Origin of the sequence: Lacimicrobium sp. SS2-24 (assembly GCF_002201535.1) — a bacterium.
GTDB lineage: Bacteria > Pseudomonadota > Gammaproteobacteria > Enterobacterales > Alteromonadaceae > Lacimicrobium.
The window spans coordinates 403700-506208 of record NZ_NIWW01000003.1; the positions used below are offsets into that span (position 1 = coordinate 403700).

Sequence of the window (102509 nt, forward strand, 5' to 3'; positions counted from 1 at the left end):
GGGTGGCTTAATTGCCGCGCCACTGCTCTTTGTGAACGACCCCCACCCTGAAGTCTTTGCGCTGTCAGGGCTGTTAGCGGCACTCGGTGGCTGGCTGCACTGGCGCCGCTTTCGTGTTCCGATCACCGTCGCTGCAGCCTATGCGGCCTGTGTGCTGGCTGTATTGGGGCTGGTCATGAGTCAGTGGCTGATAGTACACAGCTGGGTCGAAGAAATGATTTTTGTCGGCGGATTAGTGGCCTTTAGTCTGGCCATGTACTGGGATGCCTCAGATAAAGCCCGCGTTACCCGTCGCTCTGATGTGGCGTTCTGGCTGCATCTGCTGGCTGCGCCTATGCTGGTGCATCCATTGTTCGCTGCCTTAGGCATCCTCGATGGCGGTGCAGACTTCAGCAGTATGCTGGTGGTAATGGCGGTATATCTGCTGCTGGCTCTGGTATCTATCATTATCGACCGCAGAGCCCTGATGGTATCGTCACTGGGATATGTGCTGTACGCCCTGTCGAGTCTGTTTGATACCTATGGCATGGTGGAACTGAACTTTGCCCTCACCGGTATCTGTCTGGGGAGTGCGTTACTGCTGCTCTCAGCCTTCTGGCATCAGGTGCGTGAACTGGTGATGCGTGCCATCCCGACACCGGTACACACCTACTTGCCCGGGCTAAATTAAGTCAAGGGCGCAGATCTTACGAGTAAAAAAGCCGCTGTATGCGGCTTTTTTGTGTGTGAGCTTTTTTGAAGAGCAATGTTGAGGGTTAATAATGCCGCGATTCAGATACTGCGCCCTCTTATCAGTCTTACCGCTACCACGATTAATGCCAGCACCAGCAACAGGTGGATAAAACCGCCCATTGTGTAAGACGATACCAGCCCTAATCCCCACAAAATAATCAGTACAACAATGATTGTTTCCAACATAGGTTTCTGCCTGTCAACCATAATAGAACACTCACTATGTCCGACAGTAAACACACTGTATGTACGTTTGCTCACACAACTCAAAATAATTTCTATGGTGCGCTGGCGCACAGAACTAAAAGACTCGGGGACATACACTGCGTATTCCCTTCATCAACCTGTACACAAACCATCATGAAAACTCGCAACATTTACGCCCTCTTTATATTTAGCCTGTTCAGCCTGACTCTGCTGGGCTGCGGTGCAACCGATAGCCGTGAAAGTACCGGTGAGTATATGGACGACACCGTCATCACCACCAAAGTCAAAGCCGCCCTGTTCAACAATGCCTCACTGAAATCCGGCGAAATCAACGTTGAAACCTTCAAGGGCATTGTACAGCTCAGCGGCTTTGTGAACTCAGCAGAAGACATTGACACCGCGGTACTCGTTGCCGGCAAGGTTACCGGAGTGAAATCGGTAAAAAACGTGATGCGCGTGAAATAATGTCGCACCGCGCTTAATGTTCGCTAGCGTACAATAGTGCAGGCATTACTGCGTTATACTGCCAAGTACTGTACTCATTTATAAAGATATAGCGATGTCCGAACTGGCATTAAAACAAGGTGTTGACGCCCGGCTTCATAAGCCGACCGAAAATCAGTTACTCAGGGCGCTACCCAGTGACGCACAACAGAGGCTGTTCCCCCACCTGGAACTCGTTGAAATGCCGCTGGGAAAGGTACTTTATGAATCCGGAGATGTGCTGCGCTATGTGTATTTCCCCGCCGACTGCATTGTTTCTCTGCTGTATGTAATGGAAAGTGGCGCCTCTGCGGAAATATCCGTGGTTGGCCACGATGGCATGATTGGCGTTGCCCTGTTACTGGGCGGCGAGAGCACCACCAGCCGCGCCATCGTACAAAGCTCTGGTTTTGCGTACCGGCTGTTAGGGCAGCGCATGAAGGCAGAATTTAACCGTCATGGGGACCTGCTGTCTATAATGCTGCGCTACTCTCAGGCGCTGATCACACAAATGGCGCAGACCGCTGTGTGTAATCGCCATCACAGTATCCAACAGCAACTTTGCCGCTGGCTGTTACTGTCACTGGACCGCTTAAAAGATAATCACCTGGTCATGACACAGGAACTCATTGCCAACATGCTTGGTGTGCGCCGTGAGGGGGTCACCGAGGCGGCGGGTAATCTGCACAAACTCCAGGTCATTGACTACAGTCGCGGTCATATCATTGTTACCGACAGGGCTAAGCTCGAGAAGCTCAGCTGCGAATGCTACGGCGTGGTTAAGCGCGAAACGGACCGTCTGCTGCCATTATCCCGGTAATGCACCTGATCGGTGCTGTAACGCACAGACCCGCACTCTTATAACAGGCATACTCGTGTTTCAAGGCTGACACGTACCCGTCTTGCGCCAATCTGGCGACACCAGTGCGAAAGGTTTAGCCCATGTCTGTTACAGCACCCGCGAAGATCACCAACCGACTGGTACAACTGTTACCGGCTGACGAGCAGCATCAGCTGTTGTTGCAGTGTGAGGTCGTCGACATGCAGTTTGGCCAGATACTCTGTGAACCGGGTCAGCCTTATCCTTACCTGTATTTTCCTTTGCACGGCTTTGTCTCCCTGCTCGCCCCGTTGAGTGGTCATATCCCTCTGGAAATGTGCCTGATGGGCAACGAGGGCATGCTGGGTGCCAGCCTGGTTTTAGGGATTGAAACCGCTCCCATGCAAGCCATAGTGCAGGGTAAAGGCTCGGCCTGGCGCATTCGCCCTGAGGCCCTGCAAACCCTGTTAGAAGAATGTGTTCAGCTTCGACGTACACTGCAACAATATCTGTTCCTGCAATTTCGTCAGTTGTCTCAGAGCGCTGCCTGCGGGCATTTCCACGAGTTGCCACAGCGTCTGGCGCGTTGGTACCTGATGAGCGATGACCGCACGCAGTGCGATGAGTTTTATCTGACCCATCAGTTTCTGGCCGGTATGCTGGGTGTTCGCCGCAGTGGTGTGACGGTGGCCGCCGGCAAACTGCAAAAACAGCATCTGATCCGCTACAACAGGGGCATGGTGCATATTCTCGACCACGAAGCACTCCGACAAATGAGCTGCGAATGCTATGGAGCGGGTCTGGATGACTACCGAAATATACTGGGGATCCCATCAACCGGGGCGTTGCTCAGACAGTCGTTCTCAACCAATACGCCATAAACCCTTGCCATAGTTGCCTGCGCAACCTGGCCCCAACAGCATACAAGCGTTTTCTGATGAGGTTGCCCGATGCATCCTTGTGGTGACCAAAAAGATAACTGCCGAGCGCGGCCCCGCTGCAGGCAGCCAACAGCAATGACGCCGGAGAACTCAGCTGGCGCTGCAACGACGCCCCGAGAGTGCGGGTCTGTTTGACTAACTGATGTCGTTGTTGCGGAAGTTGCGCTGCCAGTTCCGCTATGTGTTGATTCAATTGCAAAGAGGACATCTTATTGCGCCCCGTTGCCATCGGTCTGATTAAACACACGCAGACTTTGCATGGTAGCCGGAAAACGAAGCAAACTGCTGTAGTAGCGGCAGCGCCGCAGCACAAACCACAGGCCTGAGAGGTTAATCACCATTGCCAGCCCTACCGCCTGAGCCATAGAGAGCTGACTGTATTGGGCCAGTATGATCACCTGCGCCAACGCACCAAACCATAAGGTGAGGGCCAGCAATCCGGTTAGCAGACCACATACCACCAATGCGACCATACTGGTGGCGACCCGCTGACCTTCAAGAGTCAGTAATTGCAGTTGATCACCGGCAAGGGTTCTGACTTGCTGCCACCACTGAACCATCTCGGCAGCAGCGCCCGGCGATACGGAAGCTGCCGCCCCCGTATTGTCAGGAGCAGCGTCAGGATTACTCGGCATGTTGTCCACCGCTGCGACGGCTTAACCACCAGCTAAACAGCATACCTGTGGCCATTGCGACACCCAGTGACATCAGTGGATGGCTGCGTATCTGCTCACGGGTTCCCTCGGTTAATTGCTGCTGCAGATGATTCAGCTGCTGCCCTTTTTTGGACATCGCCTCGGCGGCATGGTTAACGCCACTGGCCATTTTATCCACCGTATCATGGGCACTGGCTGTCATTTGTTCGATTGCCGGGGACCCGGCTTCGGCTGCACTGTTGATAGCATTGTGAATGCTGTTTGATGCCGCATCCACGCCACTGCTGAGGCCTTTTTTGGCAGCGTTGGTTTCTTTTGAATTTTCCATGGTAACTCCGTTTGTGTGTAACAGGGACAATGTTATCCCTGTCTTATTCTTAGTATCTATGTGGCAATGCGCCTTGTCGGTGCGCCAGCACGCTTATCCTTTTTTTGCCACGGTCACAGCGTTAGCAATAATCACTTCAACCCGCCGGTTTTGCTGCCGACCACCTGATGTGGCATTACTGACTAGCGGTGAAGTCTCACCTTTGCTGGACGTGTTAAGACGGCTGTCTGCAACCCCCCGGGCAACCAAAAAGTCTTTTACGGTGTCCGCCCGGCGCTGCGACAACAGCATATTGGCGGCTTCACTGCCCACATCATCCGTGTGTCCTTCAATCTGTGCGATGCGCTCAGGGTACGTGGTCAGAAATGTCGCCAATCTGTCCAGATGGCTGCTGTTACCTTTAAGGCTGGATTTGCCGCTATCAAAGAGCACATCCCCCAGGGTGATGACTAACCCTCTGTCGGTGGGGCGGGCATTTAATTCAGCCAACTGTGAGCGCAAGGCAATGGCGTCGGCCTCAGCGTGCTCGGCCTGTTGACGTGCGGTTTGAGCATCTGAGCGGGCGCTTTGCTCGCGATTTGCCGACAATCTGACCTGCTCCCTGGCCGAGTCGGTGTCTCTGCGCGCCAGTTTGGCATCTTTCTGGGCTTGGGCAGCGCTGGACATTGCCTGCTCTGCATCTTCCCGGGCTAACATCGCATCGGCCCTGGCGCGCTCTGCCTCCAGACTACGTGCATCCAGGCGGATGTCATCACGTTGCTGATTCAGTCCCTGGCGCTGCGACTCTAACAGACGGGTGTTTGCCTCCGTGCTGGCCAGCGCCACCTTGCGTTCTGCCATCGCCATGCGGTGGCTCACCAACTGCTTATTTTTTTCCGGTTTTTCGGCTAACAGCACCGCGTGCTCAGCCTCTTTTATTGCCAGAGGTGCCAATACCGCCAGGTGTCGGTCATTTTGTAGCTGCGTTAGCTGCTGACGCAGCTCGTGCGCGCCCTCTGGCGTGCCCGGCGCACTGGCACAGCCACCGAGTAAAAGGGAGGCAAGGCTCAGACTCAGCAGTGTTCTGGCAAAAGGATTAATACGGTTCATGGTCTGACTCCTGAAAGGTTGCGTTGAACTTCCTGTTTTAAGACATCAATGCTCTGTTGCATATTCTCATTGATGGCCTGGGCTTTGATCAGCTCAGCCCGCGCCAATGCCAGTTCGGCACTGGCCTGTGCCTGCAATGCCAGCTGCCGCGCCTGTTGCATATCCCGGGCAATCACCGCGCTACGGGCTGCGGCCAGTTCGGTGCGGGCATTATTGAGTTCGGTACTGGTATAACGGGTGGTTTGTGCCCTTTCGGCATTGCCGATCGCCCGTTCGGCGGCCTCCACTTCGGCTGTTGGGGCCTTCAGTGCGCTGGCGCAACCACCCAGCAGCAGCGTCGTGGCCATGATCATAAAGAGTGCTTTGCATCGCTTTTTGCTCAGCAAAAGTGTCCTGGTTAGAGGGACGGCAATGAATGTGTTCATGTAAGACTCCTGATGGTACGGGCAACAAACAGTGCGCCCTGTCTTACTATGAGCGCATCACCCTAGCCTGTCGGTACGCTGGCGCGCATAACAGAATACAGAGTCGTTTGTACAGAGTCTTAGAGGGGGGGGGTCGCCCGGCGTTTGGCCTGGTACATGGCAGCATCAGCAACGCTGATCAGTTTTTCGGCACTTTTCCCATCGGCCGGAAAGGTCGCCACACCGATACTGGCAGACACCTCTACCATGGTCTTGTCTATCTGATAGGGTTGCGCCAGCAGGCAACACAACTTGGCGGCAAACTGGTCTGCATCTTCTTTGTGCTTGGTGTTATTCAACAGTAACAGAAACTCATCACCACCATGTCGGCTGATGGCATCACTTTCGCGAATAGAAGAGCGCAGGCGCGCGCTGACCTGCTGCAGGACTTTATCTCCGGCACCATGACCGTGGCGGTCGTTCACCGGTTTAAAGTTATCCAGGTCGATAAACAATAAGGCAAACAGCCCGCGCTCCCGTTTTGCGATTCGGATAGCCTGCTTTATACGATCCAGCATCACACTGCGATTAAGGGTCTGGGTCAGGGCATCACACTGACTGTTCAGCATCAGTTGCTGTAATTCCGCCCTGGCCTGTTTCAGGGCCAGTAATAATTGTTGGTTTTCCCGCTGTAGCTGAGCTTTTTCCAGACTCTGTATGTCGCGCAGTAACATTGCGTCACAACTCAGTCCATCATGCTGTGCCTGACTGCCGTTCAGCGCGTCTTGCTCTGTCGTTCTTAGCTTGCGCAGGGTACTGCGCAGCAGAAAAGGGTTAATATCTACAGAATCTTTCATAGCCCGCCCCTTAAAAAACTATCAGGTTACGCGCATTGCGTTGTGATGAATGTGCGTTATCAGACATTTGCAGGTGGAAATAGCCACTCAGTGAGTCAGCAAATCAAAGGTGACGCTTCTGACACCCCGGATATTCTGTGCCAGTTCGACGGCTAAAGCGTGCTCGATACCACTGCTGACTTTCCCTGAGAGGGTCACGATGCCCTTGTCGGTATTCACGGAAATATCCGAACCCGAGACGTTAGAAGAGTACATCAAGGTGGATTTCACTTTGGTCGTGATCCAACTGTCGGCTATTAATGTGCTTTTTTCGTTATCTTTCGGGTTACTTTTTTCATCTGCCGATCCGGTAATTTTCAGGCTGTTGCGCACCGAGCGCACCCCTTGCGTGTTGCTGGCCAGTTTTTCCGCTTGTTGACTGGCCTGCTCGCTGGTCACAGTACCACTCAGTTCAACCTGTCCCTCTTTGGTAACGACGGATGTTTCCATACCCTCTGTATGCTTGTTCCACAACAGTTTGGATTTGATTGCAGCGGTAATGGTGGCATCATCGACAATCTCGCCAAAACCTCGGGGATTACTGTCTTTCTGCTGCTGCAGGTTCGCGTCCACTGTGATGCGATTGTCCACATCTTTAACGCCACTGACACCTGCGGCAATGGCCTCGGCCAGCTCTTTATGAGGCGCTTCCTGCACTTTACCCACCAGGGTGATATTGCCATCCAGGGCGGTAACACTGAGATCGCCAGCCCGCAGGTAAGGACTTAGCGCATAGGTGGTCCATATTTGCATTTCATGTCTGGCATTGGTCACTGCACTGGCAATGTCACTTTCTGACACCTTGTTATTCGCCATGCTGTGGGGACTGCTAAGAGCCAGTAAAACCGCAAGCGGTAATAACAGCTTTAAATTTAATGTTTTCATCGTGTCTTACTCTGATAAAAAAAGCCGGGGCTCGCGATCAGCCTCCGGCATCTAAGGGATTAAGCCTTATTTTGTTGTTCCAGGAACGTTTTCACTTGCTTGTCAGCCACATGCTGTTCAATGTGATAGCGTTGCTGTACCAGCGCACTCAATTGCTGCTGATTACCGTCACTTTTCAGGATTTCAGATTCACTGAGTTTGCTCCATTGGCTTTTGGCGGCTTTGACCTGCTGTGGCCACTTCACTTTCGCCCCAGGGGATGGAACAGTCTGTGCCGCTTTAATTGGCGTTGGTTCCATTTTATCCGCCATGTCGCTTCGGTTAGCCTTGTCGACTTTTTCGTTACGATTCTGTTCACTGTGATTATTCATATATACCTCGTTGTAAACTCGGCAAGCGCAGGTTGCGCTAACCGATAGCCAACACTCTAAACGCCATGGCACCTGCAGTCGGTGCGCCAGCGCGCTTAACCCGCGTTTTTACTCATCCCTGGCTAACGCAGTAGCGGTAACGCGCCTGCAAGTATGTTTTAATCTGCTTTCTGAGACGTTTTTTAAAAAGGCTTGAGGATGATTATCCGCACATGTATCGCCACCCTTTTACTACTTTGCCTGAGTGCCAAAAGCCAGGCAGAGACCCCTGTCGAACCAGCCGGGCAGGCGCTGAGCGAGGCCGAGGCCAATAAACTGGTTTCTCTGCCATTGCACTGTGTTGAAACGCCTTACCCTTACAAAACCGGCATCGTTCTGGGCAGCGCCGAAGACTTAAAAGAGCCTTCAGTGCACCATCCTATCTTTTACGGCTGTTTTGACTGGCACAGTGCCGTACATGGTTACTGGTCGCTGGTGACATTGTTGCGCCAGTTTCCGGATTTGGCCAAAGCGGATGAGGTCAGAGCGCTTCTGCAGCGTAACCTGAGTGCAGACAAGGTCGCCGGTGAAGTGGCGTTTTTCAGTAAAGACATCAATGCCTCTTTCGAGCGCACCTACGGCTGGGTGTGGCTACTTAAACTCTCCGATGAACTACACCAGTGGCAGGACCCGATGGCGCAGCAGCTGGCGTCCAACCTGCAACCTCTGGCCGATGTGATTGTTAAGCGCTATGTCGATTTTCTGCCGCGCCTGCTCTACCCCATTCGGGTCGGCGAGCACACCAATATCGCCTTCGGACTGAGTTTCGCCTATGACTACGCCGTAAATCGTCAACACAGCGCATTACAACAGCTCATTGCTGAACGGGCGAAAAGCTATTTTTTACAGGATAAAAACTGCCCCATAAGCTGGGAGCCCAGCGGTTATGACTTTCTGTCACCCTGCCTGGAAGAAATCGGCCTGATGCAGCGCATTTTGCCCGAAGACGCGTTTCTTGCCTGGGTAAAAGACTTCATGCCGCAACTGGCCGACCCGACATATAAGCTGGACGTCGCCCGTGTCAGTGATCGCAGCGACGGCAAACTGGTACATCTGGATGGTCTTAACTTCAGCCGTGCCTGGAACCTTTACGCCCTCTCAGGTCAGTACCCACAATACCGGCATTTACGTAAGCTGGCTGACCAGCACATGGCCCAGTCCTACCCTAACCTGATTGGCGACAGCTACGAAGGCAGCCATTGGCTGGGCAGCTTTGCCATTCACGCCTTAAACAGCGCCAAACAACAAACGAATCGTACTGAGTAACGGCACACAGGGAGTTTAAAAAGACACGGTGTGTTCACCCCTTATCAAAGTAAGGGGCTGTTATGGCAGCATGGTCGCCTTTTTCCTGCTGGCAATATTCCTGCGCGCAATCAGGAACAACAGCGCGCCAACCAGGGCAAAACCGCCCAGTGTCTGCCATTGTGTGGCGTTAGTTTGGGTGGCGGCCCAAAGACTGAGGCCCAGCGCCAGAGGCGCTGCCAGTATGATGGTTTTGTTAAGGGCGCCCATGCCGGCGCGACGGCGCAGTGTCGGCAGGGCAACAATCGAGGCCACGTAGGCCAGCAACCTCGCCAGCGTACTTACCGCGGCAAGTGCCAGAAAATCATCCCACAGCGCAAACAGGATTGCCCCGGCCCCATAAAAGACAATGGCGTTGGCGGGTGTTCCCCAACGCGATACCCGCCCGAACCAGGCGGGGAGCAAACCGTCATCGGCCAGTGCCGGTGGCATGCGGCTCGCCGAGGTGTGTCCTGCGGTGAGATTGGCAAGTACGCTGATGACGATGGTAGCGGCAATCAGTAACGCCCCCACATCACCGCCGTACTCACCGGCCAGTGCAATCAGTGGTGCCTCGGGGCCCGTTCCCGCGACCACGCTGTAACTGTAGGCCCACTGCAGCCCAAAATAGACCAGGGTCACCAGGGCAAGGCCCAACAATAATGCACGCGGCATGGCACGCCGGGGTTGCGAGGTTTCTCCCGCCGGAATGGTGGCGTTTTCAAAGCCAACAAATGCGTATAGCGCGGCCAGTGCAACGCCCTCTACGGCACTGAATGTGGGCAGTACCAGCGGCTGGGGATGCGCGGCAAAGCCAATCCCGATCGCCATCAGCAGCAACAAGGGTAACAATTTAAACAGGGTCATCGCGCCCAGTACGGCCACAACCCGCTTTATGCCGATGACATTGATAAAGGTCAGCCCACCCAGCACACTGACAATCAGAGCGATCTTAGCCACCCCCTCACCCACAACGGGCCACAAGGCAGCCGCATAGGCCACCAGCACCAGTACATTTGCCCCCTGACTGATTAATCTCGCTGCAAAAAAGTTCCAACCGACAATAAAACCCGCGAAGTCGCCAAACGCATCGCCCACATAGCGCTGCGGTCCGCCCGAACGATCGGTCAGTTTGGTCAGTTCGGCAAAGCAAACAACGATGGCCATAACAAGCAGACCGCCAATCAGCAGTAACCAGGGTGCAAAGAAACCGACCGCAACATGGAGCGCTTCGGGTAGCCCAAAAATGCCGGCGCCGATGAGCCCGTTGACCACGATAAACAGAACGCCAAGCGTTCCCATATCTCGGCGATATTTAGACGTTTCGCTCTTCATCGGGCTCTCCGCAAACAAATGGGTCAGAATGGGTTCAGGTCTTGCTTTTGGCCACTATCCTATTCTCCCGGCAATGGTGCAAACCTAAATACTCACTCAGCGTCTTAAACGCCCTTTCCCGACCAGCATGCCTCTGTATTCAGGCTGAGGTTTGAAGTTAACCCTAAAACAAAAAGCCAAAAGGGCAAAACGCAAGATCTGCCCCGTGCCTCAGCTAAAAAGCCGATGATACCGGCGTTATCGCAGCGCTATTATTCTGGTGCCCGAGCGGTGTATTCGCCTCCCGCCTTCAATCCACACGCGTGGGGTTGGGTATTTTGAAATGTCACCGGCACCGTTTGTCCGCAGGGTAAACGATTATAGTGGGGCGGCAAGTTTGGCCCGCATTGTTGCACGTCAAAATGCAAATGCGGCCCCCCACTCTGACCGGTATTACCACTCAGGCCAATGATATCCCCCCTGTTAACCCTGTCGCCTTCTTCCACCAGCGCCCCCTTGTGCGTGAGGTGAAAATACCTTGCGACCGTACCATCGTCATGTTGAATAAAAATGTAGTTTTCTTCGAGATCGGTATTGTTGCCGTCTTCAAAGACTTCCCGCACACTCACCACGTTGCCGCCTCTGGCCGCAATCACCTGTGTGCCAATCGGCATGATAAAATCGATTGCGTAGGTGCCGACGCCATTATTTGAGGCACGATAATGTTCAGTCGACGCATACACGGAATGTGTTGTGCCTGCTGTATAAGGCAGGATGTAAGGCGATTGCTCTTGAGATGGGAACACGCCACAGTCGATTTCCGGGCTGGAACAGGCGGTCAGTGATACTGACAATAAAAAGGGTATCGCCAAAAATTGTTTCATTCATTTATCCTCCTTTGAACCCAGTTTGTCGCACTACAACTGCCAAAGGTTTAAAATAGCGGCGCTGGCCCCTACTGCCCGGCCCGCTGGTCATCGGTGATCGCTTCTACTGGCAAAGGCTGCTCGCCGTGCTGGTAAGGATTGCCCGGTCAGGCACAAAAAACGCCCGGAAAAATGGGCGTTTTTAAAATAAAAAACCGGTATCAGCCTTGGTTCTTCTTCTCTTTGCGGGCCTTGATTTTGATGACTGCACTCGTGTCATCGCGGGACAGGCATTCTTTGTCGTGGCCGTTGTTGAAGGTCAGTTCTACGGGCTGGCTTTGCTGTTTGGCGCGCTGGGCAATGGCCATTTTTGTAGGCAAATCTTCATCCCCTGCAAAGCCCAGCACCTGCCAGTTCTGGCCTTCCAACTGGATAAAGGTCTTCTCTTCGGTTGGATACAACATCTGCACCTTGGCATCCGGGCATTTGACGTTGGCTTAGGCCAGTGTACTGGCCATTAACAACAACAGCCCTGTAATTATTCTTTGCATTTTTATACCTTTAATATCTTGATTAATAATCATTTTTATTATTTTTTGACGGTGCAAGACTTGACCTCGTGTACTTGACCCATGTACTCAGAAATAGTCACTGGACTATAACCAATGCACTTAAAGGTAGAAAAACTAGCACCGATGATACTGCCCATCCAGCAACTAAAGTCTTTAATACTTTCTTTTTTTTCTTACTTTGAGAGTCATACCATCTCCTCGCAGAATCAGTCTCATCACTGCCTACAGAAGCATTGAGTATAAAGAACACCAAAAGAGCCACTATAAAAATTACTATAAAGCCATCATCAGCATATTCAGCAAAAAAACCAAAAAGCAAATGGTCAATAACCATCAGTAGGCATATCAAATTGATTCCTAAAAAAGTCGTAAGAAACAATATTGTTCTGTTTCCTAAGACCCTCTTGGTTAATGTTTCTAACATGTCCTCAGCTACGCAATAAACTACTGAGATGAACAGTTTCACTTTATTCAAATTCCTCTTCCTTTCTTGCAGGACTCAGAATACCTTTGGCGAAATTCGTATCATAATAATATTCATCAGCCAACCAGTAGGCACCTGACACTACTAGAAAACCGGGATGTATGAAGGGTAATGCTCCCATGCCAACATCAAGAGCTAAGTCTAAAAATTCCCACCCATAATCATTAAAATCCATAGGGTCAGGTCTTGCTTTTTGCCACAATCCTATTCACCCGACAATGATGCAAACCTAAATAATCTTCCGATGCCGTAATCGCCGTTCTGTGACCAGCATGCCTCTGTATTCCGGCTGAGGTTTTAATTAAACCCTACAAAAGAATCTAAAAAGACAAAAAAGATGGCAGCAGACTCAGGCTGCTTACCGGTGGCGTACTATGCGGACTGACCATAATGATGCTGATTGGCGTGATGGGCCTAACCCCGTTTTTGATCAAAATCATGAACGGCGAGGCCATTGTCTTTTAAATCACCTGTAAGTTGCACTAGGTTGCAACGGACTGTTCAGATAGGGATCCCGCTGGCAGGTCACCAAGGCTTTTTTGTCCACGTTACTAAAGTCGTTCGTCAGCACAAACGATAGCAATGGGGTCAGATGGAAGCGGCCAGGTGTGACTGTAGCAAGACTCTTTATGTAGCCAGTATGTGGCGGCAATGCTGCTTAGCCACCGCTGGCGCTGGCAACACCTGAGTAGGTCTTAAACGGCCGTTACTGGCACCACTTCTTGTCCAGACGGATGGCACCATTAAAGGACTGCGCGGGGATAGGCTGGATCAGCACCTCACCTTTATTGGAAGTCATGCGGTGAATATACTCCCCCTCACCGGTGGCAATGCCCACATGGGTGATAACACCTTCGGCCCAATTGCCATAAGTGTTGTGCAGAAACACCAGATCACCGGGCTGTAACCCCTCGATACTATCAATACGCTGACCGAATTCTTCACTGGCCAGGGAGTCGGCATGTTCAGGTAACAGCTTATCGCCTTCGCCAAGCAAGTGCTTATCCCAGGGATTGGCGGTTTCCAGTGTCGCAAACTGTTCGCCGCAGGCCACTTTCAGCACTTCCCGGGTCCAGTTCATACACTGTTCGGCTTCGCCGACGCGATAGGTTTTATTTAGCCATTGCAGGCTGTGCTGATGGATCTGCTTTCCGGGCTCTGCGGCCTGGCCAGCAACTGGAAACAGTGTCAGCAGGCTGACAACTACGATAAAAAGAGTCTTGGAAAATGGCATAGCGGGCTTTCCTAATCATCAACATAAACACCACTATGGGGGTAATATTTCGACAGGAAAAGTGATTACCCATCGTTTGATACGATGGTGCCCACCTTATTGGCTGGTGCGGGAGAGAAGGTTCAGCCGCACTGACTGGTTTCAGTTTGTAAGGAGGAGACGCGCATCTGTAATTTACGATGGGCATTGAGCACGGTTTTGATATCCCTGAGTAATTCATTTCCGTCTTCGGTGAGGATAGGGTCCCGGCGGCTACGGTCAAAAAGATTAAGACCGGTTTTATCTTCAAGTTTATGGATCAGTCCGCTTACCGACGACTGTGCTTTTCCCAGGCGGCGCGCAGCACCGGAAAAACTGCCTGTTTCTACGGCCGCCATAAAGGCTTCCAGTTGTTCAATCGACAAGGCCATAGTAATTCCCTGATAACAATGAATAATTAGTTAAATGTAACAGATTGAATGGAATATTTTATTACAAATTGTAGCGCTAAGAAAGCGCTATCAGACAGGTTGCTGATATTCTTGGTTAAAATGCAGGCAATTTTGCCTCATTGTTATTCTTTTGTCGGGTCCGAACCTGCGGCGACAAACACATGCAACCACAAGTCATCACCACTGCCATTATCGTTGATGGCGTGTTCAAACTCCGCCCGCGGATAGCGGATCTTTTCACCACTGACAGAAGTGTCATAGCTGCCCCATTTCTGCAAATTCCATTTACCGAAAGGATCGTGAACGGTGTAATAGTCACCGTCATAGCCTGTCACAACCAGAATATGGCCCGGAGGGGTAAACCATCCATGAATGATGGTGGGCTGGCCCTGTGCTGCCAGCTTACGAAGCTGAGTGATAGTGCCCCGGGTCAGAGCCAGGTCGCGCAGCTCACTGCCCGCTTCAGCAGCCAGGGTATTGAACCCGTCGGCCAAGTCCGCCACTTGCTGTAACAAGCCAAAGCGCTGGTATAGATAATCTGGCGTACGCTGGCCCAACTGCTGTGGGTCAGTAATACCAAAATAATCCGTGACCATGGCCAGCGACGTGATACTGCAGGTGGAATTGGGTTGTTGCAGGTTGTCGCGCTGAGAATAATACGGAACCCCGGCGGCGGCCTGGCTGATCATAGCCAGTGACAACACCAGCCCTGCGTACAAAGATTTAAGCATTTTAGAACTCCGGTTGAGTGATCACATGCCCCGGCCCGCCAGCATCACCAATCTGATAGAAGGGATCCATGTGTACCGACTGCAGCACCTTATCCGGGCTCAGGGGCAGGCTTATCAGGGCTTGATCTGGGTGATGCTGCCAGATAGTTACATCGAACAGCCGGAAAACTTCCGAACCATCCGTATACGTGAGTCTGATGGGCACGGGCATTGGCAATCCGCCCAGATTGTTCAGTGTCAGTTGCAAGTGCGGTTGACTCGCGTCAGTCACGGGCCCCTCAAGCCGGGCGGCCATCTCATCACTTAACGCAGAATGACCATCTCTGAGCTCTGCATGTCGCTGCTCGTGGGTAGGGTGCTGATTACGCTGACGGGTCAGACTTGGTCGCTCGGGGTAGCGCTGTGCATAAGCCAGTTTCTGTGCCCGGTTCCAGGACTGCGGAAGCAGAATCCTCGCCTCGGCGATGGCCATGTCCACGTAACCCGGCTGCATAAACCAGCCGCGCCAGAACCAGGCCAGGTCCTGTTCGCTTCGCTCATCCACAAAACGGATAAAGTCACCGAATGTTGCCAGTTTGCCCCGCCAGGCACCGAAAAAGTCCGTTAGTATGGCGTCAAACTGGTCACGACCCAGCAGGGTTTCGCGCAAAATATTGAGCGCCACCGCAGGCACATGATAGTGGGAATCCAGCTTACTACTGAGTTCTTCGGCGAAGGTGACCGGCACGGCGTAATCCGGGTCTGACATGACTGGGGCAACCTTTACCGGTTCACCGTAGAAACTCTGGAAATGGTGACTCCATCGCTGCTCCAGCCAGAACGCCAAGAAGCTGGTCAGGCCCTCATCGAAAAAACCTTCGCCGCGCTCGTCTGTATTAACGGTCATTGGCATCCAGGCATGGGCGATTTCATGCAAAATACCGCCAATCACATCATATTTCTGGGTACGGCTGTAATCCGGTGGCGGACCGTTAATCGCCGCGTCGGGGCCACGAAAGCCAACCAGTTTAAGACCGGGATATTCCATGCCCAATCCGGCGATGTTAACCAGGTGAATACTTCTGGCCGCTGGTGCACCCAGCCACCAGGTCAACTCACTGATGGCAAACACACCGGCTTCAAGGCCATACTGGTGCCACAGCCAGCGCCCGGTATCCGGGAACAGGGCACTTACCAGAATGTCTCCCTGCTTATGGCGAACCTTACGTGCTTGCCAGTGCACATTCTTAGCCAGCACAAAAGTAAAGTCGCGCAAGTGCTCGCCCCGATATTGCCAGGGTTGCTGATTCGCAATGGGCCAATCATCACCACTAAGTATTTTTTTGCTCTCGCTGTGGCTGACCTGTTGATAGCGCTCGTACACTTCAGGCGGCAGATTATTAGCCGGGCTTTGCCAGTCGCCGCTGGCCACCAGCAGATACTCAGGAGGAGCCTCAATGCTGACCGTGAAATCGGCATTTTGCAGGCTGAATTCTGCGTGTTTAATAAAGGGCTGCAGATTCCACCCATTGTCACCATAATGCAGGGCTCTGGGATACCACTGCGCAAACGCCAGCAAGCGGTTTTCTCCATCAATACGCTCGTAACCACTGCGCGGAATCAGGGGATGATCACGGGATACCAGTTGCAGATCCCACTCAAAGTGAAGCTGCACTCCTTGTCCCGGCTTCAGCGGTGTGACCAGATTCACAGCCACCAAAGTATCCTGCCAGGTCAGCGCCAATGCCTCCCCTTGTTCCGAACGCACCACAAAATTACGGGTTCCGCCGGTTTCACTCTGATCAAGCTGGTAGGTTTTTCTGGCCAGACTGTTCGCGGCAAAACGCTGCTGTGGCAGTTCAAACCACAACCGCGTGAGGGTATCCGGTGAATGATTGACATAATGCAGCACTGCCGCAGCACTGAGACTGGCGTTCTGTGCATCCACTTTGGCCTGTATCTCATAGGCAAGTTGTTGCTGCCAGTATGCCGCTGAGGGCGTGCCCTGTTCCGTGCGGGTGTCCGCCAACGGCAGGTTAAGGGGCGCAAAGCGATCGCTGGCGTTACTCAAAAGAGGCATCCACGCCAGACTCAGCAGCAAAAGTGCGCGGGTACAGTGCCTACAAAGCAGGCGGGCGACATTGCCGCTACTGACAATCATGGAGTGGGTAGCCTTTGCCACAGGCCCATTGCGTCATTGCCCCGGCGATCGCATCGAACAGGGGCGCAGCCCACTGGCGGCCGTTTTCCATGGAGCCCGCTTTTTCGACAATATCAATGGCCCGGCTCACTTCCATGATGGACACGGTGGCACCGTATTCTGCGGCCCGCTCAATCAGCGGATGCCAGGCCGCAGATGAGCCCTCAACCTCAGAATGACCACCGCGCACACGGGCGCCTCGGTTGCCTAACCCCACCTGCTCATAAAAGGGTGCTATGTGCTTCTGAATCAGTGCCTCCCAGGCCGGATTGCGCGGATTGGTTCCGGTAACCAGCATCTGCGCACCGGGCAGCGGGTTCTGCTGATTCGCAATATGGGCGTCAGCCGTCAGCAGAATAGTCTGCACATGCTCGTTACCCTTGTGTACACCGGCAATAAAATGTTCAAAACCCTGATAACCATTCAAATCCTCGCCGTACATCTGAATACTGGGTGTGAGCACAAAAAAGCCTTTTTCACTCAGGCGTCTGGCCATTTCCTGCTGAGTAATCTGGTTCCACAATTTGCCAATACTGCGCCCCTCAACGGTGGCGCCGGGCATCATCTTGCCAGGCTGGGTATATTGCTGGGGCAAAATGGCAATCGGCTGATCTGTATTGATACGAATCGCAGCCACATCGGCGTGGGTCCAGTTCGCGCCAGTGTAGTTAAACCTGACTTTATACAGTCCCTCTCCGGCTTCAAAGGTATAGTTCTTACCGTCATCCACAATCGTGGTGGTTACCGCCTCGCTAAACTCAGATTGCTGCGCGCAGGCGACCAGGCACAGTGCCGCAATGACCAATACCAGGTGTCTCATAAATGCTCCTTGTTCAGATCCTCACGGGCCCGGTTGTTGGCTAAATGCAGCAATACCACACTCAGGACAATGGCTACTGCGCCCAGCCACAATACCTGCAATACACCGACATGACTGACCACAGCCGCCGCAACCGGTGGCCCCATGACCAGTCCCACCTTGAATGCTGTGACACAAAACACAATCAGGCGACCGCTCTTATCGGCATCGCTGAAAATGCCCATCATAATAGGAATAATAAAACTCCAGAAAATCTGATAAACGACGGTGGCGAGTGCATAGATCAGCCAGATATGCGGCTCAGCCATCACATAGAGTGCCAACAGGCAGGCCAGTTGCAACACGGCAGTTAACCATAAGGACGCGTTACGGCCCAGCACCGCGACCACTTTGGCGGCCAGTACCGAGCCACAGGCACTGATGGCGAAGCCCCATCCCAGAATGGCCCCGACTTCAGCCACGCTCAGACCGGCCGCCACACCGATACGTTCTAAGTACGCCCAGACGGTACCCTGAGCAAAGTAATACGCCACCACCCCCAGAAACACCAACAGCACCGGCAGGTAGACACGGCCCAGCGGTGGCAATGTTTCGCCTTGTTGTTTTTCATCGGCAGGACTGCTGATGCTGATCAGCATCAGCGCCAAGAGTAAGAACAGATTGAAAAACTGAAACATCCCCTGGTATCCGTATGATGCCGTAATATAAGGCAGTACCCAGAAGCCGATGGTGCCAAACACCACCTGCACCGTCACCATGGCGCCAAAGGCTTTATCGGGATTGGCTCTGTCACCCAGTGCCGCAAGGGCGATGGAATAGCCAATACCGCAGCCCAGTCCCGCCAGAAAACGCACAACCAGTAATATTGCAAAGTCGTTGGTCAATAAGGTCAGAAGATTCATCAGAATAAACAGCAGCAGACTGATTTGCATGCCCCGTTGCCAGTTAACCCGTCTGACCCAGAAAAAGGCTGACATACTGGCGATAAGAATCCCCGCCACATCGGCCGCGGTCAGAAAGCCCACCTGCTGTTCGCTAAACAATCCGCTGTCACTGAAGGCACCCACCACCAGGGGCATCAGGATGGTGACAGCCGCGCCCATCATGGCGACCAGTAAGATGCCTACATAGGCCAGCCCGGACATACTGTTATGCTCAATTGAAGACGCGCTATCTGATAACAACGTGGTTTCCTTTTACTGCGTGAGGGAGTACCCATTCCCCTGAACTTTGCATGAAAACTCAGGGGAATGGGCGCGGGCCCTTAGTCGATAACGGGGCCCGCGCCAGACACTTAGTAGTAGGTGTAAGAAATATTTACGCCCACGGTGCGAGGACGCACAAAAATGGTCCTCCAGCCTTGTCCCAGGTCAGTCTGACCCGAGGTTTCAGCCCGTTTGTCGGTGAGATTATTCACCCACAGAGACACTTTCCAGTCGTCACGACCATAGCTGACGCTGGCATTATAGAGGGTATAGGCTTTGCGGGTATACACATCACTGTCAGGGAAGTCCTGTCTGTCACTGGGTGTTTCACCCACGTAGCGGCCATCCAGATTTGCGCTCATGTAGCCGTTTTCCAGCTCAGTTTCATAACTGACACCGAAGTTATGACGCCACTCTGGCGCGCCCCCTAACTGGCCCCCTTTTTCCCAGGTACGGCACTGTAGATCCGCATCCGGTGCATTGGCGATAGGTTCAAAAATACACCGCTCGGCAGTTTCTGACCATTCCGCGTCCACGGTAGCCGTGGCATAACGTAGCGTGATCTCATCGGTCAGCCGGTAACGAGAGCTGAACTCAAAGCCCTGCGTTTGTGCAGACGGGCCATTAGTGGTGCCGTTGAGAGGGAAAATACCATCCAGAATCTGAGAGAAGTAAGTCTGTACATTGTTCCACTCAATGCGGTAAACGTTAGCCTGCATATACAGGTCGCGGTCGAACATAAACCCTTTGATTCCCAGCTCATAGTTGTCTGTGGAATCCGGCTCATAGTTCTGTGCTTCATCGGAGACCGCCAGTGTCACCTCATTGCCGTCCTGGTCTGTGGTGGTGACATTCTTAAACCCGTTGGTACCGCCACGACGAAAACCCTGCGAGAAAGTGGCATAAGCCAGCAAGTCATCGGTCATCTGATAGGCCGCGTTGAATTTAAAGAAGGACTCGCCAGTCTCTTTGTTGCGGGACGTGGAACGGCTGTTTGTGAGGCCGGTATAGTCGACGATCAGCGGATCATTCTGATCATCATAGTTAAACACACGGGCCCCAAAGGTCAGGTCCAGCTTGTCGGTCACCGCATAGGTCAGTTCACCAAACAGTGCGGTTTCCTGATACTGATTAAGGAAGTTCTCATGATAGCCTTCATCCACCGCACCGAGACGAGTATCACCGTACCAGGCCTGACGGTCAAAACCGTAATAGTCGGCAGTAGCCTGATCAAAGCCGGGGTAGAACTCTGAGAAAATTAAACGACGTTCAGTATCCGTATGATACAAACCCACAATCCAGCTCAAGGGGCCATCACCGGTGGAGGTCAGACGGGTCTCGTGATTCAGGCCTTTATAGGTATTGTCATAAGTAATGTAGGCTGACTCGTTAGTATCATTCAGACCCAGTCCCGGGATCCAACCATAGTAAACCAGACCGTAACCCAGGTAATCGGCTTGTCCTTCGCGGCTATCTTTAAAGTAAGAGGTACTGCTGTCGAGCGTGGCGAAATCCAGTTCCCATTTAAAATCGATGGAATCGAGGCTCAGCTCACGGTCTGAAAACTCTTCATAGGTGGCCACAATGGTGTGATCATTCACCTGAAACGGAGTATTGTAACGGCTGTATTTGTCATCACAGGCGTCCCCTTCCAGGCCTTCCTGTTCGCAGGCATAGTCCACCGTCACCCGACTGGCGCCACTGGTACCATGGGCCAGCTGGTCCTGCTGCACATGGGACAGGGTGACACTGAACTCATCAGAAGGTTTCCACAATAGCGCGATTTTTCCACCGGTGGTTTCTTCCCAGTCATCGTCCTCATAGCGTTCTTTGTTGGGGTTAGGATCCGCGATGCGCTTTTGCTCATCGCTGAAATAGGTGGGGCTGGTGATACGGTCGGTGTAACCGGCATCATCCAGATGGGCGATGGATGCACGTACCGCCAGTGTCTCAGTCAGAGGCACATTGAAAACCACATCCGTATCGTGGCTCAGGCCACCGTCTTTAACCTGATAAATACTGGTATTGGCGTCGAAGCTGAACTCCAGTAAATCAGGCTGATTAGTAATATAGCGGATGGTGCCACCCAGACTGCCCCCGCCGTACAGGGTACCCTGAGGGCCCAGTAGTTTCTCGACACGATTGATATCTTTAATGCGATAACCAATGTTTGGCAGCGGCGTATCATCAAGGTAATAGGCCACTGTGGTACGGGTAAACTGCTCCAGGTTATTGGCATTAACAGGAGACACGTTCAGGCCGCGCACGGTCACGGATTCGGCAAGGCGATTGCTGTTACCCGGAGAGCTGATTTCCACGGAATCAGCAATCAGCGCTTTGATATCCGTAATGTTCTTACGTCTGAGTTCTGCCGCACCCACCGCTGTAATGTTCATGGGGATTTCATTGGCAGTGGCCATACGGCCGGCACCGGAAACCTCAATGACTTCAATGTCCTGCTCTTTGAGCTTGCTTTCGCGCTCTTCGCCGGCGTTATTATCCTGAGCATAGGCTGCACCTGACAGCAAGATACCGGAAATTATCATGGCCAAAGGCGTTTTTCTGTGTGTCTGCATGGTCTATTCCTCAACAACAAGGTTGGTTTAATAATAAATTCACCTGATACTTCTTTTTTTATGGCAAATTATTCGTTAATGAGTTGTTACTGTGCAGGATTATCAATTATGATGAGTAAAGAAAGTTATTTACCATAGGTTGGGGCGATATATACATGGAACTCTCACTGGAACAACTGCAGGCATTCATCGCTACTGTCGAGACTGGAAGCTTTTCAGCGGCGGCAAGGCGCCTCGGCAAGGCGCAGTCATCCATCAGTGGCTTAATTAATAATCTGGAGATTGACGCCGGGTTCTCACTCTTTGATCGCTCGTCGAAAATTCCCAAACTCACGCCCGAAGGGCTGGCCCTGATGAATGACGTGAAATCCGTGCTCAAGAGCCACCGCAACCTGCGTCACCGTATTGATAACATCATGGACAGCGTTGAGAGCGAGATCAGTCTGGCCTACGACAATATGGCCATCCCCGATGGTGTGATGCTCGGTTTGGCGGCAGAGTTTGAACAGGAATTCCCGCTCACCTCACTGATGCTGCTAGAGGCCACCCACAAACGGGCCTATCAGCTAATCGAAGCCAATAAGGTCAATCTGGCGGTGGTCATCAGTCAGGATGATTACCCCGAACACTTTGCTTTTCGCGGTATCTGCCATGTGCACTATTGCACGGTAGCCGGTGCCAAGCACCCGCTCGCCAAACTGGACAAGGTCGCGCCACAGGATCTGGCACAGTACCGGCATTTACGCATCACCGACACACAAACCGGCTTTCGCCGCTTCGATTCCGACCTGACCAGTAACATCTGGTATTCCAATTCGCCCACCACCATGATGGAAATGCTGCGCCAGGGGCTAGGCTGGGCTGAGATGCCCCTGCACGCCGTGGAGCCCCACCTGCTTAACGGCAGTATCGTGCGCCTGCCCACCAGTCATCAGGCGGTCACTTTTCCCCACTGCGTGGATCTGATCTGGCAAACCGAAGGGGCAATGGGTAAGTGCCTGCAATGGCTGCTGGAAAGAATCACGCAAAAAGCCAAAGCCCTCAATCAGCGCCCGGGCCTGTAGGGTTTTATTCACTACCGGTGAACTGAGCCGGAAATGGCGGAGGCAGAGCTGCAGAGATTCGGAATACGTGGTGAATCCTTCCCTGGACGGGCCGCCACGGCGTCCTTGCTGTAAAGGGGGCAAATCTCTGTAGCTTAGGCGTCCTTGGGCTTACCGCAAGTGATTTAGCACAACCACTATGTCTGTCTGCATTTACTCAAACACATGCAGCCAGAGATCATCACCGCTGCCGTTGTCATTAATGGCATACTCAAACGCCCCTTTGGGATAGCGCTGATCTTTACCAGACACGGAGGTGTCATAGCTGCCCCATTTTTGCAGGTTCCACTTCCCATAGGGGTCTTGCACGGTGTAATACTCACCATCAAAGCCGGTTACCACCATAATATGACCGGGATTAGTAAACCAGCCATGCACAATCACCGGGATCCCCTGAGTAACGAGATCTCTGAGTTGGGTGATCGTACCGTTGGTATATCCCGTGTCGCGGACGGTTGCCCCGGCTTCTTCAGCCAGCGTATTAAACCCCCATGCCAACGAAGGCACATCCTGCAACAATCCGAAGCGTTCATACAGGTAATCCGGCGTACGCTTACCCAATTGCTGGGCATCGGTTAATCCGAAGTAATCACTTACCATCGCTAATGAGGTAACACTGCAGGTGGCGTGGGGTTGGTAGCTGTTCTCCAACTGACTGTAATAAGGCACGGATTGGGCAGGCGGTTCGGGCTCATTGTTCGCCGGTGGCTGCGCCATAAAGGCAAGCATGTCGTTGCTGTTATTGTGGCAGGCCACATCGCCGTCAAATGCCTGTTGCTGCCAATCCAGCGCCTGCCAGTCCTGCCATACTGCCTGAGGAACCGAGCCTCCTGGGACCCGCCAGATACTGGCATTTGGGCCGGCGGCATCAATAAAGGCGCTGATTTCACTGACCGTAATATCGTCATATTCTGTCGAAACAATGTGCCAGATAGGCTTTGTGGCGCCCAGCTGACGATACTCACAATTACCCGCTTCAATCCAGCGTTTAGGATCAGCCATATAGCTGTCTCCCCACACCTCTACGTAGGTCTGAGGCATGTGAAAATCCACATACTGATCGATGATACCCACGTTCATGCCCTGATCCATGGGATTACTCCAGGTCGTAGCGCCAATTTTAAAGCTGCTGTCGGCGTGCCCCTCATTGATGGCATCGGTACGAGCCACTGCAAAGGCCTGAAACAGGTCGTGCAAGGCGGCACTGGTATTATTGAATTCCACTTCCACGTCCAGTACAAAGCCAACATAGCCATATTGAGCGGCATAGTACAACGCATCAGCCTGCGCCGTCTCATTGCCCGGATAATTGTATGACCACGCCCAGGGTTCGATGCCACGAGAACGGTAGATCTCGGTGGTATCAGTGGAGCAGGCATCGGTGAACAGGCTGCAACTGTTGGTACCATCGGCAATCTTTATAAAAACCCGCTTGGTTCCCATAGCCACCAGCTCATCGGCGAGTTGGGTATGGGTTTTGTTCAGGCCCTGCTCATCGATATACCAGAGCCAGGCTCCCAGGCGGTTTACCGGCTCACCTGCCTGCATAGCGTTTTTTACACTTTGGTAAAACGTAGCACTCCACCTGTTGGTCAGGCAGGCATTACCGCCCGAAAGACTCTGACACGCCGCCACCTCTTGTGCACTGAAATGACCATAAACATTATTCGGACCACTGCTGACCTGCTCAAAACAATGACCGCCATAGGTGGGCGAACGAATACTGCCATCGGGACAATCTCCTGCCCCGCGCAGATTATTGGTGAAGGCTTCAGACCAGCGCATCAGATCAATGTTCTGCCCCTCCACTGTCACGGTATAGGTATTGCTGCAGGCAGAGCCACCGCCGTACTGATTACATTTATCCACCATATTCAGGGTGAACGGGCCATAAGCATTGTTACCATCGGCACAAAAGCCCATTTGTGCATCAAATTGACTTCCATCCGGGCACAATGCCAGTGCCTGTGCACTGAACAGTAGCGTGACTGCCAGTATCGGAGTTGTTATTCGCATTAGTCTGTTCCTGTTCAAAAAAGTATGCCATCAAAAGGACCTCTAAAGTCACGAAACATCGACCTTACCTTCACCGGAGGAGCATTTATCTCCTCTTTGTCAGGCTACCCGGGTGCTTTATTTACATTAAATTAACATCGATAGTCCCTGTCGATATTTGCTGTTCAATGGGCACTTTGTATAGGTTTATACGATGGAAAGGAAGACGTCAGATGGCTTAACAACAGGCATAAAAAGACCGGGCAGACGAACTGCCCGGCAAAAGTTTCAGGGAAAACATCCCCGTCACGGGAAAGGGTTACTCTGGAGTTTTAAACTGTGGTGCTGGCAATGGTCCATGGAGCTGTTCCAGGAGTCGTGCCAGGGTGAAGACCTCCTGCTCTTGATAGGGGTGTCCGACTATCTGCAATGAGCTGGGCACGCCGTTATCGCACATACCATTGGGCATGGACATCACCGGGCATTGTCCGAGCGTATTGAAGGGGTAGGTCATAAACCACCCTTTGTTGGCATCAACCTGCTTGCCATCCACACTAATGGTGTCCTGGCTATAATCGAAGTCAGCCGGCACCCGGGTCGTCGCCAGTGTCGGACACAGCAGCACATCATAGTTTCTGAAAACACTCGCCAGCGCATCCCACATCTTGCAGACATGCAGATTGGCCTCAAAGATATCTTCAACGCTCAGACAAGCAACCTGATCCAGATACCATCGCAGGTAACTGGTCATTTTCGGACGGTTCTCCGGGGTATCCAGATTTTTTCTTAAAAACATCCCCATCAGCGCCCGCTGGTGTACTTTTGCCGTCTGTATAACCTGCTCATCCCAGTCAAGTTCCACCACGTCTACCGCTACACCGGCCTGCTCCAGCAATTTGGCACTGTGCATCAGGTTAGCCCGGATATCAGGCTCTACGGCGTAGAATCCCAGATCCGGTGAGATGGCCACCTTGAGGGAGGTCAACGGACGATTTTGCCCTATGGCATCAGGAATGAAAGAATGGGAGTCACCCCAATGGCTGCCACGAATAAATGGATACAGGTATTCCAGATCGGCCAGCTCACGGGTGAGTAATCCATGGTGACAGTAGGGATCGATATTAAAAGGCGCAATTTCTGCCACCCTGCCGTGAGGGGGCTTGTATCCAAACAGACCACAAAAGGCCGCCGGGATCCGCAGCGACCCTCCGATGTCCGTGCCATTGGCAAAACTCGCCATGCCAGAAGCCACCGCAATGGCAGAGCCACCGGAGGAGCCCCCACAGGTGATGTCGGTATTCCATGGATTACGACTGATACCCCAGATATCAGACCAGGTTACGGCTGCCGTGGAACACTCGGGCGTGGTAGTGCGCCCGTGCACAATGGCGCCATGGCGCATCAGTGCCTGAGGCACAGGATCGGTACTGGTGGCCACGGCATTCGCCAGACAATGGCTGCCGTTGGTGGTAATCTGACCCTGTATATAGGTTTCATCTTTTATCGCCACCGCCAGGCCGCTTAATGGCTGATACTGGCCCTGTTGGTAGAGCGCATCGGCTTGTTTAGCCTGTTCCAGCGCCTGCTCGGGAAATTGAAACGCGAAGGCATTGACCGCTGGATTAACCTGCTTAATGCGCTGGTGATAGCTTTGCATTAACTCAGATGGGGACAGTTTTTTATCCCGCATGCGGTTCAGCAGTTCAATGACACTGAGCTGATAAGGTTGCATACTGTTCCCCGTTAATGACGTGATAATCTATTGTTAACAGCAATGACCGATAAATTAAATTGATTACCATAGCTTCAACCTATCAAAAATGACCCTGCTTGGCGTAACAGGTTCATGACCGGTCTATGGCGTGTTCAGCCAAATAGCCCCATTTGCTGACTGACCAGGGTATCAAAGTCGACCCCGATAAAGGGCAGAATGCCTTCTGCAACCGGTCGAATCTGACGCTCTATATAGTGTTCATAATCCAGCGCTGTAGTCTGATACTCCAGTGTCTGAGGGCCACTTAAGGTCATCACATAGCGAACCCAGCCCTTTTGCTGATAACGCAGTGGTTGCCCCTGCGCCTGATTCTGTTCGTCAGCAAGACGGGCAGCACGCACATGGGGCGGAATATTTTTGATATAGGACGTCAGGGGTTTACGCAGTCTTTTACGGTAAACCAGCAGTTTATCCAGCTGACCATCTTTAACCTGTTGAATAATCTGGCGCACATAGGCCAGGACATCCTCATCGTCAAAAATGCTCTGATACAACCGGGTCTGAAAGCGTTTCGCCAGTTCGGTCCAGTCCGAGCGTACCGATTCCAGCCCTTTAAAGACCAGTTCATCGCCCTTCTCTGTAGCTTTCAGACCAGCGTAGCGTTTCTTACTGCCCTGCTCTGAACCTCGAATTGTGGGCATCACAAAACGTCTGAAGTGACTCTCAAATTCAATTTCCAGAAAACACTCCAGATTCAGCTCGTCACTCAGTTTTTGCTGCCAGCGCTGATTAATCATCTGCTCCAGTTCGCGGCCATAGGTCTGGGCCTGTTCGTCTGTGGTGTTGTCCCCCAGCCACACAAAGGTGGAGTCGGTATCACCATAGATAACCTGATGTCCCTGCTCTTCTATCCAGCGTGCCGTGGTTTGCATGATGTCGTGACCACGCAAGGTAATGGAACTGGCCAGGCGCGTATCGTAAAAACGGCACCCGCCGGATCCCAGCACCCCATAAAAAGAGTTCATCAGAATTTTAATCGCTTGTGAACGGGCGGCGTCCTGTTGCTTTTTTGCATCATCACGCTGCGCCCATAAACTGGCAATAATCTCAGGCAGAAAGTGGCGAGTGCGGTGAAATGCCCCTCCACGATATCCGGGAATGGCGTTCTGCGGGTCCTGCAATCCCTCAATTAACCCCAGTGGATCGATCTTAAATGTCCGTATAATCGACGGATACAGACTCTTGAAGTCCAGCACCAGAACCTGTTTGTAAAGCCCCGGGCGGGACTCCATCACGTAACCACCGGGACTCGCCAGGCCGCCATTTTCAGGCAGATTAGGTGCCACATAACCGGCCCGGTGCAGATGCGGCAGATAAAGATTGGTAAACGCCGCCACCGATCCTCCCCAGCGGTCCAACTCCAGTCCCGTCAGACGACTGCGCAAGGTCAGAAAATCCAGTAACCGGGTCTGCGCGAAGATCTCTTCCACCAGCACGCAGTCCTGCAGGTTGTATTCAGCTAGTTTGCGCTTGTTATGCACAAAATCGTGTTCAATGGCCGCCAGACGATTATCCACATCGTCCGTGGCCTTGCCCTTACCCAGCAATTGCTGACTAACCTGTTCGAGGCTAAAACTGTCGAATTGATAGGTTGCCGCTTTGAGTGCATCGATGCCATCGATTACCACCCGCCCTGGCACCGTTACAAACCCCTGATTTGTTTCCCGCCCACTGCGCCAGCTAACGGGGCTGTTGTCACGGCCCATCAGCAGCCTCATACCGGTTCGTTTGGCGCGCTCCAGTAACAGCTTGAAGTCAAAATTGACCACATTCCAGCCAATCAGAAGATCAGGATCGTATTCGGTAACCGCCTCGGTCAGCGCCTGTAACAAGGCTTTTTCATTCTCAACCCACAGGATCCAGTCACACTGAGGTTGCGCTTCACCTATCATGATGACCCGTTGATAGTCGCCCGATGACAATCCGATAGAGTACAAGGCTCCCTGAGCACTGCACTCCAGATCCAACGACAAATATCGAAATGCAGGCTGATAGTCCGAGGGTTTGATTCTGGCCGATGTCATTTCCATGTGGCGGGCATGCTGTCGGGGCTCGCCGGTGAATGCCAGGCTGGCACAAACAAAGCGCTCCATCAGATAGCGATCAGCAAGGCGAATATCATCTTCTAAACACACAATACCCTGCCCTCTGAGCACGTCTCTGGCCTGAAACGCCAACGACGGCGCATCAAAATACAGCGCGCAGACTTGCTGATGGGCGAATGTCCTTAAGTTCAACTCACGGAACTGATAAGTAATGCCTTGAGCAGATAACAGGCTCCCGACCTGCCGATACACGCGCTGCTCAACAAAAAAACAGCTCTGCTGCGCCGGGGTGACCAGTTTCACCGGGCCCTGCGGGGTCGTCAGCCACATCTCCAGGCAGGTCTTACCCTTAACCTCAACGCTCTGGCGAGTAAGAACGAAACCCTGCTGCGACATAGAAATGACACGACCCCAATAAAAAACCACACCATATCAGGTTTATCACACCGGCACCTGATCCGGGAACGCAACAACAAGGTTATTCTTTATATCTAAATATTATATAAAAATATGGAACTGAATATTTACGCAATAATAAACACGCGCCCCCTTATTGGCATTGGAATAAGTGCATAAATGACGGTTTTTTATGCATAAAACCAAGAGGTTAAATTTTTACACAAGATTAACATTTGCGCTTCTGTGCTAACGTTTAGCTCGGGTCAATCGGGATGGGCAATACGCTCATCCATATAGCCACCGACAACGGACAGGTGGAATTGACCACTTCAAGGGAACCAAATACACACAACAAGTAAAAAGGTATCCAATGAATTCCTATAAAACACTTATCAGCTGTGCGTTATGCGCAGTCTTTTCTGTTTCTGTTTCTGCAGCAAAACCAGACCATGCCGGCGGTGGCGGCGGTGGCGGCGGTGGCGGCGATGGCGGCGGTAGTGGAAGTTATGAATACAGCCTGGCATGTGGTAGTACTGGTAACAGTGTTACCACCTCGCAGGCCACCCTGCTTATCGGCGGTGCAGAAGCAGGAGCCAGCGGTGAAGTTAATGCCACACAATGGCTGGTCAATCACGCCCCGGGCGGCGATTACCTGGTACTGAGAACCGGTGGTACCGGCTCGCAGGCGGCCTGGATGTGTGACACCTTTGGTAATGATCTCGGCTCCGCCGCTGAACTGTCTATTGATGATCGCAGCGCCGCTGACAACCCTGACGTGGCCGCCCTGATTAATGATGCGGAGATCATTTTTATCGCCGGTGGCGACCAGAATCAGTATGAAGACAACTGGAAAGGCACTCTGGTTGAAACGGCGCTCAATCAGCATATTAGCTCCGACAAGGCTCCCGTCGCCGGAACCAGTGCGGGTCTGGCCATTCTCGGGCAGTCCTATTATGCACCGGCAAACCTGGGCGTATTGTCCAGAGAAATCCTGGATGACCCCTACCATGTCAATACCAATGATATTAATCACGGCGATTTTCTGTTGCACCCTCAGTTGGCAGGGGTGATCACCGACACTCATCTGGACAGAGTCTCGGGCAAAGGCCGTAAAACCGAAACCCGTCACGGTCGGACTTTCGGATTTCTTGCCCGCTCGGTCGCCGACACGGGCAGTCTGAATGCCCGGGCCATAGGTGTCGATGAAGGAACATTGGTGGCTCTGGACAACTCAGGTGTGGCAACCGTATATGGTGAAGGTTCAGCATACTTTATGCAGCCCAACAACTATCCTGAACAGATCCAGTCCGGACAGTCTCTGGTGTGGGACAACGGCGGTCAGGCCGTCAGCGTCTACCGTATACAGGGCTCTGTATCCGGCAATGGCAGTTTCGATGTGCAGAACTGGAATGGTTCCGGTGGTAACTGGAGCGACTGGTTTACCACCTCCGGATATGATGGTTTTAACTGCCCAAGCGGCTGTTAATACCCCCATCAGGCGGGCTTAACTGAGTCCGCCTGATTCCATTGTCCGCGCCCCCGCGGATGAATTTTATCTGGCCTTTATCCACCTCCCCCTTTATCCTTGCGATCTGTTACCCCCAGCGGTTAAGTGAGCCCCGGAAAAGGAATGTCACGTCGATTCTTGTCTCTTTTACTCTGTTGTTGCTGTGCTTTTCATGCTGTCGCTGAATCTGTGTTATGGGTAAGTCCTGATAATGAAGGACGCACTCACAAAAACATTCCCTCCATGGGGGTTAAAGAAGCCACCTTTGCCCTGCTGACTGAAGCGATGCCGGGTCTGGATATTCGCGTCGTCTCCGCCAATAACAATCGCGCTCTGCAAATGCTGGAGGACTATCCGGCCGCCTGCGCGGGAAATAAAATTCTCAGCAAAGATCGCGCGCAACGCTACTACGCCACCACACTACCGCAAACGGTTTTTCCCGGCCTTCGCCTGTATACCCGTGAAGACGCTGCCATCACCCGCAAGTTAGAGGCCATACAGCAAAACGGCCCGCTGTTGTTGAGTCAGGTCCTTCAATATGTGTCAGAGCGGCAGTTTGGGGTCGTGGGCGGTAGGCGATACAGTGACAGCATCGACAACATATTGCATGCACCAAAGTGGCAGCAAAAGGTTTGGATCCGCACGGCGTCAGATATGGGTGCCGGTATGATGGATATGTTACTGAGTGAGCGCATTGAAGCAATGCTGGAGCATCCCAATAGCGCCTATCATTATCATCAGCAACTCAACTCTGCAGTAACACTTCACAGTTTTACTGTCACTGAGGCGCCGGATCGGGCGCTGGGTTATATTCTGTGTTCTAAAACGCCCCAGGGAAAGCAGCTGAGTGAGCACTTTAACCAGGCCATCAGCACCGTTAGCCAGACACCGGCCTACCTGCGGGCGCATTTGGACTGGCTGCCACAAAAAGAACAGGATAAAGCTGCCTACCTGCAGCTTTATAATCAAATTTATGGCACCGGATTCTGAGCACAGCAGTATAGAAATCGGCACTGCAACACAGCGGGATTTTGTGGCAAACTCGGGGCACCATTTCTCAGCTGAAAGCTCATCATGCACAGCCATATCCATCAACTTCACCAGATTGCCACCAAACCACAGCGCCTGATTATCGGGCTGATGAGTGGTACCTCACTGGATGGGCTGGATGTGGCACTTTGCCGGGTGCATGGTGCGGGCCGCAGCAGCAAAATAGAGCTGCTCGAATTTGCTACCGTTGAGTATGATCAAACCTACCGCCAGCGGATAAAGGCAGTGTTCTCCAAACGCCAGGTGGATCTGCAGCAACTGTGTCTGCTGAACCCCTGGATAGGCACCCTGCATGGTAAAATGATCAATGAGTGCCTGAAACGCTGGGGTATCGATGGGAATGAGGTGGATCTGATTGCCAGTCATGGGCAGACGGTTTATCACGCCCCTCGCTCAGAGCATCAACTCGACGACTACCCCAATGCCACGCTACAGATAGGGGATGGCGATCACCTAGCCACCGAGACAGGTATCATCACCATCAGTGACTTTCGTCAGAAACATCTTGCCGCAGGGGGCGAAGGGGCACCACTGGCGGTATATGGGGACTACCTGATTTTTGCCAGTGAAGAGCAGAACAGAGTGATGCTGAACATGGGCGGAATCGCAAACCTGACTTACCTGCCTGCCAGCATGGACGCCAGCGACGTGTTCAGTACAGATGTAGGCCCGGGCAACACCCTGATGGATGCCTACATGCAGCAACACTTTAACCTGAGTTATGACGTCGATGCTAACCTTGCCGGGGCTGGAAAGGTCAGTGAGCCATTACTTAATGCTTTGCAGCAACACAGCTTTTTCGCCATGCCATTTCCCAAAACCACGGGGCCTGAGTTGTTTAACCTTGAGTACCTGGCCCGCGCCCAGGCCGCCAGTCAGAGCATAAACCTCAGCCATGAGGATGTGATGGCAACCCTCAACCGGTTTTCCGCCAATATGATTGTATTGGCGCTCAAACGTTGCGCGCACAAACTCGGCGACTACCATCTTTATGCCAGTGGCGGCGGCTATCACAACCCTGTATTGATGGATAATATCGCCCGTCAGTTGCCTGATGTTGCCATTCATTCCACTGCTGAACTGGCTATTGATCCGGATGCCAAAGAGGCCGTGCTGTTTGCGGTCTTGGCCAACGAATGTGTGGCGGGTGGTAAAGACCGATTCAGCAACCTCAAAGAGGGCATTCCGGACATCACCATGGGCAAGATCAGCTTTTACGACTGAGTGCCCGGGCACGGCGAATTCAAATCTTATGATGAAAATTTGACCTGCCTCAACAAAAAAGTGACGAGGTTGACTACAGTATACACAGAGCAGAAAAGGAGACTCCCATGTACAACACTGTATTAATCGCCATCGACACCACCCCCGAAGCTAAGCAGGTATTGGATGCGGCACTGAACAACGAAGCGGCTAAAAATGCCTCATTTCAGGTACTGCATGCCACTGAGCTGCCCGGTCCTGGCATGAGTGCCTACACAGGATATGACTTTAACTTTGACTTTGAGCAAATCCACACGGCAGCCCGCGAGAAAATCGCCGAGCTGATTAAAGGCACCGCGATTAAAGAGAGCGATGTTCAGGTGAAAACCGGCATGGCGGCCGATCTCATCGTAGATATGGCCAAAGACATTAAGGCCGATTTGATCGTGGTAGGCAGTCACGGTCGCCATGGGATTCGCCTGTTGCTCGGTTCAACCGCCAACAGCGTGCTACATCATGCGCCCTGTGATGTGTTGGCTGTCAGAATTAAAGACTAGCGACTCCGTTTAGGCGAAGCCAAGACCGGATTGAATTATTCGGTATAGTTTTTATACAGCAAATCATAAAGGCCATTGGCCTTTATTTCAGCGAGGCCTTCAGCAAAATCTTCGGCCATGATTGCGTCACGAAAATAAACGCCATACCAGGTCTTGTCGGGGAAAATATCATGGTAGCGAACAGGTTCACCCGTACCCAATTGTAGTTCCATGCTCTGGCGGTACCAGTCAAAAACGGTCTTATCCGCCACGACCACTTCCGCTTTACCGGTCCAAAACATCGCCATTTGTCGCCGTTGACTGGCGGTCTCCTGGTAAAAGCGGGTAGAGCTACCACCTTTACCGAATAAACGCTGAAACTCGCCTCCGAGAAACTCACTGGCACCTTCAAACGCGACCACCTGATAACGACTCAGGTCAGCGATTTCCTCAATGTCGATATCGTCTGCCTGCCTCGACATGGCAAAGTTGTGGTAGTAGGTAAAATCCTCCACAAAGTGCCAGGGCGAATCCGGCTGCGGTTTTTGGGTGGTTACCGCATCCAGTTGTGAAATATTGTCCAGCGCTTCCCGAAGCTTCATGTTATTTAAATGCACCACCAGCAAATCATGCCCTTTTACCGCCAGCGCCTCGCGAAAAATATCAACTTCCAGACCAATCCGGGTTTGCCCCATGACATAGGGAGGCTTGTCGATACCAAAGGCCACTGTCAGTCGCTCAGCCTCTGCCAATGGGCAGAAAACAAAAAGACTCATCAGTATCAGGCGTCGCATAAAGATCTCTTTTTTCAGGTGAATGATGCTCAATGTCTCGTCCTTGATAGTAGGTTGTCTCTACAAGGGATCAGTATCCTGTGCTTTCACAACGACACAGTATAGCCACAATCTGCCGTTACGCCTTTAATAAGATGTCGCTTTAACCGCCAATGTCTGCCTGATGCTGCTGCCAGAATGCCAGCAGTCCTTTAGCAGAGCCGCTATAGAGGCAGGAACGGGATTGTTTCGTCAATTGATAGTCATACATGGGGTCATAATACTGAGTGAGTAATCTTTCTATCCACAGGTAATGATTTGTGGCGTTTCCCTGCCTGTGGCTTTGCAGCGCGTCCGCCAACATGGCTTGCAGTTGCTGATATCCTTCCATTCCCAGGCGACGCCGAATGCGGTGAAGACTCTGCTGCAGGTACTGAGCAAAGGCTTCAAAGCCCTGCTGTGGACCATAGTGCGCCAGGGACTCTTCGAGTCGCTGCACAATGTACTCTGAGAAAATGTTCTCGATTCGCTGTGCCAGAGGTGTTTCCACTATCATCACCGGCGCTTTGGCCATTTTCTCTCGCAGCGAAAGTGGTAAGGTTAATGAACCGATATGGCCGGATTCATCTTCGAGCAGCAGAGCAGGAGCGTCGCCTGCACGATGCTTGAGAAGCGCTACTGCCAGGGCATTTTCAAAATTGATTTGACTGGGTTGGGGCTGAATATGCGCACCGAAACTGGACCCCCGATGCCGGGCTAGCCCCTCCAGATCAATGCTTGATGAAAGGTGCTGCAATATTTGTGTTTTGCCGCAGCCTGTGCGTCCGGCCAGCAGTACCACCGGCGTGCTCATCACTATCTGTTCAAGCTGCTCGATGAGGAAACGTCTGAGCGCCTTGTACCCGCCGGCCACACGCGGATACGTCATGCCAGCCTCTGCCAGCCACTGCTGAGTAATTTCTGAGCGAAGACCACCGCGCCAACAAAAAAGCGCCCCCTGTGGGTGAACCCGGCAAAAATCCAACCAGGCTGCAATGCGTTTGGCTTTAACGTCACCGCTGACGAGTTTATGTCCGAGCTTGATGGCGGCAGCCTGCCCGTAATATTTGTAGCAGGTACCCACTTTGGCCCTTTCCTCATCGGTCATGAGCGGCAGACTCTGGGCGTGGGGAAATGAACCTTTTGCAAATTCGGCAGGCGCACGCAGATCAATCAGCGGCTGGTCACTGAGAAAGACCTGGCGGTAATCACTGATAAGCTCATGCCGCTCAACCACGGATGCGAACCACATATTCAGCATCTGCTTCGGTAAGATGACCAATGGCAGACAGTGACAGCTGTTGCTGCTGAAATAGTCGCTGTACCTGCTCAAGCGACGCCTGGTCATTTTGCACCGCCACCAGCAACCCGCCACTGGTTTGTGGGTCACACAGCAGCGCCTTCTGGCGGTCCGTTAAGGGTGATATCTTTTGCCCGTAACTGGCGAAGTTACGCTGTGTGCCGCCGGGTATACAGCCCTGAGATATATAGTCTTCAACAGCTGGCAGGACCGGTATCTGACTGTAATCCAACTGAGCTGCCAGGCCACTGCCCTCGCACATTTCCAGTAAATGGCCGAGCAATCCGAAGCCGGTGACATCGGTGATTGCCGACACCCCCTCCACGTCTGCCAGACTCTGACCAATTCGATTTAGCTGACACATTGTGTCGCGGGCCAGGGTAGCGTGCCCGGCCTGGAGTTTGCCCTGTTTTTGCGCTGTGGTCAGCACGCCAACGCCAAGGGGCTTAGTCAGGAATAAGCGATCTCCGGCCTGTGCCGTATTATTTTGTTTAAGCTTTTGAATCGCCACCTGGCCTGTTACCGCCAGCCCAAAGATAGGTTCCGGTGCATCAATACTGTGTCCGCCGGCAAGCATAATACCGGCATCCTTGCAGGCTTGCCGACCGCCTTCTATGACCTGCCGGGCCGCCTCTGCAGGTAAGGTATTCACCGGCCAGCCTAAAATAGCAATCGCCATCAGGGGCTGGCCGCCCATGGCATAGATATCACTGATCGCATTGGTAGCGGCAATACGGCCAAAGTCGAACGCATCATCACAGATAGGCATAAAGAAATCGGTGGTGCTCAACACTGCCATGCCATTACCCAGATCATAAGCCGCGGCATCATCTTTACTGCTGTTACCCACCAGCAATCGGGGATCCGGAGCGATATTGAGGCTGGAGGCCAGGATCTGGTCAAGGATTTGCGGCGAAATCTTACACCCACACCCTGCCCCATGGCTGTACTGAGTGAGCTTTATTGAAGCGTGTGTCATGTCTGCCCTGCTCTTTTCCGTTACCGGTAGTTGACCCGTTTTCCTCATACTACATGGCTTTTTTCAGCATTGCTTTAATGTCATCCATGACTTGCAGAATATGTTCACGCAGATAATTGCAGGCCAGTTCCGTTTCTTTGCTATTGCACAATTCCAATAATTTTGGCGGTGCCGCTCTGAGGACGTAACAATTTCACCTTCTCGAATAATGTAGATGCGGGTATAGCGTTCTGAGTTCTGGCTCAACATGCGCACAGACTCCTCTGTTTGTGGTCTGTTGGCTTTGCTGTACAGAATCTGATGGAGCTTTCTGTTAAGGCGCCCGGTGATATTATTGCTGTCACCGTTCTCTGTGGCCGCCTCCAATTCTTCGAGTATGTCCTCGGCAGCTGCAAAATCATCAGGGGTCTGGCCAGCAATTCAAACAGCTCATCGACCTGTGCAATCGAAATCTCCGCTGCAGTGGCTCCCTTACGCACCTCCAGGTTGACCAGCCCTTAGGCTTCTAATTGCATCAAAGGCTCTCTTACCTGGATGCGGCTTACCTGCATTTCTTGTGCTAATGCCGCCTGCCTTAATGGCTCGCCCGCTTTAATCTGACCGCTGAGAATCTTCTCTCGTATGGCCTCTGTCACCAGTTGAGTGCGTGTTTTGTGTTCAATGGCCATGTTTCTCTCTTATTCATTGCATACCAAAAACACTATACGGATCAGCAAAACAGGCGCCATCCCAACGCGACAAGTGTGGGAGTGTCCGTTTCCTTTTTCTGTATTTCAGCAAGAATTTTGTTTCCGCCCCTATTAATTAATGCCAGAGCATTGATAACAAGGCGCCAGGCACACTAGTATGTGCTTCAATCAGTGAAGCCGGAGACAAACATGCAGCATAACGGTATAGGTGGAAAGACCCCCGAACAGGCACTGGCAGCCCTTGAAAATATGACGGCGGATTTGTGCCCCATCGACGTGACTGAGTATCAGATGCGTATTGATAAAGCACAGAAATCGATGCAACAACAAGGTATCCATGCCTTATATCTGAATGCGGGAACCAATCTGACTTACTTTACTGGCTTACACTGGTATGCCAGTGAAAGAATGGTCGGCGCAATTCTCCCTGCAAAGGGCCCTTTGCTCTATATTGCCCCAGAGTTTGAAATTGGTAGTCTGCAGGATCATATGCAACTGCCTGGCGACTTTATTCCCTGGCTGGAACATGAAAATCCCTACGCACATTTTGTGCGCGCCCTCGAGCGCATCGGCATCCCGGACACAGGAACCGTAGCCATTGATGAAAGTACTGCCTTTTTCATTTTCGACGGTATCCGCCAATGTGGTCCCAAATTAAAACTTGTTGACGGCAGTAAGGTGACAGCCGCCTGTCGAATGCACAAATCTTCTGCAGAGTTGGCCCTGATTCAGCGTGCCATGGACATGACCCTTAAGGTACATCAAGCGGCGGCCAGTATCTTGCGCGAAGGCATCAGCACCGCCGAGGTGGAGGCTTTTATTGAGCAGGCGCATCGCAAAGTGGGCGCATCAGGCTCTTACTTTTGTATTGTGTTATTTGGTCATGCCACCGCATTTCCCCATGGGGTCAAAGACCCTCAGTATCTGAAACCAGGTGATATGGTGCTGATTGATACAGGTTGTAAAGTCCATGATTATTTGTCCGATATTACCCGCACTTATGTATTTGGTGAGCCCACACCTGAACAACGAAAGTACTGGCAATATGAGAAAAACGCTCAGGCCGCCGCGTTTGCCGCTGCCCAACCCGGCGCTACCTGCGGAGACGTAGATAACGCGGCCAGGCAATACCTGACTGAACAGGGTCTTGGTCCCAACTACCAATTACCAGGCTTACCTCATCGCACCGGTCATGGCATCGGCATGGACATTCATGAATGGCCCTACCTGGTCAAAGATAACCCGCAGACGCTGACACCCGGTATGTGTTTTAGTAATGAGCCTATGCTGGTCATCCCAGGAGAATTCGGCATTCGACTGGAAGACCATTTCTATGTCACCGAAAAGGGGCCAAAGTGGTTTACTCAACCCAGCGCTGACATTGATGATCCCTTTGGCTATATTTCTGACTATTCCCACTGATTAAAAACTGGTCTATGCTGAGAACCTTGAAGTAACCAACGAGGCCACCTATGGATGTATTTCTCGAAGCCGCAATAGAACAAGCGCGACTTGGCCTTGCCGAAGGCGGTATTCCAATCGGTTCTGTGCTGGTTCATGAAGGGAAAATACTCGGCGCAGGACACAACCGTCGAGTACAGCAAGGGAGCGCCATACTTCATGGTGAGATGGACGCACTGGAACAGGCCGGCCGTCATCCGGCCAGCGTTTATCGCGAATCAACCCTGTATACCACCTTGTCCCCTTGCAGCATGTGCAGTGGCGCTATTTTATTGTATGGGATCCCAAAAGTGGTGATCGGTGAAAACCAGACCTTCCTTGGAGAAGAAGCGTTACTTCAATCCAGAGGAGTACAGCTGGAAGTGGTTCAGGACAAGACCTGCATCGCTCTGATGGAAGAATTCATTCAACGTAACCCGGAACTTTGGTTTGAAGATATCGGCGAGTAAACTCTTTGCTCTGTGCGCATGGCTATGCCTGCCCATGGTGGTATTGGCGGCACAAAAAGTGGCGGTCGGTGTGTACGAGTATCCCCCTTTCTACCTGTCTGATAAACAAGAACATCGGGGGGTGACGACAGACATTGTGGCCTTACTCAATCAGACTCAACAGGAGTTTGAATTCGAAGTCTTCAATACCACCTCCCGACGCCGATATCAGGATTTTGAAGCCGGGCTGTTCGACCTGATGTTATTTGAAAACAAAGAGTGGGGGTGGCAAGACTATGACGTGATTGCCACTGAGCCTTTTTTTCATGGCGGCGAAGTATGGATAGCCTATGCCATTCCGGGCCGGGACCAGCATTTTTTTGACACCATTGAATCTAAGCGCCTGCTGGGTGTGTTGGGCTATCACTATGGATTTGCAGCGTTAAATTCCGATCCCGACTATCTTCAGAATAATTTTTCCATTCATCTTTTGGAGAACCAGGAAAAAATCATCGACCTGATTTCACAGCAGCGTGCCGACATGGGTATTGTGGCACTCTCCTTCCTGAATCACTACCTTCACAATCATCCGGACATGCAGGGAAAATTACTGATATCCGACAAGTTTGATCAAACCTACGCCCATGGGGCACTGGTCAGAAAAAGCGCCCCCGTCAGCGCACAGTGGCTGAATGAACATTTCGCCTCGCTGGAAAAACAAGGAAAGCTCGAACAACTCTGGCAACAGCATCACCTGCGCTCAACCCGTCAAAAGCAGTAACATTTAACCGCTATTGCCGTGCACTTTTTCTCCTCGAGTGACAGCCTGTTGTTATTGTCCTTGCCAGTAGCTGAACTATCTCTTCGCTCGCTGATAAACCCCGTGGTTCAGTCACAAGCCCCGCCTCTGGGGCTATAACAAAGGTCAGGTATCACATGCCCTTTGTTCAAACCGCTTGGAGATTCTCAGGCAAAACTGACAACGAGGCTAACGTCTGCGCTCTTCAAACCGTTAACATAATGATACCCACCTCATCCTGTTAACATTTTAAAAACACTTGCATTACATGGGCAAACACGATACTTTTTATGAAAGCGCTTACATTGTATAATCCTGACCACAACGCCGGATGCAAAAAGGCGCTTTTTCGCTGAGACCGACTTGAAGTAAAAAGCAAGATTATTCACGTCAGAAGCGGCAGCCTGACTAAGTAAGGCTGAAGGAGTGGCAGAGTCACCGCGAGGCGTGGTCGCTGCTCACTGATACGGACGGTCAAAGAAGCGAGTGTGCTTATAAATTATGCTATTTTTTTGTAATTCATTTGTAAGCGCTTACAATATAAACCAAGCAAGCTCGATGTATACACGTCGGAGGGACACATGAAGCAAAACACTTTCAGAAGAACACAATTGGCAAGCTGTTTGTCGCTAATTCTGGGCTCAGGCATGGGCGCCGCCTATGCGCAGCAAGCAGATGATACGACAGCAGATGAAGCTCCGGTAGAGATCATTGAAGTCTCCGGCATTCGCAGCAGTCTCATCCGAGCGATGGACGTTAAACGCGAGGGCGCTGGTGTTGTCGATGCCATCTCTGCAGAAGATATTGGTAAGTTCCCGGATACTAACCTGGCAGAGTCCCTTCAACGTATCACGGGTGTCTCCATCGATCGCCAAAATGGTGAAGGTGCCAGAGTAACGGTTCGTGGCTTTGGTCCCGATTATAACCTGGTTACACTGAACGGTCGTCAGATGCCTACTTCATCTATTGAAGCCACTACCGCATCATCATCTCGTTCCTTTGACTTCGGCAACCTAGCGTCTGAGGGTATTGCCGCCGTTGAAGTGTATAAAACAGGTCGCGCCGACATCTCCACCGGTGGTATCGGCTCAACGATCAATATTTTAACCACCCGCCCACTGAACGCGCCTGGCATGCAGGCAACATTTGGTGTTAAGGGTGTACACGATACCTCCAGCGAAGACGGCAGCTCGTTGACGCCTGAACTGTCTGGCTTGTACAGCAACACCTTTGCCGATGACACCTTTGGTGTATCTATCAGCGGTAGTTACCAGAAGCGTGAAAGTGGTAATCAGCAAGCCAATACGGGCGGATGGCGCTCATTTACCGGCGTAACTGACCAGGATTGGGGTGCAGGTACAGCCGATTGGGGTGGTATCCCTGATGGCCCTGACTCAGGTCATATCAATCGTCCTGGCGAAGACTCGATTTACTCTGTACCTCAGAGTCTGGGCTATGCCTTTAATGAAGTGCAGCGCACCCGTACTAATGGCCAGCTGGTAATGCAGTATCGTCCGGTTGACAACGTAACTGCAACTTTGGACTACACCTACTCGAAAAATGAAGTGGCCACCCAGTATAGAGATTTGTCTGGCTGGTTTAACTTCGGTCCTTCTACCGGTGAGTGGACCGACGGTCCGATTGCATCACCACTGGTTTATGCAGAGCAGACACCTTGGGGATCTGACCTTGCCATGGGCGCGGGTGATTTTGCCTCTTCCAACGAAAATAAATCTTTTGGCTTTAATGTTGAGTGGCAAGCCACCGATAACCTGGAACTGGAATTTGACGGGCACAGCTCGTCTGCCGAATCCGGCCCTGATAGCCCATGGGGCAGTAACAACGTACTCGGTACCGCTGCTTTTGTCAGAGCCGAGACCATTGGTCGCTTTGACCAGGATCTCCCGGTACTGGAAATCGTCTACCCTGATGGCTATACCGCACTGGATCCGCAGGATATTCGCATTGCCGGTAGCTCGTTCAGAAACAGCTATATGCGCAGCGAAATTGACCAGTATCAGGTCAAGGGTCGCTATACCTTCGACGAAGGCGTACTCAGCAGCATTAACTTTGGTGTCGGTCAGACAGATGTTGATAATCGTTCTGCCTTCTCTAACGTACAGCGCGATACCTGGGGTGGTGTAGGTGAAGCAGGCGATTTCGACAGCTCTTTCTGGCCCATCGAGTCCGTTGCCGACAGATTTGACGTTCCTGGCAGCGATCATCCGGGTCTTCAAAACGAATTTGCCGCCTTTGACTTTGAGGCAGTGCGAGCTCGCGCCGCTCAGCTATACCCTGTCGCCGGTGCCGGTGACTGTGGTAATGGGTTCTGCCCGTCATCAGAATACACCACTGATCGTCGCACTCAGGAAGAGAACACTTACGCCTATCTACAAGCCCATCTGATATTTGATATTGGCAATATGCCGGCGAATATCTACACGGGTTTACGTTACGAGAAAACCGATGTGGCCTCTCAGGCCCTGGTGCCCACTTATACCAATATCGGTTGGGTAGCCGCTAACGAATTTACGCTGATTGGTAATGGCGAGCAGGAATTTACCGACCTCAAAGGTGACTATGATTACGTCCTGCCAAACCTGAACTTCGATGTTGAGCTGACCATGGACGTCAAAGCACGTTTCTCCTACAGCAAAACCATCGGTCGCCCAAGCTATGGCGATATTCAGGGCGGTCTGACAGTCAATCAGTTATTGCGAATTGATGGTGGTACGGGTTCTCGTGGCAACCCGAACCTGTTACCTCTGGAATCCAATAACTACGACTTGTCGCTGGAGTGGTACTACGATGAGGGCAGCTATGCGTCAATAGGTTACTACCGTAAAGACGTGAAGAACTTTATCGGTACTTCCATTATTGAAGAAGCAGTATATGACCTGCCACACCCTGCTCAGGGCTCTCGCTATGCCGAAGCCGTAAATGCAGTCGGCAGCCTGGATGCAAACCTGATTCGTGACTATATCATCGAGAATTATCCGGGTTCAGTGGACGGTGAAATGATTCTGGGTATCGAGGGCGATGATGCTCCGGCTATCTTCGACATCACCATCCCGGTAAATGACAAAGAAGCGGAACTGGATGGCTGGGAATTGGCTGTGCAGCACCTCTTCGGAGACAGCGGCTATGGCGTCATCGCCAACGCGACCATCGTTGACGGTGATATCAGCTACGACAACTTCAGTCTGGAGCAGCAGTTTGCGCTTATCGGTCTGAGCGACTCCGCTAACGTGATTGGCTTCTACGACAAAGACGGTTTCCAGATTCGTGTGGCCTATAACTGGCGTGACAAGTTCCTGTCCGCTACGGGTCAGGCAACCGGTGCACACCCAGTGTACGTCGAAGAGTACGGTCAGTGGGACATGAACGCCAGCTACGAAGTAAACGAGAACCTGACGGTGTTCTTCGAAGCACTTAACATCACGGATGAGTATGGCCGTTCACACGGTCGTGCGGAAGAACAGGTACTGAACGTGACGCAAACCGGACCGCGTTACAACATCGGTGCTCGCTACAAGTTCTGATACACCCAGTTTAAAACGGGTATAGTTTAAAGAGCCGCTTCTTGCGGCTCTTTTCTTCTCTTAAGTAAAACCATCAGATTAGATGATTGCCGGCACAGTGACTTAATCTGATCGTTTTTTTGTAAGGCAATAGGGTATAAACACCCTCTGTGTTGTTGACCCCGGCGCAAAAGCGGGTAAGTTGTAGCGATGCAAAAGAGTAAAATTCGCGTTGTGGTAATAGGTGGAGGCACAGCAGGCTGGTTAACGGCTAATTTGCTGGCAGCGGATCATGACACCTCAGACAACGGTAATCTAGAAATAACCCTGGTTGAATCACCCGATATCAAAACCATTGGTGTGGGTGAAGGGACCTGGCCATCCATGCGCACAACCCTGGAGCGTATCGGTCTTTCTGAGACCGACCTGATTCGTGAGTGCGATGCCAGCTTTAAACAAGGTTCGTTATTCCGTAATTGGTACAGCACCGATAAACACGACCATTACTACCACCCTTTCAGTCTGCCCGCGGGTTATCAGCAATTAGAGTTCTGTCGTTTCTGGCAACAACATCGTCAAAGGGTCGATTTTGCCAGCGCGGCGACGCCCCAGACCCTTCTGTGTGAAAAGGGGCTGGCTCCCAAACAACTTTCCACGCCAGAGTTTGCCTTCATTCTGAATTATGGCTATCACCTCAATGCCGCCAAGTTTGTTGAGCTTCTGACCCGCCACGGCACACAACGCCTCGGTATCCGCCATATACAGGACAAGGTCACCGATATCATCTCGCCTGAGCAAGGCAACAAGCAGGACAGTCCCATCACGGCTATACGGACGCAACAGCACGGCACACTTGAAGCCGACCTGTTCATTGATTGCTCTGGCTTTAATAGTTTGTTGTTGGGCAAGCATTATCAGGTACCTCTGGAATCCCTACAATCGGTGCTCTTTAATGACCGTGCCATGGTGATGCAAGTGCCTTATGCCGATGATCAGGCACCGATACAATCCTGCACAATGTCCAGCGCTCAGGAAAATGGCTGGATATGGGACATTGGTCTGTCTACACGCCGCGGTATTGGTTACGTTTATGCCAGTAATTACGAGTCCGATGATGACGCAGAGCAGCGCCTACGACGCTATGTGACAAAAGAAATGGGCGAACAGGCAGCCAAACAGTCCGAGCCACGACAGATACAGTTTACCTCCGGATACCGTAAAACCTTCTGGGTCCACAATACCGTTGCTGTAGGACTGAGTGCCGGCTTCATCGAGCCGCTGGAAGCCTCTGCACTGGCACTGATTGAAAACTCGGCGCGCTTTATCAGCGACAACCTCAATGGTTTACAGCAGGACATGGCCTTCGTTAGCGACCGATTTAATCAGCGTTTTGAATATCACTGGAAGGGGATTGTTGAGTTCCTCAAACTGCACTATTGTCTGTCTCAGCGCCAGGACAGCGATTACTGGCAGGATAACAGACACGGCCTGCCGGAGAGTCTGAAGCATAAGTTAGCACTATGGCAGCGCCAAGCCCCTTCGATATACGACACACCGCTGGCCGAGGAATTGTTCCCGGCAGCGAGCTACCAGTATGTCTATTATGGTATGCATGGGGAGACCCGATTTTCGCCGCAACGCCATGAAGCGAAACAAGCCAGTACCGCTGAGCAGTTGCTGCAGGAAAACCAACACAAGATACACAGAATGACAAAGGCTTTACCCAGTAACCGAGCCTTGATCAATGACATTAAACAACAGGGGCTACGCCGCCTCTAACGGTTTTGGAGTATTCATGACTCAACACGTATTACTTAACAAAGATCATCACCGTAACCTGCGCGTACGAACAGACCGAAGTGCCGAATTGGGCGATAACATGATGTTCGCGGTCACCTTTGTCGAAGAACTCAGAACCATCCAGGCTCACTACCCAGTCTTTTTTCAAAAAGACACAGAGGGTCAATTCCAGTGCATCGCGTTGATGGGATTCGAGCAGGGTGAAAACCTGTTCCTGACAGAGCAAGGCTGGGATGCTCACCACATTCCCATTTTGGTTGAGCGGCTACCCTTTTTGATTGGCTTACAGCAGCAAAATGGCAACCAGGACCGCGTCATACACATTGATTTAGACAATCCACGTGTCAATGAAACAGAAGGTGAAGCCCTGTTCGATCAACTGGGCAGCCCCACTGAGTACCTGCAACGGGTTTCGGCCCTGTTAGAAGCCACGCATCAAGGACTCGAAGAAAACAAGACCTTCATTGCCATGCTCAATGAGCTGGATTTGCTGGAGTCGTTCAGTCTGGATGTTGAACTGGATAATGGCAGTCAGCATCAACTGCTGGGTTTCTATACCATTAATGAAGACAAGTTAGAGAAACTTTCTGCCCCACAACTGAGCATGCTGCATGAAAAAGGCTACTTGCAGGCAGTGTATATGATCCTGGCATCCCACTCTCACCTGCGCGATTTAATCGCCCGCAAGAATCAACGCGTATCGCAGGCCTAGGAAGCAGCATTAATGCACAGGTTGGAACGTCAGACCGTCGCCTCTATGGCAGAACTGGATACGCTACTCAGCGTTTCAGAGCAGCCTGTGTATATTCAGGGGGCGTTTGAGCATTGGCCAGCGGTGAAGGCAGGCAAGCACTCTGGACAGGCGCTGGTAGACTATTTAAATCGGTTTGATCAGGGACAGCCTGTGACGGCCTATCAGTATCAATCTGGTGGCGATGGGCGCATCTTTTACAATGAGGATGTTAGCGGATTTAACTTTGAGCCGCGACAGATGAGCTTCCAGGATTTTGCATCCCAGTTACTGAACTATTCAGATGGCTCTGACGGAGGCCTGTATTTAGGCTCAACCCTGCTGGATAAGTGGTTCAGTGGTTTTACTCAAGCCAATCCGATTGATGTATCAACACCATGGCAACATATCACCCCGCTGGTGAGCCTGTGGATGGGGAACCCCAGCCGCGTCGCGGCACATTTTGACTTTCCCGACAACCTGGCCGTTTGTGTCAGCGGCCGTCGCCAGGTGACCCTGTTCCCTCCTGAACAACTGGAAAACCTTTACATCGGTCCACTGGACTTTAACCCCGGTGGCCAGCCCATCAGCATGGTGGATTTAAAGCACCCGGACTTTACGCGCTTCCCCAAATTCAGGACGGCCCTTGAACATGCTGTGACCACTGAGCTAGAACCCGGAGACGCGATCTTCATTCCCAGCATGTGGTGGCATGCTATCGACGGCAAGGAGCAGGTTAATACACTGGTGAACTACTGGTGGCGTAATACCCCATCCTATTTGGGTGCACCTATCAATGTCTTGTTGCATGCCATCATGAGTCTGAAGGAATTACCAAAACGTCAACGAGAGGGCTGGCAAAACCTGCTCAACCACTATGTATTTGAACATGAGCAACAAGACAGCGAGCATTTGCCAGCCGGACGACTCGGCCCACATACCCGGATTGATGCCGAGGGGGCACAACGACTCAGATCAATGCTGCTGAACAAGTTCGGCCGCTAACCAAACGACTTTGCCAGAAGAGAGAGATAGTGTGAACAGGGTACAGAAAGTCATCATTGCAGGAGGAGGCACCGCTGGCTGGATGGCTGCGGCGTCTATCGCTAAATTATTGGGTAAGAATCTGGATATCTGTCTGGTCGAATCGGATCAGATAGCGACCGTGGGTGTCGGCGAAGCGACCATTCCGCCCCTGTTAACCCTGCATAAACTGCTGGGCATTAAAGAGCAGGATTTTATGGTCGCCACCCAGGCGACCTTTAAGCTTGGGATCAGTTTTGAGAACTGGCGAAACGTGAATGAAGACTACATTCATTCATTTGGCACCACAGGTCAGGATTGCTGGGCAGCGGGCTTCCAACACTTCTGGGTTAAGGGCAAACAACAGGGCATCGCTTCAGACTATGGCGACTACTGTCCTGAGTTGTTAGCCTCCTTAGCCAATAAGTTTGCGGTACAACCCAAACAAGGGCTCAACTATGCCTACCATTTTGACGCTGGCCTGTACGCACAGTTTTTGCGCAAAATAGCCGAGGAGCATGGTACCCGCCGGGTAGAAGGGAAAATCAGTGAGGTGGTCTGCAACCACTCGACCGGCATGCTTGAGCGACTCATTCTTGAAAGCGGCGAACAGCTCGAAGGTGATCTGTTTATCGACTGCACCGGCTTCAGGGGGCTTTTGATTGAGCAAACCCTGCATACGGGTTATCTGGACTGGACCCACTGGCTACCCTGTGATGCGGCACTGGCCGTGCAGACTAAAAACGTCAAGCCGCCTATTCCCTACACCCGCTCTATTGCTCGCGAATCAGGCTGGCAGTGGCGTATACCGCTGCAACATCGCACCGGCAATGGTTTGGTCTACTGCAGTCGGTATATGAGTGATGAGCAGGCCAGAGAAACCCTGCTCAACAACCTTGAAGGCGAGCCCATTACTGAGCCTCGTCAGATACGCTTCCGCACAGGCCAACGTCGCCTGCATTGGAATAAAAACTGTGTCGCGCTAGGGCTTTCAAGTGGTTTTATTGAGCCCCTTGAGTCCACCAGTATCCACCTGATTCAACGTGGCATTGTCAGACTCATGCAAATGTTCCCACATTCCGGCATCGTGCAAAGCGACATTGACGAATTCAATGCTCAGATGTTTTCAGAAGTGGAGAACATCCGTGATTTCATTATTCTCCACTACAACGTCACCAATCGCCGTGATTCGGCGTTCTGGAGGCATTGTGCCAACATGGATATCCCGGATTCGCTGGCTCATCGGATTGAACTGTTTAAGGAGACCGGTAAGGTCTTTAAAGTGCCAAATGAACTCTTTGGCGAGAACTCCTGGACTCAGGTGATGTTGGGCCAGGGCATTATGCCGCAGCAGTATCACCCGATCGTGGATCAGATGAGCGATGATGAATTACAGCATTTCCTCGACCAGATTCGCATTCAGTCTAAGCGTATGGTGGATCAGTTGCCCAGCCATGAGGATTTTTTGCGTCACTATTGCCCGGCGGCCATGCCCTGAGAGGCCGTGACCTCTCAGACCGGGTCAGGCAATTTTCCTGAGCGAATCTCGCAGCACCAACGTGGGCTCAAACAAGGTGTTTAAAGGCTTCTTTTTATCTTCATAGATATGGTGGCGAACCCAGTTTGCCGCCATCCGTCCCATTTCACCGGAAGGGAAATCAATGGTGGTCAGGTGGGGGAAGGTATAACGGGACATGATTACATTATCGAAGCCCATCACCGACACATCTGAAGGCACATCAAGGTCGTTGTCTCTGGCGCAGTTCATGACCCCGCAAGCCATTTCATCGTTAGCACAAACCACCGCAGTAAAAGGCTGCTTCTGTTTTAACAATTGCTGCATGGCAGCAACACCGCCCTCTTCATGAAAGTCACCTTCGATATACAGGCTGTCGGGCACCTCACAACCAAACTCCTTTAAGGCTCGCTTATGCCCGGCCAGACGTTCACGCACATCCATCTTCCACATGGGACCGGAAACATAGGCTATCTGACGATGCCCCATTTCCAATACCGCTTTGGTTGCAAGATAGCCACCCAACTCATTATTCAGGCAAATACAACTTTCCCCTAAACCCTCAACATAGCGGTTTATCACCACCACAGGAGTACCCTTTTTGTTAAGGTCTAGCAGGTACTCGTCTGATACGGCATCAACATGCAGAATCAACGCATCACATTTGCGGCTGATCAGGAATTCGATGGCGTCCTTTTCGCTGGCTTCATCACTATGGCCCGCAGCCACTATAACGTGCTTTCCAGCAGCCCGTAGCTCGCCCTCTACCCCACTCATCATTTCACCGAAGAAGGGTCCATAGAGCTCTGAAACCAGCAACCCTACACTATTAGTACAATTTGACGCCAATGACTGGGCAATGGAATTGGGCCGATAATTGAGCTCTTTCATTGCTGCCAGTACCTTGGTACGTTTGGCTTCGCTCACCCGGGTATTGCCATTCATTACCCGGGACACGGTTGCCAGTGACACGCCGGCCAGCTCCGACACCTCATAGATGGTTGCCATTTATTCTGTCTACCCTGTTATTGTTATTGCCTAAGCGGCGGTCCTCTCCAGTTCATGGCGAACCTGCAACACTTTGCTGTCGTCGAGTTTATAAAACTTCATCACCGCGGCTACCAATACAAAGGTTATGGCTGGCAGCAGTGTAAAAGACAGCAGTATCCCCTGGCGGGTCTGCTCAGATTGTACCTGATTTGGCGCGTATCCATAATAGGCAAGCAACCAGCCAGCCACCGCGCCGCCCAGGGCCAGACCCAGCTTAATAAAAAAGACAATGGAAGAGTATGTCATACCGGTAATGCGCAGCCCACTTCGCCACTGGCCATAATCTACGATATCCGCCATTTTAGCCCACAATAACGGCGTTCCCATCTGCAATATGAAGCACCAGCTGATATAGATAACAAAAGCCAGTACGAGTTGTTCTGAGTCGACAAAAAAGGCGGCAACACACAATACTGCGGCGATCAACTGAATCAGTATGTAAGCCTTTACTTTGCACAGACGTTTTGCCAGTCCTTGGGCCATGGCACAACCTGCAATATTGCCTAGCATGCCCAGGGTCACGAACAGCGTGATTAAGTCTTCACGATCAAGAAAATATTTCACATAGTAAATCGCCAGCGTATTGCGGATCACCATCCCCAACAGCACCAACATCGCGGCCACACAGAGTACCCGCCACTGGTCATTCTGCCATAAAGCAGCGATATCCTGTTTAAATGACGACTTTTGCTCCGCTGGCGGAAAAATACGCTCTTTGGTCCCGGCAAAACACAACCAGAAAAAAACCACACCAAGGGCGCTCATAGCCGCAATGGTGAGCTGGTAACCCAGGGCCTTGTCCCCTTGACCAAACCAATCTACCAGGGGCAGCGTAAACGCGGTGACCAACAATCCGCCCAGCATCCCAAACACAAAACGGTAGGACTGTACCGAAACGCGCTCACTGGGGTCCGCGGTCAACACGCCACCTAGCGCGGAATAAGGAATATTGATTGCTGTGTAGGCCAGCATCAGCAGCCCATAGGTCACAAAGGCATAGATGACTTTGCCATCTGCCGACAAGTCAGGCGTGGTAAACGCCAGCACACTTATCAGACCAAAAGGGACCGCCAGCCACAGCAGATAGGGGCGAAATTTTCCGTAACGACTGTTAGTGCGGTCATTAATGGCCCCCATCAGAGGGTCGGTCACCGCATCAAAAATACGCACCACCAGAAACAGGGTGCCGACAATGGCCGGGGAAATACCAAATACATCAGTATAGAAGAAGGAGAGAAATAACATGACAGACTGGAAGACAATATTGCTGGCCGTGTCTCCCAGGCCATATGCCACTTTTTCTCTTACCGATAAGGCCATTTAACGTGCTCCGGTTTCATGTTGTGAGCCACTGGATTGAGCTTTTTTAAGCAAAAAATCACGGTACGCATAACCACTGGATTTGATAATACGCTGTTGACTGTCATAGTCCACATAGACAATACCAAACCGCTTAAGGTAACCCTCGGCCCACTCGAAATTATCCATCAGACTCCAGGCAAAATAACCTCGTACGTCCACCCCTTGCTCACAGGCCTTATGCACAGCCAGCAAATGGCTCTGCAGGTAGTCCAGTCGTTCAGGGTCATCAACCTTTCCATCCACTACCTTATCAACCATAGCCGCGCCGTTTTCAGTTATGAAAATCGGAGGCAATTGATAACGTTGGTGATAATCCACTAACAGATCCGTTAAGCCCTGCGGATACACTTCCCAGCCCATATCAGTCAAAGGATGCTGATCATGTTCGAGCTTTTCAAACAACTCCCCTGCGCTCTCTTGGTAGCGCTCACGGGTATAATAATTGATGCCAATATAGTCCAGTCTATGCCCAATAATCTCCATATCACCGGGCTGAATCGGGGGGTGTTCATGCTCTGGCAGCTTATGCAACACATCCGGATAACGCTTTTCCAGAAGTGGCTGCAAGTACCAGTGATTAAAATACTCATCGGCCAGTTTGGCCGCTTCACCATCCTCTGCAGAGTCAGATGCGGCGTAACAGGGACTGAAATTCAGGACAATGCCGTTAAGGGCATCCGGTGCATTACGCTCAAGTACCTCCATGGCCAGGCCATGAGCAAGCAATAGATGGTGAGCGGCTTGTTTGCCGTAAGCCCGACTCTTGTGACCCGGCGCATGGATACCCGCCTCATATCCCAGATAGGCACTGCAAAAAGGTTCGTTAAGGGTTGCGTAGGAATGCACCCTGTCACCAAATGCCTTAGAGACACAATCTGCATAGTCACGAAACCGATAAGCGGTGTCCCGGTTCAGCCAGCCGCCTTGATCTTCCAGATATTGAGGTAAATCCCAGTGATAGAGGGTAACAAAGGGTTTGATAGCATATTCGTTTAAGCGATCCAGTAAGGCGATATAAAAATCCAGTCCCTGTTGATTCACGCTACCGTCTTCATGCATGACTCTGGCCCAGGAGACGGAGAATCGATAAGCGTCCACTCCCAGTGAACGAATCAGGCGAAGATCCGCTTCCCAGTGCAACAGATGCTCACAGGCTGTTTTACCATCGGAGCCATCCCGAATCTTACCCGGCGTATCACAAAACCTGTCCCAGATGGTCTCTAACCTTGACTGTGCGGCACCCTCTATCTGAAAAGACGCAGTGGCAACGCCAAAAGTAAAGTCCTGCCTGAGTAAAGGCGATGCTGACGGTAAGGAGATTGACTTATTTTTCACTGTTCTGTCCTGTGTAACTGAATGAGTGCGCCGGGTGTCAGGTAGATGTCTCAACCAATAAGTGCAAATGTTGATAATTTGTTGCACAAAAGATGTCATGATGCTTAAATGTAAGCGCTTTCACAAAGTGTAAACCTAATGTTAGCCAATGGTCAATGTGAAGATCATCTGGTTGAAATTACTGGCTTCAAATAAGGCACCTGTATGACAACTTCAATACCGCCCCAACAACCTGTGCGCAACAATACACTGCCATTGGCAATGATCTCGCTTACCGCATTGTTCTTTATGTGGGGGTTCATTACTGCACTCAATGACATCCTGATCCCTCATCTGAAGAGTGTGTTTAGCCTGAGCTACACACAAGCCATGCTGGTGCAGTTCTGCTTCTTTATGGCGTATTTCCTGGTCTCTGTACCGGCGGGCCGGATCGTCGACAAGATTGGCTTTCAAAAAGGCATTGCTTTGGGGCTATTGACCGCCGCTGCAGGATGTCTGCTATTTGTACCTTCGGCGTTGTATGAAACCTACTGGATGTTTCTGGGAGCACTGTTTATCCTCGCCGCAGGTGTCACCATATTGCAGGTTGCGGCGAATCCGCTGGTCACGCTGCTGGGTGATCCGGCAACAGCCGAGTCCCGTCTTACAATGACCCAGGCTTTCAATTCTCTGGGTACGACGGTGGCACCGGTTATCGGCGGTATCCTGATTTTCTCCCATATAGAAGGAAGCGTGCAATCCGCCGAATCGGTGATTGTCCCCTACCTAGGGCTCGCGCTGGTGCTTATTGGGTTGGCCGCCTTCTTCGTCAGAATGCGTCTACCGGAAACCGGTAACCACGTTCCCAGTGCCGCAGACCTCATTGATTCGGGCGCCAAAGCGCCGCTTAAAAGCTACCCGCATCTTATCCTCGGTGCCATCGGTATTTTTGTTTACGTTGGCGCCGAAGTCTCCATCGGCAGCTTTCTGGTCAACTATCTGGGTGAAGAAAGCGTCATGGGGATGAGCGAAGGGCAGGCATCCAAGTACATCGCCTACTATTGGGGCGGCGCCATGGTAGGTCGTTTCATCGGCGCAGTGCTGATGCAGAAAATCGCACCCGGTAAGCTTTTGGGCTTCAACAGTGTCGCCTCCATTACCTTACTCCTGATCACTATCTTCAGCTCCGGTCCCCTGGCTATGTGGAGTGTGCTGTTGGTGGGTCTGTGTAACTCCATTATGTTCCCGACCATTTTCAGTCTTGCTCTGAAAGGCCTCGGCAAAGACACCAGCCGCGGTTCGGGCCTGTTATGTCTGGCCATCGTCGGTGGTGCCGTGGTACCCCTGCTCCAGGGAGTGCTGGCAGACACGATTGGCCTTCAGCTGTCGTTCTTGTTGCCACTGCTGTGCTATCTGTACATCGGCTTCTATGGCCTCATCGGTGCAGCAGTTCGCGTCAAGACAACGGATCAAACTGAGCAGGGGGTTGCATGATGAACCACAACATTAAGCTTTCAGCTATCATCGCAGCACTTGGCATTGGCATGCTGAGCGCCTGCAGTGAGCCGCAACAAAAATCAGATTCTGAAACTCAGGATACCGCAGCCGTGCCTGACTACTGGCCGCGTATTCAACCCGAGGTAAAATCCGACCCTGCAGTGGAACAACGGGTCAATGACATCCTCAAGGACATGACACTGGAGCAGAAGGTTGCGCAAATCATCCAGCCAGAAATCAAGGATGTCACGGTAGAAGACATGCGTCGTTATGGCTTTGGCTCATACCTCAACGGTGGCGGTGCTTTTCCAAATAACGACAAACATGCTTCGGTACAGGACTGGGTGAACCTCGCCGAGTCCATGTATCAGGCGTCTATTGACGATTCTCTGGACGGCAGCCGCATTCCAACTATGTGGGGAACCGATGCGGTACACGGCCACAACAATGTGATCGGTGCTACCCTGTTCCCACACAATATCGGTTTGGGAGCCGCCAATAACCCGGCTTTGATCGAAGAAATCGCCAATGCCACGGCAAAAGAAGTGGCCGCAACCGGTATCGACTGGATCTTTGCACCCACGGTAGCCGTGACCCGTGATGATCGCTGGGGACGTACTTATGAGGCCTATTCAGAAGATCCCAGGATCGTCCGTGACTATTCCTATGCCATCGTAAAGGGTCTGCAAGGCCGCGGAGAGGATTTCCTGTCTCAGACACAGGTGCTGAGCACGGTTAAGCACTTTGTCGGCGATGGCGGTACCCAGGGCGGTGACGATCAGGGCGATAACCTAGCAACAGAGAAAGAGCTTTATGAAATCCACGCCCAGGGCTATGTTGGCGGTCTGACGGCCGGTGCACAGTCAGTAATGGCGTCATTTAACAGCTGGCATGGTGAGAAAGTTCACGGTAGTGAGTACCTGCTTACTAAAGTATTGAAAGAGCGCATGGGCTTTGACGGCTTTGTGGTAGGCGACTGGAATGGCCATGGCCAAATCCCGGGTTGTACCAATGAGAGCTGCCCGGACGCCATCAATGCTGGCCTGGATGTCTTTATGGTTCCCACTCAAGCCTGGAAACCTTTACTGACTAACACCATTGCTCAGGTTAAAGAAGGCATTATTCCGCAAAGTCGGCTGGATGATGCGGTACGCCGGGTTCTGCGCGTAAAAGTACGTGCAGGTCTGTTTGAAAAACCCTCCCCGGCTCAGCGTCCTCTCGCCGGGGATACCGGCCTGATTGGTCATCCGGAACATCGTGAGATCGCACGCAAAGCAGTGCGTCAATCTCTGGTGTTACTCAAGAACGAACAGCAAGTACTGCCTCTGCGTCCAGGCCAGCGTATTCTGGTAGCCGGTGACGCCGCCGACAATATCGGAAAACAATCCGGAGGCTGGACCATCACCTGGCAAGGTACAGGTAATGAGAATGCAGATTTCCCCGGCGGAAGCTCTATCTATCAGGGCATTCGCGAAACGGTTGAAAGCGCCGGCGGTCAGGCCACATTGTCTGTCGATGGCAGCTTTGAGGAAAAACCTGACGTTGCCATTGTGGTCTTTGGTGAAGAACCCTATGCAGAAGGTAATGGCGATCTGGCGAATCTGGAATACCAGCGCGGCAATAAACAGGATCTGGCTATTCTGAAAAAACTGAAAGCGGCAGAGATCCCCGTGGTTTCTGTGTTTATCAGCGGTCGCCCGCTTTGGGTGAATCCTGAACTCAATGCCTCAGATGCCTTTGTCGCCGCCTGGCTTCCTGGCTCAGAAGGACAAGGCATTGCCGATGTATTGTTTACTGACAAAGCGGGCAATATTCGCTATGACTTTACCGGTAAGCTGTCGTTTTCCTGGCCAGCGAGCCCGGATCAAGCCACTGTTAATGTCGGTGATTCGGATTATGCGCCTTTGCTCCCATATGGCTTCGGTCTTAGCTATGGTGAAGCCAGTACGCTGGACAGTCAGTTGAATGAAGAGGTGGCGTCCAGCGCCACTGCACTGGAGGCGTTGGCTCTGCTTGAAAATGCTATCCGCGCTCCCTGGTCCCTGACCGTGGGCACACCAGACAGCCAGAGCACAGTCAACAAGTCTATATTCAGCAGCGGTCCTGTTAAGTTGCGAACCATGGACAGATTTGTTCAGGAAGATGCGCGCGCCATAAGCTTTGACGGCAGTGCCATTGGCGAGGTTCGTATTGGTGCACCGTTCCCTCAGGATCTGCGAGATTACCTTGAGCGCAATGGCGCCTTAGTGATGGATGTCTTTGTTACCCAGGCACCTGAGGATTCTGTCACCTTGTCGATGGATTGTGGCCCTGAGTGTGGTGCCAGTGTGGATATATCAGGCCATCTGCAGAAGATGGAACCTCAGAGCTGGCAGACCCTCAGTGTGGATCTCAGTTGTTTCCGTGATGCACAGGGCTTAGCGGGAGTATTTAATCCGCTGGTACTAACCAGTGCGGGCAAGGCCGAACTGAGCCTTTCAAAAATCTATGTCAGACCGAACGTGACTGACCCTGTGGTTAGTTGTCAGTAAGCCTGGTTATCCCCAGCTACCATCATCCTTTGTGATTGATGGTAGCTTGGGGAAGTAAACGGGCTATCATTGCAATAAGAACCACTGAAAATAGCAACCTGGCCCACAGAATCGCTGACAGATGGGCTCCGAGCAGCATCACCAACAGGGTGTCCTCGATCAGACTGTGGCACAGTCCAAGAAAGCTGACCGTCAGCAGCACATCGCGCCGGCTCAGTTTTCCTCTGCCAACCTCATTCAGCAAAATTCCCGCACCAAAACTCAGCCCCATGGTCATACCGATAATGGTAATATTGGCGGCATCCCGGCCGATACCCAGCAATCGCAATAGCGGTGACAGGGCAAAGTGCAACAGCCTTTCAATGCCCAGTTTTCTGAGCAGTTTAAGCAGGCTGACCAGCGTCAGAATAATAAAAAAGATCGCAGCGATGGTCAGGCACTGATCCACCAGCCACTGACTCACAGAACCATCTCGCTCAGGCGCCTGCCACAGTAACTGGCTGGGCTGTTGAAGGAGCTCAAAGTAGTGGTAACACAAGTGCACAGCACCACCGAGTAACAGTGCCCCGCCAATACGCAGTAACAAGGTAAACCACCATGGAACCCCGGCTTTTTTGGCCACCGCCCCTTCAAAAGGCAAACCGTGAGCAATCAACATCAGGGTACCTAATACGCTCACCTGAGCCACCGTCAGACTCTGCTGCTCTGCCAGCGACAGAAACACCACCATTCCGGTGTAAATATTAGTAAGCAACGTGGTAGCCCACACCAGCCCCGCCGATTCCGGCAAGCCAATCAGCGCCATTACGGGTCCCAGCAGACTGGCCAACAATGCAGTGGCGCCCAGTGTTTCGAGCACTTTGACGATAATCAGGGTCGGGATCAGAATTTTGAGTAGCGTGAGATAAATACTGAAACTTTCATGCAGCAGAGCCTTACAGGTTCTGCCCAACGAACGGGTCATTGCATGCACCTGAGGATCATCAGGAACCGCTGCCCCATACATGAAAAACGTTCAGGTACAGGCGCTCTACTTTCTCCCTTGCCCAGGGGGTGCGGCGCAAAAACGTCAAACTGGATTTGACCGACGGGTCATGGCTGAAGCAACGAATATCCACTACCTTGGCCATCTCCTCCCATCCCAGTTTTTGCTCCAATTGCACAATCATCTGTTCCAGGGTCACACCATGTAAAGGGTTATTCGCTTGAGTTCCCATCATCTGTTTTCCACAAAGGATCATCAAATGCGAATCATAGCAAAGGCCGGCAAGGCATTGGATACAAATTGGCGATCAGCACGCAAATCATCTGGCCGCGACGATCATTTTGCCCGGCCTTCTATCAACACATGCTCCGAACTGCTGGTATTGCAACCTTTCCCTGTGACGGGGTCGACAGCACATTGATATACCCTGACAAAATCAATTTGCATGTGCTGACCCAAAGCAAAGGCCTGTTCGTCGATTCCTTTTTGATTGGTATTCTCCGGCCAGTTACCCCCAACAGCCAGATTTAATATTACATAAAACTTCTGGTCAAAAGGGGCTGCGGCCATGTCATTGGAGGCAGTTTTAACAGATTCGGTAAACCAGCCCCGATGGAGCAATTCCACTGCCTGGCCCTGGTGATCGTCGCTAAAGACTGATTGACGCTGAGCGGCGTAGAGGTGGTTATCAACATACCAGCGAATTTCTCCTTGCTGCCATTCAATGCTGTAGGTGTGAAAATCGTCGGCGGGGTTTTGCTCGTCGGGCAAAGCATAAGCCTGCCCCGAATAAACATTATCGGGCCAGTCTCCACCATAATGCAGGGTACCGTGGATGCGGGACTCTTGCTTACCCTGCTTATCCCGCGTTTTCAGGTTGACCGCTTCCATGATGTCAATCTCGCCGGATTTCGGCCAGCTGCCATATACCTCCTCGGTCGGCATCATCCATAGCGCCGGCCAACTGCCCTGTCCGAAGGGTAGCTTTGCTCTGATCTCAATTCTGCCATACCTGAAATCGGCCTTACCCCTGCTGTTAAGGCGCGCGGAAGTGTAGGGCTTTTCTGCACCCTTTCGGGCCGGTAAGGCAACAATGATCAATTTTCCATCGGCCACATAAGCGTTCTCTTCGTTATCGGTATAACACTGCTTTTCGTTGTTGCCGCCTCCGGCACAATTCACCTCAAGGGTCCAGTTGTTGGCATTGATCACCTCTTTATCAAATTCATCCTGCCAGACTAACTGCCATTCACCGGCCGACGTCTTCTCATCGGTAACATGGGGCGCCTCAGCGCGAGCCCTGTCAGGGAACACTGACAAAACCGTCAACGTCATTGTCATTGTCATTGTCAGTAATAACGCGATGTGTGCTGAACCTTTCACTTTCCAAACTCCGGGTTAAATGGGTTTAATATCAATGAATACATCAACAATCCTCTGTGCTACCTACCCACTTGAAATTGTGCTTTACTTATTCGTAGTATCACGTGTAAGCGCTTTCAAATATTAATCTATGTTCTCATCAATGCAACACCTCAACCTGTCCATTGTCCTCTCACTGATAAGGCTGGCATAGCAATGAAACATCACCCATTTCTGAGCTGCTTGAAAATAAGGCGCTTTATGCTGTGCATGTGCCTGGTCTCCATGCAGGTCAGTGCCCAGTTCCAATGGCCAGATGGCATCAGAGCGGCGGTGAGCCTGGCCTATGACGATGCACTTGATAGTCACCTGGATACTGCCCTGCCTGAACTCAATCGTTATGGATTTCATGCCAGCTTCTACCTCACCCTAAACTCTCCCACTATCAAAACTCGCTTAAACGAGTGGCGTCTGGCAGCCCGTCAGGGCCACGAACTTGGCAATCACAGCATTAATCACCCGTGCCGAGCGTCACTTCCCGAGCGCAGTTGGGTTGAACCTCACAACAATCTGGATACCTTATCCGTCGCCGCTATCGTGCAGGAGATCCACAATGCGAATGTTTTTTTGTTGGCCATAGATGGTGAGACACAGCGCACCTTTACCCCACCCTGTGGTGACAGCCGCGCACAGGATGGCAACTATCTCACTCAGTTGACGCCGCTTTTCGTTGCCATCAGACGTCAGGGTAAACCACTGTCGGACATGCAACAGTTACAACTGCACGACACGCCCACCTGGTTTGCTATCAATCCATCACTGCAGGAACTAAAAGATTATGTCAAAGCGGCAGAAACCCACGGCTCCCTTGCCAGCATAACCTTTCATGGTGTGGGCGGGGACTATCTGGCAGTAGACGCCGACGTTCATAAACAGTTCCTGGCTTGGCTGGATAACCATCGAGACAGATACTGGGTAGAGAGCTTCATTACCCTGAGCCGGTATATCCATGCTCAGCAAAGCGTCCATTGAAGCACACACAGCATTGCCATCAATGACCATTCAGCGCTAACCTGTATGCTGTTCTGGTAAAGGTAGCTTCAGTTATGCAAAGCGCGATGATCGCAGCGGCTGTGAAACAGCTGGATGAGTATTACTCGGGTGGCGCCACCCGCCCACTGGCCTGGCGCAAACAACAGTTACAACAGCTGGCCAAATTGATAGAAGAATCCGAACACGCCATTTTGCGCGCGCTGCATGAGGATCTGGGCAAAGCTGAGCAGGAAAGTTGGCTGTCGGAGGTCGGATATCTGCAAACGGATATTACTCATACGCTCAAACACCTGTCAAAATGGACTGCACCACGCAAAGTCTCAACACCGCTTGTCGCGCAGCCTGGAAGCAGTTATCTGCAACCTGAGCCTGTGGGCACTGTACTGATTATCGGGGCCTGGAACTATCCTTTTCAATTACTGTTAGCCCCCCTGGTGGCGGCCATTGCTGCCGGCAACTGTGCAGTTCTCAAACCCTCCGAACTGGCGCCGGCTACCAGTACATTACTAGCCAGGCTGCTTCCCTCTTACCTCGATAACAAGGCATTTTTGGTGGTAGAAGGTGCAGTTGAGGAGACCACCGAACTGTTAAAACAGCCCTTTGGCCATATTTTATATACTGGCGGCGAAGCTGTTGGAAAGATTGTCATGCGCGCCGCCGCAGAACATCTGACCCCGGTAACACTGGAACTGGGTGGCAAAAGCCCCTGTATTGTCAGCCAAGACTGTGACCTGGAGACCACCGCCGCTCGAATCGTTTGGAGCAAGTGGATGAATGCCGGTCAAACCTGCGTGGCACCGGACTATATCATTACCGAGGAGTCTTTCAGGCCAGCGCTGGTTGAAGCGTTGAAACGTAAAATAGATGCCTTTTATGGCACGGATCCGGCTCAGAGCCAGGACTACGGACGCATTATCAATGCCCGTCATTTTCAGCGACTGCAAGATTATTTGCAGGGACAATCTGTTGTAGCAGGAGGTCAGTGTGATCCCCAAACCCGTTTTATGGCCCCCACCATCGTGCTCAATCCCAGTACAGATTCCCCTTTGATGCAGGAAGAGATTTTTGGTCCCATATTGCCAATCATCACGACAGCGCATATTGAAGAGGCGATTTCCTTTGTCAATCAGCGACCTAAGCCCCTGGCCTTATATCTGTATACCCGGGATCCGGCGTTAGAGCAGCGTGTACTGACCCAAACCAGCGCAGGCAGCGTGTGTATCAACGATGGTATGATGTTTATGGCAAATCCGGATTTACCCTTCGGCGGTGTGGGTCACAGCGGTATGGGCCGCTACCATGGTCAATGGGGCTTTGACACTTTCAGTCATCTGAAAGCCGTGATGAAGCGCAGCACCTGGTTTGATATCAACTGGCGTTACCCGCCTTTCAGCGCGAGTAAACTAAAAAAACTCAAATGGGTGAGTTAATGAGTGGATTGCCTCCTTTTCATCTGGCCATTCCGGTCACAGATTTGCCTCAGGCAGAAGCGTTCTATGGTGACTTACTAGGTTGTCGCCGTGGCCGTTCCAGTGAACAGTGGATAGACTGGGACTTTTTCGGCCACCAGTTAGTGACCCATCTTGTAGAGGCTATGCCCAGCCCACCGAGTCATAATGAAGTGGATCAGCATGCCGTGCCGGTACCGCATTTTGGGGTGGTGCTTGATTGGCAGGACTGGCATCAGCTGGCCAATACGTTAGAGGCAGCGCAGTGCGAGTTTATTATTGCCCCTTACATTCGTTTTAAAGGGCAGGCGGGAGAGCAGGCCACCCTATTTTTACTGGACCCCAGCGGTAACGCTCTCGAATTCAAGGCCTTTAAAGACCTGTCCCAGTTATTTGCCAGCTGAAAAACACGCGCCAGTTTTTAGACTCAATCTCTCTCAGGCTTATGTAAGGCGCTGATTGTGCGCCAGTCTGTATCCAGCATCGCCGGGATTTCACTAGCCGGTTGCGGACGAGAGAAGATAAAGCCTTGCAGCAGTCGACAGCCTTGCTGTTTGAAAAATGCTACCTGTTGCGCCGTCTCTATGCCCTCGGCCACACAGTTCATATTCAGGCTTTCAGCCATCAGCAGCGTGGTCTTAATGATGGCTTCATCATTGTGGTCAACACCGATATCCCGGACGAAACTCTGGTCAATCTTGATCGTCTGAATTGGGAAGTCTTTGAGGTATTTCAGAGACGAGTAACCGGTACCAAAATCATCTAATGAGAAGCGTAATCCCGCGCCATGCAGCTTTTGCATGCAGCTTCGGGCCTTATCATAGTCTTTCATCAATACGCCTTCTGTAATCTCAAAGCGGATTGCTGAAACCGGTAGCTGATAACACTGTAACCGCGATAAGACCTCTTCAGGCCGTAAACCCGCCTCAAAATGCTTGGCGGAGAGGTTTATAGCAAGATAGGGCTTGTTACCCGTGGCATGCCAGTGGGATAAGGCGAGCATGCCTCTGTCCATAGCCTGCCAGGTCATGGGCACAATCAGCCCAAGCTCTTCGGCAAGAGGAATAAACTCTCCGGGTGAAATCATCTGGCCATCGCAACGCCAGCGCAGTAAGAGCTCAAACCCGACAGTCTGGCCCGACTCAATGTCGACGATGGGCTGATAATGGTTTTCAAACTCGCCCTTTTTAAAGGCATCTTTAAGACGGTTCTCCATCAGCAATTTGCTGTGCACCTGCTGATTCATTTTGCTGGTGAAATACTGATGGCGATTGCGTCCACTTGCTTTGGCCTGATACATGGCAATATCAGCAGACTTCAATAAATCGGCAGGTTCCTGCGCATCTTCAGGGTACACAGCAATACCGATACTGGCTGACACGCTGACCTTGTGATTGCCAATCGAGATGGATTGGTCAATTTCACTGATAATCTTACGGGCCAAAGTAGCAAGGCGAGAGCGATCGCTAAGATTCTCAATCACTACCACAAACTCATCACCGCCTAAGCGTCCCACGGTATCGTCAAGGCGCAGACTGCCTTTAAGACGCGCCGTGACTTCAAGCAGCAGTTGATCACCCGCTTCATGTCCGAGCGAGTCGTTGACCTGTTTAAACTTATCCAGATCAATGAACAGCACTGCCACTTGTTGTTTCGTGCGCCTGGCATGATCGATCCCATGCTGAATACGATCCAATAACAGGTTCCTATTAGGCAGACCGGTCAGACTGTCGTAATTGGCTAATAATCGCAGCTCTTCCTGTGCGCTTTTCTGTACGCTGATGTCAGTCATCACAACGATATAGTGACTGATCTCACCCGTAGATTCTGCGGATACGGCATTGATGCTTACCATCAGATGATGGAGCTTGTTGTCCTGACCCTTAATATCCAGCTCACCGCGCCAGTGCTGCCCCGCCTCCAGCTCATCCATCACCCGACGATAAAACAGTTTTTGCTCATTGCTGATAAAGCTTTGCAACTGCAAGCCAATATCGGCTTCTGAATCAATCCCCAGCGCTTCACAGAATGCCTGATTCGCGGCGATGGGCAGACGCTCATTATTAAAGATGACCACCCAATCCCGGGTATGGCGGAAAGCCTCACCAAATAAGCGCAGCTTTTCTTCATTGATCCGGGTGTTTGTCACATCGGTGCAGGTGCCACTGATACGCGTAGTGCTGCCATCACTGTCACGCTCCACCACGCGCCCCAGATCACGGTACCAATGCCACTGATTATCGTCGCTTCGAACACGGTAACTGAGGTCGAAGTACTCCAGTTCCCCCTGAATAAAACGAGACCAGGCATGTTCAAACGTGGGACGATCGTGAGGATGCAAAATTTCCATATAGTGTTCGATGCTGATACGTTCGCCATCGCCATACCCTAATTCCTTCAGCCTCGGCTGATACATCATGCCGGTATCACTCTGCCAGTCCCAGACACCACTATTGCTGCCGGAAAGCGCCAGTTGCAGCTGTTTTTCCCGCATCTGCAAAGCCTGATGGGCAGCAAAAAGTTCCCGGGCCTGCTGGGTTTTCCTTCGCCACCACAAACCCAGTAATACAATCACTAATAAAACATATAGCGTGTAAGCAACAGGAGAGCCCCAGGGCGGATACTTAACCCTGATAGAGAGCGTTGCCGGTGGCCCGGCCTCACCGGTGTCAGGATCAATAGCGGTAACACTAAACTGATGCCGACCAGCGCGCAGTTTTGGGATTAACACTTCAGCGTCCCGACTGGACGGATACTCGATATTGTCGGCCCCTTTGATGCGATACTGATAACGGGTCTGTTTCAGATTGCCATAATCCAGGGTGGAAAAGCGTACCAGTAGTCCGACATCATCATGTTCTAAAGTCAGATCCTGACCACTTAAATTCATCAATGGCAATTGCAGTGGTGAAGACAGCAAGTCCAGCTCGGTAATCAGCACAGCGGGGGTTTCCCTGGTCTCATCAACAAAGTCAGACGGATCGAACAGCGTAAAGCCTTTCATCGAGCCATACACCATGCGCCCATCTTTTAAGCGGGTAAACGCGCCACCATTAAATTCATTGGTGGCCAGTCCGTCGGCATGCGTAAAGTGGCGAATATGCTGAGTCTGGGTATTCAGACGCATTAAGCCGGCATGGGAACTCATCCACAGGTATCCGGCATCATCCAGCTGCAGCCCGTAAACATCGTCAGAGGAAAGCTTATTTTGCTTCCGGTACAGGTACTTCTGTTTCAGTGTTTGTGCATCCAGACCAAACAGACCATAGCCTGAATAGGTTATCCAGAGTGTGCCAAAGTCATCTACCACCACCGACTCGGGTCCCTGGTAGGCGCTTATCTGACTTTCTTCCATTTCGTGTAACTTGGTAAGGTCGCCTGTCTTCGGATTGAAGGTCCACAGGCTGCCTGTCATGGAAATCATCAGTCTGTCTGGCTGACCTGGGTAAGTACCAATAAAGCCATGGGACCAGGCCGGATCCAGCATGCCATTCAAAGACTCAATACGAACCAGCTCACCGCTCTTCGGCCGATAAGAATAAAACCCATCGCTGGCAACAAACCACAAGTTTCCTTCCGAGTCTGCCATTGCTCCCCAGGGATAGTCCGGCATCTTGTCCTGCAGAGGGGTCTCTATGATTGTCCCTTGTGTGGGGTCAAAAAGGCGCAATGAGGAGCGCGCATCCACCCACAGTTTGCCATCTTGTGCGGGCAGGATCTGCAACGCCCCATACTCCCATGCTCCGGCGGGCTGATCTTTGAGATTAAACGGAAAGGAGAGCATTTCCTGAGTGTCGGGGTCGTAACGGTTCAGTCCATCTTCGCTGCCAATCCACAGCTTTCCCTGCGAATCCTGATGCAGACTCCAGATGGTATCGTGGTTAAGTTCAGCACCATAGCGACTATTCTTATGCAGATTATCAAAGTGCGCCGAGTCAGGTGACCAGCGAAAGACACCATCTGTCTTAGTGGCAAACCATAGATTGCCACGGTGGTCTTTAAGAAGTTGCAATATGCTGTTATCAGAAATGTGGTACAGACTGTCACTGAGCCGCAGCACAAACTCCAGTTCTCCTGTTGCGTGCCAGCGATATAACCCCAGGTTGGTGGCCAGCAGTAAATCCTGGCCATCAGGCAAGATATGCCAGATATTCAGATCCTCTACCATCAATTCTGCAACGGCTTGGGTGTTGTCATTAAGCAGCGCGTTGATTTGTTCGGCGGTAAAGCGAAATAATCCGGATACCGTCCCGACCCATAGCTGGCCCTGTTTATCAACATGGAGTTGTTTGATATTACGACTGTGGCGGCCCTGGCGTGCATTATCAAGATTGAGGTGAGTGACACGTCCGCTGTCTGGATCCATCACTCTCAGTCCGGCAGAGGTGCCGATAAACAGGTAACCCTGGTAATACTCAATCTCGCGTATGGCTTCGTGCGCCGCCCGTTCTTTTTCTGCCAGCGAATAGCGAACCTGGGACTCACCGCTTTGAATATCCAGATACAATATGTCTTCCAGCAAGCCCAACCACAAATTACCCTGTTCATCCTCGATAATGTTATCCACTACCTGAGGTAAGTCCGGTTCACTGTCAAAATTGTGGACTAAGATCTTCTCAACATCGCCGCGATTGGGATCAAGCCGATAAAGGCCATGACTCTCAGTGCCAATAAAGAGCTCCCCATTGCTGTGCTGATACAAGCCATAAATGATCTTACTGGTCAGCTTGTCACCCCGCCCCTGATAATTGAGCACACGATATCCGTCGTACCGACTGAGGCCCGCCTCAGTCGCCAGCCAGATAAATCCCTGCGCGTCCTGCAACATGTTATTGATGGAGCCCTGAGCCAGTCCCTCTTCCGTTGCTACCCGTTCAAGTTTTGGGTTTTCCACGGTCGCCACGGGAGCGGCACTGAGTGATAAACACAGTAACAAGCCAGCACTCAACATCAGCAAACGAATAAGAGGAGAAAGTATTAACACGGCAGCGACAGCACCTCAGAGCCGGGTAGGCGTTTTTAGGATTTGATAGACAGAGTTTAACACCCTTATATTATGTAACAAATTATTCATAAACAGAGCCGCAAGCTTGCCGCACTCAGCCGACGACCCATGCAAGCAAACTTGGTGGCAAACGTCGCTGATAAGACCAGTATTTTGCTGAGATTTCTGCATTAACCTCTATAATGTCCTATCAACAAGCCCGCTCAGGGTGTTTTTTATACAGCCTAAGTCATTTTTATTCGCAATTCGATTAAAAATAGTCAAACATAGACTTTTAACAACAATTGGACGCATTTTCGTGAACTTTTTACTGTTGAATGGTCCGAACCTTAACTTGCTGGGTCAGCGAGAGCCGCATATTTACGGTAATCAGGGGTTGGAGGACATCGTTCAGACAATGGAAGAACAAGCCATAAAAGCCGGTGGCACGCTTACGCACACTCAATCGAATGCCGAGCATGTGCTTATTGATGCTATCCACGGGGCGATGGGAGTGATTGACGTGATTATTATCAATCCGGGCGCGTTTACGCATACCAGCGTTGCGCTCAGAGATGCCCTACTCGGTGTCAACATTCCCTTTATAGAAGTACACCTGTCCAATGTGCATGCCAGAGAATCGTTCCGCCAGCACTCTTACCTGAGTGACATCGCCAAGGGGGTGATATGTGGATTTGGTGCCCAGGGCTATGAATTTGCGTTACAGGCTGCCATCGAGCATGTCCGTAACGACAGTTAACAATGAAATAAAATAAGAGAGATAGAACCATGGATATTCGAAAAATAAAGAAGCTAATTGAACTGGTCGAAGAGTCCGGTGTGGCTGAATTGGAAATTACAGAGGGTGAAGAGTCAGTAAGAATTCACAGGGGAAGCTCTGCTCCGACGGTTCATTATGCGCAACCCTATCCACCTCAAGCGCCTGCTCAACCTGCGGCACCTGCTCCAGCACCGGCCGCAGAGGCACCCGCCGCAGCAGAAGAGCCCGCTGGTCACATTGTGCGCTCGCCCATGGTTGGTACCTTCTACCGTGCTTCTTCCCCGGGTTCAAAGAATTTTGTAGAGGTAGGTTCCAGCGTCAAGGTTGGCGATACCCTTTGTATTGTTGAAGCCATGAAGATGATGAATCAAATCGAAGCGGATAAAGCGGGTGTCATCAAACAGATTCTGGTTGAAAATCAGGAACCGGTTGAATTTGATCAGCCTCTGTTCGTAATCGAATAAGCAGGCGAATGGATATGTTGGATAAAGTACTGATAGCCAACCGTGGCGAAATTGCGCTGCGGGTATTACGCGCCTGCAAGGAGCTGGGAATTAAGACGGTAGCAGTACATTCTACTGTGGACCGCAACCTCAAGCATGTATTGCTGGCCGATGAATCCATTTGCATTGGGGCTCCCTCTGCCACCCAGAGTTACCTCAATATACCGGCCATTATTGCCGCTGCCGAAGTCAGTAATGCCATTGCCATACATCCGGGCTATGGCTTTTTATCTGAGAATGCCGATTTTGCAGAGCAGGTTGAAAAAAGTGGTTTTGTCTTTGTCGGACCCAAAGCCGACACCATCCGCTTAATGGGAGACAAAGTCTCAGCCATTAATGCGATGAAAAAGGCCGGTGTACCTTGTGTACCGGGTTCAGACGGCCCGGTGGATGATGACGAAGCGAAGAACAAAGCCATTGCTAAACGCATCGGTTATCCGATTATTGTCAAAGCCGCAGGTGGCGGCGGCGGTCGGGGCATGCGAGTGGTGCGCAGCGAAGCGGAGCTGCAGCAGGCTATCGCCATGACCAAAAACGAAGCCGGCGCGGCATTTGGTAATGATATGGTGTACATGGAAAAGTTCCTGGAGAACCCCCGCCATGTGGAAATTCAGGTACTGGCCGACGGACAGGGCAATGCCATTCACTTAGGTGAACGAGATTGTTCCATGCAACGCCGCCACCAGAAAGTTGTGGAAGAAGCGCCTGCACCGGGTATCACTGCCGAAATGCGCGAAAAAATCGGTGATCGTTGCCGCCGTGCCTGTATCGAAATTGGCTATCGTGGTGCCGGTACCTTTGAGTTCCTCTACGAAAACGGCGAGTTCTACTTCATCGAAATGAACACCCGTATTCAGGTGGAACATCCGGTTACGGAGATGATCACGGGCGTGGATTTGATCAAGGAACAATTGCGCATTGCGGCCGGACAACCCCTGGCCATTGAACAGTCGCAGATTCAGGTGCGCGGTCATGCGATTGAATGCCGTATCAACGCCGAAGATCCAGAGCGCTTCCTACCCTCTCCGGGTAAAATTGAAATGTTCCACTCACCCGGAGGTCTGGGCGTGCGCTGGGATTCACATATCTATGCCGGTTATACCGTGCCTGCCAATTATGATTCCATGATTGGTAAACTGATTACTTATGGTGAAAACCGTGATGTGGCCATTGCCAGAATGCGACACGCATTGGATGAACTGGTCGTTGAAGGCATCAAAACCAATGTGCCACTACAAAAGCGTATAATGGCGGATGAAAACTTCAGAAATGGTGGCACCAATATCCATTACCTGGAGAAGAAACTGGGACTTCAGAAAGGCTGATAACCCAGCATCTGTATAACTATCAGCCAGACGACATGTTCGTCTGGCTTTTTTATATCACCACTTCTTACCCTTTCCCCGGAGATCGTCATGGCCTGGATCCAACTACGTATCAATACCCAAGCTTCACGCGCTGAAGCACTCGGCGAGGCCCTTTCTGAACTGGGTGCGCAGGCAGTGACCTTTGTTGATGCCAAAGACACCCCCTGGTATGAGCCTAAACCCGGCGAAGTGCAGTTATGGCCGGATACTCAGGTTATCGGGCTTTTTGATGCCAGCGAAGAGATGTCACCCGTGCTCACCAGGATTAAGACGTTGGCGCCACCAGATACCTTAGTGACACTGGACCCACTGGAGGACAAAGACTGGGAGCGGGAATGGATGGACAATTTTCATCCGGTTCAGTTTGGCAAGCGGCTATGGATCTGTCCGAGCTGGCGTGATGTTCCCGACCCCGACGCAGTCAATGTGATGCTCGATCCCGGGCTGGCATTTGGTACCGGCACCCACCCTACCACAGCCCTTTGCCTTAAATGGCTTGACGGTCTGGAGTTGGCTGGCAAAACCGTCGTCGACTTTGGCTGTGGTTCGGGCATTCTGGGAATCGCGGCACTCAAGCTCGGCGCGGCGCGCGTCATTGGCATTGATATCGATCCCCAGGCAGTTCAGGCCAGCCAGGAGAATGCCAGGCGCAATGAGGTGGCCAACCGCATTGAGCTCTATCTGCCAGAGCAACAACCCACACTGCAAGCGGATGTCGTGGTTGCCAACATTCTCGCCGGCCCTTTGCGTGAGTTGCGAGAGGTCATCACCGACTACTGCCGTCCGGGCACGCTACTGGCACTTTCAGGCATACTGCAGGAACAGGCTCAGGCCATCCATGATTTGTATGCCCAGGATTTTGACATGGATGCCATCGCCGTTGACGGTGACTGGGCCAGAGTGTCGGGGGTAAAGCGCTCCTGAAGCCATAAAATGCTACAGCTCATTAACATCCAGGCCGCATAATCATTGAGCTGGCTCAGGATCATGGCCTTTTTAGGTGTCAAGAGCAAAATGGTAAAAAAACTGACATTTTGTTTAATTTATAGCCTTTTCAATGCCGTAAAAAAACCGTAAACTTAGCGCCCTTTTGAACGAGCTGAGTGATTTTTGCACAATCGCGTGATGAAGATTGGTCCTTATACTCTGGAAAATAATCTGATTCTGGCGCCCATGGCAGGAGTCACAGATCGGCCATTCCGGCAACTGTGTAAATCCATGGGAGCGGGCTTGGTGGTATCTGAAATGCTTTCTTCCAATCCTGCGGTCTGGAAATCTGAAAAATCCAGACAACGCATGGATCATGAAGGAGAAAGCGGTATCCGCTCAGTTCAGATAGCTGGCTCGGAGCCTGAATTGATGGCTCAGGCAGCAGTCCATAATGTAGAGAACGGTGCACAGGTCATCGATATCAATATGGGGTGTCCGGCCAAGAAAGTGAATAAGAAGCTGGCAGGATCCGCCTTGTTAAGGCAACCACAACTGGTTGAGGAAATTGTTAAAGCAGTGGTGGCAGCAGTCGATGTTCCCGTCACGCTGAAAATCCGCACCGGCTGGGATCCTGACCACAGAAATGGTGTTGATATTGCCCGTATCGCTGAAGCCAATGGCATTCAGTCGCTTGCGGTTCACGGTCGAACCCGCGCCTGTATGTACAAAGGTCATGCGGAATACGACACCATCAGAGCCATCAAGCAGGCGGTCAATATACCTGTGGTGGCCAATGGCGACATCCGCACGCCCCATAAAGCACGTCAGGTGCTGGAACAAACGGGTGCAGATGCCATCATGATTGGACGAGGTGCCCAGGGCAGACCCTGGATATTCCGTGAAATCAGCCATTTTCTGAAAACCGGCGAATTGCTACCCGCGCCACCTCTGGATGAGATCCGGCAGATTATGCTGGAACACATCCAAAATGTTCATCAGTTTTATGGTGAATTTATGGGAGCCAGAATTGCCCGCAAGCATGTGGGCTGGTATCTGGCGGAACACGACCAGGAACGTCGGTTTCGTCCCGCGTTCAATGCCATCGATGATGCCCATGAGCAGATTGATGCGTTGAACCTGTATTTTGATGCGTTAGCTGAATCGGTACTTCATACCGACACAGTTGCCAACTATCACTAACTAAAGAGCAAGACAGCATTATGTTTGATCAAAACGTGACTTCTCCTTTTACAACGACTGTAACCACACCTTCTCAGACTCAGGCTCAGAAGCCGCTCCGCGACTCGGTCAAGCAGGCCGTCAATAAGTACCTTAAGCAACTGGATAACACCAATATCGAGAACCTGTATGACCTGGTTCTTGCTGAAGTTGAAGCGCCGCTATTGGAAGAAATCATGACCTTCACCCGCGGTAACCAAACCCGCGCCGCGATTATGATGGGCATTAACCGCGGTACACTGCGCAAAAAACTGAAGCAGTACGGCATGAACTAAGACGGCTATCGCCACTTCGAAAAGAGCACGCAAAGCGTGCTCTTTTTACTTCAATCTCGTTATTCGTTAGCTTTCCAAGAGGACATCTTGATGGAGAACCCAAAACCCGTTCGTCGTGCCTTACTCAGTGTCTCTGACAAAACCGGTATCGTCGAGTTTGCCACGGCGTTGGCCGCCATGGACGTTGAACTGTTATCTACCGGCGGCACAGCCCGTTTGCTGTCTGAAAATGGTATCAAGGTTACTGAAGTATCAGATTATACCGGTCATCCGGAGATCATGGACGGCCGGGTTAAAACCTTACATCCAAAGGTCCATGGGGGCATATTGGGGCGTCGCGGTCAGGACGATGAAGTGATGCAGGCACAGCAGATTCAACCCATCGATATGGTGGTCGTTAACCTGTATCCCTTTGCCAAGACCGTTGCCAACCAGGACTGCAGTCTCGAAGATGCCATCGAAAACATTGATATCGGCGGGCCCACTATGGTCAGAGCCGCTGCAAAAAACCATAATGATGTGGCCATTATTGTTAACAGCCAGGATTATGCCCGGGTACTGCAAGAAATGCAGGACAACAGCGGCAGCCTGACACAACCAACCCGCTTTGACCTTGCTATCGCCGCCTTTGAGCACACGGCGCAGTATGATGGCATGATTGCTAATTATTTCGGCACCATGGTGCAAAACACAGAACACAGTACTGAGCAGGTCGAGGGTGAGGAAAGCGATTTCCCTCGCACGCTGAATATGCAGTTTATCAAGCAGCAGGATTTGCGTTACGGCGAAAACAGTCATCAGTCTGCGGCTTTCTACACTGAAGCGGAGCCTGCTGAGGCGTCAGTTGCCACCGCAAGACAACTTCAGGGCAAAGCACTGTCATTCAATAACATTGCCGATACCGATGCCGCTCTGGAATGTGTCAAAGAATTCTCTGAGCCAGCCTGTGTCATCGTGAAACATGCTAATCCATGTGGCGTAGCTCTGGGCGAAAATCTGCTGCAAGCTTACGATCGGGCATTCAAAACCGATCCAACGTCTGCCTTTGGTGGCATCATTGCCTTTAACCGGGAGCTGGACGAACAAACCGCCCGTGCCATCATTGAACGCCAGTTTGTCGAGGTGATTATTGCCCCGCAAATCAGTGAAGCAGCGGCCCGCGTCTGCGAAGAAAAGAAAAATGTACGGGTACTGGAATGTGGTGACTGGCAGGGGCAGCTCACCGAAGAATTCGATTTGAAGCGAGTCAATGGTGGCTTGTTGGTTCAGGACAGAGATATTGGCATGGTGGAACTGGAGGATCTCAAAGTGGTCTCCAAACGCCAGCCCACTGAAGAACAGCTCAAAGACCTGTTATTTGCCTGGAAAGTGGCCAAATACGTTAAGTCTAACGCCATCGTTTATTGTCAGGACAGCATGACCATAGGCGTAGGTGCCGGCCAGATGAGCCGGGTATATTCCGCCAAGATCGCCGGTATCAAAGCGGCCGATGAAAATCTCGAGGTGTCCGGTTCGGTCATGGCATCTGACGCCTTCTTCCCGTTCCGCGATGGCATTGATGCGGCTGCAGCTGCGGGTATTACTGCGGTGATCCAGCCCGGCGGATCAATGCGGGATGACGAAGTGATCGCGGCGGCCGACGAACATGACATGGCTATGGTATTTACGGGTATGCGACACTTCCGTCACTGATCCCCAACCCCGAGTAAGGCGGACGGTGTTGCCGTCCGCAGCCAAGCTTAAATCATGATATCCCGATACGGATATCAACCTAGAGGACGAACTATGAATATTCTGGTGATTGGTGGTGGTGGCCGTGAGCACGCGCTGGCCTGGAAAGCCGCACAGTCAGAACGGGTCAGCAAAGTGTTTGTCGCCCCCGGCAATGCAGGCACAGCCACTGAGAGCAAGCTTAAAAATGTCGACATCAGCGCTGAAAATATCGCTGAATTGTTAGACTTCGCGCAGAAAAACAAGGTTGAGTTAACGATCGTCGGCCCTGAAGCCCCGCTGGTAATGGGTATTGTTGATAGCTTTACCGAAGCCGGTTTACCTTGTTTTGGGCCCACCAAGGGTGCCGCGCAATTGGAAGGATCGAAAGCCTTCACCAAAGACTTTCTCGCCCGTCACCAGATTCCCACAGCAGCGTATCAGACCTTTACGGAGATTCAGCCTGCCATTGACTATGTGCGCGAACAGGGCGCCCCCATCGTGGTGAAAGCGGATGGACTGGCTGCCGGCAAGGGGGTGATCGTTGCCATGACGGAGGCGGATGCTGAAGCCGCTATTCGCGACATGCTCGCCGACAATGCCTTTGGCGAGGCCGGAAGCCGGGTAGTGATTGAAGAATTTCTACAGGGCGAAGAAGCCAGCTTTATCGTTATGGTAGACGGTGAACATGTGTTGCCGTTTGCCACCAGTCAGGATCACAAACGTGTGGGCGACGGGGATACTGGTCCCAACACCGGTGGTATGGGTGCCTATTCTCCGGCTCCGGTTGTAACACCAGAGGTTCATCAACGCATACTGGACGAAGTCATCTACCCCACTGTTCGTGGCATGGCGGCTGAAGGCCATCCTTATACTGGTTTTCTGTATGCCGGACTCATGATCAACGACCAGGGTGAACCGAAAGTGATTGAATACAACTGTCGCTTTGGTGATCCGGAAACCCAGCCCATTATGTTGCGTTTACAATCAGATTTAGTGCAGTTATGCGAGTTGGCCCTTGAGGGGAAACTGGATCAGGCAAAAATCAGCTTCGACCCCCGTGCCGCTGTGGGTGTGGTATTGGCTGCCGGTGGCTATCCGGCAAGCTATAGCAAAGGTGATGAAATTCACGGTCTGGGTGAGGGTGAGTCAGAGACCGCCAAAGTCTTTCACGCCGGAACCAAAGTGCAGGACGATAAGATCGTGACCAATGGTGGGCGGGTACTCTGTGCCACCGCCATGGGCCACAGTGTCAGCGAGGCACAGCAGCAGGCTTACAAACTGGCGGCTCATATTCACTGGAACAACATGTTCTGCCGCAAAGATATCGCGTGGCGAGCCATCGAAAGAGAAGCCGGTAAATAACTCGAAGACTGGTCTAGTCCTGCTGTCGGGCAGGATAACACAGAACAAAACGTGCGCCCCCTGAGGGCGCATTTTCTACCCGACAACTTCCTTCATGCCACTGCTGAATACGACTGACAATGGCCAGCCCCAATCCTGCACCGCCACGGGTTCTGGCCCGACTGCTGTCGGGGCGAAAGAAGGGTTCGAAGATGCGCTGACGATCTTGTTCGGCCACACCCGGGCCATCATCATCAATGCATATACACAGCCAGTCATCATCCTGTTTTACACTGACCACCACCCGCCTCGTAGCGTAACGCAGCGCATTTTGTATAACATTTTGCAGCGCTCGCTGGACGAAATAGCCATCCCCCAGCAGTTCCAGATCGCCGACTTTAATCTCAATATCCAGGTGTGCATTGGCAGGCGACCTTAGTCGCCTCACCACCGAATCGATCAGCTCTTGCAAGGGTAAGGCAGAGTAATCCATCTCCGGAGCCGTGTGCTCCATACTCGCATAATCGAGCATTTCCTGTATCAGACTTTCCAGCTCAGACACATCACGATTCATATCCTGCCACGGAGAAGAGCCGGGTTGAGGCTCCGCTGCCAGAGCAAATTTCAGTCTGGATAACGGCGTTCTGAGCTCATGAGCCACAGCACCGGTTAATTCCCGCTGCCGCTGTATTAGTGACTTAATTTCAGTACCCAGCTGGTTAAAAGAGCCCATAATCCCCGCCAGCGCTGAAGCCGGATTAACCGAGAGGGCAGGCAGAGAACCGTCCTGTTTCAGGGAACTGGACGCTTTTTTAAGCTTGAGCAAATCCCGCCACAATGGCCAAATCCATAAGGACAGCAGTACCGCCAGCAATCCAAAGAAAACACTGCTGTACAACCAAAAGTCCGTGGTGCGGTTAACGGGGCTGTACACCTGCATTAATTGATTAGGAGCATGAAGCTTATATAACTGCTGACCTAATTCAGGATCATAGAGGATAACCGTTTCGCCCTGAGACAAACGCGTACGGACGTCTTCAGGCCAGGCAATACTGTCGGCCTCAAGCCAGTTGATTTTCAGACCGGCCTGCAGCATTGGCTGTTGAGCATTTTCATGGGTGGAAACGGAGAGCAGCGCAGCACTGGCATTGACCCAGGGATCGGTCTGATTATCCGTTGCAAAAAAAACCTGATCTAACAAGGCTGCCAGCCCAATTAGCGAGAGTACGATAAACAGGTAGAGACTGATAAACAGGCGTGCCATCAGCCCCCCTTGACGAGCCCGTACTGGAATGACCGGCTCAGAACACTACTCCCAGGCATCGGCGACAAAGAAAAACCCTTTGCCCCAGATGGTTTTAATGCGTTGGGGATTCTTCTGATTATCATTCAGTTTTTTACGCAATCGCGAAATACGAACGTCTGCAGAGCGATCTAAGCCATCGTATTCCCGGCCGATTAATTCTGTGTAAATCTTTTCCCGTTCCACCAATTCAGAAGCGTTCTCGGCCAGCATCCACAACAGATCAAATTCATGACTGGTGAGTTGTATTGCCTCCTGCCCCAACATCACCTTGCGCGAAGCGCGATCTATCTGCAACTTACCGAATTGAAGCTGGTCATGGTTTTTGGCCGCAGGGTCCTTTTGCACACGCCTCAGCAACGCATTGATTCTGGCAAGTAACACCCTTGGTTCAACAGGCTTGATAACATAATCATCGGCCCCCAACTCCAAGCCCAGGACCTGGTCAAAATTGGTATCCCGCGCCGTCAGAAACAGCACAGGACCATCATATTCACGCCGTACAGTGCGACACAACGAAAATCCATCTTCTCCGGGCAACATGACGTCCAACAGCAAAATGTCCGGACGTTCCTCACGAATATGGCTAAGCAGATTGGAACCGTCTGCAAACTGTCTGACCGTTAAGTCGTGGTTGCGCAGAAAGTCAGCGGTAAGCTGACTGAGACGCATATCATCCTCAACTAAAAACACTGTCGCCATCAAAACACACTCCATGGGGTTCTGACTCGCTGACGAATGCGACTCAGAGATTTAATTTCGAGAGTTTCTTCAAGCAGGGTACGATCATCGCTGTCTCGCATACTGATGACAGAGGCTTCCCTGAATTCCAGATTCACACGCAGATGCGTTGACGGCACAGACCAGCACTCCAGCATCGTGTCTTTGAGAAAAAGACAGCTGTGCTGTGGAATATCGCCCCAAAGACGGATGTTCAACTGTAATTCGCAGGCATCACCTATCTGTTCAACCACACAGATACTCGGCTGCACCCGCCAGCCAGCAGGTTCTGCCTTAAGTACAGACGGCCAGCCCAGTATCAGCCAGAATGTCAGCCACAATCCTTTTTGCTTCACGTAATTTCTCTTCAGAATCGGTAGGCTGCGCCCACGAAAAACGTATTAATATGATCATCCTGAACCAGTGGACTGTCAGTCATGCCTCCATGCAACCCCGTCCAGTTGGCCTTAACCAGCAATAACCATTTATCCGACAAAGGCCGGGTTATGGTCATATCCAACCCGGGTTGCCAGCCGCCTCGGCCATTGAAATAAAAGCGGCTCATTACCCCGTCTCTGGCATCCAGACCATAATAATAATCTGTCAATGCCGCGCTTTTCCAGGTTAAAGAGGGTGTGACAACGACACGCCAATCCTGTGCCTGCCAGATTCGACTGTAGCTCAGGGCAAACTGATGGCCCTGATGCACATTGGTTACATCGGTGACGCCACTCACCCGCCATTCGCCATGGGCCTGCCTGATGTGCAACCTTACCCCGCCATTCAGTGCCCATCGCCGGGTGGCCACATCATCTTTAGACACCCTGAGTTGCTCAGTAGTCGCCGGCCCAATAAAACTGCTATTGATTGAAAAGCTCGAAAAAAGCAGATTTGAGGGATGAAAGTACTTAAAGTACGCCGCTTCCTTATTCAGATTAACAAAGGTTTCCAGCGCATACTTCCCTGAATCATACCACTGGTACCCCAGCTCATCATTGTCCAGATAAAACGCCTCACCATACCAGGCAATGTCCGGTAACAGCACTAACGGAATATTGTCACCATCCTGCAACGGGTTGGTGCGCAACCCCAGTCCCAGCGCCACACCCAGCTGCCAGTCCTGCTTGTCGACACACTGTCCCAATTCGGGTTCACAGCCCCAAACAGGTCGCCATATCAGTGTCAGTAACAACAAACCAATGCTGAGGTTAAGGGTTTTCATAATGCCTCCAGAATAACCCTCTGAGAGTACCAGAGGGGAGGAAATCAGACACCTGGAAATTACAAATCGTCACAAATCACTGGTCACCGAACATCACGCTTATTCAGGGTAAATTCAGTTGAAACCGTTACACTCTTACTATGGTTATTGGTAATAAAATCAGCACGCTGGAGAATGCAATGAAATCAGTATTAGCAATGATTGTGATCACCACAATGAGTATGAGTGCCACGGCCTATGCCAAGGCAGAAGTTGAGATTAACTGGCATGAGCCAGAAAACTTTATAGATATCAGAGCCGCCAATGAGTCCCGTAGCAAGTTCAGGGAGCGTACGATTAAGCAGCTACAGGACTATATCATAGAACTGGCCGAGTCACTGCCAGATGGATATAAACTGGACATGACTGTTAAGGATCTGGATTTAGCCGGACAGGTCTGGCCGGGCAGCTTTGTGGGTCTGAACTCGGCATCGGATGTGCGATTGATTAAGCGCATCGACATACCCCGGATGGCCTTTGCTTATCAGTTGACTGACGCTGATGGGAAGACGCTGTTGTCAGAGGACGAGGTTAAACTCAAAGACATGACGTTTCAGGACAGACATAACCCGTTTTTTGACAGTGAGCCACTGCGCTATGAAAAAAACATGCTTAGAGACTGGTTCAGCGACACCTTTTCTGAATATCGGCTAAATAGCAAATAGCCATCTCGGTGCTCCCTCGCCAATGCCGGTCAGTGATACTGACTGGCATTTTTTGTGCCCGCATACACGCAAAACTGGCGCCCTCTTACTAACAACTACATCAGATAACGTGAAATGACAGGTCCACTCTTCACGCAAATGATCTACAGCATTTTTTCAATGGAGCGGTATAGTTCTGCGGCTTTTTCGCTATTAAGGTTATTTGCCTGAGCGGATTCACCCAAACTGCTGGAGACCCTGACAAAATCATTGTTTAGCTCAGCCGAGGTCTCATCATTGTCTTCGCTGGGCCGGGCGGCAAGACTCTGTTGGCGCTCCTGCTGGCGTTGTTCAGTTTGCTGTAAAATCTTAGCCTGAGGAGAGAGTTCAACCTGAGGCTTGTTGGCCTCACCGATACCAAACGCATTGGGCTTGTCTGTCGGCGGCGAACCAACAGGTTCAGACTTGCCGAAGTCAATATTCAGCTTCGCATTGATTGCATTGATTTCCATGACCAAACTCCCACTCACCTACCCTGCTAAGTATGGCCTGGATTGTACAAAATTCCACCATACATGGCTCTGGGCATTGCATTGTCTGAATACAAGAAGAACAGGGGGATACCACCAGCTTGGGAAAACACCGGGGGTCAGACTCCCGTTAGGGTGCTGCGAAGACCACACCCACAGGATGACTGAATAGAGGAATGGTGTGCAATGCAGGCTGCGCAGTGGCCGACAACTATTTGTCTTTCAGACTTTGCTGAAAATTCGTCAGAGTCAGCAGCATGAGTTCCATTTTTTTTACCAGAGGAATCAGACGTTGTTCAAATTCTGCTTTATTGTCGGTGGACTCAAGTTCAATCATTTGCTGCCCCAACTCTTCTACATAAGGGGAAAAGCGTTTGCTACGCACGGTAAATCCTGCGTCTTCAGCAAAAACATGCTGAAACTTCCCTTTACCAGACTGTTGTAGGCTGGCCAGAGCCTTGTCGGCATCCAGTGCACGCCGATAAATCAGCTGCATGTTTTCTTTCAATTTGTCGATGACTGACTGCATATGTAAAAAAACCTGAATTTTTTGCTAAAGAACACTCACGCGGGGTCGATAACAGTTCGAAGGCGGGCAATTCTGCCTGTTTTTCATTTTACTCACAAGCTGTTAGAGGAATAAAGGTATGGAACTACAAGGTGCAAGCACCTCTGGAATGTCCGACGCGTCTGTAGAATTGCGTTCTGCAAAACTTGCTAAGAATCAGCAAGAAGAAGAAGGCAAACAGGCGCTTCAGCTGCTGGATTCAGCCGCTGGCGTACCCAAACCTTCTTCGGCGGATCCTGCGTTAGGCTCGACTATCGATACTTTCGCCTGATAAGTCACCTGACTTTCCAGAGTCAGGATGAAGATGTAAGTCCAAAGGTGTTTTGCCGGGCTGATTGCCAATTTCTCTGACGAGCTTTGGCACCAGGTAACCCGGTAAACGCCTTATTATACCCGCCATTATCTCTCTGGCTTGCTGCTCCTGCATGTCGAAATGCGCTGCCCCCTGAACTTTATCCAGCAAGTGAAGGTAATACGGCAACACCCCCACCCGAAATAGCGCTTCACTGAGATTCACCTGTGCCGTCACAGAGTCGTTGACTCCTTTTAATAAGACCGCCTGGTTTAAAAGTGTGACACCGGCCTGACGCAACGCCGAGAGTTTATCTGCCAACGCTTGGTCAATTTCATTAGCGTGATTGATGTGCAGTACCAGAACCGGTTTAAGTCGACCACCACAAAACCAGTCAATCAATGCCGGAGTTAACCTTGAAGGAATAACAACCGGCAAACGGCTGTGAATACGCAGCCGCTGTACATGCGCTATACCTTCAACCTGCCCGGTCAACCAGGCCAGAAAGTCATCTTTGGCCATCAAAGGGTCACCACCGGAATAGATCACTTCGTCAATGCGTTTATCTGCAGCAATATAGTCCAGCGCATGCTGCCAGTCTCCTCTGGACAGGGCATTGTCGGCATAAGGAAAGTGGCGACGGAAACAATATCTGCAATTTACCGCACAACCACCCCGTACAATCATCAGCACCCGACTCTGGTATTTGTGCAACAATCCAGGAACCGCAGAGTGCTGCTCATCCAGTGGATCGGTACTGTATCCGGGTACGTCCTGAAACTCTCTGGGGTCAGTGATCACTTGTCTGAGCAAGGGGTCCTCAGGATTACCCTTTTGCATGCGACGCATGAAGGGCCTTGGCACCATCACCGGAAAAAGCTTTCTGGCAGCAAAACCGCTCTCGTATTCAGCGGGGTCCAGTTGCAGGTCTTGCAGGAGTTTTTTGGGATCCCGGTAGGCTTGCGCCAATTCTTTTTGCCAGGAAACCTCTACAGGTTCGATAATATTAGGTATCATCTGCGCCAATACTGTGCGTTCGAATAGTAATGAGGAAAAAATGGCATCTTACAGCACAAATGAGTTTAAAGCTGGGTTAAAAATCATGCTTGATGGTGAACCCTGTAATGTCCTGGAAAATGAATACGTAAAGCCAGGTAAAGGGCAGGCGTTTAACCGGGTTAAAATTCGCAAATTGATTTCCGGCAAAGTTCTGGAAAAAACCTTCAAATCCGGCGATACGGTAGAGGGTGCCGACGTCGTCGATATCGATCTTGCCTATCTGTATAACGATGGTGAGTTCTGGCACTTCATGAATAATGAAACCTTCGAACAGATAGCCGCCGATAGTAAGGCCGTGGGTGACAATGCAAAATGGCTGGTGGAGAATGATGTCTGCACCCTGACACTGTTCAATGGCGCGCCCATTAGTGTAACGGCCCCCAATTTTGTGGAACTTGAAATCACAGAAACCGATCCGGGCCTTAAGGGCGATACCGCCGGCACAGGCGGTAAGCCTGCCACACTGGCCACGGGTGCCGTGGTGCGAGTACCCTTGTTTGTGCAAACCGGCGAAGTGATCAAAGTGGATACCCGCAGCGGCGAGTACGTATCCCGGGCCCAGAAATAAGATCGTTAGGTTAATATTCAGCCCACCCAGGGTGGGCTGAACCATCAGGATATTTCTCTTCCATGGCCGACTCTGTCAGTCAATCCAGCTGGCGCCCCAGCGCCGACATCGCAGTTCTGAAGCAACGCGCCGCGCTGTTGGCTAAAATACGTCAGTTCTTCGCCCACCGTGATGTGTTAGAAGTTGAAACCCCCTGCTTGTCCCATGGCACGGTAACCGATCAGCATTTACACAGTTTCACTACAGTCTTGAGTCATCCTGGTTCAGCGGATGCGACACCTTTGTATCTGCAGACCTCTCCTGAGTATGCAATGAAACGTCTGTTGGCGGCCGGAAGTGGCCCTATCTATCAGATCTGCAAAGCATTTCGTGATGAAGAGTCCGGCCGTTTTCATAACCCTGAATTCACTATGCTCGAATGGTACCGACCAGGCTTTGATCATCACCAGCTCATGCAGGAGCTGGATGAACTGATGCAACAGCTATGTGGTTGTGGTCCTGCCGAAAAGCTGACGTATCAGCAGGCTTTCTCACATCAATTGAAGGTTGATCCACTCACTGCGGATATCGAGCAATTACGCCAGCTTGCAATAGAGCGGGGACATGCAACACTGGTGAGGCACGAACAAGACAAGGACACACTACTTCAGCTGCTGTTCTGTGAGGTGGTAGAGCCCGCCATTGGTCAGACTACCCCTTGCTTTATTTATGACTTTCCGGCATCGCAGGCCGCCCTTGCACGCCTTAGCGACAAGGACCCGCGCGTTGCCGAACGTTTTGAGCTGTATTATAAGGGCATTGAGTTGGCCAATGGCTTTCACGAACTTCAGGATGCCAAAGAGCAACAACGTCGCTTCGAGCAGGATAATCATAAACGGTGCCTCAACAACAGACCGCAAAAGCCTGTTGATCGGCACCTGCTTGCTGCCCTGCAATATGGTTTACCGGATTGTGCCGGCGTCGCCGTGGGTGTTGACCGGCTAGTGATGCTGGCCCTGAATCACTCCCGTATCGACGATGTGATCAGCTTCCATATAGGGCACGCATGAAACTCAATCCTGCACAAAATGACGCGGTGAGTTTTATTTCCGGTCCCTGTCTGGTTCTGGCTGGAGCCGGCAGTGGCAAAACACGGGTGATCACTAACAAAATCGCCTATCTGGTGCGCGACTGTGATGTTCCTGCACGCTACATTCTTGCCGTCACCTTTACCAATAAAGCCGCGCGCGAAATGAAAGAGCGTGTGGCACAAACACTGGGTAAGCAAGAGTCCCGTGGACTCAAGATTTCCACCTTCCATACCTTGGGTCTGAATATTATCAAGTCTGAAGTCAAAGAGCTGGGCCTGAAACCGGGCTTCTCATTGTTTGATGACAAAGACAGCATGGCGCTGCTTAAAGACCTTACCATGGAGCAGCTTGATGGTGATAAAGAACAACTATTCCTTTTACAAAATTGTATTTCTTCCTGGAAGAACGATCTGATTCCCCCCGAGCAACTACAAAAGCGGGCGCTCTCCGCCGGGGAGCAGGAATTCGCCCAGTTTTACCTTCGCTATCAGCAGAATCTGCGCGCCTACAATGCGCTCGATTTCGATGACCTGATTATGCTCCCCACGTTGTTGTTGCAACATAAAGAGCATGTCCGTCAGAAATGGCAAAAGCGGGTGCGTTACATGCTGGTAGATGAATACCAGGATACCAATACCAGTCAATACGAATTGGTTCGCCTGTTGGTCGGAGAAAGGGCAAGATTTACCGTGGTCGGTGATGATGATCAGTCCATCTATTCCTGGCGTGGCGCCAAGCCTCAGAATCTGATTCTGTTGCAAAAAGACTTTCCCTCTCTGCGGGTGATAAAACTGGAGCAGAATTATCGTTCTTCAGGACGCATACTGCATTGCGCCAATATCCTGATTCAGAATAATCCACACGTGTTTGAGAAAAAGCTCTACTCAGAGCTGGGCTACGGTGATCCCCTTAAAGTATTAATGGCGAAAAACGAAGACCATGAAGCCGAACGCGTAGTGGCCGAGTTGATGGCGCACAAATTTATGAATGGCACCCAGTATAAAGACTATGCAGTCTTATATAGGGGGAATCATCAGAGCCGACTCTTTGAAAAAGTCATGATGAGCAACCGGATTCCTTACAAAATCAGTGGCGGCATGTCCTTTTTTGCCCGAGCCGAGATCAAAGATATCATGGCGTATCTGCGCCTGCTGGTGAATCAGGATGATGACAACGCCTTACTGCGAATCATCAATACGCCAACGCGGGGTATTGGAAGGGCCACACTGGAAAAGCTGGGTAATTTTGCCAATGAACTACATGTTTCCCTGTTTGAAGCCGCGTGCCATCCACAGTTGGGTAGTGTCATTCAGGGTAAGGGTTTAACCGCCATTGAGAACTTCAGTCGATGGATTGTGACCTTGTCAGACAATGTCATGCGCGGCGATACACAAGCCGGTATCAGAGAAATGATCAAGAGCATGCAATACGAAGAATGGTTGTATGCCACCAGCACCAGTCCTAAAGCCGCTGAAATGGGTATGAGCAATATCAGCACTTTGTTTGGCTGGATTTCAAACATGCTGGAAGGGGACGAACTGGAAGCGCCCATGACGTTGCCAGAAGTGGTCAACCGTCTCATTTTACGGGATATGATGGAGCGAGGAGAAGACAATGAGGACAGCGATCAGGTTCAGTTAATGACACTGCACGCGTCAAAAGGTCTCGAATTCCCTTATGTGTTTATGGTGGGCATGGAAGAAGGCTTATTGCCTCACCAAAGCAGTATTGACGAAGACAATATTGAGGAAGAGCGGCGTCTGGCTTACGTGGGTATCACACGGGCGCAGCGCGAACTGTTCTTTACCCTTGCCAAGGAGCGCCGGCAATACGGTGAAATCTCCCAGCCCGAACCCAGCCGATTCCTATATGAGTTACCTCAGGATGACATGGTTTGGGAGAGTAAAAAACCGAAAGTCAGTAAGGAAGAGCGACAACAGAAGGGCCAGACAGGTATTGCCAACCTGCGTGACTTGTTAAAGAAATAGCCTAGCTGGCGATGACCACCCCGATGTCCTTGGGCTGCAAATCTTCGAGACGCTGCGCCTTCACCACGATATTCCCCTGACCCAGTTCACAACCAATCTGACGCAGAGATTCCAGTTGCTCGGCCCTGTCTATCCCTTCCGCAATCAACTGAAAGCCGAGATGCTCGGCAATACTCAATACGGACTGGATCATTTTCAGATTCTTCTGCGACTTGGGCAAAGACTTCACGAATCGATGGTCTATCTTGACGTAGTCGAATGGGTAGGAATAGAGATAACTCAGGGATGCCAGGCCACTGCCAAAGTTATCCAGTACCAGCGTGACACCCGCTTTTTTGAGCTTTTTCAATGCCGGCAGTACATGGTGAGAGCGTTGATTGAGAGCATTTTCATCAAACTCCAGCACCAGCTGTGTGGGCGAGATGCCATACTCAACGAGCTGTTCCAATAGCTGCCCGACTAACTTCGTCTGCAAAATGTGATTAATACTCAGGTTCATGGCGATACGCAGAGGATGGCTGGCCTTTGACTGCAATTTACTCAGGCTCTCGCACGCCTTTTCCAGCATGAAGTTATCCATCTCTATGGTTAACCCGGTATGTTCAGCTACATTCCAGAACTGCTCCCGTTTCACCTTGCCCAATGTGGGGTGTAGCCAACGAATATAACACTCTAGGTACACCCATTCGTTGCTGCTCAGGTTAACAGTGGGTTGGCAAAAACATTCAAACAATCCTTCTTTGAGCATGCGCCGGAACTCGCTCTCCAGCTCCACTTCTTCAAGCAAACGTTCGCGCATACTCGAGTCGAAGGTCATGTAGCGGCCCCGACCAAAGGCTTTAGCCTGATACATGGCGGCATCAGCATCTCGAATCACTTCATCGGCATTGGAATACCAGCTTTGAATGAATGCGATGCCAATACTCGCGCCAGAATACATTTCCTTGTCATCCAGCATAAAGGGGCGGCCCAGCAGGTCAATGATACGGGTAGCCACTTCTTCGGCATCGTCTTCGTCATCCAGGCAATCGAGTAAAATAACAAACTCATCGCCACCGAGGCGGGCCAGCAGATCATGTCCGCGTATACACTGTCCAATACGCTTTGACACCTCAATCAGAAACATATCACCAGCATGATGGCCTATGGTGTCGTTAATCAGCTTAAACCTGTCGAGATCGATGAACAGCACCGCAAAATTATGGTCCGGGTGGCGCTTTTTATTCGCCACGGCCAGTTCCAGGCGGTTGGTGAACAGCACCCTGTTGGGTAAATCAGTCAGCGCGTCATGGTGGGCATCATGAATCAGCTTCAGCTCAATCTCTTTACGTTCTTCTATCTGCTTTTTCAGATGTTGATTTGTTTTGTACAGCTCTTCTGTGCGCTCTTTGACCTTGTCGGCCAGTTGCTGATTCATTTCCTGTGTGGCTTCGGCGGCTCTTTTTCGCTCCATGGCCACGGCAATATGGTGTGAAACAAACTTCAACAGCTCCAGGTCTTTGAGGGAGTAGCCTTTGTCTTTCTCATAGGTTTGTACCGCAATCACGCCAGAAATGTCACCGTCCACCACCAACGGCGATCCCAACCAGCAGTTATTGCGCTCCACCATGCGCTCGCTGACTTCATCCTCCAACTCACCGCTTTGTGTGAGTGCCTCGGCGCGCTCCAGATCGATCAAAGCCGCTTGCCCTGTTCTCAGCACATACTCGGTTAACCCTTTGCCTAATGGCCTTGAGTCAATCTGCTGATCTTTTTCGTCACTGTAGTAAGGGAAGTCGAGCCGTTTGTGCTTTTCATCGAGTAACGCCACATAGCAGTTAGGCGCACTTAATAGTCTGGAGAGAATATCGTGCAGGCTGACGTAGAAGTCGAGCATATCGCCTTCAACATTGGCAGACAGCTCTGAAATTTCAAATAATGCCTGCTGCAGCGACTCTATCTTTTGCCGCTCCTGAATTTCTTCCTGTAACTCTTCATTGATAGTGCGCAGCTGTCGCGTGCGTTCACGAATGGTTTTTTCGGTAATTTCGCGGCTTTTGACCCTGTCGAGAGCATTGACAATGTGCTGTGAGACAAAGACCAGCAACTCCAGATCCTGGTCGCTATATCGCACGGACTCGTCGTAACTTTGCACCACCATTGCACCTATCACCTGAGATCCGCGCTTGAGCGGGACCCCGATCCAGTCGATCGGATCTGAACCCAATTCTTCCACTTTCATGTGGCGTAACTGGTCATGATAGTTTTCTTTGGTCAGAAACAGTGGCTCGCCGGTGCGCAGGATGTGCCCGGTGATACCTTTTTTCAGTACTGAGGAGGGCAACTGGCGCACATTCAGCTCATCGAACTCGTCGACAAAGTAGACGAAATCCACCAACTCGGTGTTCTGTTCGTACAGAGCGACGAAAAAATTTCGGGCATTCATCATGCCACTGATAATGTCGTGAATGGCGGGGTACAGGCGCGACAACTCGCTCACGGAATTAGCGAGTTCTGAGATATCAAACAGTGCCTTTTGTAAGGCTTCTGCCTGCTTGTACTTTTCTGTCAGTTGCTGAAGTTGCGGTACCAGTGCCCGTAACTCTTCCGTGCTAAGGGCTTCAGCATTTTTGTCGATGCTCATAATGCCTTTTACGTAAGCGAGTCCATTGTTTTAAGTCTTTATAATAATATCGCTAACCGGACAAAAATAGCGCAATTGATAACAAAAGGCCACCAAAAAGGTGGCCTTATTTTTACAGAATTTACTTAACTTTTAATGCATTAGAGCCCGTCTATCATGTGCTCAATAGCGGCTTTGATATCATCTTCTGAGCAATTTGCACAAGTTCCCATCGGCGGCATTGCACCGATGCCGTTGATAGCGTTACTCAGCATCGTATCGAAACCCTGCTCCATACGTGGCGCCCAGTCATCAGCCACCTGAGATTTTGGTGCGCCCATTGCACCTGTGCCATGACAGGCAAAGCAGGAGGCCTGGTAGATTTCCTGACCTGAACGAGGACCCGCATCGGCGGAAGCCGTTTCAGCTTCTGCTCCAGCAACCCGCACCTGGCCAATTGGCTTAATGCGCTCCTTGATGGCATCCTCTGACGCATCATAAGCCTGACCGGCAAAAGCCACTACCAGCCCGATACCCAACATCATCAACGTTTTAATCTTCACAACCTACTCCCACTGCCACTGGTCTGTACAAATATGGATTCTGGGCCAAGATTATAACGGTTAATCAGTGCCCTACAACCTTTAATACTTGTCGACAAATAGATCAGCCCATTTTGATGCGAACGCCCGTAATGGGGATCCTGATCAGAATCCGACAAAAATACGCAAACAAATCCCCTGCAGAGGCATCTCATGATTGATTTCGCTGGTGGTTTGCGGCATAGTACGCGGCGCTCAGGCCAGCGCAGTTTTAACAGCGCAATCAATACTCATGGCCTGACACTGTATCCGCCCGTAGCTCAGCTGGATAGAGCGCTGCCCTCCGGAGGCAGAGGTCAGAGGTTCGAATCCTCTCGGGCGGGCCATATTAAAAAGAAACCGACCTTTGCGTCGGTTTTTTGCTTTTTGGACTGCGCCGTTGGAGCGAATCTTCAGTTCGACAACATCGTCAGGAACGATGTTGTCCCACTTCAGCCAACCCGCATCGCGGGAGAGCCTCAAAAATGATGCGAATAGTCCTCTCAGGCGGACCAATTATTCCCTGCACTTCATTGGTAGTCCTCACTAACACCGGTTAATCCCCTGACCCCAGTATGACCAAAATGTTCTTCCCCGGTAATGTCGCCTCCCTGACAGCCAATATTCTAAACAAGCCATGTCGGTCTATATAGTCACCGTTGATAATCCACCGGCGCCAAACCATCCCTTGCCTGGGCTTTGTCTGCAGCAGATAAGCTGATAGCCTGTACGCAAAGACAAAGAGTCTCACTATGAGCCAAGAGCGCCCACAAAGAGTTTCCAGCAGCGACATATGTGTTGACCAGGTTATTCAACGAGTCGGCAAAAAAATTACCCTGGGCCTCCCGCTCGGTTTGGGTAAGCCGATTCGTTTCGCAAACGCTTTATATCAGCGCGCCAAGGCAGATCCCTCCATAGAGCTGCATATTGTCACTGCACTTTCTCTGTTACCGCCTACACCTTCTGAAGGCCTAGAAAAGCGCTTTATGGACCCTTTTGTTGCACGTCTGTACGGTGATATACCGGAGCTGGCGTACGCCAGAGATGTGCTCAATCGTAAACTGCCTGACAACGTTAAGGTTTCAGAGTTTTTCTTCCTGGCCGGTAATTTTCTCAATCACCCTGAACAGCAGCGCCGGTATATCTGCACTAATTACACGCACGCTATGCGTGATCTCATCGCACTGGGTGTCAATGTGGTCGGTCAATTAGTAGCACCCGATACGGATCCCGATTATCCGCAGCAGTTCAGCCTCAGTTGTAACCCTGATTTGTCGCTGGATTTATTCCAGAATCTGCGGGCAGCAGAAACAGACGACAAACCCATTGTTCTGGTAGCCGAATGCAATAGCAACCTGCCATTTTTCGGCCCCGATGCTGCTGTTGCTGCCACCACGTTTGACCTTGTTCTGCACAATAAAGAGACGGAGTATCCTCTTTTTTCCGTTCCGCACACTCCGATCAGCGCCCAGGATCATATGATTGGTTTTTATGCCAGCAGCCTGCTCCAAGATGGTGGCACCCTGCAGGTTGGTATCGGTTCATTAGGCTCGGCATTAATCTACAGCACCTGCCTTCGGCATCAGAATAACACCCACTGGCAACAACTTTACCGTAACCTTAAAGTGGCGGAACGTTTTCCGGTCGCCGAAGAATACGGCGGTACCGCGCCTTTTAAAAAAGGCCTGTATGGTTGCAGTGAGATGATGGTAGATGGTTTTATCCATCTGCTGGAAGCGGGCATCCTGAGCCGGAAGGTTTATCCGGACGCCGAACTACAGGAGCAGATCAACCAGGGGGTTCTGGATCCCAAACACAGTGATGATCCCCGTTTACAGCAGGGTGTCGTCATGCATGGCGGATTTTATCTGGGGCCTAGAGATTTTTATCACAAACTGGCGCAACTGACTGGCGAACAACGCCAGCATATCTGCATGAGCAGCGTTAATTATATTAATGATCTTAACGATCATCGCTTTGGCGATCAGCGCCTTAAAGTGGCGCAGCGGGTTGCCGGCCGCTTTATCAACTCAGCAATGCAATGCACACTCGACGGCGCCGCAGTGTCCGACGGGCTGGAAGATGGCCGGGTGTTAAGTGGTGTTGGCGGGCAATATAACTTTGTCGCCATGGCCCATGAACTTAAAGGCGCCCGCTCCATACTGACATTGCGCAGCACCCGTACCTCAGGCGCTCAAACGCTGTCCAATATATTATTTTCCTACGGGCACTGCACTATTCCGAGACACCTGCGTGATATTGTCATCACCGAGTACGGCATTGCTGATCTTCGCGGAAAAGCCGATGAACAGGTTTACCTGGCGTTAATCCGCATTGCCGACTCAAGATTCCAGCCCGGCTTATTAAAACAGGCACAGAAGGCCGGTAAAGTTGCTCAGGATTTCAGCTTACCGGCACAATGGCGAAACAATACACCACAGGCAATCAAGCAAGCCCTGAAAGATTTTCAACAAAAAGCGCTGTTCCCGGCATTTCCCTTTGGCTGTGACTTCACAGACGATGAGTTAAAGATAGGGAAAGCCCTGAAACACCTGAAAGCCCGCACCTCAACCCGCTTTGGTAAAGTAAAAACCTTATTTCAGTCTCTGATTTATGGCTCAGCTGGAGAAAGTTACGCCTCTTTATTGCAGCGCATGCAACTGAATAAGGTGCATGGCGTTAAAGCCTGGCTGGATCGTCGCGTGCTTATTCTGGGATTGAAGAAAGCGGGAATTTAATGCTGCACTAACTTGCACCCTTTTTCTCTGGCGATATTGAGGACATGTTCAAACATGAGTTTGCCAAATCCCTTGCCGCGATATTCGTCTTTGATTCGGACACCTGCGACAGTACATCGCCAACTACCAATATAGGTGAGACCTGGTATGAAGGTGATTTGTAAAATACCTATCATGTTTCTTGCAACTTCAAATATCAAAAGATCATTGTTTGCATCGTGCTCAACCGTTTTGAATGCTTCTACGTATGCGTTATTAATAGGCTGAGAATCATCTTCTCTACCACTTCCGAGACTATCTTTTGCGAGCAGTTGAATAATGTCTTCTAGGTCACTGCTATTGGCTTTTCTGTAAGTTAATTCCATATTCTTTCTCGCTAATAGGGTCGCAAGTCCTCAATTATTTTTGAACTTACCCAATAGAAGTTCGATAGGCCATTCTTTTCATCGTACCTACTAAAGAATAAGAATTTTCCATCGGGGGTGAGATTGGGCACGGTTTCGTTAAACGTTGTATTCACCTTATCGCCAAGATTTATTGCGTCGCTCCAGCCACCATCCTCTAGCTTGAAGTACACATATAAGTCTTTATCTTTGCGTTCCTTGTGTCTGGCATCAACAATCAAAAAATCTTGGGATTTCGAAATAACACCATGAATTCCTGAATCTATACCAACCTCCATTTGTTCTGGGTATCGCCCAGATTTGAATGGTGCATAATACATTTTCATCTTGGATATGTTGGTGTAGTAGAGATCGCCATTTGCAGATTCACTTACATCAAATACTTCATCTTGATTAATAACCTCTCCAAGATTTATTGCTGTGCTCCAAGAATGATTTTTCCTTTGTACATACCAATTCTGATTTTCCTTATATTCACTGTCGTGGCTTGAAAAATAGAGTTTATTTCCGTCATGGCTGACAAATGGATGCAACTCTCCTAACTCACTTTGCTTGGTAAAACTAATAGGGGTCACAGGTGTCCACTTACCGTTGACCTGTTGGGTCATAAATATTTTGGATAGTTCCCCTTTTTTATTCCCAGAAAAATATATTTCTTTTAGATCGGGTGAAAAAGAAATACCAAATTCATATCTTCCATCGAGGGAGATAATCCCAGGAGCAAACAATGTCGGAGTTTCGCCGGGTAACTTTTCACCTAAATAAATACCCGAGAGGGCAACGTTGGCATGTTGATCTTTTGCGCCCAGACAAAAGCTTATTAAAATTAAACTGAGCGCTGACCATACTTTTTTTGGCATCTTTCTACCTCCATTGTGGAAATTTCATATTGACTAGACCTGACAAAGGATACTTCCTCAAGTAGACTTGAGGTCAAGATTTTTTTCGAGGAAATATAATGCAAGATTCATTAACCGTTGGCGAAGTTGCTAAAAGAGCTGGAATACGAGTAAGTACACTGCACTACTATGAGTCTATTGGCCTTATTGCTAGCCATCGCAATACGGCTAACCATAGAAGGTATAAACTGGATGTGCTGCGCCGTGTTTCTGTGATCAAAGCAGCTCAAAAAATGGGGATTGGTCTGGATTCTATTAAAGAAGCGATGTCCTATTTACCCCTTAATCAAGCTCCGAGTAAAAGTGATTGGAAGAGTCTCGCAACGTTTTGGCAAGTAGAGTTGGACAACCGCATCAACTACTTAAAAAATTTGCGTGAGAACTTAACAGGCTGCATTGGCTGTGGGTGTTTGTCGATGGAAAATTGTCCTATTTATAATGAAAATGACAAGCTAGCAGAATGTGGAACTGGCCCTATTTTGTTGGACAAAAATAGGCAAGACTAATTGCTATGAACTGCTCCAATGAATTTAGCTGACTAGATCAAATAAGCCTGACGTTCAATCCTCTCTGTCCGTCTTCCTTTTAACTTATGTCTAAAAAAATGCTTGACCTCAAGTTTACTTGAGATCTTACAGTGTGATGCAACTTTCATAAAGATCGTTACTTTTTCAGGATAAGTCATCATGCGATTCGTTAATTTTTTAATCACTATTTCGACTGTGTTTATTGCAGTACAAAGTCCATCGGCTTGGTCTATGCCGACAGAGTCAACTTTGCAAGGTCCATATCTTGGACTACCAACGCCGGAAGATACACCGGTGCTTTTTGGGCCGGGACTTATCTCCACTCAACATTATTCTTATGGCGGGACGTTCTCACCTGATATGCGGTCGTTTTATTTTCTCAGAAAGCCGAACGCTGAAACAAAGGTGGAATTTGTGGTGTTCCAGCAGCAAGGGGAGACATGGATAGAGTCCATATTTGACTCAAGAACAGGGCAACCGCTTTTTTCGCCAGATGGAAAAGTGATGCACCTTGGCAAACGCATTAAAAATGCGTCGACAAGAAGGATGGACGAAAGCAGTTAGCTTAGGTCCAGATTTTGATAAATATCGGATCATGCGTATGAGCAGTTCACTTGCGGGCACTTATGTGTTCGATGAGGTGGGCAGTCCTGAAGGGGATGGAATAATCCGCTTCTCACAGTTGCTTGATGGCGAGCGCCAAGCACCACAAGCCTTTGGTAACCAGATTAATTCTGGAACATTCAATGCTCACCCCTTTATTGCGCCCGACGAATCTTATTTGATTTGGGATGGCAGACGTCAAGAAGGATACGGCGGCTCGGATATCTATATCAGCTTTAAGCAGGAAGATGGTCGATGGGGCGATGCAATTAACATGGGGAGTGATATCAATACTGATGGCTGGGATGCGGCGGCAAGTGTGACACCAGATGGTAAGTTCATGTTATTTCATCGCTTAAACGAGCATGGTAACGCTAACATTTTTTGGGTCAGTGCAACGATTATCGACAGGTTAAGAGACGCTAACTAATGCGGACAGTTCGGAGACGAAATGATGAAATTTAAAGTAGCAACCTTACTTGTGTGGCTTATAACATATATTTTCAGCCCTTATTTAAGTGCAAATGAATCTGTTGTGCCCGGAGCCAATACGAATATCCAATTTGAATATAAAAACAGCAGATTAAATGATAGTGAAAAAGCCTTTCTTGAATCAGTTATCACTGTTGCCGAGCGAGATGTTCGTACTTTCTTTCCGGCGATGACAAGAAATCTTGTTTTCAGCATTAAAACGGTTGATTGGGACTTAGATATTGTTGATGGCGTTACTGGCATGGCAACCAATCACGATCCAATTGGTAAAATTTCATTCATTATTTCCGATCATGGGGAGGGGGGCTTTTATGATGCAATTCTAAAGGGAGGGCGCTCTACGGCTCTGCATGAGTTACATCATATCGCTGTTGGTTGGGCTATCGAAGACCACGATTTTGGGCCAGGGATCCACATTGCCGCAGCCAATGAAGGGTTGGCGACTGTATTCGCTGAGTTATTGAGTGGCACTTCTTCCGACGCCAGTGAAGCGCCAGTTAATGTCGATGATTGGGTGAAAGAAATTTTAACATTACCACCCCATGCAAATTATATGCATTGGGTATCGGGTGAACACCCTGACGGACGGTCTTTTATCGGTTATAAGGCTGGGCGGTATTTGATATATCAAGCCATGTTGAATTCCAACAAGAGCATTATTGAATTAAGTGGAGCACCTATCTCGAAAATATATGAGTACGCCGGATATCAGGTCCCTGAGAAATAAACCCCAATTGTTGTGGTTTCTCGCTTTTAGAGTATTGAAATTATTAGGAGTAAAACGTGCAGTTTGAGCGTTATGGAATCATTTTAAATGTGGCAAATTTTGATGAGTGTGTCGCTTTTTATCAGTCTTTATTTGGTCTAACCAAAATGTTTACCAAGCAGGATGGTGATTTTAGATTGGCTTGTTTAACATTTGGTTCGGGATATTTGATGATTGAAACGGGGGGCGTGGCATCAGAGACAGAAAAAACCTTTGCACAAAGCCCTACAACATTACGATTTCATGTAGAAGACACCCGGGAGATTTTAGCTTTAGTGCAAACTTATGATCCTGAGGCTAAACGATTAGACACAGATTGGGGGGCCATCATTCGTTGTAAAGATCCTGATGGCAATCCAATTAGCATCAGAGAATCGGCCGGATTTGAGATTAGGTTGTAGAAGTAAGAAGTTAGCGAATATGTGGGGCATTGTAGTGGTCAATAAAACCCGGACACCTTTTTAGCTAATTCTTCCGCTTTTGCCGGTGGTAGCCCATCGTTAAATTGAAGCGGTCTTTCCCAGTTGTAATAATTAATAAGGTAATATCCCACATCTCGTTTTGCTTCATTAGGCGAACAGTAGCCGGTTGATGGCATCCATTCTGATTTCAGACTTCTGAACACGCGCTCCATTGGGCTATTGTCCCAGCAGTTCCCTCCGCGACTCATGCTCTGGCTCATCTTGTATCGCCACAGCCGTTGCCTGAATTTCCGTGCGCCGTACTGAGAGCCTTGGTCGCTGTGGAACATCACGCCTTTTGGCTTACCCCTCAGCTCGTAAGCCATATCTAAAGTTCTGGCGGCAAGCTCCGCATCCGGCCGATGTGACATGCTCCAGCCGATTACCCGTCGAGTATGCAGGTCAATTACGACGGCTGCATAATGCCATGCTGAGCCCGTCCAGATGTAGGTGATATCGCCGCACCAAGCTTGGTTAGGCTGCTCCACATTGAACTGCCTGTCCAGTAAATTAGGGATATCTGGCCGCTCAACCTGCACGTTTTTATAAGCGTGCTTACCCGGCTGCTTGCTCATCAGCCCTTGTTCTTTCATCAGCCGACCTATTTTGAATCGGCCCATGACGATGCCTTCATCGCGAAGCATACCAACAAGCGTTCGTGTGCCAGCAGACTGACGACTCTTAGCGAACTGACGCTTCACTCTGGCGCGCAGAATGCGCCGTTTAGCACCAATCAGACGGTGTCGCTTTCGCGGTTCATAATAAATACTGACACCAACACCTAACGCTGAACAGGCCAATTCTGTTGTATCATGCACCCTCAACCGGTCTATCGGCTTGTGGACTTCAGGTCGTCGGACATTAAGAGTTTGTTTCGCAACGAGCCGTAGCCTTTTTTAGAATGGTCTTTTCTCGTTCCAGACGGTTCACGCGAGTCTCCAGCTCCTGAATACGCTGCTGCTCTTGCGACAGAGCTTTGGACTTGGGTGTGCTACCGCCGCGTTCAGACTCAAGTTGCTGAACCCATTTGCGCAGGGTATTTTCATGAACGTCTACAGCGCGACTTGCTTCGGGAACGCTATACCCCTGAACGAGCACCAGGCTGGCTGCATCATTTTTAAATTCCGGACTGAATGACCATCTTTGCCTTCTCATTGAACACCTCGTTATTAAGTATAATGCTACCACTTAAAACGGTGTTCGGGTTTAGTCTGCCACTACAAAGTCATGAGTTAGGGTGGTCTGTGCTCGATGATTTAGCCGGGTAAAAAGCGAGTAGCAAGCGGTTATTTTTAACCACGGCTAAATCCATAAAATGTGACCTGACAGTGACCAATGTTGTTAAACGGTGTTATTTGAGGGGGTTATCTTTTTTTCGTAAGTATATGAAATTACATTTAAATGCGTCCTGTGCCGTTTAATGACAATTAACAAAATTTAGCCGGGCTACTCTCCGGAGGCAGAGGTCAGAGGTTCGAATCCTCTCGGGCGGGCCATATTGTAAGAAACCGACCATAGTGGCGGTTTTTTGCTTTGTGCGCCACTCCGCCCCCCTTTGGTGAACACCAAAGTGGGGCAAAGTATGCTCTTGTAGCAGCCCCCGCGGTTAATGTTGCTCTTGCCGGCTTAGTACACACTATTGAAAAATTGGTTGCTCACCTCAACGTGCGAAGATTGCGTCATTCAGCTCAAGGCTAGATAAAAATCTTTGTTTAGCGTGTTCTCATTTTTGCACTCGGCCTTATATTGAGAATAACTAAACCTTACAATTGCTTCCTTGTCGCTATTTGAGCGCAAAGGTATATTTCACCTTTCCAGTCTTTTTTCACCGCACTGCCGCCAGGGATGCCTTTATGCTGAAAAAAATGCCTTTTTCTCCCGTTTTCGTCGCTATCATTCTTGCCGTGGCGCTGATGATTTGGCTATTCAGCGGCGATCAGTACAGCGCGCGTACAACCCCACCGGCGCCGCAGCAACCTCCTGAGTCTCAACTGGCAAGTGTAGAAATTCGATACTCTGAAGCGCGAGCTTATGAAGCCAAACAGGTGGCGCAGGGCCAGGTATTGCCCTGGCGAAAGGTGGACATTAAATCGCAGCAAAGCGGAACGGTAGAGGAAATTTATCAGCAACAGGGAAGTCAGGTAAAACAAGGCTCGCCCTTGCTGCGCCTTTCTGATGAGGGTCGCCGTGCCCGGGTCGAGCAAGCTGAAGCCAACCTTCAGTTACGCCAGAGTGAAGTAGACAGTGCTCGCACCCTGGAAGAAGCACAGTTGTCCTCTGCCACAGAGTTAACCCGGCTGCAAAGTGAACTGGCCAAAGCCAGAGCTGAACTGGTGAGCGCGCGCCTGGCGCTCAGCCAGCTTGAGCCGCAAGCCCCCTTTGACGGTGTACTGGATCGACGCCATATCGAAGTGGGCGACTGGGTGCAAAGCGGCACGCCTTTGATGGAATTGGTACAATTGGATACCTTTAAAGTTACCGCACAAATCCCTCAACAGGATATTGGCCGGTTACACACCGGCCAGGCTGCCCGACTGCGCCTGTTGGATGGCCGCGAACTAACCGGAACCGTGAGCTTTATCAGTGCTGCTGCCGATACCACCACGCGCACCTATTACATTGAAATGACTACACCCAACCCGGATGGCCTGCGCATCGCGGGGGCCAGCGCAACCGTTGAAATCAGTCTGGGCTCGGAACCAGCACACCGGGTTTCCCTTGCTTTGTTGAGTCTCGATGACAGCGGTAACCTGGGGCTGTCAGTCGTCAATGAGGCACAGCTTGTAGAATTTTTTCCAGTTACTATCCTCTCTGCCGACACCGACGGCGCCTGGGTCGGTGGCTTACCTGAACGCGCACGCATTATCACCCGCGGTGCTGGATTTGTTAAACCCGGAGAGCGGGTGCGCACCACTGAGACTAAATCATGAATGCCCTCATCCGAGCTGCAATACACCGCAGCCGCGCCACGCTGATGCTGCTGCTGTTTCTGTTTATTGCCGGCATCGCGGCTTATCAGTCCATTCCTAAAGAAGCGAACCCGGATGTGGCTATTCCCATGATGTATGTCTCCATGGCCCTGGATGGTATTAGCCCCGAAGACGGTGAGCGCTTGCTGGTCAGGCCCATGGAGCATGAGCTGAAAGCCCTGGAAGGCATTAAAAAAATGACCTCTACCGCCAGTGAGGGACATGCATCGGTGATGCTGGAGTTCGATGCCGGCTTTGATGCCGATAAGGCCCTGGCCGATGTCAGGGTTAAAGTCGATGCCGCCAGAGCCAAATTGCCCAGTGAGGCGGAGGAGCCCACGGTCAATGAAATCAATGTCGGATTGTTTCCGGTATTGTCGGTGGGCCTGTCAGGTCCGGTTTCCGAGAGCCAGCTGGTTTTTATGGCGCGTGAATTGAAAGAAGAGATTGAGTCTATTCCGGAAGTGTTAGAAGTAGATATCGGTGGTGACCGCGAAGATTTACTCGAAATCGTGGTCGATCCCCAGGTTCTGGAAGGCTATGGCCTGGATTATCAGCAACTGTTTAATCTGGTCTCTAATAATAATCGCCTGGTGGCCGCGGGAAGCCTGGACACAGGCGCAGGTCGTATGGCCATGAAAGTGCCGGGAGTCATCGAAGACCTGGAAGATGTCCTGTCGATCCCGGTTAAAGTCCAGGGCGATACCGTCATTACCTTTGCCGATGTGGCGAGTATCAACCGGGGCTTTAAGGATCCCCAGGGATTCGCCCGTATTAATGGTCAACCTGCCGTGGTACTGGAAGTTAAAAAGCGTAGTGGCGCCAATATCATTTCCACCATCGCGCAGACCAAAGCCCTGATAGACCAGGCCCGTAGCCTTTTCCCGCCAGACATGCAGGTGGATTACATCATGGACCAGTCCAAAGATGTCAAAATCATGCTCTCTGACCTGCTAAATAATGTCCTGACCGCGGTCGTGCTGGTGCTGATTCTGATTGTCGCCACCATGGGTTTACGTTCGGCCGTGCTCGTGGGAATCACCATTCCCGGCGCGTTCTTTGCGGGAATACTGATGATCTATGGACTCGGCTATACCATGAACATCATTGTACTTTTTGCCCTCATCCTTGTGGCCGGCATGTTGGTAGACGGTGCTATCGTCGTAAGCGAACTGGCCGACCGGAATCTGGCCGAGGGGCAGTCAGCTAAGCAGGCCTGGGCCAATGCAGCCAGTCGCATGGCGTGGCCGATTATTGCTTCAACGGCCACCACACTGGCAGTATTTACCCCTCTGCTGTTCTGGCCCGGTGTGGTGGGTCAGTTTATGAAATATCTGCCCGCCACGGTCATTCTCTGTTTGCTCGCCTCCTTGTTTATGGCACTGCTGTTTTTGCCTGTGATGGGCAGCATCCGTCGCACCAAGGCGGAGACACAGCCTCATGCAGTTCAAAGCAGCGCAGGTGGCAAGGTGTACCGTCGTCTGCTCGGCAAGCTGGTAGGTCATCCGGCTCTTACCTTTGGCGCGACCATTGGTGTCATCGTGCTGATATATGCCGCCTATGGCAAATACAATCATGGTCTTGAATTTTTCCCATCGGTAGAACCAGAATCTGCGCAGGTCTGGGTGAGAGCCCGGGGAGATTTGTCGATTTATGAGAAAGACGCGTTACTGCAACAAGTGGAAAAACGCCTGTTAGGGTTATCTGAAGTCAAGGCCCTGTATGCGCGCTCTCTGGCCAGCGCCAGCGGCGAACTCGCCCCCGATGTGATCGGCACGTTACAATTTCAGTTTATTGACTGGCATCAACGTCGACGGGCCGCCAAGATACTGGATGAAATGCGTTCACTGACCGCAGACATTCCTGGCGTCATCTTAGAGTTTCGCCAGCAGGAAGGCGGCCCCGCAGCAGGTAAGCCCATAGAACTGCAGGTCAGCAGTATAGACAGTCAGGCTACCGATCGCGCGGTCAATAGCATCATCACCCAGATGCGGGAACTCGAAGGGTTCACCGACATTGAAGATGATCGCAGCCTGGCGGGCATAGAGTGGCGAATTCACGTCGATCGCGCCGCTGCGGCCAGGTTTGGCGCCGACATCCTTACCGTGGGCAATGCAGTGCAGATGATCAGTAACGGCCTGCTGCTCGCCAAGTTCCGGCCGGAATATGCCAGTGATGAAGTCGATATTCGCGTGCGCTTTCCCCATGACTGGCGCTCCCTGGATCAACTTCAGCGTCTGACAATTAACACCCCGCGGGGTCAGGTTCCACTGAGTAATTTTGTCAATCTGGAGCCAGGCAGTAAAACCAGCATCATCAAACGCATTGATGGTAGTCGCGCTATCACCATAAAATCGGATCTTGCTGAAGGTTATCAGGTCAGCGAACGGCTGCAGGCTCTGTATGCCAGTGAACTGGATATAGCGGACAGTGTGTCGATCAAAACCGCCGGCGAAAGTGCCGATCAGGAAGAGGCCATGATGTTTCTGATCCGCGCCTTCATTACCGCGATATTCCTGATGCTGATGATACTGCTGGTGCAATTTAACAGTTGGTATCAGAGTCTGCTGATACTGTCTGCCATTGTCTTGTCTACGGCGGGCGTGCTGCTGGGGTTGTTGGTCAATGGCCAGAGTTTTGGCGTGGTCATGGTAGGAATGGGCATCATCGGTCTGGCTGGCATTGTGGTGAACAATAACATTGTACTGATCGATACCTACAACCAGATGCGTGACGATGGCATCCCTCCCCAACAAGCAGCGCTGGAGACAGGGAGTTTGCGTCTGCGTCCGGTGCTACTGACCTCAGTGACAACCGTACTGGGACTGATGCCCATGGTATTGGCAGTCAATGTCAATCTGATTGAGCCCAGTCTTGGCTTTGGCGCCCCCTCAACCCAATGGTGGACACAACTCTCCAGTGCCATTGCCGGGGGCCTGATCTTCGCCACAGCGTTGACCCTGTTCCTGACACCTTGCATGTTGGTGCTCGGTGAGAAAATCAAACCACGCAAAGGCGGCAGTGTATCTGTGGAGGCAAAGCATGAGGCCGATATTCCACAGTTGTCTAAACGCCGGGCCTGAAACGGCGTAATCGGAAGTACAGACCATAATAGCGCTGCGCTATGACGCTTGCTCGACCTGAAATTTTTCCTGAAAAGTTTAGAGTCAACCGGACAGTCAGCTAAGAGCGAGCAGCGGACGCTCAACTTAGCTTTCTGGCTAAACCATGTAGTGATAAATATCGAGAAATCCATTACCAGGAACTGCTGAGCATTTGTACAGGTATAAGTTGAATTCACTCAATTTTCGCAAGAAATTCTCGGTTTCACACATCAGAAAGTCTCGCTTTGCCTCATAACGCTAGCGATAACTTATTGAAAGTACTGAATATTGGCTATAGCGGTACGTGCATACCGGGACCATTATAAATCCCAATTCTCGCTTTCCCCGCCGCTGCTTATGCACAAAGCGCTGGTAGCTGGCTCCAAGCTATTGTTAACATGGGGAAAATAAATAGAAACTGTGAATAAACGGTACTGTGCCGCCTGCGGCATACCGTGAATTCATGGTAATAACATTGTTAGAAGCACTACAATTTCATCATACTGGAGACTAGATTGAAAAATTGGTTGGAGTCTAAATTAGAAATTAGTCATGGGAAAAATAAGCCATTACTTTCAATGGAAGGGCTAAGGGGCGTAGCGGTATTTCTAGTTTTTTGGGTTCATTACAGTAGCTTAATGGAACCTTATTTATCTGGAGCTTCAGTAAAAATTTCGCACTTTATACATAGCCTTGGGCACTTGGGTGTTGACTTGTTTTTTGTATTGAGTGGTTATCTAATTTATGGTTCAGTGCTAGATAAAAAGATCTTTTCAAGCCTAAGTTACGCTAAAAGAAGAATACAGAGAATTTACCCTACTTTTTTAGTCGTTTTCATAGTCTATATAGTATTGTCATTCATTTTCCCTAGTGAAAGTAAACTACCTAGCCAAACGGCTGAAATGATGATTTACATAATACAAAACCTTCTTCTGCTACCTGGAATTTTTGATGTACAACCGATCATTACTGTTGCTTGGTCTTTAAGTTATGAGGTTTTCTATTATTTGCTAATTCCAATAGTCATCTTTGGACTGAATCTTAAGAGCTGGACTGTCGGCCAGCGAATCTATTTTTGGGTAATCATTTCAGTAGTAGGCCTAGTTGTCTGGATGCTATTTGGAGGCCCTGTTCGTTTACTGATGTTTATCTCAGGAATTTTGTTATTTGAATTTTATACAAAAAAACAAATTACCTTAAAAAAAGGAGGTGACTTATTCTTAATCTTAGCACTAGTAATATTTGGACTTAGATCGATTTACAATTTTAGTTATTTATTTTCCATATCAGCTGTATTTATACTGTTCTTATTGCTTTGCTTGTGTGCCTTCAATACTCAGTCAAGAACATATAGATGGTTAACTTTTAAACCTGTGAGGTGGCTCGGCAATATGAGCTATTCTTATTACCTAATACACGGACTTACCTTGAAATTTTGTTTTTTAGTTATTGCAACTATCGTACCCGCAGGTTATTCCAATGGACATCTATACTTTTGGCTGTGGGCTCCATTGTTCGTAATGACGCTTTTTACTTCCTTTGCACTGTTTTTAGTTATAGAAAGGCCATTCTCTTTGCAGATAAATCGACTATCAAATGCTTCTAACAAAATAATGCAACGGACTGCCAAAGCATCCGCTGATTAGGGCGTTAGGTTTCTAGGAAACGGAGTCACTTTGAACAAAAAATGGATTTTACTTTTGCCTTTGTTTCTCGCAGCTTGTGGATATGAAGGAGATGGTGAGTACAAAGAGTCAGGATGGTTCTTAAAGAATTATTCCTTAAATTTGCCACAAAAAGACTTCGCTTCAAATCGTGAATATAGCTTCAACATTAACGGTTACGGCTCTCACGGTACATCATTCCTTCGCGTAAGACTCTCAAATGACAAACCGGTAAACTTTCATGAATTGGGTACCGTTCTAGAAGTAAGAATAATCGGCAAAAGTAGTGTTACATACTTTTATAGAAGCTCACCTCTTAATGCCCATTATCAAAGAATGGCTAGTTTAGGCGAGGCTCAATGGGCAAATGACCTTGAATGGCATGCGCGTTATCAGTATTCAGATGAAAAAATAAAAAATAAAGCTGTTACTTTCGATCCAACCACTGCACCAATAGAAACGTCAGAGATTATGTATATTCACAGTTTTCCTTCTGGCACTAAAAACTACAGAGTTAACGTGAAAATTGGAAGTGTCCCTAGAGCTTATGAAAATACAAAGATTTCACTGGAGTTTATTTCAGGGTGGAAATAGCCAATGGCTCAAAAACCTAACAAGGCAACACAAATCGGACTAGACTTCCCCCGCTTTAACGGACACGCATCACTAACTCAAAATGGAGTAAATGATGCCCGCATACAAAACCGCAAAACGTACCCAGCAGTACAGCCTTGAATTCAAAGT

General features: G+C 50.8%; 90 protein-coding genes, 1 tRNA gene and 3 pseudogenes (1 of these 94 cut by a window edge). 47 read left to right on the top strand and 47 right to left on the bottom strand.

Annotated elements, in window-relative coordinates; translation table 11 throughout:
• Positions 1-670, top strand: partial view of a hypothetical protein gene (locus tag CCY32_RS07840; protein ID WP_088330040.1) — the 3' portion only. Its footprint begins 326 nt before the window's first position; 670 of the gene's 996 nt are visible here — the last part of the coding sequence; its start codon lies beyond the left edge, outside the window; it ends in the stop codon at positions 668-670.
• Positions 671-771: 101 nt separating this feature from the next.
• Here CCY32_RS07840 and CCY32_RS17090 read toward each other — a convergent pair whose 3' ends face one another.
• Complete coding sequence (locus CCY32_RS17090; RefSeq protein WP_141096195.1) at positions 772-918, bottom strand: lmo0937 family membrane protein; 147 nt, start codon at positions 916-918, stop codon at positions 772-774.
• A 174-nt stretch (positions 919-1092) separates the two neighbouring features.
• On the opposite strand from CCY32_RS17090, the gene CCY32_RS07845 reads away from it, so the two are divergent.
• The 3 genes from CCY32_RS07845 to CCY32_RS07855 all read left to right on the top strand — a co-directional run bounded on the left by CCY32_RS07845 (position 1093) and on the right by CCY32_RS07855 (position 3123).
• A complete protein-coding gene (locus CCY32_RS07845; RefSeq protein WP_088330041.1) occupies positions 1093-1404 on the top strand; it encodes a BON domain-containing protein in 312 nt (103 codons plus the stop codon).
• Between the two features lie 94 nt (positions 1405-1498).
• A complete protein-coding gene (locus CCY32_RS07850; RefSeq protein ID WP_088330042.1) occupies positions 1499-2242 on the top strand; it encodes a Crp/Fnr family transcriptional regulator in 744 nt (247 codons plus the stop codon).
• A 122-nt stretch (positions 2243-2364) separates the two neighbouring features.
• Positions 2365-3123 (top strand): Crp/Fnr family transcriptional regulator, encoded by a 759-nt coding sequence (locus CCY32_RS07855; RefSeq protein ID WP_088330043.1) that lies wholly within the window; start codon positions 2365-2367, stop codon positions 3121-3123.
• On the opposite strand, the gene CCY32_RS17095 is transcribed toward CCY32_RS07855, so the two are convergent.
• From CCY32_RS17095 to CCY32_RS07890, 8 genes are all read right to left on the bottom strand, one after another.
• Positions 3092-3391 (bottom strand): hypothetical protein, encoded by a 300-nt coding sequence (locus tag CCY32_RS17095; protein ID WP_141096196.1) that lies wholly within the window; start codon positions 3389-3391, stop codon positions 3092-3094. The two genes, CCY32_RS07855 and CCY32_RS17095, sit on opposite strands and share 32 nt — an antisense overlap.
• 1 nt (position 3392) lies before the next feature.
• Positions 3393-3818 carry a hypothetical protein gene (locus CCY32_RS07860; protein WP_088330044.1) on the bottom strand — a complete coding sequence of 142 codons (426 nt, stop codon included), beginning with the start codon at positions 3816-3818 and terminating at the stop codon, positions 3393-3395.
• A complete protein-coding gene (locus tag CCY32_RS07865; protein ID WP_210401701.1) occupies positions 3808-4167 on the bottom strand; it encodes a hypothetical protein in 360 nt (119 codons plus the stop codon). The genes CCY32_RS07860 and CCY32_RS07865 overlap by 11 nt, the downstream gene beginning before the upstream one ends.
• 93 nt (positions 4168-4260) lie before the next feature.
• Positions 4261-5256: an OmpA family protein gene (locus tag CCY32_RS07870; protein ID WP_088330045.1), complete on the bottom strand. Its 996-nt coding sequence runs from the start codon at positions 5254-5256 to the stop codon at positions 4261-4263.
• Positions 5253-5681 (bottom strand): DUF4398 domain-containing protein, encoded by a 429-nt coding sequence (locus tag CCY32_RS07875; protein WP_210401702.1) that lies wholly within the window; start codon positions 5679-5681, stop codon positions 5253-5255. The genes CCY32_RS07870 and CCY32_RS07875 overlap by 4 nt, the downstream gene beginning before the upstream one ends.
• Positions 5682-5800: 119 nt before the next feature.
• Positions 5801-6517: a GGDEF domain-containing protein gene (locus CCY32_RS07880; RefSeq protein ID WP_088330046.1), complete on the bottom strand. Its 717-nt coding sequence runs from the start codon at positions 6515-6517 to the stop codon at positions 5801-5803.
• 87 nt (positions 6518-6604) lie between these two features.
• Positions 6605-7441, bottom strand: coding sequence for a BON domain-containing protein (locus CCY32_RS07885; protein WP_088330047.1), 837 nt, complete (start codon positions 7439-7441; stop codon positions 6605-6607).
• Between the two features lie 59 nt (positions 7442-7500).
• Complete coding sequence (locus CCY32_RS07890; RefSeq protein ID WP_210401703.1) at positions 7501-7812, bottom strand: hypothetical protein; 312 nt, start codon at positions 7810-7812, stop codon at positions 7501-7503.
• 198 nt (positions 7813-8010) lie between these two features.
• Between CCY32_RS07890 and CCY32_RS07895 the strand changes: the two genes are divergently transcribed.
• The gene (locus CCY32_RS07895; RefSeq protein ID WP_088330048.1) at positions 8011-9117 is read left to right on the top strand and encodes a DUF2891 domain-containing protein; all 1107 of its coding nucleotides are present in this window, start codon (positions 8011-8013) and stop codon (positions 9115-9117) included.
• Between the two features lie 60 nt (positions 9118-9177).
• Here the strand turns inward: CCY32_RS07895 and CCY32_RS07900 are convergent, their stop codons facing one another.
• From CCY32_RS07900 to CCY32_RS07955, 12 genes are all read right to left on the bottom strand, one after another.
• On the bottom strand, positions 9178-10470 hold the full coding sequence (locus CCY32_RS07900) for an APC family permease (protein ID WP_088330049.1): 1293 nt from the start codon (positions 10468-10470) through the stop codon (positions 9178-9180).
• A 251-nt stretch (positions 10471-10721) separates the two neighbouring features.
• Complete coding sequence (locus CCY32_RS07905; RefSeq protein ID WP_088330050.1) at positions 10722-11333, bottom strand: M23 family metallopeptidase; 612 nt, start codon at positions 11331-11333, stop codon at positions 10722-10724.
• A gap of 203 nt (positions 11334-11536) precedes the next feature.
• A complete protein-coding gene (locus CCY32_RS07910) occupies positions 11537-11785 on the bottom strand; it encodes a hypothetical protein (protein WP_168171453.1) in 249 nt (82 codons plus the stop codon).
• Positions 11786-11963: 178 nt separating this feature from the next.
• The gene (locus CCY32_RS07915) at positions 11964-12311 is read right to left on the bottom strand and encodes a hypothetical protein (RefSeq protein WP_168171454.1); all 348 of its coding nucleotides are present in this window, start codon (positions 12309-12311) and stop codon (positions 11964-11966) included.
• Between the two features lie 43 nt (positions 12312-12354).
• Positions 12355-12573: a hypothetical protein gene (locus CCY32_RS07920; RefSeq protein WP_141096197.1), complete on the bottom strand. Its 219-nt coding sequence runs from the start codon at positions 12571-12573 to the stop codon at positions 12355-12357.
• 504 nt (positions 12574-13077) lie between these two features.
• A complete protein-coding gene (locus tag CCY32_RS07925) occupies positions 13078-13605 on the bottom strand; it encodes an NlpC/P60 family protein (RefSeq protein WP_088330054.1) in 528 nt (175 codons plus the stop codon).
• A gap of 122 nt (positions 13606-13727) precedes the next feature.
• A complete protein-coding gene (locus tag CCY32_RS07930) occupies positions 13728-14015 on the bottom strand; it encodes a LysR family transcriptional regulator (RefSeq protein WP_088330055.1) in 288 nt (95 codons plus the stop codon).
• A 143-nt stretch (positions 14016-14158) separates the two neighbouring features.
• Entirely contained in the window at positions 14159-14767 is a 609-nt protein-coding gene (locus tag CCY32_RS07935; RefSeq protein WP_088330056.1) for a C39 family peptidase, read from the bottom strand.
• A gap of 1 nt (position 14768) precedes the next feature.
• The gene (locus CCY32_RS07940; RefSeq protein ID WP_141096198.1) at positions 14769-16928 is read right to left on the bottom strand and encodes a M1 family metallopeptidase; all 2160 of its coding nucleotides are present in this window, start codon (positions 16926-16928) and stop codon (positions 14769-14771) included.
• Complete coding sequence (locus tag CCY32_RS07945) at positions 16894-17766, bottom strand: hypothetical protein (protein ID WP_088330058.1); 873 nt, start codon at positions 17764-17766, stop codon at positions 16894-16896. Before CCY32_RS07945 ends, CCY32_RS07940 begins: the two co-directional genes overlap by 35 nt.
• Positions 17763-18950 carry an MFS transporter gene (locus CCY32_RS07950; RefSeq protein WP_088330059.1) on the bottom strand — a complete coding sequence of 396 codons (1188 nt, stop codon included), beginning with the start codon at positions 18948-18950 and terminating at the stop codon, positions 17763-17765. The genes CCY32_RS07945 and CCY32_RS07950 overlap by 4 nt, the downstream gene beginning before the upstream one ends.
• Before the next feature lie 110 nt (positions 18951-19060).
• Positions 19061-21547 (bottom strand): TonB-dependent receptor, encoded by a 2487-nt coding sequence (locus CCY32_RS07955; protein WP_088330060.1) that lies wholly within the window; start codon positions 21545-21547, stop codon positions 19061-19063.
• Between the two features lie 155 nt (positions 21548-21702).
• Between CCY32_RS07955 and CCY32_RS07960 the strand changes: the two genes are divergently transcribed.
• The gene (locus CCY32_RS07960; RefSeq protein WP_088330061.1) at positions 21703-22611 is read left to right on the top strand and encodes a LysR family transcriptional regulator; all 909 of its coding nucleotides are present in this window, start codon (positions 21703-21705) and stop codon (positions 22609-22611) included.
• Positions 22612-22803: 192 nt separating this feature from the next.
• On the opposite strand, the gene CCY32_RS07965 is transcribed toward CCY32_RS07960, so the two are convergent.
• From CCY32_RS07965 to CCY32_RS07975, 3 genes are all read right to left on the bottom strand, one after another.
• Positions 22804-24666: a C39 family peptidase gene (locus tag CCY32_RS07965; protein WP_088330062.1), complete on the bottom strand. Its 1863-nt coding sequence runs from the start codon at positions 24664-24666 to the stop codon at positions 22804-22806.
• A gap of 298 nt (positions 24667-24964) precedes the next feature.
• The gene (locus tag CCY32_RS07970) at positions 24965-26377 is read right to left on the bottom strand and encodes an amidase (RefSeq protein ID WP_088330063.1); all 1413 of its coding nucleotides are present in this window, start codon (positions 26375-26377) and stop codon (positions 24965-24967) included.
• 134 nt (positions 26378-26511) lie between these two features.
• Positions 26512-28866, bottom strand: a complete 2355-nt coding sequence (locus tag CCY32_RS07975) for a DNA polymerase II (protein WP_088330153.1) — start codon at positions 28864-28866, stop codon at positions 26512-26514.
• Positions 28867-29233: 367 nt separating this feature from the next.
• On the opposite strand from CCY32_RS07975, the gene CCY32_RS07980 reads away from it, so the two are divergent.
• The 4 genes from CCY32_RS07980 (at position 29234) to CCY32_RS07995 (ending at position 33180) form a co-directional block, all read left to right on the top strand.
• Positions 29234-30349: a Type 1 glutamine amidotransferase-like domain-containing protein gene (locus CCY32_RS07980; protein WP_088330064.1), complete on the top strand. Its 1116-nt coding sequence runs from the start codon at positions 29234-29236 to the stop codon at positions 30347-30349.
• A gap of 144 nt (positions 30350-30493) precedes the next feature.
• Positions 30494-31360 (top strand): hypothetical protein, encoded by an 867-nt coding sequence (locus CCY32_RS07985; RefSeq protein WP_141096199.1) that lies wholly within the window; start codon positions 30494-30496, stop codon positions 31358-31360.
• 84 nt (positions 31361-31444) lie between these two features.
• A complete protein-coding gene (locus tag CCY32_RS07990; protein WP_088330066.1) occupies positions 31445-32644 on the top strand; it encodes an anhydro-N-acetylmuramic acid kinase in 1200 nt (399 codons plus the stop codon).
• 107 nt (positions 32645-32751) lie between these two features.
• Entirely contained in the window at positions 32752-33180 is a 429-nt protein-coding gene (locus CCY32_RS07995; protein WP_088330067.1) for a universal stress protein, read from the top strand.
• A gap of 35 nt (positions 33181-33215) precedes the next feature.
• On the opposite strand, the gene CCY32_RS08000 is transcribed toward CCY32_RS07995, so the two are convergent.
• The 4 genes and pseudogenes from CCY32_RS08000 to CCY32_RS08015 all read right to left on the bottom strand — a co-directional run bounded on the left by CCY32_RS08000 (position 33216) and on the right by CCY32_RS08015 (position 36918).
• Positions 33216-33953 carry a transporter substrate-binding domain-containing protein gene (locus CCY32_RS08000; protein ID WP_168171455.1) on the bottom strand — a complete coding sequence of 246 codons (738 nt, stop codon included), beginning with the start codon at positions 33951-33953 and terminating at the stop codon, positions 33216-33218.
• 142 nt (positions 33954-34095) lie between these two features.
• Positions 34096-35223, bottom strand: coding sequence for a tRNA 2-selenouridine(34) synthase MnmH (mnmH, locus tag CCY32_RS08005; protein WP_088330069.1), 1128 nt, complete (start codon positions 35221-35223; stop codon positions 34096-34098).
• Positions 35201-36298 (bottom strand): selenide, water dikinase SelD, encoded by a 1098-nt coding sequence (gene selD / locus CCY32_RS08010; RefSeq protein WP_348638939.1) that lies wholly within the window; start codon positions 36296-36298, stop codon positions 35201-35203. Before selD ends, mnmH begins: the two co-directional genes overlap by 23 nt.
• A 1-nt stretch (position 36299) precedes the next feature.
• Positions 36300-36918, bottom strand: a pseudogene (locus CCY32_RS08015) (GntR family transcriptional regulator).
• 210 nt (positions 36919-37128) lie between these two features.
• Here CCY32_RS08015 and CCY32_RS08020 point away from each other — a divergent pair.
• From CCY32_RS08020 to CCY32_RS08055, 8 genes are all read left to right on the top strand, one after another.
• Positions 37129-38361, top strand: coding sequence for a Xaa-Pro peptidase family protein (locus CCY32_RS08020; protein ID WP_088330071.1), 1233 nt, complete (start codon positions 37129-37131; stop codon positions 38359-38361).
• A 50-nt stretch (positions 38362-38411) separates the two neighbouring features.
• On the top strand, positions 38412-38849 hold the full coding sequence (locus CCY32_RS08025; protein WP_088330072.1) for a nucleoside deaminase: 438 nt from the start codon (positions 38412-38414) through the stop codon (positions 38847-38849).
• Entirely contained in the window at positions 38830-39609 is a 780-nt protein-coding gene (locus CCY32_RS08030; protein WP_141096200.1) for a transporter substrate-binding domain-containing protein, read from the top strand. Before CCY32_RS08025 ends, CCY32_RS08030 begins: the two co-directional genes overlap by 20 nt.
• Before the next feature lie 599 nt (positions 39610-40208).
• Positions 40209-43169: a TonB-dependent receptor gene (locus CCY32_RS08035; RefSeq protein WP_088330074.1), complete on the top strand. Its 2961-nt coding sequence runs from the start codon at positions 40209-40211 to the stop codon at positions 43167-43169.
• Positions 43170-43358: 189 nt separating this feature from the next.
• Positions 43359-44927, top strand: coding sequence for a tryptophan halogenase family protein (locus CCY32_RS08040; RefSeq protein ID WP_088330075.1), 1569 nt, complete (start codon positions 43359-43361; stop codon positions 44925-44927).
• Positions 44928-44943: 16 nt separating this feature from the next.
• A complete protein-coding gene (locus tag CCY32_RS08045) occupies positions 44944-45660 on the top strand; it encodes a SapC family protein (RefSeq protein ID WP_088330076.1) in 717 nt (238 codons plus the stop codon).
• A gap of 12 nt (positions 45661-45672) precedes the next feature.
• Positions 45673-46683 carry a cupin-like domain-containing protein gene (locus CCY32_RS08050; protein ID WP_088330077.1) on the top strand — a complete coding sequence of 337 codons (1011 nt, stop codon included), beginning with the start codon at positions 45673-45675 and terminating at the stop codon, positions 46681-46683.
• A 31-nt stretch (positions 46684-46714) separates the two neighbouring features.
• Complete coding sequence (locus tag CCY32_RS08055; protein WP_088330078.1) at positions 46715-48199, top strand: tryptophan halogenase family protein; 1485 nt, start codon at positions 46715-46717, stop codon at positions 48197-48199.
• 24 nt (positions 48200-48223) lie between these two features.
• Here CCY32_RS08055 and CCY32_RS08060 read toward each other — a convergent pair whose 3' ends face one another.
• Genes CCY32_RS08060 through CCY32_RS08070 form a run of 3 tightly spaced genes read right to left on the bottom strand, consistent with a single transcriptional unit; the run spans position 48224 to position 51964 of the window.
• Positions 48224-49225, bottom strand: a complete 1002-nt coding sequence (locus CCY32_RS08060; RefSeq protein WP_088330079.1) for a LacI family DNA-binding transcriptional regulator — start codon at positions 49223-49225, stop codon at positions 48224-48226.
• A gap of 30 nt (positions 49226-49255) precedes the next feature.
• On the bottom strand, positions 49256-50587 hold the full coding sequence (locus CCY32_RS08065; RefSeq protein WP_088330080.1) for a glycoside-pentoside-hexuronide (GPH):cation symporter: 1332 nt from the start codon (positions 50585-50587) through the stop codon (positions 49256-49258).
• The gene (locus CCY32_RS08070) at positions 50588-51964 is read right to left on the bottom strand and encodes a GH1 family beta-glucosidase (protein WP_246840560.1); all 1377 of its coding nucleotides are present in this window, start codon (positions 51962-51964) and stop codon (positions 50588-50590) included.
• A 204-nt stretch (positions 51965-52168) separates the two neighbouring features.
• Here CCY32_RS08070 and CCY32_RS08075 point away from each other — a divergent pair, with 204 nt between their 5' ends.
• Positions 52169-53437 (top strand): sugar MFS transporter, encoded by a 1269-nt coding sequence (locus CCY32_RS08075; protein ID WP_088330082.1) that lies wholly within the window; start codon positions 52169-52171, stop codon positions 53435-53437.
• On the top strand, positions 53434-55971 hold the full coding sequence (locus tag CCY32_RS08080; RefSeq protein ID WP_210401704.1) for a glycoside hydrolase family 3 N-terminal domain-containing protein: 2538 nt from the start codon (positions 53434-53436) through the stop codon (positions 55969-55971). The genes CCY32_RS08075 and CCY32_RS08080 overlap by 4 nt, the downstream gene beginning before the upstream one ends.
• Positions 55972-55993: 22 nt before the next feature.
• Here CCY32_RS08080 and CCY32_RS08085 read toward each other — a convergent pair whose 3' ends face one another.
• The 3 genes and pseudogenes from CCY32_RS08085 to CCY32_RS08095 form a co-directional block, all read right to left on the bottom strand.
• Complete coding sequence (locus tag CCY32_RS08085) at positions 55994-56935, bottom strand: hypothetical protein (RefSeq protein ID WP_088330083.1); 942 nt, start codon at positions 56933-56935, stop codon at positions 55994-55996.
• A 19-nt stretch (positions 56936-56954) separates the two neighbouring features.
• Positions 56955-57188, bottom strand: coding sequence for a VF530 family protein (locus CCY32_RS08090; RefSeq protein WP_088330155.1), 234 nt, complete (start codon positions 57186-57188; stop codon positions 56955-56957).
• Between the two features lie 146 nt (positions 57189-57334).
• A pseudogene (locus CCY32_RS08095) lies at positions 57335-58207 on the bottom strand (glycoside hydrolase family 16 protein); the annotation flags it as partial.
• Positions 58208-58579: 372 nt separating this feature from the next.
• On the opposite strand from CCY32_RS08095, the gene CCY32_RS08100 reads away from it, so the two are divergent.
• The 3 genes from CCY32_RS08100 to CCY32_RS08110 all read left to right on the top strand — a co-directional run bounded on the left by CCY32_RS08100 (position 58580) and on the right by CCY32_RS08110 (position 61223).
• Positions 58580-59350 carry a polysaccharide deacetylase family protein gene (locus tag CCY32_RS08100; protein WP_168171456.1) on the top strand — a complete coding sequence of 257 codons (771 nt, stop codon included), beginning with the start codon at positions 58580-58582 and terminating at the stop codon, positions 59348-59350.
• A gap of 74 nt (positions 59351-59424) precedes the next feature.
• The gene (locus CCY32_RS08105; RefSeq protein WP_088330085.1) at positions 59425-60801 is read left to right on the top strand and encodes an aldehyde dehydrogenase family protein; all 1377 of its coding nucleotides are present in this window, start codon (positions 59425-59427) and stop codon (positions 60799-60801) included.
• A complete protein-coding gene (locus CCY32_RS08110) occupies positions 60801-61223 on the top strand; it encodes a VOC family protein (RefSeq protein WP_088330086.1) in 423 nt (140 codons plus the stop codon). The genes CCY32_RS08105 and CCY32_RS08110 overlap by 1 nt, the downstream gene beginning before the upstream one ends.
• A 23-nt stretch (positions 61224-61246) precedes the next feature.
• On the opposite strand, the gene CCY32_RS08115 is transcribed toward CCY32_RS08110, so the two are convergent.
• On the bottom strand, positions 61247-65803 hold the full coding sequence (locus CCY32_RS08115; RefSeq protein WP_141096201.1) for an EAL domain-containing protein: 4557 nt from the start codon (positions 65801-65803) through the stop codon (positions 61247-61249).
• A 319-nt stretch (positions 65804-66122) separates the two neighbouring features.
• Here CCY32_RS08115 and aroQ point away from each other — a divergent pair, with 319 nt between their 5' ends.
• The 8 genes from aroQ to purD all read left to right on the top strand — a co-directional run bounded on the left by aroQ (position 66123) and on the right by purD (position 73973).
• On the top strand, positions 66123-66563 hold the full coding sequence (gene aroQ, locus CCY32_RS08120; RefSeq protein WP_210401705.1) for a type II 3-dehydroquinate dehydratase: 441 nt from the start codon (positions 66123-66125) through the stop codon (positions 66561-66563).
• 29 nt (positions 66564-66592) lie between these two features.
• Positions 66593-67048: an acetyl-CoA carboxylase biotin carboxyl carrier protein gene (accB, locus tag CCY32_RS08125; protein ID WP_088330088.1), complete on the top strand. Its 456-nt coding sequence runs from the start codon at positions 66593-66595 to the stop codon at positions 67046-67048.
• A 14-nt stretch (positions 67049-67062) separates the two neighbouring features.
• Positions 67063-68412, top strand: coding sequence for an acetyl-CoA carboxylase biotin carboxylase subunit (gene accC / locus CCY32_RS08130; protein ID WP_088330158.1), 1350 nt, complete (start codon positions 67063-67065; stop codon positions 68410-68412).
• A gap of 90 nt (positions 68413-68502) precedes the next feature.
• Positions 68503-69378: a 50S ribosomal protein L11 methyltransferase gene (gene prmA / locus CCY32_RS08135; protein WP_088330089.1), complete on the top strand. Its 876-nt coding sequence runs from the start codon at positions 68503-68505 to the stop codon at positions 69376-69378.
• Between the two features lie 201 nt (positions 69379-69579).
• Positions 69580-70584, top strand: a complete 1005-nt coding sequence (gene dusB / locus CCY32_RS08140) for a tRNA dihydrouridine synthase DusB (RefSeq protein WP_088330090.1) — start codon at positions 69580-69582, stop codon at positions 70582-70584.
• 20 nt (positions 70585-70604) lie between these two features.
• Positions 70605-70898: a DNA-binding transcriptional regulator Fis gene (gene fis, locus CCY32_RS08145; protein WP_062482953.1), complete on the top strand. Its 294-nt coding sequence runs from the start codon at positions 70605-70607 to the stop codon at positions 70896-70898.
• Between the two features lie 90 nt (positions 70899-70988).
• Positions 70989-72590 (top strand): bifunctional phosphoribosylaminoimidazolecarboxamide formyltransferase/IMP cyclohydrolase, encoded by a 1602-nt coding sequence (gene purH / locus CCY32_RS08150; RefSeq protein WP_088330091.1) that lies wholly within the window; start codon positions 70989-70991, stop codon positions 72588-72590.
• A gap of 93 nt (positions 72591-72683) precedes the next feature.
• On the top strand, positions 72684-73973 hold the full coding sequence (purD, locus tag CCY32_RS08155; protein WP_088330092.1) for a phosphoribosylamine--glycine ligase: 1290 nt from the start codon (positions 72684-72686) through the stop codon (positions 73971-73973).
• Positions 73974-73986: 13 nt separating this feature from the next.
• Here purD and CCY32_RS08160 read toward each other — a convergent pair whose 3' ends face one another.
• The 4 genes from CCY32_RS08160 to CCY32_RS08175 are packed head-to-tail and all read right to left on the bottom strand — an operon-like array spanning position 73987 to position 77197.
• Positions 73987-75216: an ATP-binding protein gene (locus tag CCY32_RS08160; protein WP_088330093.1), complete on the bottom strand. Its 1230-nt coding sequence runs from the start codon at positions 75214-75216 to the stop codon at positions 73987-73989.
• 45 nt (positions 75217-75261) lie between these two features.
• A complete protein-coding gene (locus CCY32_RS08165; protein WP_088330094.1) occupies positions 75262-75957 on the bottom strand; it encodes a response regulator in 696 nt (231 codons plus the stop codon).
• Complete coding sequence (locus CCY32_RS08170; RefSeq protein WP_168171457.1) at positions 75957-76331, bottom strand: DUF3019 domain-containing protein; 375 nt, start codon at positions 76329-76331, stop codon at positions 75957-75959. The genes CCY32_RS08165 and CCY32_RS08170 overlap by 1 nt, the downstream gene beginning before the upstream one ends.
• An 11-nt stretch (positions 76332-76342) precedes the next feature.
• The gene (locus tag CCY32_RS08175; RefSeq protein ID WP_088330096.1) at positions 76343-77197 is read right to left on the bottom strand and encodes a MipA/OmpV family protein; all 855 of its coding nucleotides are present in this window, start codon (positions 77195-77197) and stop codon (positions 76343-76345) included.
• A gap of 179 nt (positions 77198-77376) precedes the next feature.
• Here CCY32_RS08175 and CCY32_RS08180 point away from each other — a divergent pair, with 179 nt between their 5' ends.
• A complete protein-coding gene (locus tag CCY32_RS08180; RefSeq protein ID WP_088330159.1) occupies positions 77377-77901 on the top strand; it encodes a DUF3016 domain-containing protein in 525 nt (174 codons plus the stop codon).
• 143 nt (positions 77902-78044) lie between these two features.
• Here the strand turns inward: CCY32_RS08180 and CCY32_RS08185 are convergent, their stop codons facing one another.
• Both CCY32_RS08185 and CCY32_RS08190 read right to left on the bottom strand, forming a co-directional pair.
• Positions 78045-78392 (bottom strand): hypothetical protein, encoded by a 348-nt coding sequence (locus CCY32_RS08185; RefSeq protein ID WP_088330097.1) that lies wholly within the window; start codon positions 78390-78392, stop codon positions 78045-78047.
• Between the two features lie 229 nt (positions 78393-78621).
• Positions 78622-78939: a hypothetical protein gene (locus CCY32_RS08190; protein ID WP_088330098.1), complete on the bottom strand. Its 318-nt coding sequence runs from the start codon at positions 78937-78939 to the stop codon at positions 78622-78624.
• A 118-nt stretch (positions 78940-79057) separates the two neighbouring features.
• Between CCY32_RS08190 and CCY32_RS08195 the strand changes: the two genes are divergently transcribed.
• The gene (locus CCY32_RS08195; RefSeq protein WP_088330099.1) at positions 79058-79249 is read left to right on the top strand and encodes a hypothetical protein; all 192 of its coding nucleotides are present in this window, start codon (positions 79058-79060) and stop codon (positions 79247-79249) included.
• Here CCY32_RS08195 and epmB read toward each other — a convergent pair.
• Positions 79220-80296 carry an EF-P beta-lysylation protein EpmB gene (gene epmB / locus CCY32_RS08200; protein WP_088330100.1) on the bottom strand — a complete coding sequence of 359 codons (1077 nt, stop codon included), beginning with the start codon at positions 80294-80296 and terminating at the stop codon, positions 79220-79222. The two genes, CCY32_RS08195 and epmB, sit on opposite strands and share 30 nt — an antisense overlap.
• Positions 80297-80327: 31 nt before the next feature.
• Between epmB and efp the strand changes: the two genes are divergently transcribed.
• The 3 genes from efp (at position 80328) to rep (ending at position 83955) form a co-directional block, all read left to right on the top strand.
• Positions 80328-80897: an elongation factor P gene (gene efp / locus CCY32_RS08205; RefSeq protein WP_088330101.1), complete on the top strand. Its 570-nt coding sequence runs from the start codon at positions 80328-80330 to the stop codon at positions 80895-80897.
• Between the two features lie 62 nt (positions 80898-80959).
• Positions 80960-81946, top strand: coding sequence for an elongation factor P--(R)-beta-lysine ligase (gene epmA, locus CCY32_RS08210; RefSeq protein WP_088330102.1), 987 nt, complete (start codon positions 80960-80962; stop codon positions 81944-81946).
• A complete protein-coding gene (gene rep, locus CCY32_RS08215) occupies positions 81943-83955 on the top strand; it encodes a DNA helicase Rep (protein ID WP_088330103.1) in 2013 nt (670 codons plus the stop codon). Before epmA ends, rep begins: the two co-directional genes overlap by 4 nt.
• A gap of 1 nt (position 83956) precedes the next feature.
• Here rep and CCY32_RS08220 read toward each other — a convergent pair whose 3' ends face one another.
• Together CCY32_RS08220 and CCY32_RS08225 are read right to left on the bottom strand one after the other, a co-directional pair.
• Positions 83957-86578, bottom strand: a complete 2622-nt coding sequence (locus tag CCY32_RS08220) for an EAL domain-containing protein (protein WP_088330104.1) — start codon at positions 86576-86578, stop codon at positions 83957-83959.
• 140 nt (positions 86579-86718) lie between these two features.
• On the bottom strand, positions 86719-87120 hold the full coding sequence (locus CCY32_RS08225) for a c-type cytochrome (protein ID WP_246840561.1): 402 nt from the start codon (positions 87118-87120) through the stop codon (positions 86719-86721).
• Positions 87121-87408: 288 nt separating this feature from the next.
• Between CCY32_RS08225 and CCY32_RS08230 the strand changes: the two genes are divergently transcribed.
• Both CCY32_RS08230 and CCY32_RS08240 read left to right on the top strand, forming a co-directional pair.
• Positions 87409-87485 (top strand) — tRNA-Arg (locus tag CCY32_RS08230).
• A 405-nt stretch (positions 87486-87890) separates the two neighbouring features.
• Positions 87891-89876, top strand: a complete 1986-nt coding sequence (locus CCY32_RS08240; protein ID WP_088330106.1) for an acetyl-CoA hydrolase/transferase C-terminal domain-containing protein — start codon at positions 87891-87893, stop codon at positions 89874-89876.
• Here the strand turns inward: CCY32_RS08240 and CCY32_RS08245 are convergent.
• Together CCY32_RS08245 and CCY32_RS08250 are read right to left on the bottom strand one after the other, a co-directional pair.
• Positions 89873-90241, bottom strand: coding sequence for a GNAT family N-acetyltransferase (locus CCY32_RS08245; RefSeq protein ID WP_088330107.1), 369 nt, complete (start codon positions 90239-90241; stop codon positions 89873-89875). The two genes, CCY32_RS08240 and CCY32_RS08245, sit on opposite strands and share 4 nt — an antisense overlap.
• A gap of 11 nt (positions 90242-90252) precedes the next feature.
• The gene (locus tag CCY32_RS08250) at positions 90253-91140 is read right to left on the bottom strand and encodes a PD40 domain-containing protein (RefSeq protein ID WP_088330108.1); all 888 of its coding nucleotides are present in this window, start codon (positions 91138-91140) and stop codon (positions 90253-90255) included.
• A 98-nt stretch (positions 91141-91238) separates the two neighbouring features.
• Between CCY32_RS08250 and soxR the strand changes: the two genes are divergently transcribed.
• From soxR to CCY32_RS08275, 5 genes are all read left to right on the top strand, one after another.
• Positions 91239-91685 carry a redox-sensitive transcriptional activator SoxR gene (gene soxR, locus CCY32_RS08255; RefSeq protein WP_088330109.1) on the top strand — a complete coding sequence of 149 codons (447 nt, stop codon included), beginning with the start codon at positions 91239-91241 and terminating at the stop codon, positions 91683-91685.
• 180 nt (positions 91686-91865) lie between these two features.
• Positions 91866-92270 (top strand): hypothetical protein, encoded by a 405-nt coding sequence (locus CCY32_RS08260; RefSeq protein WP_088330110.1) that lies wholly within the window; start codon positions 91866-91868, stop codon positions 92268-92270.
• Positions 92218-92739, top strand: coding sequence for a PD40 domain-containing protein (locus tag CCY32_RS08265; protein WP_168171458.1), 522 nt, complete (start codon positions 92218-92220; stop codon positions 92737-92739). The genes CCY32_RS08260 and CCY32_RS08265 overlap by 53 nt, the downstream gene beginning before the upstream one ends.
• A gap of 21 nt (positions 92740-92760) precedes the next feature.
• Complete coding sequence (locus CCY32_RS08270) at positions 92761-93528, top strand: DUF2268 domain-containing putative Zn-dependent protease (RefSeq protein WP_088330112.1); 768 nt, start codon at positions 92761-92763, stop codon at positions 93526-93528.
• A gap of 56 nt (positions 93529-93584) precedes the next feature.
• Positions 93585-93968 (top strand): VOC family protein, encoded by a 384-nt coding sequence (locus tag CCY32_RS08275; protein ID WP_088330113.1) that lies wholly within the window; start codon positions 93585-93587, stop codon positions 93966-93968.
• 38 nt (positions 93969-94006) lie between these two features.
• On the opposite strand, the pseudogene CCY32_RS08280 reads toward CCY32_RS08275, so the two are convergent.
• Positions 94007-95183: pseudogene (locus CCY32_RS08280) on the bottom strand (IS3 family transposase).
• Positions 95184-95881: 698 nt separating this feature from the next.
• Between CCY32_RS08280 and CCY32_RS08285 the strand changes: the two are divergent.
• The 4 genes from CCY32_RS08285 (at position 95882) to CCY32_RS08300 (ending at position 102359) form a co-directional block, all read left to right on the top strand.
• A complete protein-coding gene (locus tag CCY32_RS08285) occupies positions 95882-96958 on the top strand; it encodes an efflux RND transporter periplasmic adaptor subunit (protein WP_088330114.1) in 1077 nt (358 codons plus the stop codon).
• Positions 96955-100080 carry an efflux RND transporter permease subunit gene (locus CCY32_RS08290; protein WP_088330115.1) on the top strand — a complete coding sequence of 1042 codons (3126 nt, stop codon included), beginning with the start codon at positions 96955-96957 and terminating at the stop codon, positions 100078-100080. The genes CCY32_RS08285 and CCY32_RS08290 overlap by 4 nt, the downstream gene beginning before the upstream one ends.
• 536 nt (positions 100081-100616) lie before the next feature.
• A complete protein-coding gene (locus tag CCY32_RS08295) occupies positions 100617-101747 on the top strand; it encodes an acyltransferase (protein ID WP_088330116.1) in 1131 nt (376 codons plus the stop codon).
• A 30-nt stretch (positions 101748-101777) separates the two neighbouring features.
• Positions 101778-102359 (top strand): hypothetical protein, encoded by a 582-nt coding sequence (locus tag CCY32_RS08300; protein WP_088330117.1) that lies wholly within the window; start codon positions 101778-101780, stop codon positions 102357-102359.
• Positions 102360-102509: the final 150 nt, after the last annotated feature.

Bases quoted from the DNA above. Each gene is read 5' to 3' on its own strand.
- CCY32_RS17090 (WP_141096195.1), bottom strand. From the start codon at position 918: ATGTTGGAAACAATCATTGTTGTACTGATTATTTTGTGGGGATTAGGG.
- CCY32_RS07845 (WP_088330041.1), top strand. From the start codon at position 1,093: ATGAAAACTCGCAACATTTACGCCCTCTTTATATTTAGCCTGTTCAGC.
- CCY32_RS07850 (WP_088330042.1), top strand. From the start codon at position 1,499: ATGTCCGAACTGGCATTAAAACAAGGTGTTGACGCCCGGCTTCATAAG.
- CCY32_RS07855 (WP_088330043.1), top strand. From the start codon at position 2,365: ATGTCTGTTACAGCACCCGCGAAGATCACCAACCGACTGGTACAACTG.
- CCY32_RS17095 (WP_141096196.1), bottom strand. From the start codon at position 3,391: ATGTCCTCTTTGCAATTGAATCAACACATAGCGGAACTGGCAGCGCAA.
- CCY32_RS07860 (WP_088330044.1), bottom strand. From the start codon at position 3,818: ATGCCGAGTAATCCTGACGCTGCTCCTGACAATACGGGGGCGGCAGCT.
- CCY32_RS07865 (WP_210401701.1), bottom strand. From the start codon at position 4,167: ATGGAAAATTCAAAAGAAACCAACGCTGCCAAAAAAGGCCTCAGCAGT.
- CCY32_RS07870 (WP_088330045.1), bottom strand. From the start codon at position 5,256: ATGAACCGTATTAATCCTTTTGCCAGAACACTGCTGAGTCTGAGCCTT.
- CCY32_RS07875 (WP_210401702.1), bottom strand. From the start codon at position 5,681: ATGAACACATTCATTGCCGTCCCTCTAACCAGGACACTTTTGCTGAGC.
- CCY32_RS07880 (WP_088330046.1), bottom strand. From the start codon at position 6,517: ATGAAAGATTCTGTAGATATTAACCCTTTTCTGCTGCGCAGTACCCTG.
- CCY32_RS07885 (WP_088330047.1), bottom strand. From the start codon at position 7,441: ATGAAAACATTAAATTTAAAGCTGTTATTACCGCTTGCGGTTTTACTG.
- CCY32_RS07890 (WP_210401703.1), bottom strand. From the start codon at position 7,812: ATGAATAATCACAGTGAACAGAATCGTAACGAAAAAGTCGACAAGGCT.
- CCY32_RS07895 (WP_088330048.1), top strand. From the start codon at position 8,011: ATGATTATCCGCACATGTATCGCCACCCTTTTACTACTTTGCCTGAGT.
- CCY32_RS07900 (WP_088330049.1), bottom strand. From the start codon at position 10,470: ATGAAGAGCGAAACGTCTAAATATCGCCGAGATATGGGAACGCTTGGC.
- CCY32_RS07905 (WP_088330050.1), bottom strand. From the start codon at position 11,333: ATGAAACAATTTTTGGCGATACCCTTTTTATTGTCAGTATCACTGACC.
- CCY32_RS07915 (WP_168171454.1), bottom strand. From the start codon at position 12,311: ATGTTAGAAACATTAACCAAGAGGGTCTTAGGAAACAGAACAATATTG.
- CCY32_RS07925 (WP_088330054.1), bottom strand. From the start codon at position 13,605: ATGCCATTTTCCAAGACTCTTTTTATCGTAGTTGTCAGCCTGCTGACA.
- CCY32_RS07930 (WP_088330055.1), bottom strand. From the start codon at position 14,015: ATGGCCTTGTCGATTGAACAACTGGAAGCCTTTATGGCGGCCGTAGAA.
- CCY32_RS07935 (WP_088330056.1), bottom strand. From the start codon at position 14,767: ATGCTTAAATCTTTGTACGCAGGGCTGGTGTTGTCACTGGCTATGATC.
- CCY32_RS07945 (WP_088330058.1), bottom strand. From the start codon at position 17,766: ATGAGACACCTGGTATTGGTCATTGCGGCACTGTGCCTGGTCGCCTGC.
- CCY32_RS07955 (WP_088330060.1), bottom strand. From the start codon at position 21,547: ATGCAGACACACAGAAAAACGCCTTTGGCCATGATAATTTCCGGTATC.
- CCY32_RS07960 (WP_088330061.1), top strand. From the start codon at position 21,703: ATGGAACTCTCACTGGAACAACTGCAGGCATTCATCGCTACTGTCGAG.
- CCY32_RS07965 (WP_088330062.1), bottom strand. From the start codon at position 24,666: ATGCGAATAACAACTCCGATACTGGCAGTCACGCTACTGTTCAGTGCA.
- CCY32_RS07970 (WP_088330063.1), bottom strand. From the start codon at position 26,377: ATGCAACCTTATCAGCTCAGTGTCATTGAACTGCTGAACCGCATGCGG.
- CCY32_RS07980 (WP_088330064.1), top strand. From the start codon at position 29,234: ATGAATTCCTATAAAACACTTATCAGCTGTGCGTTATGCGCAGTCTTT.
- CCY32_RS07985 (WP_141096199.1), top strand. From the start codon at position 30,494: ATGTCACGTCGATTCTTGTCTCTTTTACTCTGTTGTTGCTGTGCTTTT.
- CCY32_RS07990 (WP_088330066.1), top strand. From the start codon at position 31,445: ATGCACAGCCATATCCATCAACTTCACCAGATTGCCACCAAACCACAG.
- CCY32_RS07995 (WP_088330067.1), top strand. From the start codon at position 32,752: ATGTACAACACTGTATTAATCGCCATCGACACCACCCCCGAAGCTAAG.
- CCY32_RS08000 (WP_168171455.1), bottom strand. From the start codon at position 33,953: ATGCGACGCCTGATACTGATGAGTCTTTTTGTTTTCTGCCCATTGGCA.
- mnmH (WP_088330069.1), bottom strand. From the start codon at position 35,223: ATGTGGTTCGCATCCGTGGTTGAGCGGCATGAGCTTATCAGTGATTAC.
- selD (WP_348638939.1), bottom strand. From the start codon at position 36,298: ATGAGGAAAACGGGTCAACTACCGGTAACGGAAAAGAGCAGGGCAGAC.
- CCY32_RS08020 (WP_088330071.1), top strand. From the start codon at position 37,129: ATGCAGCATAACGGTATAGGTGGAAAGACCCCCGAACAGGCACTGGCA.
- CCY32_RS08025 (WP_088330072.1), top strand. From the start codon at position 38,412: ATGGATGTATTTCTCGAAGCCGCAATAGAACAAGCGCGACTTGGCCTT.
- CCY32_RS08035 (WP_088330074.1), top strand. From the start codon at position 40,209: ATGAAGCAAAACACTTTCAGAAGAACACAATTGGCAAGCTGTTTGTCG.
- CCY32_RS08040 (WP_088330075.1), top strand. From the start codon at position 43,359: ATGCAAAAGAGTAAAATTCGCGTTGTGGTAATAGGTGGAGGCACAGCA.
- CCY32_RS08045 (WP_088330076.1), top strand. From the start codon at position 44,944: ATGACTCAACACGTATTACTTAACAAAGATCATCACCGTAACCTGCGC.
- CCY32_RS08050 (WP_088330077.1), top strand. From the start codon at position 45,673: ATGCACAGGTTGGAACGTCAGACCGTCGCCTCTATGGCAGAACTGGAT.
- CCY32_RS08060 (WP_088330079.1), bottom strand. From the start codon at position 49,225: ATGGCAACCATCTATGAGGTGTCGGAGCTGGCCGGCGTGTCACTGGCA.
- CCY32_RS08065 (WP_088330080.1), bottom strand. From the start codon at position 50,587: ATGGCCTTATCGGTAAGAGAAAAAGTGGCATATGGCCTGGGAGACACG.
- CCY32_RS08075 (WP_088330082.1), top strand. From the start codon at position 52,169: ATGACAACTTCAATACCGCCCCAACAACCTGTGCGCAACAATACACTG.
- CCY32_RS08080 (WP_210401704.1), top strand. From the start codon at position 53,434: ATGATGAACCACAACATTAAGCTTTCAGCTATCATCGCAGCACTTGGC.
- CCY32_RS08085 (WP_088330083.1), bottom strand. From the start codon at position 56,935: ATGACCCGTTCGTTGGGCAGAACCTGTAAGGCTCTGCTGCATGAAAGT.
- CCY32_RS08090 (WP_088330155.1), bottom strand. From the start codon at position 57,188: ATGGGAACTCAAGCGAATAACCCTTTACATGGTGTGACCCTGGAACAG.
- CCY32_RS08100 (WP_168171456.1), top strand. From the start codon at position 58,580: ATGCTGTGCATGTGCCTGGTCTCCATGCAGGTCAGTGCCCAGTTCCAA.
- CCY32_RS08105 (WP_088330085.1), top strand. From the start codon at position 59,425: ATGCAAAGCGCGATGATCGCAGCGGCTGTGAAACAGCTGGATGAGTAT.
- CCY32_RS08110 (WP_088330086.1), top strand. From the start codon at position 60,801: ATGAGTGGATTGCCTCCTTTTCATCTGGCCATTCCGGTCACAGATTTG.
- accB (WP_088330088.1), top strand. From the start codon at position 66,593: ATGGATATTCGAAAAATAAAGAAGCTAATTGAACTGGTCGAAGAGTCC.
- accC (WP_088330158.1), top strand. From the start codon at position 67,063: ATGTTGGATAAAGTACTGATAGCCAACCGTGGCGAAATTGCGCTGCGG.
- prmA (WP_088330089.1), top strand. From the start codon at position 68,503: ATGGCCTGGATCCAACTACGTATCAATACCCAAGCTTCACGCGCTGAA.
- dusB (WP_088330090.1), top strand. From the start codon at position 69,580: ATGAAGATTGGTCCTTATACTCTGGAAAATAATCTGATTCTGGCGCCC.
- fis (WP_062482953.1), top strand. From the start codon at position 70,605: ATGTTTGATCAAAACGTGACTTCTCCTTTTACAACGACTGTAACCACA.
- purH (WP_088330091.1), top strand. From the start codon at position 70,989: ATGGAGAACCCAAAACCCGTTCGTCGTGCCTTACTCAGTGTCTCTGAC.
- purD (WP_088330092.1), top strand. From the start codon at position 72,684: ATGAATATTCTGGTGATTGGTGGTGGTGGCCGTGAGCACGCGCTGGCC.
- CCY32_RS08160 (WP_088330093.1), bottom strand. From the start codon at position 75,216: ATGGCACGCCTGTTTATCAGTCTCTACCTGTTTATCGTACTCTCGCTA.
- CCY32_RS08165 (WP_088330094.1), bottom strand. From the start codon at position 75,957: ATGGCGACAGTGTTTTTAGTTGAGGATGATATGCGTCTCAGTCAGCTT.
- CCY32_RS08175 (WP_088330096.1), bottom strand. From the start codon at position 77,197: ATGAAAACCCTTAACCTCAGCATTGGTTTGTTGTTACTGACACTGATA.
- CCY32_RS08180 (WP_088330159.1), top strand. From the start codon at position 77,377: ATGAAATCAGTATTAGCAATGATTGTGATCACCACAATGAGTATGAGT.
- CCY32_RS08185 (WP_088330097.1), bottom strand. From the start codon at position 78,392: ATGGAAATCAATGCAATCAATGCGAAGCTGAATATTGACTTCGGCAAG.
- CCY32_RS08190 (WP_088330098.1), bottom strand. From the start codon at position 78,939: ATGCAGTCAGTCATCGACAAATTGAAAGAAAACATGCAGCTGATTTAT.
- CCY32_RS08195 (WP_088330099.1), top strand. From the start codon at position 79,058: ATGGAACTACAAGGTGCAAGCACCTCTGGAATGTCCGACGCGTCTGTA.
- efp (WP_088330101.1), top strand. From the start codon at position 80,328: ATGGCATCTTACAGCACAAATGAGTTTAAAGCTGGGTTAAAAATCATG.
- epmA (WP_088330102.1), top strand. From the start codon at position 80,960: ATGGCCGACTCTGTCAGTCAATCCAGCTGGCGCCCCAGCGCCGACATC.
- rep (WP_088330103.1), top strand. From the start codon at position 81,943: ATGAAACTCAATCCTGCACAAAATGACGCGGTGAGTTTTATTTCCGGT.
- CCY32_RS08220 (WP_088330104.1), bottom strand. From the start codon at position 86,578: ATGAGCATCGACAAAAATGCTGAAGCCCTTAGCACGGAAGAGTTACGG.
- CCY32_RS08240 (WP_088330106.1), top strand. From the start codon at position 87,891: ATGAGCCAAGAGCGCCCACAAAGAGTTTCCAGCAGCGACATATGTGTT.
- CCY32_RS08245 (WP_088330107.1), bottom strand. From the start codon at position 90,241: ATGGAATTAACTTACAGAAAAGCCAATAGCAGTGACCTAGAAGACATT.
- CCY32_RS08250 (WP_088330108.1), bottom strand. From the start codon at position 91,140: ATGCCAAAAAAAGTATGGTCAGCGCTCAGTTTAATTTTAATAAGCTTT.
- soxR (WP_088330109.1), top strand. From the start codon at position 91,239: ATGCAAGATTCATTAACCGTTGGCGAAGTTGCTAAAAGAGCTGGAATA.
- CCY32_RS08260 (WP_088330110.1), top strand. From the start codon at position 91,866: ATGCGATTCGTTAATTTTTTAATCACTATTTCGACTGTGTTTATTGCA.
- CCY32_RS08270 (WP_088330112.1), top strand. From the start codon at position 92,761: ATGATGAAATTTAAAGTAGCAACCTTACTTGTGTGGCTTATAACATAT.
- CCY32_RS08285 (WP_088330114.1), top strand. From the start codon at position 95,882: ATGCTGAAAAAAATGCCTTTTTCTCCCGTTTTCGTCGCTATCATTCTT.
- CCY32_RS08290 (WP_088330115.1), top strand. From the start codon at position 96,955: ATGAATGCCCTCATCCGAGCTGCAATACACCGCAGCCGCGCCACGCTG.